The following is a 115343-nucleotide window of genomic DNA, read 5'->3' as shown; positions in this document are numbered from 1 at the left end:
ACAGCGTCGGATTGCGCTCGATCAGCGGGGTCGCTGACGCGTTCAGGTACTTCGCGTTGGGGTGACGAAGATCGAACACAAATTCCGACAGGCTCTCGTAGCGTTGGTACGGATCGGGATGCAGCGCCTTGCGTAGCGCGCCGTCGATCCATGGTGGAATTTCGCGGGTGTCGCTGCGCGCCGGTTCGTACTTTAGTTTGCCGAGCTGCGATTTGGTCCGCGCCTTGGCGATCTGGGCGCCGTAGGGCAATTTGCCGGTCAGCATCTGGTAGGTGATGACACCGAGCGAGAAAAGGTCGGAGCGCGGCGAGCCGCGCTCGCCGCGAAAATACTCCGGCGCGGTATATTGCAAGGTGCCGAGGATGCCGCCGTCGGTATCGGGAGCTGCTTCCGCGACGCCGGCGATTTTAGTTGCGCCGAAGTCGATGATCTTCGCGGTGCCGGTCTTGTCAATCATGATATTGGCCGGACGCAAATCCTGATGCAGCATTTCCTTGCGGTGAAAGGCGCGCAAGCCCTTGGCGATCTGCTCGACGATGCCGCGCATGGTTTCCAGATCCGGGTTCGGATGGTCGATCATCCATTGCGCCAGCGTTTGCCCGTCGATGAATTCGGTCGCGACATATAAATAGTTTCGCTTCCTGGTCTGGGAACAGGGTTTTAGGACATGCGGGCTGTCGATGCGGCGGGCGACCCATTCTTCCATCATGAAGCGCTTCAGATAGGCCGGATCGTCGCGCAGATCGATCGACGGCGTCTTGATCGCCACCAAAGCTTCGCTGTCGGTGTCGACCGCGAGATAGATGTGGCTTCGGCTGCTGCCGTGCAATTCCCGCACGATGCGGTAGCCATCGAACAGCATGCGCGGCTCGAGCAGCGGCGCCGGCGGCAGTTCGGACGGCCGCCCCAGCATCTCGGCGGCATCGTTGCTGCCGGGCACGTCATCGACGCGGACGATCTGGATCGTGAGATTGTCCTGGCTGCCTTGCCGCAAGGCCTCGCCGACGATGATCCTGGCGGCCTCGTCGAGGTCTTGGGCATGGTCGTGGATCGCCTTGGCGGTGAAACGATTGCCGGCATGCTCATAGACGCCGTCGGTTGCCAGCACGAAGATGTCGCCCTTCTCGATTGCGATCGCGCTGTAGTCGATCTCGACGGAAGGATTGATGCCGAGCGCACGGCTCAGATAGCTTTGCTGCGACGACACCGCGATCCGGTGGTCCCGGGTGAGTTGCTCCAGCGTTTGGCCGGCGACGCGATAGATCCGGGAATCGCCGATGTGAAAAATATGCGCGGTGGCCGATTTGAGCACGATCGCACTCAAGGTGCAGACATAGCCCTTGTCCTTGTCGCTGTGGGCGTACTGGCTTCGCCGGGTCTGGGAATGCAGCCACGAATTGGTCGCCTCCAGCACCCGCTGCGCTGAATTCTTCACCGACCATGAGTCGGAGGTGCAGTAATAGTCGGTCAGGAAACTCTTGACGGCGGACTCGCTGGCGATGTGGCTGACATTGCTGCTGCTGATGCCGTCGGCCAGCACGACCGCGATGCCTTTCAGGCCAAGCAGCGGCTCTTCCGGAATCAGGGCGCCGTAAAAGTCCTGATTGGCGGCTTTGCGTCCCCGATCGGAATGCGCTCCGACCGATATTTGGAGATTACGCGACATCATGGCGCCACAGCAAAAGGGAGCTTCACCTTACACGGGCAAAGCTCCCTTTGCGAAAGCCCAAAGGCTTCTTTCGAAAGCAAAGGCCTCCTCAAGCCAACTCAGGCGGCGGCGCGGGTGGTGACCGCCTCGCGCGCGGGCGCGGTCCGCACATGGGTCGCGTACAGGGTCAATCCGGTGAACGCGATGCCGCCGACCAGATTGCCGAGCACGGTCGGAATTTCGTTCCAGATCAGATAATCCAGGATCGAGAACTTCGCGTGCAGCATCAGCCCCGACGGGAACAGGAACATATTCACCACGGAATGCTCGAACACCATGTAGAAGAACACCAGGATCGGCATCCACATCGCAATGACCTTGCCGGGCACCGTGGTGGAGACCATGGCGCCGACGACGCCGGTGGAGACCATCCAGTTGCACAGCATGCCGCGGATGAACAACGTGGCCATGCCGGCCGCGCCATGCGCCGCATAGCCCAGCGTTCGCGACTCGCCGATGCTGCCGATCGCAGCCCCAACCTTGTCCGGATCCTGCGTGAACCCGAACGTCGTGACGAACGCCATCATGAAGGCGACGGTGAGGGCTCCGGCGAAATTGCCGACAAACACCAGGCCCCAGTTTCGCAGCACGCCGCCAAAGGTGACGCCGGGACGCTTGTCGAGCCAGGCCAGCGGCGATAGCACGAACACGCCGGTCAAGAGATCGAAGCCCAACAGATACAGCATGCAGAACCCGACCGGAAACAGCAGCGCGCCGACGATCGGCTGGCCGGTGTTGACGTTGATGGTGACGGCAAACCAGGCGGCCAGCGCCAGGATCGCGCCGGCCATGTAGGCGCGGATCACGGTATCGCGGGTCGACATGAAGATCTTGGACTCGCCCGCGTCCACCATCTTGGTGACGAATTCCGTAGGCACGAGATACGACATTGAGAATCCCCTTGTTGTCGGACCGCGGTCGATCAGAAACAGGGATTGCGAGCCATCTGGCATCGCGACGACTGCGCCAAGCTTCCTCGGGTGAGGGGCTTCGAGCTTGTCCCTGAGTCTCAGCCAGCAATGGCCAAAACAATCCGGTGAACCGCAGTCTTCGTTGACTATCTGTAATAAAAGCAATCGACGTGCCAATCGCGCGGAGGTCACGGGAGGCGCTGGGAACAAGCGAATTCGCCGCGGCGCTCTACGTTGCGCTGAAATCGCGGAGAAAAACGATGCGCATTTGGGCAATTGCCTCGATAGCGCGCAACTGACGTCGCCGACGCGCGATGCAGCCATCTGCCCAACATTTGTGCGGCGCACAAGAGTTGGGCGAATCGCAAATTTAGGATGCGGTGCCAGCGAGATCGCCGGCCCGAGCGCTTCGTGCAACTGTTTGTAAAATTTAAGCTTTCCGAAATCAGGCGATTTGGCATGAAGCTTGAATAGCTGTCACTGACGCCATCGACGCCGTCTTTCGCGATCCATCATCAGAATTTTGACATCGCCGAACTGGGGCTTCCCCAGCGCGCGCGGCCGTGGCCGCGCGCCCGAACCCTCATGTCTTGAGACCGGCGGCACGCAACATAAGGAAATCTCTCAATGCGCGAGCAGAATCCCACCTGGATTTCAGAATGGAAGCCCGAGGATGAGACGTTCTGGAATTCGACCGGCAAGTTCGTTGCCCGGCGCAATCTGATCTGGTCGATCGTCGCAGAGAATATCGGATTTTCGGTCTGGCTGATCTGGAGCATCGTCGCCACCAAATTGCCGGCGGCCGGCTTCCACTTCACCACCGATCAGTTGTTTCAGCTTGTGGCGATCCCGGGCCTGATCGGCGCGCTGATGCGGTTTCCCTATACGTTTGCGGTGACCACGTTCGGCGGCCGCAACTGGACCATCTTCAGTGCCTCCGTGCTGCTGATCCCGACCTTGGGGCTCGCTTATTTCGTCGGCCATCCGGAGACGCCGTTCTGGCTGCTGCTGCTGGTGGCCTCCACCGCCGGTCTCGGCGGCGGCAATTTCGCCTCCAGCATGGCCAACATCTCGTTCTTCTATCCCGACCGCATGAAGGGCTGGGCGCTCGGCCTCAACGCCGCCGGCGGCAATATCGGTGTCTCTACCGTGCAGTTGCTGACGCCGATCCTGATGGGCGTTTCTCTCATCAATCTCTACCAGGCGCAGCCGGTTTCGGGGGTCTATCTGCAGAACGCCGGGCTGATGTGGCTAGTGCCGCTATGCATCGCGGTATTTGGCGCCGTGTTCTTCATGAACAACCTGACCTCGGCAAAATCCTCGTTCAGGGATCAGCTCGCCATCGTCAGGCGCAAGCACACCTGGATCATGGCGTTCCTCTATATCGGAACCTTCGGCTCCTTCATCGGCTACTCGGCGGCGTTTCCGCTGCTGATCAAGACGCAATTCCCGACGGTCACCATCGGCATCGCGTTCCTCGGACCGCTGCTGGGCTCGCTGTCGCGTCCGCTCGGCGGCCTGCTCGCCGACAAGGTCGGCGGCGCCATCGTGACATTCTGGAATTTCATCGCGATGGCGGCGGCGACGATCGGCGTTCTCTACTTCGTGGGCGTCAAGGATTTTACCGGCTTCCTCGCGATGTTCCTGATCCTGTTCGTCACCACCGGGGTCGGCAACGGCTCGACCTACCGGATGATCCCGTCGATCTTCCGCGAGGAGAATTTGCGCAAGGCGCGCGGCACCGGCGAAGCCGGCCGGGCGCTGGCGATGAAGACCGCGAGCATCGAGAGCGGGGCCGCGGTCGGCTTCATCGGCGCGATCGGCGCCTGCGGCGGCTATCTGATCCCGAGCGGTTTTGGTCAATCGATCGCAGCGACCGGTGGTCCGCAGCTCGCGCTGGAAATCTATCTGGCGTTCTACGCGACCTGCCTCGCGGTCACCTGGTGGTGCTATCTGCGCAAGAGCCCTGCTGCGGAAGCCAGCGCCTCGAGCCTCGCCGGCGCGCGCATATGAGAGGCGGTGAAACAATCACCGACGTCATCCTGAGGAGCGCGCCCTTGCGCGCGTCTCGAAGGATGGCCAAACGCGCTGCGCTGAACACCATCCTTCGAGGCTCGCCGAAGGCGGCGAGCACCTACGGGTGAACGCAATTGCGTTCATCCCGGGGATGACGGCCGAGGCCTCGCCCCGCTTGTGGGGCGAGGCAACAACAAGGGAGCGGACAACATGACGTCGGATCAAGTCGCACTGGTGCAGCAGAGCTTTGCCAAGGTCGCGCCGATCTCGGAGCAGGCGGCGGTGTTGTTCTACGGCCGGTTGTTCGAGGTCGCCCCCTCGGTGCGGGCGATGTTTCCCGATGACATGACCGAGCAGCGCAAGAAATTGATGGCGACGCTGGCCGTGGTCGTCAATGGATTGACCAATCTGGAAGCCGTGCTGCCGGCCGCGAGCGCGCTGGCCAAACGTCACGTCAGCTATGGCGCCAAGCCGGAGCATTATCCCGTGGTTGGCGGCGCGTTGCTGTGGACGCTGGAAAAAGGTCTCGGCGAGGGCTGGACGCCGGAAGTCGCAAGCGCCTGGACCGCCGCTTACGGGACCTTGTCCGGCTACATGATTTCCGAGGCCTACGGCAGCGCGCAGGCGGCCGAATAAGGATCACGTGTATGAGCGAACCGCTGGTCATCGTCGGCAACGGAATGGCGGCAGCGCGTCTGGTCGACGAACTGGCCAAGGTCGCGCTCGGCCGTTACGCCATCGCGGTGATCGGCGAGGAGCCGCGGCTGGCCTATAACCGCGTCCTGCTGTCGTCGGTGCTGGCAGGCGAAACCCAATCGCACGACATCGAGTTGAAGCCCGCGACATGGTGGCGCGACCGCGGCGTCACCCTGAAATATGGCTGCCGCGCCACCGAGATCGATGTCGGCCGCCGCGAACTCAAGATCGCCAATGACGAGAGCATTACGTTTTCCAGGCTGGTGCTGGCGACCGGTTCGACCGCGCTGCGGCTCAATCTGCCCGGCGCCGATCTCGCCGGGGTGCACACCTTCCGCGACACCCGGGATGTCGATCTGCTGTTGACGCTTTCGGCCCAGAAGAAGCGCGTCGTCGTGGTCGGCGGCGGGCTGTTGGGGCTGGAAGCGGCCTACGGCCTCGCCAAGGCCGGTGCAACGGTGACGCTGATTCACCTGATGGACCGCCTGATGGAGCGCCAGCTCGATGCGCCGGCCGCCGAACTCTTAAAATCGCTTGTCGAGCGCAAGGGCATCCGGATTTTGCTCAACGCCAACACCGCGCGGATCGAAGGCGAGACGCGCGTCGAGGGCGTCGAACTGACCGACGGGCGCAAGCTCGAAGCCGATGCGGTGATCTTCGCCGCCGGCATCCGGCCCAATGTCACGTTGGCCAGGGAAGCCGGCATTCCCGTCAACCGCGGCGTGGTGGTCGACGATCATTTGCAGACCGGGGCATCGGATATCTTCGCGCTCGGCGAATGCGCCGAGCATCGCGGCACTTGTTATGGCCTGGTCGAACCGGCCTATGAGCAGGCCCGCGTGCTGGCGCGGCATCTGGCCGGCGCGCCGGCGGCCTATAACGGCAGCGTGGTCTCGACCAATCTCAAGGTCTCCGGCGTCGGGGTATTTTCGGCCGGCGATTTTATCGGCGCGGAAGGCAGCGAGAGCATCGTGCTGAGCGATTTCCGGCACGGCAGCTACAAGAAGCTCGTGATTGCCGACGGACGGTTGACCGGTGCGGTTCTGGTCGGCGAGACGGGCGACGCGCTCTGGTATCTCCAGATGATCCGCGACCGCGAACCGATCGCCGCGATCCGCAGCGAGATGATGTTCGGCCGCGCGCTCGCGCTCCCTCCGAAGGCGGCTTGACCGGATGATGAGATCGCCCGCATGACCGTCATCGAACCCAATTTGCGCACCACGCGCACCACCTGTCCGTATTGCGGCGTCGGCTGCGGCGTGCTGGCGACGCCCGATGGTACAGGCGGGGCCGCGATCGCGGGCGATCCCGAACATCCCGCCAATTTCGGCCGGCTGTGCTCCAAGGGCTCGGCGCTTGGCGAAACAGTCGGCCTCGACGACCGCTTGCTGCATCCACTGATCCGTTGCGACAATGGCAGCATGGAACAGGTGGCCTGGAGCGACGCGCTCGACCATGTCGCCAATCGCTTTCGCCACATCGTGGCGCGCGACGGCCCCGGTGCGGTCGCGCTCTATCTGTCGGGGCAATTGCTCACCGAGGACTATTACGTCGCCAATAAGCTGATGAAGGGTTTTGTCGGCAGCGCCAATGTCGATACCAATTCGCGGCTCTGCATGTCGTCGTCGGTCGCCGGCCACAAGCGCGCCTTTGGCGCCGACACCGTGCCCGGCTGCTACGAGGATCTCGACGAGGCGGATTTGCTGGTGCTGACCGGCTCCAACGCGGCGTGGTGCCATCCGGTGCTGTTCCAGCGCATGCTCGCCAACAAGCAGAAGCGCGGCGCCCGCATCATCGTGATCGACCCGCGCCGCACCGATACCGCGGGCGATGCCGATCTGTTTTTGGGGCTGAAGCCCGGCACCGACACCGCTTTGTTCAGCGGGCTCTTGGTGCATCTGGTGGATACCGGCGCGCTCGACCGCGACTATATCGAGCAGCACACCGCAGGCTTCGAGGCGGCGGTGGCGCGCGCGCGCAGCATGGCCGGCAGCACCGCGGCGACCGCGCTGGCGACGGGCCTTGCCGAGCGCGACGTCGCCGCGTTCTTCCAGATGTTTGCCGATACGCCGCGCGTGGTCACGCTGTATTCGCAAGGCGTCAACCAGTCGGCGCAGGGCACCGACAAGGTCAATGCCATTCTCAATTGCCATCTGGCGACGGGCCGGATCGGCAAACTTGGCGCCTCGCCGTTTTCGTTGACCGGGCAGCCCAACGCGATGGGCGGCCGCGAAGTCGGCGGGCTTTCCAACCAGCTTGCCGCGCATATGGGGTTCACGCCGCCGGATATCGATCGCGTGCGCCGGTTCTGGAAGGCGCCGCGGATCGCAACCCATGAGGGGTTGAAGGCGGTCCAGATGTTCGAGGCGATCGCGCGCGGCGAGATCAAGGCGCTGTGGGTGATGGGCACCAACCCGGTGGTGTCGCTGCCGGATGCGGACGTGGTGCGCGCCGCGATGGCGAAGCTCGAACTGTTTGTTGTTTCCGAAAACGTGCGCTCCAACGACACCGTCAATGCCGGCGCGCATGTGCTGCTGCCGGCGCTGGCCTGGGGCGAAAAGTCCGGCACGGTGACCAATTCGGAGCGGCGCATCTCGCGCCAGCGTTCGTTCCTGCCCGCGCCTGGCGAAGCCCGACCGGATTGGTGGATCGTCAGCGAGGTCGCCAAACGATTGGGTTTTGCCGCGGCGTTCGACTACAAATCGGCGGCGGATGTGTTCCGCGAGCACGCCAGCCTGTCGGGCTTTGAGAACAACGGCAGCCGCGATTTCGATATCGGCGGTTTGAGTGCGATGTCGGACGAAGGCTTCGCCGAGATGGGGCCGATGCAATGGCCGATGCGCTACGGCGAACTGGAGCCGCAGGCTCGCTTCTTCGCCAACGGCCGGTTTTACGCCAACGACCAGAAAGCGCGTTTCATCGCGCCCGAAATTCCGACGCTGCGGACCGAGACCACCGCGGCGCGCCCGCTGCGGCTCAATACCGGGCGCATCCGCGATCAGTGGCACACCATGACCCGCACCGGCGCCAGCCCACGATTGGGCCAGCATCTGCCGGAGCCGTTCGTCGAGATTCATCCTGACGATGCCAACAAGTTCGGCGTGTTCGACGACGGCTTTGCGCGCCTCGTCACCGATTATGGACAATGCATCCTCAAAGTCGTGGTCAGCGCGCGGCAGCAGCGTGGCATGCTGTTCGCGCCGATCCACTGGAGCGCCGAAAACAGTTCGGGCGCCCGGGTCGGCGCGCTGGTGGCGCCGTTCACCGATCCGTTCTCCGGGCAGCCCGAGAACAAGGCGACGCCGGTTTCGATCACGCCGTATGAATATGTCATCCGTGGCTTTGCGCTGTCGCGTGGCAAACTCGATCTGCCCGGCCATGCCTGGTGGGCGCGGGTCGCGGTCGGCGGCGGTTACGGCTATCTGCTCGCCGACAACGCTGATCTTGCGGGGTGGCAATCCTGGCTGAAGTCGGTCGCCGGCGAGGATCTCGCCGAATACCGGGATTTCGGCGGCGGGGTTTATCGGGCGGCATCGTTTGCCGGCGAGCGCATCGAGACCTGCCTGTTCGTCGGTCCCGCGCGCGATGCCGGCGACTGGAACGTGGTCAAGGGCCTGTTCGCGGCGGATGCGCTGACGCCCGACCAGTGCCGGATGCTGCTGTCGGGCAAATCGATGGATGGCCTGGCCGATGCTGGCCCCATCGTCTGCGCCTGTTTCGGCGTCGGCCGCGGCACGATCTGCGACGCGATTGCCGCTGGTGCGAATTCGGCCGCCGCGATCGGCGCGCAGCTGAAGGCTGGCACCAATTGCGGGTCTTGCATTCCGGAACTGAAGCGCCTGATCGCGCAAGCCGGCGCCGACAAGCCGCAATTGGCGATCGCGGCGAGTTGATCGCACCCTGCATGTGATCCAGACTGACGCCGCGTGGATGGCGCATCAACCGTTGCGGTGAGACCGCTCGGCGCGCTAGTCTCGTCTGCCAATAAGAACACCAGGGAGGAACCATGGGTCGGAAGATAGCCATCATCGGTGCGGGCGCGGTCGGCGGCTATGCCGGCGCCCACATGGTGCAGGCGGGCGAGGACGTCACGTTCATCGATCCCTGGCCTGAGCATGTCGAGCACATGAAACAGCACGGCCTGCGCGTTACCCACGCAATGAATGTCCCGGAATTCTCGGTTACGGTTCGCGCGCTGCATGTCACCGACGCCCAGCAGCTTTCCAAGGAAAAGCCGGTCGACATCGCCTTTGTCTGCATGAAGTCCTACGACACCGCGTGGGCCACCATGTTGATCCAGCAATATCTGGCGCCGAATGGCTACGTGGTGTCGCTGCAAAACTGCATGAACGAAGAGACCATCGCCGGCATCGTCGGCTGGGGCAAGACGCTGGGCTGCATCGCGAGCAGCATCACCGTCAATTTGCCCGCGCCCGGCCACATCCACCGCGGCGCCGGCAAGGGCGGCGCGGCGCACACGGTGTTTCGCGCCGGTGAAGTGCATGGCCGCATCACGCCACGGGCCGAAGAGATCGGCCGGCTGGTCGGTTATGCCGATAGCGCCAAGGTCACCGCCAATCTATGGGGCGAGCGCTGGTCGAAACTGGTTGCCAACGCGATGGGCAACGGACTTTCCGCCTGCACCGGGCTGACCGGCGGGCAGATGCTGGAGAGCGAACCGATCCGCCGCTTCTCGGCCCGGCTCGGCAGCGAAGCGATCCGCGTCGGGCAGGCGCTCGGCTATCAACTGGAGGAGATCTTGCACCTGCCGCCCGAGACCATCGCGCGGGCGGGCGAGGGCGATGAGGCCGCGATGCAGGCCTGCGACGAGCAGCGCTTCAAGGACGGCAAGAAAACCTCCTCGGCGCAGCGCCCCTCGATGGGTCAGGATATGGAGAAGGGCCGGCGCACCGAGATCGACTTCCTCAACGGTTTTGTCGCGCGCGAAGGCGACAAGGCCGGCATCGCGTGCAAAGCCAACGCCGCGCTGACCGATATCGTCAAGCGCGTCGAACGCGGTGAGCTCAAGCCGAATCCGCGGCACATCACCGAGCTGCGGCTGAATTGAGTTGCGTTGCGTGAGGTGCGCCAAACGTAGCCGGGACACACCGGAACCGTCATCCTGAGGAGCGCGCTCTTGCGCGCGTCTCGAAGGATGTTGTTCAGCGCTGTGCCCGCGGCCATCCTTCGAGGCTCGCAAGAGCTCGCACCTCAGGATGACGTTGAGATAGTTTCGATGACGTAGAGATAATTTCACAGGCTCCTTCGCCGGGACGACGTTTAGTCAATCGCACCGCTCGCAATAGCGAACGTTGCTATTTCAAACCACAGACAAAGCCACCCAATGATGTACCTCGACACTCCGCCGATCCTGATCAAGACCGAAATCTTCTCGAGCATGCCCGACGAATTCAGGCGCAAGGGCGTCGCCTCTGAGTGGGCCGACGCCAACCGGCCGGGCGTTGCGACCGACAGCTTTATCGAAGGCCCGTCATTCGACGCCGACGGCAACCTCTATGTCGTCGACATTCCGTTCGGACGCGTCTTCAAGATCACACCCGATGCCAGATGGTCGCTCGCGGTCGAGTATGAGGGCTGGCCGAACGGCCTGAAAATCGGTTCTGACGGGCGCATTCTGGTCGCCGATTACATGCATGGCCTGATGGAGCTCGATGCCAAGGCCGGTCGCATGACGCCGATCCTGACCTCGCGCAATTCGGAATCGTTTCGCGGCTGCAATGACCTGCATATCGCCAAGAACGGCGACATCTACTTTACCGACCAGGGACAGACCGGCCTGCACGATCCGACCGGGCGGGTCTATCGGCTCTCGACATCGGGCCGGCTCGACTGCCTGATCGATACCGGCATCAGTCCCAACGGGCTGGTGCTCGATCCCTCGGAGCGGGTGTTGTTTGTCGCGATGACGCGCGACAATGCGGTGTGGCGGATGCCGATCATGAAAGATGGCGGCGTTTCCAAGGTCGGCCGCTTCTGCACCATGTTCGGCCCCAGCGGTCCCGACGGCATGACGATGGACAAGGACGGGCGTCTCTATGTGGCGCACGCCTCGCTCGGGCATGTGTTGGTGTTCGCGCCTAACGGCGAATTGATCGCGCGCATCAAATCCTGCGCCGGCGCTACCTGCACAAATGTCGCAATCGGCGGCAACAACCGTGATCGTCTTTACATCACGGAATCGGCGACCGGCAGCATCCTGGTCGCCGACATCGGCGTTCTCGATTCGTCATCGCGGGGAGCAACGTAAGCGATCAGCCGGGCGGTTGGGGCCGCCATGGGAATTGGCCGCCTCCAGAGGATTGGCGTGACAGACCCTAGCATCTGCGTTTATGAGAACTATATCTGGCTCGGCTCGGCACCTATTTTTCCATATTCCATATTCCAAATCGTACTTTTTGTCGTTTTACACCAGCGACAACTCGGACTCGCGACGTAACGGCAGAGATTACTCGATCGTTCGACGATAGTGGATGGAATGGAAGCCTGCGATGTATACCGCCGTCGTGATCGTAGCCTCTGCCGTCGTCGTCGTTTATTTCATCGCCAGAGTTGTACTGGCATGGCTGTTTCCAAAGGACGCGTCGTAGAATAGCGAGGCATTCGGCCATGGTATCGGCGGCGGTTTCGCCGGCTCGCCATGACGAAATGAGGCCTGTACGATGTGCGTTTTCGAAAAGTGTGTGAGGCAATCATGAACCAGCGACCCTTCGGCAGCGGTGGTGCAAACGTGTCCGTGATCGGGCAGGGCACCTGGTATATCGATCGCGGAGATCGCAAGCCCGCAGTCGCAGCCCTTCGCCGCGGCATCGATCTCGGCATGAGCCATATCGACACCGCCGAGATGTATGGCGACGCTGAACTCGTCATCGCCGAGGCGATCGCCGGGCGGCGCGACGATCTGTTTCTGGTCTCCAAGGTGTTGCCGAGCAACGCCTCGCGGCGCGGCACCATCACGGCTTGCGAGCGTTCGCTGGCGCGGCTTAAGACCGACCGGCTCGATTGCTATTTGCTGCATTGGCGCGGCTCCTATCCGCTGGCGGAGACCGTCGAGGCATTCGAGGAACTGGTTCGCGCCGGAAAGATCCGAAGCTGGGGTGTCAGCAACTTCGATAGCGACGATCTCGACGAACTGCTCGAGGTCGCCGGCGAAGGCCGGATCGCCTGCAATCAGGTGCTCTATCATTTGCAGGAGCGCGCCATCGAACATTCGGTGATCCCGTGGTGCAAGGCGCATGGCGTTGCGGTGGTCGCCTATTCGCCGTTCGGCCACGATGATTTCCCGTCGCCGCAAAGCAAGCCGGGGCAGCTCTTGCAGAAAATCGCCGACGCCCATGGCGCCTCGCCCCGTCAGGTCGCGCTCGGCTTTCTGACGCGCGAGGTTTCGGTGTTCGCGATTCCAAAGGCCTCCTCGGCCGAGCACGCCGCCGACAACGCCGCGGCCGGCAAGTTGACGCTGAGCAAGGACGAACTGGCCGCGCTCGACCAGGCGTTTCCACGCGGCCCCAAGCCGCGCGGCTTGCCGATGCTGTGAGTTAAAGTCCGTCAGTGCGAGCCAACGAGGCGCGCATTCGCGCGACCCGTTGGCTCGCAATGACGTGTCGGCTGCACACGCTTCTTAACAAAATGTTTCAGCGGCTCGCGCAGCGACAAGGCGCCGCGCGCAATCGCGCATATCGGCTGCCTGATTTCGGTCCTTGTCGATCGAGCGGCTTTGTCGTTTCTTGGCCACTCACCCGATTCGTTCATTCATTTCCTTGCGCCCGGGCTTAAGCCGTTGACCCCGCCACCTGCCGCAGCCGCCAGGCTGGACCATGTTGTCTTGCCATCGCCTGAGAAGAAATCCGTCGTGCCTGTTGCACCCGCGCGCGCCGATCGGCCGTTCCGCGGCATCGCGCTGATCCTCGCTTCGACGGTGTTTCTCGGCACCTCGGACGTGACGTCGAAATATCTGTCGGCGACGTTGCCGTCGATCGAGATCGCCTGGATCAGGTTTCTGGTGTTCGCGGTGGTGATGGTTCCGGCGATGGTGCCGGGCTCGCCGCTGTTCGCCTTGCACACCAGCCGTCTCGGCCTGCAAGCCATGCGCGGCGCGGCATTGCTGGGGTCATCGCTGTTGTTCATCTCCGGCTTGCGGTTTCTCCCGATCGCGGAGGCCTCCGCAACGAGTTTCGTCTCGCCGCTGTTCGTCACGGCGTTGTCGATCTTTTTTCTCCGCGAGAGCGTCGGCCTGCGCCGATGGGCCGCGACCGCGGTCGGACTGATCGGCGTGCTGATCATCCTGCGGCCGGGCTCCGGCGCGTTTAATCCGGCCGCGGCGTTTCCGTTGGTGTCGGCGTTCTGCTGGGCAATGACCCTGATCATGACGCGGATGCTGAGCGGCCGGGAACGCGTCATCACCACCATGACCTATTCGGCGATATCGGGCTTTTTGATCCTGTCCGCGCTGGTGCCCTCGGTCTGGGTGACGCCGACTTGGCACGATATCCTGTTTGGCATTCTGATCGGCGTAACGTCGACCGCGGGGCAGTGGATCGTGGTGCTGGCGTTTCGTTATGCCAATGCATCGGTGCTGGCGCCGTTTTCCTATACCCAGTTGTTGTGGGTCAGCAGCCTCGGCTTCATCGTTTTCAGCGAGGTGCCTGACGTCTGGACCGTGACCGGGGCGGCGTTCGTCGTCGCCAGCGGGCTTTACACCGCGCACCGGGAACGTGTGCGGCGGTCGCAATTATTGGCGATAGCGGCCGAGCCGTCGCCCAATGCGTGACGAGGCTGTAGTTTTCTGGCTTGTCCTTCGTGGGTTGTAGCTTTTCAGCCGTATCTTTTTAGTCACATTCGCCACAAATCGGGGCCGTATCCCGCGTCAAAACAGCCATTTAGGCCCGGAATCGGGTCTCCGCCGTGGCCCACCCGTGACTCCGCCCCCGCGATTTGCGAAAGTTCCCGGGAGCGGAACGCCAACTCTCGAAGATGGAGTGGCGGCTGCGGCAGGGGGCGGGACGTGGGTTTTCAATCGCGATTGGCAGAGCAGGGCTATGGACGGCTACGCCGAAGCGTGGCCGCGTTCCTGCTGTGCGCGGCCGCGATGCTTGCTGGCCTTTTGCCACCGTATCCGGCGTGCGCCCAAAGCTACACCTGGGTCGGCGCTTCGACGGACTACAACGCTGCAGCCAACTGGTCCAATCCGCCCGCAGGCGCGCCACCAGTCGGGTTCGGCCAATCGGCGATTTTCAGCAACAGCGGGTTGGCGTCGGTCAATGTCACGGCCGGCCCGATTTTGCCCGATTCCTGGACCTTCAACGCCAACGCGCAGTCCTATTTGATCGGTGGCGCCGACCTCCAATTCGGTCTGGCGGGAGCCAGCAGCGGCATCTTCAACAACGCCAATACCGGCGTGACGATTTCGATCTCCAATGACATCATTGAAGTCGTCGCAGGCGCCGCACAGGTCCAGCAGCTCGGCAACAGCACGCTGGTTCTGTCAGGTATCAACAGCGACTATTCGGGTGGGACCCTGATCTCGGCCGGGACCGTGCGGGCGATCAATACCAACTCCGTCGGGTCGGGCGCCGTGACGCTCAATGGCGGTACGTTTCAAGCCCCGGGCCTGATCATCAACAATGACTTCAATATCAACACGCCGGGTGGCACGGTCGACGACCAAGGCACCGTGCTGGCGCTTGCCGGCAACATCTCCAACGGCAATGGCGGCACCGGTGTGCTGCAACTGATCGATTCGACCAACACCTTCGGCAGCGAGGTGGTTCTGTCCGGCACCAACAACACCTATACCGGCGGCACCTACGTGTTGAACACCACGGTGCAGGTGAACAACAACAGTTCGGTCGGAACAGGCACGGTGACGCTCGACAACGCCGAGTTTCTGGCCGAGGGCTCCCTCAACCTGACCTTCACCAACAATTTCAAGATCAATAACTCGATAAACGGAAGCGCAATCGACGCCTTCGGCACGACGCTGACGATTGCGGGCAACATCAGCGACGGCAACGGCCCCGGCAAGCTGACCGTGCTGGATTCGATCGGCGGCGGCGCATTGGTGCTGCTCGGCAACAACACCTATACCGGCGGCACCTTCATCTGTAGCTGCGGCACGCTGCAACTCGGCGATGCCACGCATACGGCGTCGATCGTCGGCGCGGTTGATAATGAGGGCGTGCTCAATATCGTCAATGCCAACACCAGCGGCATCATCTCCATCCTCAACGATGGCGGCCTCACCAAATTTCGCAACACGACCTCGGCGAGCCAGATCCAGATCACCAACCAGTTCGGCGGCGAGACCGATTTCTTTGGTCATTCCACCGCGGCAAACGCGACCATCATGAACACTCTGGGCGGCTTGACGACGTTCGGCAATTTCGCGACCGCCGGCAATGCCAGCATTACCAACGACTCCAGCGGCGAGACCGACTTCAAAGGCAATTCCACGGCCGCGAATGCGACCATCTCGAACACGAATGGCGGCAACACCACGTTTCTCAATGCCAGCACCGCCGGCAACGCCAATATCTCAAACCAATCTGCCACCACGGTGTTCGGCAGGTTCGGCGGTAACGACACCAGCACGGCCGGGCAAGCCACCATCACCAATGATAATGGTGTGACGATATTCCTGGCGAAGACCAATGCCGGCACCGCCACCATCACCAATATTAATGGTGGTGGCGTGATATTCGAAGCTCACGCATCCGCGGCGTCGGCGACCATCACCAACAGTTCCGGTAGCGAAACCGTTTTCAATGCTTTTACCACCGCCGCCAACGCGACCATCATCACCAACAACGATGGCGCGACTTTTTTCTTCGACAACTCCACCGGCGGCACCGCGCAGTTCATCACCAATGGCACCGGCATTGTCGATTTCTCCGGCAGCAGCGGTCCGAACGGCGATGGCCGCATTACGGCGGGTTCGATCGCGGGCTCCGGCACCTATGATATCGGCGTCGGCAATACGCTGGTGGTCGGCGGTAACAATCTCTCCACCACGGTGAGCGGCATCATCGCGGATAGTTGCGGGTGTTCGCCCGGCTCCGGTTCGCTGGAGAAAGTCGGCGCCGGCACGCTGATCCTGTCGGGCGCCAACACCTACACCGGCACCACGGCCGTGAATGGCGGCGTGCTGCAGGTCGACGGCTCGATCGCTTCGTCGAGCCAGGTCACGGTCAACGCCGGTGGCACGCTGGCGGGCGCGGGTACCGTCAGCAACACCACGATCGCGAGCGGCGGTATCTTCGCGCCCGGCGATGCCACGCCCGGCGGCTTCATTAATGTGGCCGGCAATCTCGCGTTTCAATCGGGCGCGCTGTATTTCGTCCAGCTCAATTCCACGACGTCGTCGTTTGCCAATGTCACCGGCACCGCGGCGCTGAACGGCCAGGTCGCCGCCTCGTTCGCGCCCGGCAGCTTCGTGATGAAACAATATATGATCCTGAGCGCCGCCGGTGGCGTCAGCGGCGGCTTTGCCGGGGTTGCCACCGCGCCGGGCGGCCTGGTCGGCAGCCTCAGCTATGATCCGACCCATGCCTATCTCAATTTCGCGCTCAACTTCGCGGCAAAATATGCGCTCAACGTCAATCAGCAGAACGTCGCCACCACGCTCGGCAATTTCTTCAATGCCAATGGCGGCATTCCGCTCAGCTTCGCTTCGCTGACGCCGGCCGGATTGACCCAGGCTTCCGGTGAACTCGCGACCGGATCGCAGCAGGCGACCTTCGATGCGATGAGCCAGTTCCTGGCGCTGTTGACCGATCCGTTCACTGCCGGACGCAACAGCGCAGGTGGCGGCGCCGGCGCCACGCCATTCGCCGAGGAGGGCGACGCCAGCGCCTATGCCGCGAGCAAATCCAGCACGGCGCGCGATGCCTTCGCCAAAATCCCGACCAAGGCCGATGTCGCGCGCAACGATCTGTTCGATACGCGCTGGAACGTGTGGGGTGCGGCCTATGGCGGCGGCAGCGACACCAGCGGCAATGCGGCGCTGGGCTCCAACTCCGCCAACGCGCGCGCGTTCGGTTTCGTGGCCGGCGCGGATTATCAGATCTCGCCGTCGACGCTTGCGGGTTTTGCGCTGGCCGGTGGCGGCACCAGTTTCGGCGTCAGCAGCTTCGGCTCTGGGCGTTCCGATTTGTTCCAGGCCGGCGCCTTCGTGCGCCACACGGTCGGCCCGGCCTATATCACCGCGGCGGCGGCCTATGGCTGGCAGGACGTGACCACCAACCGCACCGTCAGCATCGCCGGCATCGACCAGTTGCGCGCCGAGTTCAACGCCAATGCCTATTCGGGGCGGCTCGAAGGCGGCTACCGGTTCGCGACGCCGTGGATGGGCGTGACGCCCTACGCGGCCGGGCAGTTCACCACCTACAGCCTGCCGGCCTATGCCGAACAGGCGATCTCCGGCGCCAACACCTTTGCGCTGAACTACGCGGCCAAGGATGTCACGGCATCGCGCTCCGAACTCGGCGTTCGCACCGACAGGTCGTTTGCGGTGCCGAACGGGATCCTGACGCTGCGCGGCCGTTTCGCCTGGGCGCATGATTTCGACACCGATCGCGATGTCACCGCGTTGTTCCAGACGCTGCCCGGCACGTCGTTTGTCGTCAACGGCGCGGCGCAGGCGCACGATTCCGCCCTGACCACGGCGTCGGCGGAAATGAAGTGGCGCAACGGCATCTCGCTCGCCGGAACGTTCGAGGGCCAGTTCTCCGACGTCACCAATTCCTACGCCGGCAAGGGCGTCGTTCGCTATTCCTGGTAGTCCTGCGATTGATCGCCGGAACCGCCGCGTTCCCGGCATCGCAGTTTATGTTCTCCGGTTTATGTGCGAGAAAACGTGCAAGACCAATAACGTGAATCCGGAGGACGGCCATGCGCGCTGCGATTTTCAGGAACGGCGAGATCGTCGTCGGCACATTGCCGGAGCCGAAGCCGGCCGCCGGGCAGGTGCTGGTCAAGACCTTGGCCTGCGGCATCTGCGGCTCGGACCTGCACGCGCGCAAGCACGCCCACCGCATGGTCGAACTGTCCAGGCATTTCCCCGGCCGGATACCGATGGACCTTGCCCGCGACGTGGTGTTCGGCCACGAATTCTGCTGCGAGGTGCTGGATTACGGGCCGGGCACGCCGCGCAAGTTTAAGGCCGGAACCCGCGTCTGTTCGCTGCCGGCGCTGCTGACACCGGGCGGCATTCAGGGCATCGGCTATTCCAACGACAATGTCGGCGGCTATGCCGAACAGATGCTGCTGAGCGAGCCGCTGCTGCTGGAGGTGCCCAACGGCCTGGCGGCCGAACACGCCGCGCTGACCGAACCGCTCGCAGTCGGCATTCACGCGGTTGCCAAGGCCAACATCCGTGGCGATGAGGTGCCGCTGGTGATCGGCTGCGGCCCGGTCGGGCTCGCGGTGATCGCGGGATTGAAGATCAGGGGATTGCACCCGATCGTCGCGGCGGATTACTCGCCGGCGCGCCGCGCGCTTGCCGCAAAACTCGGCGCCGATATCGTGGTCGATCCCGCGCAGTCGCAGCCCTACGCGACCTGGGCCGAACATGCCGCGATGTCGGCGGAACAAAAGGCCGCGCGGCCGCCGCTGCAGGCGATGCTGCCGGCGTTGAAACCGGCGCTGATCTTCGAATGCGTCGGCATTCCCGGCCTGCTGCAACAGGTGTTCGAGGGCGCCCCACGCGACGCCCGCATCGTGGTGGTCGGAGTCTGCATGGAAACCGACCGTTCCGAACCGATGCTCGGCATCATGAAGGAACTCAACGTTCAATATGTGCTGGGCTACACGCCGGACGAATTTGCCTATTCGCTGCGGCTGATCGCGGAAGGACAAGTCGATGCCGCCTCGCTGGTGACCGCCAGCGTCGGCATCGACGGCGTCGCCCAGGCGTTTTCAGATTTGGCCAATCCGGAACGGCACACCAAGATCATCATCGAGCCTTGGCGGTAAGGGAGCCTTGGCGGTAGCGGAGCCTTGGCGATAGGGGAGCCCTTGGCGTTGAGGGAACCTCGGCGGTAAAAGAACAACTGGCGATCAAGCCAACGAAAGTAAGCAGCCATGATCACGCTGACGACACGAGAACTCCTGCCGGAAGACGGCACCAAGGGCACGCTGGTGGGGCGGGTCTGGCTTCCGCAGGCCGCGGGTCCAGCCGTGGCCGTGATCCGCGACGATGGCGTGTTCGACGTCACGGCGCGGTTTCCGACGGTCAGCGCGCTGTGCGAGGAGGGTAATCCCGCCGCCGCCCTGCGCGACGTCAAGGGCGAGCGGATCGGCGATCTCGACGGCATTCTCGCCAACACGCCGCCCGACCGTCGCGATCGAAAGAAACCGTGGTTGCTGGCGCCGCTCGATCTTCAGGTGCTGAAGGCCGCGGGCGTCACCTTCGCGATCTCGATGCTGGAGCGCGTGATCGAGGAGCGGGCGCGCGGCAATCCGGCTTCCGCCGACGCTATCCGCAAGGAAGTGGTCAAACTCGTCGGCGACGATTTCTCCAAATTAAAACCCGGCTCCGCGGAAGCGATGCGGCTGAAGCAGGTGCTGATCGAACAGAACGCCTGGAGCCAATATCTGGAAGTCGGCATCGGACCGGATGCGGAAGTCTTTACCAAGGCGCCGGTGTTGTCGTCGGTCGGGTCAGGCATGGATGCCGGACTGCATCCGAAATCGACCTGGAACAATCCGGAGCCGGAAGTCGTGCTGGTGGTGTCGAGCGGCGGCAAGATCGTCGGCGCGACGCTCGGCAACGACGTCAATCTGCGCGACTTCGAGGGCCGCTCGGCATTGTTGCTGTCCAAGGCCAAGGACAACAACGCTTCTTGCGCGATCGGTCCGCTATTGCGGCTGTTCGACACGACGTTCTCGCTCGACGACGTGCGCCGGATGAATATCGACCTGACCGTGAGGGGACCGGATGGCTTTGTGCTCGAAGGCCATTCCTCGATCAGCAAGATCAGCCGCGACCCGACCGATCTGGTGGCGCAGACCATCGGGCCGGAGCATCAATATCCCGACGGATTCGCGCTGTTCCTCGGCACTATGTTCGCCCCCGTGAAGGATCGCGACACGCCGGGCGAAGGTTTTACCCACAAGCGCGATGACATCGTCACCATCGCGGCGCCGCAGCTCGGCAGGCTGGTCAACCGCATGCGGACCAGTGGCGAATGCGAACCATGGACGTTCGGTGTTTCGGCGTTGATGAAGAGCCTGGCACATCGGAAGGTGCTGTGATTTCGTAGGGTGGGTAGAGCGAAGCGAAACCCACCATTCTCGCAAGAAAGACGGTGGGTTTTGCTTCGCTCTACCCACCCTACAAACAACTCAGACATCAACCACAACCCTGCCGGCGGCGGTGCCGTCCTTCAGCGCCTGATACGCCTCCAGGATCGTCTCGAGCGTGAAATGCCTGGGGTCGATCCGTGTCGCGATCCTGCCGGCCTCGATCATCTGGCTCGCTTCGCGCAGGATGTCGCCGTGATGGGCGCGGCCGTTACCGGTCAGCATCGGCAATAACGTAAAGACGCCGGAATAGGTCGCGGCGCGAAACGACAGCGGCGCCAGTGCGTGCGTACCCCAGCCGAGCGCGCTGACGACGTGGCCGAACCGCGCCACCGCCTGGAACGAGGCATCCAGCGTTGCACCGCCCACGGTGTCATAGATCAGATCGAAGCCACGGCCCGCGGTGTGTTGGGCGACGTAGTCGGCCACTGGCGTCGTTTTGTAGTCGATGAAGGTCGCGCCGAGCTGTTCGATGTAGGCTTTATCGCCGGCAGAGCCGGTCGCGAAAACGTGGGCGCCATAAGCACGCGCGATCTGGATCGCGATGTGGCCGACGCCGCCGGCGCCGCCGTGAACCAGGACGCGCTGCCCGGATCGGACCTGCGCGCGATCGACCAGCCCTTCCCACGCCGTAATAAGATTCAGCGGCAGGCTCGCGGCCTCGCGCATGGTGAGGTTGGCCGGCTTCGGCGCCAGCAGCTCGGCATCGACGGCGGCATATTGCGCCAGCGATCCCTGCAGGCCGCCGACCCCGCCGGTCATGCCATAGACCTCATCGCCGCGCCGGAACCCGCTCACGCCCGTGCCGATCGCTTCGACCACGCCGGCCATGTTGATGCCGAGGATGCCCGGCAGCGGATGTTTGGCGTGGCCGGCCTGACCGGCATAAATCTTGGTGTCGAGCGGGTTGACGCCGCTGGCCTTGATCCGGACCAGGACCTGTCCGTCCTCAGGCCTCGGCCGTGCCACCGGTCCGACCCGAAAGGCGGTGTTGGGCGCATCCAGAACCGCTGCCTGCATGGTGTCTGATGTGGTCATCGTGGTCGTCCTTTTGGTTTCTGCCCCTCCAATTAGGCTGGTGTAGTTTGTTTTGAAATCGACAAGAGTGTACAAAATCCATTCAAAATTGAATGGATGACGATTTCGATGGAATGGAGCGATTTGCGGATATTCCTCGCGGTGGCGCGCGAAGGCACCCTGGGGGCGGCCGCGCGCAAGCTCGGGCAGAGCCAGCCGACCATGGGCCGGCGGTTGCGCGCGCTCGAACAGGCGGTAGGCCAGACGCTGTTCCAGCGCACCGATGGCGGCTTCGTGCTGACCGATGAGGGATCGGCGGTGCTGTCGCATGCCGAGCGGATCGAGGAGGAGGTGCTGGCCGTCCAGCGCCAGTTGGCCAGCCACGACCAGCATCTCGACGGCACGCTTCGCATTGCCTCATCCGACTGGTTCGGCATCCACATGCTGACGCCGGTGTTTGCCGAATTCGCCAGGCTGCAACCGCGCGTCGTGGTCGAATTGCTCACCGATGCCAGGCTCTACAGCCTGCCGCGGCGTGAGGCCGATCTCGCCTTCCGGATCACGCCGTTCCGCGAGCCGGAAGTGATCTCGCGAAGACTGATGCACATCGAATACGGCGTCTATCTCAAGTCGGGCCTCAAATCGCCGCGCCTTGGCGATGGTGCGGGCACGCCACTGATCACGATGGACACCGCGTTCGGTGGCATCCCCGACAGCGTCTGGCTGCAACGGGTATTGCCCAAGGCGCATGTCGCGTCCCGCAGCAATAATCGCGACGTGCAGGCGCAAATGTGCGCGCTCGGGGCCGGCGTCGCGGTGTTGCCGCGGCCGCTCGGCGATGGTCTCGCCGGCGTCAAGCGCATCGACCTCGGCGAACCCCCGCCAGGCCGCAACACCTATGTCGGCTATCACCGCGACCTGAAACGCCTGGCGCGATTGCGCGCGCTGCTCGATCTCGTGATCGAGCGATTGGCGAATTGAGCGGGGGCGGGTGATCTACATGGGCTAAGTGCTCGTTCGCGGCTGAAGCGTGCTCGACGTCGATACGCTGGTTCGAACGATCGATTACACGTAGAGGTAGACGGTTCGAGTTTCCTGTGCCAGTCTCCCAAATTATTTTTTGCTTTATTTATTGCGAGTTCACCGTGTCGGACAGCCGGGCCATCGAAGCGCGACCGTCGGTATCTCCTTTGAGGGCCGTCCTTATAGGGACAGGTTGCGTTTTTGCTTGCGTGGCATTGGTCGCGTCCGAAAGCTTTGTGCTGGACCTGTTCGGTCTCGCGTTTTCTCCAGGTTTCTTCGCACTGTCGTTAGTCCTGCACCTTGCCCTGGTGGTGCCGATCGTCCTCCGCTCTGGTTGGTACGACCGACGCTGGATTGCCTTGGGTGCTGCGGTTGGATTGTGCCTTGTCGCCGGCGCATGCCTACTGCTGCCGGCCGTTTTGCTGCCTATCCTTGAATCAAGCGTTGTATTCAAGCTGCCGCGAGAGACCAAAGTGGTCCTGGGTGCTCCGCCGCAGCGACCGGCGCTGCCGGATGTCGTAACGAAGCCTTCCACTCCATTGTCGCCCGGGCCACCTCAACCTGGCCCGACCGTTTCTGCACCGCCATCCCACGGCCTTCCGTTGCCCGAAAGCAAGGCTGGCGCGAACATCAGTCGGCTGCCAGACTTGTCGATACAGCCGCCGGTCGCTCCGACCTCGGGTAGGTTCGCACAAGGGCGGCTCGCGTTGCCGTCCTCCTCTTCGAATAGCAATGTGGTTATCGCTGCGCCGTCTGTGAGGGTGCCATCGATCCACCTCGGAGCAGGGCCGGTTATCGGCAAGCTGGCAACGCCCGGTACATTAGGCGGTTTGTTCACTGATTCTGGTGAGCTTGCAACCATCGCGCCTTCTGGCGAGCTTGTAATCGTCGCGCCACGGATACCGAAGAGTTCAAATCCCTTCGAATTCCCGATTGATATCGCGCTGCCGGGATCGCCGGTCGGACCGGGTGATTTGTCGGGACCAAAGCCCGTCGGTCCCAATTTTCCTCTACCTCAAGTACCCACTGCGACAGCAGAGACAATACAGCCGCTCAACACGTCGGCCTACTGGAATAGCTGGTTTGTCGGCGGTACCGGACCGGCCTCGAACAACTTGATTGCAAACAGCACCTATACCCTCACGCTGGATGTCGCCGCGTTCGATTATGCGGCGCTTCGCGCCAAGCCGGAGTCTTCGGGAGCAAAGGTCGACAGGGCATTCGAGGCCACGATCAACGACCTCAGCACGCCCGAGATAATCCTGAACATCAAGCCGATGGTACCGGAAGGGTCGGGATTGCGATTGGCGGATGGCAAGGATTCCTATTTGATGAAGGTCGATCTTCGGAAATTGCGCCAACCGAATACGGAAGCGGCAAAGCAATATCACGATGGCTCCATCATCATCGATGAGCTTTCGAAGCAGGGCAACGCGGGCAGCATCCAGGTCACAGTCACGGCGGAGTCGAAAGGCTGTGCGACGATCGCGTTCGCAATCTTCAAGGGACTTGTCCCACTCGATCACCTGGTGCAGCGTGTGTCGATAGGTGAGACCAGTACGTCGGCGCCCGTATGTGACAGCGCCGATCCGAAGCAAGCTAATGCGCTATCGGGCGGGTTAGACTCGTTGCGCGAAGTATCGCTCGGAATGGAAGGTTCTGGCGCATCTACCACCGCGTCTGCAGCGCTTCATATCTTTGATTTTTATTCGTACAGCATGGCCGTCTTTGTCGACGGCCGGCCGGGAAAGAACCAATCTGTTTACGGGTGGCAGACTGCGTCGAGCGTCGTGGAGTTCCTGACGACCGATTACTTCCAGAACGAGATTTTGCAGGCTCGCAAGGATTCGGCCGACAAGAAGCCCGGAAGCTATGTGCGTGTGGCTCAGGAACTTTCAAAGGTTCTTTTTGCGACGAAGCCAGGGAATTCAACGGAGGCGGACGCCAAAAACGCGCTGGCGGCGTTCAAGGCTATCGTGCGGGAAGCCCAAGGCTCGCCCGTTGTCGTCGTGCGTGTCGCCTCGGACATCGCCGGCGGCCAGAACCGCAGCATATATGTTCCGCTCGGAATTCTCGGTGCGAAGGGCGACGGCGCGGTACTTGATCGGCCGATCATCGTTGTCCAGCCGATGGCGCTGGAGCGTTATCCATCCCGGGACAAGTGTATCGGCGATTGGATGTTCGCAGTTCCGGATGGACTCGAAAACGTGTCCGACACGATCATGCCGCCTGGTTTCTTTCCAGCCAAACTTCCGGGAGCGCGAATTTTGGACATAAAAAAGTTGCGGGAGTACCTCGCGGCCGCGGCCGATCCGCCTGTTCCGTTGGTGAGCACATCGCCCCCTGCGGTCGGTTTGGTTGTGCTGGCCCATCAGGACGAAGGCGTCATGTGGTTTGGGCAATCGACCGACCACATCATGCCGCAGGACATCGCGAAGAATTTCCCTCCGGGAAGCGTGGGGATTTTTGCCGCTTGTTCTGCTGCATCCGCGAAGGGCAGGAATGCAGCCTTACTGCAGAGGCTGAACGAGCAAGGAATCGATACATTGATCGCTTCACCGTTCACGATCGACGCCGGCTATGGCGTGGTCTTTGCCAGCTCATTCGCCGAGGTCGTTGCGGAAACGTCGCCAAACAAGCCACCCCCCACCATCCTTCAAGTGTTCGACAGGGCGATCGCGCGAACGGCGCAGAAGTTCAAGGACAAGACCGATGGAGAATATGGCGAGCTTGGCCTCGAATATGTTCTGCTCGGCAATCCCGCCATCAAATTGTGTGCTCCGCAACCCTAGCTTTGCAGGTGCCATATGAGTTTTTCCCGCATCGCAACTTTCATCGTCGTTATGATCCTGGCCGGTCCGATGGCAGTGCGGGCCGATGATGGAAGTCCATCGCCGATGGTGGCGCAGGTTCCCTATCAGTCGCCCGCGACTTCGGCGCGATATAGCGTGTTCATCAGCGACTTGCATTTTGGCGTCGGCAAGGAACCGGCAGGCGGTTGGGATCCAACCGAAGATTTCCGCTGGCCAAAGGCGCTTGAGGGATTTCTGAACAAGATTGCGCAGGACGGCGGGCAGCGTGTGGACTTGGTGATCGTCGGCGACTTTCTTGAACTCTGGCAGCCACCGGCCGAGATCAAATGCGATGGGGTTAGCGCCGATCTTGGGTGCAGTATCGACGAAATGGCTGCGCTGGTCGGGAAAGTGGTGTCCGAGCACGCCGAGGACATAGGCATATTGCGTGCATTTGCGGAACGCGGCGAAAATCGGCTCCACATCATCGTCGGCAACCACGATTCGACTCTGCGGTACGGCGCGGTATGGAAGCCTTTGGGTACGGCACTGAACGCCGACAGTGGCCGCATCAACCTCGTGACGGATGGTGTGTGGGTTTCAAGCGACGGCCGGATTGTGGCCGAGCACGGAAACCAGATCGGCCAGGATGTGAACAAGTATGCAACGTGGCCGACAATTTCGCGCCATGTCGATGGCAAGGACTACATTGTCCGCCCATGGGGAGAGTTGTTCGTCCAGCGATTGTTCAATAGCCAGGAGAAGACATATTCGATCATCGACAATCTTAGCCCGGAGACCGCGGGCGCACGGTATCGTGCTGCAGATCGCGGACTCTGGGGATCAGCCTCCGACGTCGCCAGATTGCTGACCTTCAATTTGCTGGAGACGTCGTTGCGACAGAAGTCAGTCATGCTTGGTAAGCCGCCCGCCGGCAAGGTCGACTGGGACCTGGCGATGGGACGCGAGAAGGGTGCAATGCTCTTCTTGTACGCGCTGCCAAAGGACGATCCTCTCAGGTTGCAGTTGGAGAAGGACGACCCGGATGCTCAGGCGATCAAATCGGAATTGACCAAACTGGCAAACGACAAACAAAACCTCCCGGATGCGGAAGTACAGCAGCTTTGCGATATGATCGCCGTATACGAGAAAGATCATATTTGCTGGAATCTCCAGCTCGGAAGCATCGCCGAGCATTTTCTCTCTTCCAAGAGCAAGGTGATGGCAAAGCATCTCGCCGATCGTCAGGCGACCTACAAATCGATGCGGGTTTTCATTTATGGCCACACCCATCAGTTTGAAGAGCCATGGCGTGTCGATCTCGAAGGAACGCCTGTCACTGTGACGGTTGCCAATACCGGTGCATTCCAGCGATTGATTGATGAGCCGGGCTTCCTGAAGCGCCTTGATGGCCGTACGCCACAAGAAGCTTTACGGACCATGAGCCTGGACGAATTGCCGCCATGCTACACGGCCGTGACCGTGCCTGCGGTAGCGATTGGACAGATTCCGGTTCCCAAGACGCAAGCCTGGTACATGCCGGAGGATGGCACGGGCGTTCTCACGGCACCCGATGATCCGCGATGCCGTTAACAGGGCCGGCGCCAGGAACTCTGCGGGAATGGGCGCTTTTCCTGGACGTGAACTTGCAGTAGTCGGCTGCGCCGTCGCTCGATCGGCTGATTTGCCTGTCCAGCCTGTTTGCCGGAATATTTCCACCCTACGCGTCTCGCATTTCGCTGCGGTCATGCGAGCCGACCCACGAACGAGCTTCGCTCGTCTCGGGCCCCTCCGCGGGAGAGTGAGAATCAAACCGGCAGCGCGATCGAGTATTTCACCTGGCTCAGCGCAAAACTCGACTCGATCGAGGCGATGCCGTCGAGCCTCGTCAGTTTGTTTTTCAAGAACGCCTCATACGACGACAGGTCGGCGGCGACGACGCGCAGCAGGTAGTCGCGGTTGCCGGTCATCAGGTAGCACTCCAGCACCTCGTCCCATTTCGAGATCGCCTTGGCGAAGCGATTGAGGTCTTCTTCCTTCTGCCGCGCCAGTTTGATCGAGATGAAGACGCTGACGTGAAGTCCGAGCGATTTCTGGTCGACGGTGGCGATGTAGCGCGTGATCACGCCGCGCTCCTCCATCAGCTTGACCCGGCGGTGGCAGGGCGACACCGACAGGCCGACCTTGTCGGCCAGCTCCGCCATGGTGGTGCGGCTGTCGGATTGCAGCAGGCTGAGAATCTTGCGGTCGATGGTATCAAGCGTGTGCATTGGGATGAACTCTCGGGTTTTGGCCTCTGAGTGGTAATTTATCCCAATAATCGCCGGTATGTCGCGATTATTTGAGATTTCTAGCGCCCTCGGCCCCGCTAAAATCAGGGTCAGACCACCCTGTCCGGAGCACCCTCATGCCCGCCGAATCCGCACGTCTGGAGCTGTTGTCCGCGCTGGCCCGCAAAGTGCTGTGGCTGTCGTCGTGGACCATCCACCACGCCAACCATATCCGGCCCAATGTCGACGGCCTCAAGGTCGGCGGACATCAGGCGTCGTCGGCCTCGCTCGCCAACATCATGTCGGCCTTGTACTTCTCGGTGCTGCGGCCGGAAGACCGCGTCGCGGTGAAGCCGCATGCGAGCCCGGTGTTTCACGCCATCCAGTATCTGTTCGGGCACCAGACCCGCGACAAGCTGGAAAATTTTCGCGGTTTTAAAGGCGCGCAGTCCTATCCGTCGCGCACCAAGGATACCGACGACGTCGATTTCTCCACCGGCTCGGTCGGTCTCGGCGTCGCGCAGACCTTGTTCGCCTCGCTGGTGCAGGATTACGTCAAGGCGCATGGCTGGATGAAGGACCGGCCCGAGGGCCGCATGATCGCGCTGGTCGGCGATGCCGAGATGGACGAGGGCAATATCTTCGAGGCGCTGCTCGAGGGCTGGAAGCACGGCCTGCGCAACACCTGGTGGGTGGTCGACTACAACCGGCAGAGCCTGGATGCGGTGGTGCGCGAGGGTCTGTGGGAGAAATTCGAATCCATGTTCCGCAACTTTGGTTGGGATGTGGTGATCGTGAAATACGGCCGCTTGATGCGCGCGGCGTTCGCCGAACCTGGCGGTGAGGCGCTGAAGGCCTGGATCGACAATTGCCCGAACCAGATGTACGCGGCGCTGTGCTTTCAGGGCGGTGCTGCGTTCCGGAAACATCTGCACGACGATATCGGTGATCAGGGCCAGGTCACGCAATTGATCGACCGCCGCAGCGACGACGAGTTGCTGGCGCTGATGTCGAACCTCGGTGGCCACGACATGGTCAGCATGATCGACGCCTTTGAGTCGATCGACCATGACCGCCCGGTCTGCTTCATCGCTTACACCATCAAAGGCGTCGGCCTGCCGATGCAGGGCCACAAGGACAATCATGCCGGCCTGATGACGGTGACGCAGATGGAAAAATGGCGCAGCAGCCAGAACATCCGCCCTGGTCACGAGTGGGAGAAATTCGAGGGACTGGCGCAGGACCCGGCGGAACTCGAAGCGTTCCTGGCGCAGGCGCCGTTCAACCGCGAAGGTCGCCGTCGCCTGACCGCCCCCTTGATCGAGGTGCCGGAGCGGCTTGCCTTCAAACCGGCGCCGCAGATGTCGACGCAGCAGGGGTTTGGCCTCGTGCTCAACGAACTGGCGCGCGAGAATACCGAACTGGCGTCGCGCATCGTCACGACTTCGCCCGACGTCACGGTGTCGACCAATCTTGGCGGCTGGGTCAACCGCCGCGGGCTGTTTGCCAAGGCGGAGAACCACGATCTGTTTCGGCAGGAGAAGATCCCCTCGACTTTCAACTGGGATTATTCGCCAAAGGGCCAGCACCTCGAACTCGGCATCGCCGAGATGAACCTGTTCATCATGCTCTCGGCACTCGGGCTGTCGCATTCAATCAACGGCGCGCGGCTGCTGCCGATCGGCACGCTGTACGATCCCTTCATCCAGCGCGGCCTCGATGCGATGAACTATGCCTGCTATCAGGATGCGCGTTTCATGGTGGTGGCGACCCCGTCGGGCATCTCGCTGGCGCCGGAAGGCGGCGCGCATCAATCGATCGCGACGCCGCTGATCGGCATCGCGCAGGATGGGCTCGCCTCGTTCGAGCCGGCCTTTGTCGATGAACTCGCCGTGATCATGGCCTGGGGATTCCAGCACATGCAGCGCGACGCCGGCGAGGGCGGATCGGTTTATTTAAGGCTCTCGACCCGCAGCCTCGAGCAGCCGCAGCGGATCATGACGCCCGAATTGCAAAAGGGTATCACCGACGGCGCCTATTGGTTGCGCAAGCCCGGACCCAATGCCGAAGCCGTGATCGCCTATACTGGTGCGGTGGCAGCTGAAGCGATCGAGGCGATCGGCCTGATCGGCGAAAGCCGTCGCGACATCGGCCTGCTGGCGGTGACCTCGGCGGACCGGCTACATGCGGGCTGGACCGCGGCGCGGCAATTGCGCCGCGACCGCCGCGGGGTGGCGCACCTCAGCCATATCGAGAAGTTGCTGGCGCCGCTGCCGCGCGATTGCGGCATCGTCACCGTGATCGACGGCCATCCGGCGGCCTTGGGCTGGCTCGGCAGCGTCTGCGGGCATCGGGTCGAGGCGCTCGGCGTCGAGCACTTTGGGCAGACCGGCACCATCGACGACCTCTATCGCCATTACGGCCTCGACGCCAACGCCATCATCGATGCGGCCGAAAGCCTCACCGCCGGCGCCCCGGTGCGGCACCGCAAAATGGCGGTGTGAGTTTCCGTCGTCCCGGCGCAGGCCGGGATCCATTAACCCCGGTGCTGATGGTCGCGGAAGGCATCCGCCACAGTGCCATAACGATACGACACGGCGTCTGGGTCCCGGCCTGCGCCGGGACGACGACCGAATGGCGAGCGACCGCCTTGCGCCCCTGATACCGGCGGCCTTATATCCAGCGTGCGCTGCAGTGCAGTGGCCCGCATATGGCGGGTTCAATTTGCCGGGTTTTCGTGCAAGGATGCCTGCCGAACGATCTGTTCCCCCCCACCAATCGCCCGAAATCAAGAGGTTTACGATGGTCAATCGCCTGCAATTCTACATCGATGGCGCCTGGGTCGATCCCGCCGTCAAGAAGTCCACACCCGTCGTCAACCCGGCGACCGAAGAGCCGATGTACGAGATTGCGCTCGGCTCCAAGGCCGACGTCGACAAGGCGGTCGCCGCCGCCAAGCGCGCCTTCGAGACCTACTCGCAGACCTCTCGCGAGGAACGCATCGCGCTGCTCACCAAGGTAATCGACATCTATAAGACCCGCATCAAGGATATCGGCGCTTCGGTGTCCGACGAGATGGGCGCGCCGCTGCCGATGGCGGAGAAGCTGCAGGCCGGCGCCGGTCTCGGCCATATCATGGCCACCCTCGACGTTCTCAAGAACTATCACTTTGAAGAGCAGGTCGGCACCGCCACCGTGGTGCGCGAGCCGGTCGGCGTCGTCGGCATGATCACGCCGTGGAACTGGCCGCTGAACCAGATCGCCTGCAAGGTTGCGCCCGCGCTCGCTGCCGGCTGCACCATGATCCTCAAGCCGAGCGAATTCACCCCGACCTCGGCCTTGATCTTCGCGGAAATCCTCCATGAAGCCGGCGTGCCGAAGGGCGTGTTCAACCTCGTCAACGGTCTCGGCCCTGAAGTCGGCGCCGCGATGAGCGAGCACCCGGACATCGACATGATCTCGTTCACCGGCTCGACCCGCGCCGGCATCGATGTGGCCAAGCGCGCCGCACCGACCGTCAAGCGCGTCAGCCAGGAGTTGGGCGGCAAGTCGCCGAACATTATCCTCGAAGGCGCCGACCTCACCAAGGCGGTCACCGGTGGCGTGATGCACATGTTCAATAATTCGGGACAGTCGTGCAACGCACCGTCGCGGATGATCGTGCCGCTGTCGAAGATGAAGGAAGTGGCCGCGATCGCCAAGGGCGTCGCCGACAAGACCAAGGCCGGCGATCCCCGCGCCGAAGGCACCACCATCGGTCCGGTCGTCAACCGCGGCCAGTGGGACAAGATCCAGGGCCTGATCCAGAAGGGCATCCAGGAAGGCGCCACCTTGGTGGCCGGCGGCCCCGGCCTGCCGGAAGGCGTCAACAAGGGCTTCTACGTTCGTCCGACGATCTTTGCCGATGTCACCGAGAACATGACCATCGCGCGCGAGGAAATCTTCGGGCCGGTGCTTGTGGTGATAGGCGCCAAGGACGAAGAGGACGCAGTTAGGATCGCCAACGATACGCCTTACGGTCTGGCCGGTTACGTCTCCGCCGATACGGTCGAGAGCGCGCGCCGGGTCGGTCGCAAGATTCGCGCCGGCAACGTCAATCTGCAGGGCGTGCCCAACGACCGCACCGCGCCGTTCGGTGGCTACAAGCAGTCCGGCAACGGCCGCGAATGGGGCAAATACGGCTTCGAGGAGTTCCTCGAGGTCAAGGCGATCGCCGGCTTCAACGCCGCGTAATCGCAAAGCGTTTGAATCAAAAGCGCCGGAGCGGGATGATTTTCCGCTCCGGCGTTTTGTTTTTGTGAGTTGCAGCCGTCATCCTGAGGAGCCGCGCCCTTGCGCGGCGTCTCGAAGGATGGCCGCACGTGTTGCCATCCTTCGAGACGCGGCCAAGCGGCCGCTCCTCAGGATGACGGCCGAGATATAGCTTCAGCTCTCAGGATGACGGCGTGCTTATCTCGGATGAGGGCGCGCCTATCCCCCCAGCGCGCCCTGCGTGTTCACATACAGCGCGTAGATCGACTGGCTCGCGGCCATGAACAGCCGGTTGCGCTTCAATCCGCCGAAGCAGACATTGGCGCAGCGCTCGGGAAGCGCGATCCGGCCGATCATGACGCCATCGGGCGCATAGACCACGACGCCGTCGAGTTCGGGATCGCCCATGCCCCAGCCGCACCACAGATTGCCGTCGATGTCGCAGCGCATGCCATCCGGCGTGCCCGGACCGGCATCGATGAACACCCGCTTGTTGGCAATGGTCTTGCCGCCGGGCGCGACGTCATAGGCCAGGATCTTGCGCGTGGGCTCGCCCCTTGATTCCACGATGTAGAGGATCTTTTCGTCCGGCGAAAAGCACAGCCCATTAGGGCCTAAAATGCCTTCGGCGACGATGGTCGACTTGCCGGTCTCGCCGTCGACCCGGTAGACATTCATGTCGATTTCGGATTCGGCCTTGTAGCCTTCGTAATTGCCGAGCAGTCCGAAGACCGGATCGGTGAACCAGATCGAGCCGTCGGACTTCACCACCACGTCATTCGGGGCATTCAGCCGTTTGCCGTCGAAGGAGTCCATGATCACGGTGATCGAGCCGTCATATTCGGTGCGGGTGACGCGGCGGCCGCCGTGCTCGCAGGTAATCAAGCGTCCGTGGCGGTCGCGGGTGTTGCCGTTGGCGAAATTCGACGGCTTGCGGTAGATGCTGACCGCGCCGGTCTCCTCTTCCCACTTGATGATGCGGTGATTGGGAATATCGCTGCACAACAAATAGCGACCGTCGCCGACCCATACCGGGCCCTCCGCCCAGCGCAAGCCGGTGGTCAGCCGCTCCACGGCCGATAATTTGAGCCAGTATTTTTCGAACCGCGGATCGAATGCGTGAATGGCCGGATCGGGATAATGACTGGCCGGCTGCCAGCCGGCCGAATGGGACGTTGCGTTGGACATTTGCTGTTCTCGTTGTTGCCAGATTTCCTCGCGGTTCGGTGTGCTATCATTGTCGACCGATGACCGCAAATCTGCTTTTACAGGGTCGCTTGCCGCATCGCCGACGCCGCGCCATACTCGCTTCAAGTCACACGCAAGAGGGATGAAATGCCACGCATATTGATGACCGGCGCTTCCGGGGGAATCGGCACGAGCCTGCGCCAATTGCTGCCGCCGATCTATCCGGACCTGCTGCTGAGTGACCTCAAGGCGCCCGCCGATCTCGGTGCCAACGAAAAATTCAAGGCGGCCGATTTGTCCGACCTCGCGCAGGTCGAGGCGATCTGCGAGGGCGTTGACGGCATCCTGCATTTCGGCGGGTTTTCGGTCGAGGGTCCCTGGGACAACATCCTGCAATCCAACATCATCGGCTGCTACAATCTGTTCGAGGCGGCGCGCAAGCAGGGCGTCAAGCGCATCGTATTCGCGTCCTCGAACCACGCGGTCGGCTTTTATCCACGCCATCACCGGATCGGAACCGACGTGCAGCCGCGGCCGGACAGCCGCTATGGCGTCAGCAAGGTGTTCGGCGAGGCGGTCGGCGCGCTCTACGCCGACAAGCACGGCTTGGGCGTCACCTGCATCCGGATCGGCAATTTCGGCGACAAGCCGCTGGATCACCGGCGGCTGGCGATCTGGCTCAAGCCGGAAGATCTGGTGCAATTGTGCCGTATCGGGCTCGATCATCCCGACATCCATTTCGAGGTGTTTTACGGCGCGTCGTATAACGAGCGCTCCTGGTGGGACAATCACCGCGCCTACGACCTCGGCTATCGTCCGACGGGCAGGGCAGAGGATTTTCGCGAGCATGCGATGGCCGAGCAGGCCAAGATCGGCCCCGATCCGGTCGGCGATTTCTACCAGGGCGGCGCGTTTTGCGGCATGGAGTTCGATGGCGACGCCAGCAAAATCGTGAACTGGAAATAGTAACGATTCGTCATTCCGGGATGCGCGGCACTTGCCGCGCAGGCCCGGAATCCATACTCCCTGCAGGAGTTATGGATTCCAGGCTGGGTCTCTACTCCTTACATTCAAGCTTCTTTTGTTCTTCCGCTCGCCTCGCCAGTTCCTCTGTCAGTTTTTCGCTAGTCTCTTCAAAAACTTTGGGCAATGGGGCTGCGGGTCCGTCATAGGCCTTGGCAAAATCGGAGAGGGAAAAAACAAGGTTGATTTTTTGATGGGCGGAATCCGTGGCCTCGACGGTGATTGTTTGCGATTTCTTCAGGCGGTCGCTCAACCCGCTGTCGACTAGCGTTTTGCCGTAACAAGCAAGCCCGGTGCATTGCGGATTTGGAATCAGGATCGTTTCGCCTTGATCGATCTGGGCACTGATCGCGCCTTCAAGTGTGCCCTTTGTTCCGAAAGTGGTGGACAGGCTCACGCCTTTTTCGTCCGTTACGATTGAAATGACACCACCGGAAGGATTACATGCTCCCCGCGCCCCTGCTGAGACGAAACAGGTTGCAGCGATACATGCCTTGATCCAAGACTCATACGTAAGTTGCGTGGCTCTGGGATCGTTGGCGGCCTTAAGCGCGCTCCCATCAAATGCCAAATACGTCAAAATCAACAAAGACAACACAGGCACGCGTTTCATGGGCTAGTCCCTCGCAATCGCAAGGCTCTACCCTGACGAGTAAATGCGGCGGAAAAGTCCTGGCGAGGCCGGCGATATTGACAATAATTCTATGGGCTCCTTTAGTGCGGACGCACGAAGATGGGAAACGAAAAAATGGCTGACGGACTGCGCAAGGGACTGGCAAGTTATGGCGATGCAGGCTTCTCGCTGTTCTTGCGCAAGGCCTTCATCAAGGCGATGGGTTACAGCGACGACGCGCTGAACCGGCCGATCGTCGGCATCACCAACACCTTCAGCGATTACAACCCGTGCCATGGCAACGTGCCGCAGATCATCGAGGCGGTGAAGCGCGGCGTGATGCTGTCAGGCGCGATGCCGATGGTGTTTCCGACCATCTCCATCGCCGAGAGCTTTTCGCATCCCACCTCGATGTACCTGCGCAATCTGATGGCGATGGATACCGAGGAGATGATTCGCGCCCAGCCGATGGATTCGGTGATCGTGATCGGCGGTTGCGACAAGACCTTGCCGGCGCAGATCATGGCGGCGCTGAGCGCCGATCTGCCGACGGTGGTGATCCCGGTCGGGCCGATGGTGGTCGGGCATCACAAGGGCGAGGTGCTCGGAGCCTGCACCGATTGCCGCCGGCTGTGGGGCAAATACCGCGCCGGTGAAATCGACGAGGTCGAGATCGAAGCGGTCAACGGCCGCCTCGCGCCGTCGGTCGGCACCTGCATGGTGATGGGCACCGCCTCCACCATGGCGTGCATTACCGAAACGCTGGGCCTGTCGCTGCCGATGAGCGCGACCATCCCGGCGCCGCATGCCGAACGTTTTCGCTCGGCTGAGGCCAGCGGCAGGGTTGCGGCGGCGATGGCCAAGGCGAAGGGACCGCGCCCGAGCGAGTTTCTGACCGCGGCCTCGTTTCGCAACGCGCAGGTCGTGCTGCAGGCGATCGGCGGCTCGACCAACGGGCTGATCCATCTGACCGCGATCGCCAACCGCACCAAGCATCGCATCGACCTCGAAGGTTTCGACAAGCTCGGCCGCGAGGTGCCGGTGTTGATCGACCTCAAACCGTCGGGCGAGCATTACATGGAGCACTTCCATCATGCCGGCGGGGTGCCGAAACTGATGGCGCAACTCGGCGACCTGATCGATCTCGACGCCAGGACCATCGAAGGCAAGACGCTGCGCGATGTCGTCGCCGGCGCCGAGGACGTCCCGGGCCAGGATGCGATCCGGCCGCGCACCAACCCGATCAAGCCGGAAGGCGCGATGGCGGTGCTGCATGGCAATCTGGCGCCGCGCGGCGCGGTGATCAAGCATTCGGCGGCCAGCCCCAAGTTGCTGCAGCACACTGGCCGCGCCGTGGTGTTCGAATCCGTCGAGGACATGACCGCGCGGGTCGACGATCCCGAACTCGACGTCAATGCCGATGACGTGCTGGTGCTGCGCAACGCCGGTCCCAAGGGCGCGCCGGGCATGCCGGAAGCCGGCTATCTGCCGATCCCGAGGAAACTCGCGCGTGCCGGTATCAAGGACATGGTGCGGATTTCCGATGCGCGGATGAGCGGCACGGCGTTTGGCACCATCGTGCTGCACATTACGCCGGAATCCGCCGTCGGCGGCCCGCTGGCGCTGGTGCGCAACGGCGACATGATCCGGCTTGATGTCGCCAAACGCAGCATCGATCTCCTGGTCGATGCCGCCGAACTCGACAAGCGCCGCGCGGCGCTGCCGGCTCCGACGACGCCGGATTGGGCCAAGCGCGGCTACGCGCATCTGTTCAACGAGACCATCCTGCAAGCCGACGAAGGTTGCGACTTCGATTTTATGCGCGGCGAAGGGAAGTAAATAGCCCGACCTCTAAGCCGTTGTTTCACACCACCGTCATGCCCGCGAAGGCGGGCATCCAGTATTCCGAGGCGGCAGCGTAAAATATAGGCGTCGCGGTATACTGGATCATCCGCCGGAGCTTGTCATCGGGCGCGCATTCGCGCGACCCGTTGGCGGATGATGACATCGGCGTCACATCTCGCAGATGCGTTGCGTGACCACCTTCTGTTGTTCAATTGACAATCCCGTGACCCCGATGGGATGATCGAACAAAATGATAACAGGGGGAAACGATGCATATTCCGGCAAGGATTATTCGCGGGCTTATTACGACCGCGGCCGTCACATTCGCCTTTGGCGCCAGCGCCCAGGACGTGAAGCATTATCGTTTCGCCTATGATCAGCCGAAGACCACCGGCTATGGCATTGTCGGCGATATTTTCGCCGACAAGCTCAAGGAATTGAGCAAGGGCACCATGTTGATCGACCAGTACCCCGGCGCCCAGCTTGGGCAGGAGCCGCAGGTGCTGCAACTGGTGAAATCGGGCGACGTCGAATTCTCCATTTCGTCGTCGGCCAACGCCGCGACGCTATCGCCGCAGGCTGGCGTGATGTCGATGCACTTCCTGTTCCGCTCCGAAGCCCATCTGGTCAAGGCACTCGCGGATCCCGAAGTATCCAAGGCGGTCAAGGCGATGATCGCGGAAACCGTGCAGGGCACGCATGTCATCGCGTTGTCGACGCTGGGTCTGCGCGATATGTATTCCAAGCGCGAGATCAGGAAGATTGAGGATATGAAGGGCCTCAAGGTGCGGGTGCAGGCGACGCCCACCGAGGACACGATGTTTCCGGCCTATGGCGCCCAGATCGTGCATATGCCGTTCGGCAGCGTCTATACGTCGTTGCAGACCGGGGTGGTGGATGTCGCGGAGAACGGCGTCAATGTTTACCTCGCCAACAAGCATTATGAAGTCGCACCGGTGCTGTCGATGACCGAACACGAGGCCAATAACAGCCTGATCTGGGTCAGCGACAAATTGTGGAACAGCCTGACGCCCGAGCAGCAGGGATGGGTCCAGACCGCGGCCGATGAGGTCAACCAGAAACAGCCGGCAAGGGCGATCGAGCTCGAGCACCAGTCGCAGGCGAAGCTCAAATCGATTGGCGTGAAGGTGGTTACCGATGTCGACAAATCGGGCTTCCTCGCGATCGCCGATCCCTATCTCGACAAGCTCGCCAAGGACCTCGGCCCGCACGCCGAGAAGATCAAGAACCTGATCCGGGCGATTAACTGAGGCGGGGCGCGACCATCTCCACGCGTCGTCCCGGCGAAGGAGGCCGTGAAGCTACCTCGGCCGTCATCCTGAGGGGCGGCGTCTTCGCCGCGTCTCGAAGGATGGCCGCGAGTCCCTGCGTTGCGGCCATCCTTCGAGGCTCGCAAGGGCTCGCACCTCAGGATGACGTCGGTGATTGTTTCACAGCCTACTGCGCCGGGACGACGAGCGAGAGTGCCTTATGATGACCATCGCCGATAAACTGGTGCTGCAGCGGCAGCATCACCTGAAATGGCGGTGGCTCGACAGGCTCGAGCTGGCGCTGATGATGCTCTGCGGCGCGCTGTGCTTCGGCTTCTCGCTGTCGGTGATGTCTGACATCGTGACGCGCACCATCGGCCATCCCTGGCTGTGGCTGCAGGAGGTGACGTCGACGCTGTTCATCTATGCGATCTTCATTGGCGCTGCGGTGGCGACCCGGCGCAACGACCATCTTTATCTCACCGCGATTTCCGAAGCGTTGCACGGCACGCCACGGCTGATCGTCGAGATCCTGATCCGGCTGGTGGTTCTCGGCGTCTCGTTTTGCCTGATCTGGTTTGGCTATATCAATTATCTCAGGGGCTTTGGCAGTTTCCGGCTGCCATCGGGCACGCCGATCGCCTCGCTCTATGCGGTGATCCCGCTGTCCGGCATTCTGATCGCCTTGTTTACGATCGAGCAATTGGTGAACGGCATCCGCAACGGATTTGACCACCCCGAGCCGCCGGATGACGATCCCCTGATTCCACCGGCCGATGCGGGCATCGCCAAGGGAACGCAGCCGTGAGCGCACCGCTGGTCCTTGGGCTGATGTCGTTCTGTTTCCTGTTCTTCGGCTATCTCGGCGTGCCGGTGCCGTTTTCGCTGATGGCGGGCGTGTTCGTCGGCGCGATGCTGACCGACGTGTCGCTCGCCGCGATCATCCAGAAGATCTTTGACGGCGTCGATTCCGAGGCATTGCTGGCGATTCCGTTCTTTCTTCTGGTCGGCGAGCTCATGAGCTCGGCGAATGTCGTGGTTCGCATCGCCAATCTGTCGCTGTCGCTGGTCGGGCACATCAGGGGCGGGCTGTCGCAGGTCGTCGTGGTCTTCAGCATGTTCTTCTCGGAAATGTCGGGATCGACCACCGCCGATGTCGCGGTGATGAGCCGTGCGCTGGGCGGGCCGATGAAACGCGAGGGCTATAGTCCGGCCTTTATCGCGGCCATCATCGCCTCGGCGTCGACCATCGCGGCGCTGGTGCCGCCGAGCATCACCGCCGTCGTCTACGGCGCTACCGGCAATGTCTCGATCGCCGGTCTGTTCATGGCGGGGGTGGTGCCAGGCTTCATGATCGGCTTCGGCCTGATGATCTATTGCTATTTCTTTGGTCCCTCCGGCCTGAGCAAGCCGCGGGCGCCGATGCGACAAATAGCGTTCGCAGCCGGAGATGCGGCGCTTCCGATGATGATCCCCGTCATCCTGCTCGGGGGAATCCTCACCGGCTGGTTCACGCCGACCGAAGCCGGCGTCGTCGCGGTGGTGTACATCATCGCGGTGGTGATCCCCGCGCTTAATCGCGGGCATTTTCGCAAGATCCCGTACGATTTTTGCTTGGCCGGGCTGATCTTCTCGCTGCCGCTGATCACCATCGGCGCCGCCAACGCCTTCGGCTGGATGCTGGCCTATCTGCGCGGCGCCATCGTGATCGCGGATTTCATCACCTCGATCGCCGGCAACGATCCGCACCTGATCATGCTGCTGATGGTGCTGCTGTTCACGATCGTGGGCGATTTCATCGAGCCGGTGCCGACCATCATCATCTTCATGCCGTTGGTGAACGCCTTGACCCAGGCCGGCGACATCAATGGCGTGCATATGGGCGTGGTGCTGATCGCGACCCTGGCGTTCGGACTGATCACGCCGCCTTACGGGCTGGTGCTGCTGATGGCCTCGAAATTCGTCGGCGTCAGTTTCGGCAAGGCGCTGCGCGCCGCGCTGCCGATCTATGTCGTGTTTCTGTTCACGATCTGCTTTACGATCTATTTTCCGAGCGTGGTGCTGTGGCTGCCCAAGCACGTGATTCCCGAATCGGTCGGCTGCTTCAAATCGCCAGCGGGAACGGGGTATATCTGTCCGCCGTAGATCCCATCACCGCCGTCATCCTGAGGAGCGCGCTCTTGCGCGCGTCTCGAAGGATGGTGTTCAGCGCTGTGCGTGCGGCTATGATCTTCCCCCAAAAAAGTGGACAGGGTTAAACTGCTTTTAGCTCCATCTCGATCGGGCTGATATAGTTGATGGCGGAGTGACGCCGAGTTCGATTGTAGAAGCCTTCGATATAGGCAAAAATATCCCGTTTAGCTTCTGCCCGGGTCGCATATTGACGATGATGGACGAGTTCGGTTTTGAGGGTGTGGAAGAAGCTTTCCATCGGGGCATTATCGTAACAGTCGCCCTTGCGGCTCATCGATGCCTGGAAGCCTGCAGATCGTAGCACTTTGCGGTAACTCTCGGAGGCATACTGCACGCCCCGATCGGAATGGTGGATCAGGCCGGCTTCGGGCCGTTGCGCCGAGATGGCCATCTTCAATGCTGCCAATGGCAGGTCGGCACGCAAATGATCTTGCATCGCCCAGCCGACGATCCTGCGGCTGTAGAGATCCAGGACCGTGGCCAGATAGAGCCAGCCCTCACCGGTCTCGACGTAGGTGATGTCGGCGAGCCAGACCCGGTTCGGCGCGGTGGCGGTGAAGTTGCGGTTGATCAGGTTCGGGGCGATCGGAAAGTCGTGGCAGCTGTCGGTCGTCCACACCCGCCGGGGCCGTGCCATGATGGCGCGAATGTTGTGATGGCGCATCAGCCGCTCGATGCGACCACGGCTTACCCCGCGGCCCTGGGCCTTCAGCTCGGCATGGATACGCGGGCTGCCGTAGCGTCCGCCGACGTCACGATGGACCCGCTTGATCTCGTCGACGAGATCGCGATTGATGGATGATCGCTGGCTCTCCGGGCGCGAGCGCCAGGCATAATAGCCGGCCGGCGAGACATCGAGCACGTCGCACATGACCCTCACGGGGTAGTCGCCACGCCGATCTTCGATGAAGCGGAATCTCATGTCCGGTCTCCAGCAAAGATCGCGATCGACTTTTTTAAAATGTCGCGCTCCAGGCGCAATCGCTCGTTCTCCCGTTGCAAACGGGCAATCTCCGCAGCTTGGTCCGCCGACGGCAGCGTTGCCTGCGCTGGGGGGGCCGCAACGCTACCGTCGGCTGGCGCTCGGGCACTCCCTCGTTCCGCCATCCAACGGCACAGCACCGATTCGTGAAGCCCGAGCTCCCGGGCCACCGAACCCGCCGAGCGGCCGCTCGAAACCACCAGGTCCACCGCCCGCTGCTTATAGTCGTCCGCATACGCCCGTCGCTTATGCTTTACCATTCGACACCTCCTGGCTCTTAAAGCCTACTACAGGTGTCCACTAATTCGGAGGAGGTTCAGCCATCCTTCGAGACGCGGCGAAGACGCCGCTCCTCAGGATGACGTCAAGCTACAGCCGCCGTAGCGCTACGGTTTCGACGACGTGATCGGCGCCCTTTTTCATGATCAGGGTCGCGCGCGGGCGGGTCGGCAGGATGTTGTCCTCGAGATTGGCGAGGTTGGTTCGTTCCCAGATCGCGATCGCGGTCGCCGTCGCTTCCTCGTCCGACAGCAGCGCATAGCGATGGAAGTAGGACCTGGGATCGGTGAACGCGGTGTCGCGCAGCGCCAGGAAGCGCTTGATGTACCACTGCCGCAGCGGAGCTTCGTCGGCGTCGATATAGACCGAGAAATCAAAGAAGTCGGACACGAAAGGCACGGCCTTGCCGTCACGCGGCAGCCGCCCGGTCTGCAGCACGTTGACGCCCTCGACAATCAGGATGTCGGGCTGGTCGATCTCGACCCATTTGTTCGGCACGATGTCGTAGGTCAGATGCGAATAGACCGGCGCGCGCACATGACGGCGGCCGGCCTTGATGTCGCTGAGGAACGACAGCAGCGTCGGCAGATCGTAGCTTTCCGGAAAGCCCTTCTTCTGCATGGTGCCCTGCCGTTCCAGCACGGCGTTCGGAAACAGAAAGCCGTCGGTCGTGATCAGGTCGACCTTCGGTCGCGGCGACCAGCGCGCGAGCAGGGCCTGCAACACGCGCGCGGTGGTCGACTTGCCGACCGCGACCGAACCGGCGACGCCGACGATGTAGGGCATCTTGCGGTCACGGATGGCCAGGAATTGGCGCTGCGAATAATAGAGCCGTTGGGTCGCATCGACATAGATCGACAGCAGCCGCGACAGCGGCAAATAGATGTCCTCGACCTCCTGCAAATCGAGGCGGTCGTGCATCGAACGCAGGCGGTCGAACTCACCCGGCTCAAGCGTCATTGGCGTGTCGTCGCGCAGATGCGACCACTGTTTTCGGGTGAAGACCCGATAGGGATTATATTGCTGATCCGGTGCCCTGATATCCATGAGGCCGCCTCTCCCAAATCCGCGCTAGTCCCGCTTGCGCGCCGCCTTCTCTTCCAGACCCGACATGCCGGTGCGCTTCGCCAACGCGGCCTCGACCTCCTCGAGGCCGATGCCGCGCGATTTCAACAACACCAGCAAATGGAACAACACATCCGCGCTTTCGCCGATCAGATTGTCGCGGTTAGTTCCGACCGCGGCGATGATCGTCTCCACCGCCTCCTCGCCGAACTTCTTGGCGCAATGCTCGGTGCCCTTGTCCAGCAGCTTGCGGGTGTAGGACGCCTCTCCTCCCGATGCCGCGCGGGCATCGATGGTGGCGGCAAGATCTTGGATGGTGAAACGCGGCATCAACTCAACTCGCACGGGCTCCCCTAACCTTGCGGGAACCGTTCATCAATGTGGGATTTAGCACTTCTGTCACAAAGAGTCGTCAGGGATCGAGCCGCATCGGCAGCCCGGCGCGAACCATGTGATCCTTGGCTTGGCGAATGGTAAATTCCCCGAAATGGAAGATCGATGCCGCCAGCACCGCGGTCGCATGCCCCTGGCGGATGCCGTCCACCAGATGGTCGAGGTTGCCCACCCCGCCCGACGCGATCACCGGTACGGGAACACTGTCGGCGACGGCCTGGGTAAGCGGCAAGTCAAATCCCTGACGGGTGCCGTCGCGGTCCATCGAGGTCAGCAGGATTTCGCCGGCACCGAGCGAGACCACTTCCTGGGCATATTCGATGGCGTCGATCCCGGTCGAATTGCGGCCGCCATGGGTGAATATCTCCCAGCGCTCGCCGCCACCGCCGCGCTTGACGCGCTTGGCGTCGATCGCCACCACGATGCATTGTTCGCCAAATTTCTCGGCGCCTTCCCTCACGAATTCGCGGCGGCTGACGGCCGCGCTGTTGATCGACACCTTGTCGGCGCCGGAGCGCAGCAGCACGCGAATATCATCGACGGTGCGCACGCCGCCGCCGACCGTCAGCGGCATGAAGCAGGCCTCGGCGGTGCGCCTGACCACATCCAGCATGGTGCCGCGATTTTCGTGGGTCGCCGTGATGTCGAGAAAGCACAATTCGTCGGCGCCGGCGGCGTCATAGGCAATCGCCGCTTCCACCGGATCGCCGGCATCGCGCAGGTCGACGAAGTTGACGCCCTTGACGACGCGGCCGTCCTTGACGTCGAGACAGGGAATCACGCGCACCTTGAACATCAGAGCTTCTTTCGTTTGAGCATGATCTTTTCGGAAAACCGGTTCCCACTTTTCCGGATCATGCTCTAGGCCGCCGCGCGGGCGTTGCGGATCAGCGCCAGCGCCGCGGCGGCATCGAGGCGGCCGTCGTAAAGCGCGCGGCCGGCGATCGCACCGGCGAGTTTTTTCGCCCGCGGCAGCAACAACGCCTTGACGTCCTCGATCGAGGCAAAGCCGCCCGAGGCGATCACCGGGATAGAAATATGGTCCGCGAGCGTGATGGTAGCGTCGAGATTGAGACCTTTCAGCAGGCCGTCGCGCGCAATATCCGTAAAGATGATCGCGGCGACGCCGGCATCCTCGAACCGCTGCGCGATTTCGAGTGCGGTAACTTCTGATGTCTCGGCCCAACCTTGCACCGCGACCTTGCCGTCACGGGCGTCGAGCCCGACCGCGACGCGGCCCGGAAATTGTTTCGCGGCGTTTTTCACCAGCTCCGGATCGCGCACCGCCGCGGTGCCGATGATGACCCGCGCGACGCCCTTTGAAAGCCAGGCCTCGACGGTGGCGAGATCGCGAATGCCGCCGCCGAGCTGCACCGGCATCGTGACCACCTTCAGCATGCCCTCGACCGCCTGCGCGTTGACCGGCTTGCCGGCAAACGCGCCGTCGAGATCGACCACGTGCAGATATTCAAAGCCTTGCGCGGCAAACGCGCGGGCCTGGGCGGAGGGATCGAGGTTGAACACGGTGGCGCGGGCCATGTCGCCCTGTTCGAGCCGCACGCATTGGCCGTTCTTCAGATCGATGGCGGGAAAAAGAATCACGTTGCGTTACCTGAACGGCGTCGGAGTTCACCCTCCCCTGGAGGGGGAGGGTCGATCGCGCTGGGCGATGCGCAGCATCGGCCGGTGCGAGCGGGGTGGGGTGGAAGTGTGTTCATCCGCGGCGCTCCAACCATCTCTGCGCCACCCCACCCCGTCTCGCATCTAGCGATGCGAGCCGACCCTCCCCCTCCAGGGGAGGGTAAGAAAGAGATACGGCGACTGGTTGTCTCATCACGGCTTCCACCTCAGGAAATTCGAGATCAGGGCCAGCCCGAAACGCTGGCTCTTCTCGGGGTGAAATTGCGTGCCGATAGCGGTGTCCTTCCCGACCATCGCGGTCACCGGGCCGCCGTAATCGGCGCGTGCCAGCACATCCGCCTCATGGGTGGCGTTGAGGTGATAGGAGTGCACGAAATAAGCGTGGCGGCCTTTCGGCCCCAGCGGCAGACGTTCCAGCACCGGATGCTCGCGCAACACATCGAGCGTATTCCAGCCCATGTGGGGAATTTTCAGATTCTCCTCGCGCGGTGCGATCTTCTCGACGTCGCCGGCGATCCAGTTGAAGCCATCAGTGGTGACGTGCTCCTTGCCGCGGGTCGCCATCAACTGCATGCCGACGCAGATGCCGAAGAACGGGCGCGCCTTTTTGCGCACCGCTTCCGTCATCGCCTCGAGCATGCCGTCAACCGAGTCGAGGCCTTTGCGGCAATCGGCGAACGCGCCGACGCCGGGCAGCACGATGCGATCGGCGCGATACACCACCTCCGGATCGCGGGTCACGACGATCTTGTCCGGGTTTTCCATGCCCCGCGTCGCGCGCTCGAACGCCTTCGCCGCCGAGTGCAGATTGCCGGAGCCGTAATCGATAATCGCCACGCTCATCGTGAGGCACCCGGTTGCGGGAACAGCCCGATGATCTCGCTTTGCGCCAGCGGCGGCGGCTTCGAAAACGGCTGACCCGGGATATCGCGCGTCGGCGGCGGCGCGCCGCGATCGCTCGCCCATTGATCGTTGCTGAGACCGCGCTGTTTGGCGGTCCAGCGATCGAAGAACCGCCGCTCGGCGGCTTCCTCATCGTCGGCCACCACGATGTCGAGCTGGCGCCAATTGCGCCGCGACAGCGTCCAGCGCTGCAGGCTTGCAGCCTCAAATCCCATCAACAGCGCGATCAACCCATTGGCCAGGAAGGCTGCCCCACCGCCGGCGCCGAGGGCCGTCATCGCGAAATCAATCGCGGCGAGGGCTGCGATCCAGCCGATCAGCGCCATCCAGAGCCGATGCGCCACGAGCCACAGCGGACCGAAAACGAAGGCCCAGAGGTGAAACCCGTCGCGAACGAAAGCGAACCTGTCGGTCGCGGCGATGCTGGCATCGGTCGCGACCGGGGCATGAACTGTGTAGACCGGCATCAGACCTCTCCGCCGAGAACGCGGCTCATCAGCCGCCGAGCTGACCCTTGGTGGACGGCACTTCGCCGGCGGCGCGCGGATCGATCGCAATCGCTGCACGCAGCGCCCGCGCCAGACCCTTGAAGCAGGATTCGGCGATATGATGGCTGTTCTCGCCATATAGGGTCTCGACGTGCAAAGTCACGCCGGCGTTGATGGTAAAGGCGTTGAACCACTCGCGAACCAGCTCAGTATCGAAATTGCCGACCTTGTCGCGCGGGAAATCCACCTTGAACACCAGCACCGGCCGCCCCGAAATGTCGATCACGACCCGCGACAGCGTCTCGTCCATCGGCATGTGGATCGAGGCATAGCGGGTGATGCCGGCCATGGCGCCGAGCGCCTGCTTCACGGCCTGGCCGAGCGCAATCCCGACATCCTCGGTGGTATGGTGCTGGTCGACGTGAAGATCGCCCACCGCCTTGACCGTGATGTCGAGGCGCGAATGCCGGGCCAAGAGGTCGAGCATATGGTCGAAGAAGCCGATCCCGGTCGCGACGTTGGACACGCCTGACCCGTCGAGGTTCACCGTCACCTCGATATCGGTCTCTTTGGTCTTGCGCTTGATGGTTGCCGTGCGCATGAAAAGTGCTTCCCGTCCAAGAGCGGGATTACTCATCCCGCTCTCGTTTAATGTCTGAAATCGCGGCCCTTTTAACAGGCTCACCCTGCCTTCGCCACTGCGGTATGACCCCTTAAAGGCCGAACTTCGGCCTATGGTGACCGGAATCCGGCGTCAAACGGTCCCGCAAGCGATCTCGATTGTAACCCGACCGGCAAATCCCTAAATCCGGGCGAACAAGAGGTATTCCATGCAAGCTTCACAGACGGAATCGCCGGTCTGGCACGGCACCACCATTTTGACGGTCCGCAAGGGCGGCAAGGTCGTGATCGGCGGCGACGGGCAGGTCTCGATCGGCCAGACCGTGATCAAATCCAACGCCAAAAAGGTCCGGAAACTCGGAAAGGGCGACGTGATCGGCGGCTTTGCCGGGGCCACCGCGGACGCCTTCACGCTGTTCGAGCGGCTGGAAAGCAAGCTGGAGCAATATCCGGGACAGTTGACCCGGGCCGCGGTCGAACTCGCCAAGGACTGGCGTACCGACCGCTATCTGCGCCGGCTGGAGGCGATGATGATCGTCGCCGACAAAGACGTGTCGCTGGTGCTGACCGGCACCGGCGACGTGCTGGAGCCGGAAGCCGGCGTGATGGCGATCGGATCCGGCGGCAATTATGCTTTGGCGGCCGCCCGCGCGCTGGTCGACAGCGACAAGGATGCCGAGACCATCGTCCGCCGCGCGCTCGATATCGCCGCCGACATTTGCGTCTATACCAACCGCAACGTGACCATCGAGACCTTGTGAGGCGATCGGTCGATGGCGCCCGCATACGCCCTCCACGCGATGTCGCGAGATCATCTGCCGATGATCCGGCGCTGGCTGGAGACGCCTGAAGTGGTGCGATGGTGGGGTGACCCCGACGAGCAATACGCGCTAGTGAGCGGCGATCTCGACCATCCGGACATGGATCAATTCATTGTCGCGCTCGGCGAGAACCCGTTCGGCTACATCCAATGCTACGCGCTGAGTGCGTGGAACCAGGGTTTTGGGCCGCAGCCGCAATCCACCCGCGGCATCGACCAGTTCATCGGTAAGCCCGACATGATTGGCCGCGGTCATGGTTCAACATTCATCCGGCAGTTCACCGACGGCTTGTTGGCCGCAGGCATCCCGCGAATCGTGACCGATCCCGATCCTGGCAACGCACGGGCGGTGCGCGCCTACACGAGAGCCGGCTTTCAGAGCGAACGCGTGATCGAGACGCCCGACGGCCCGGCGCTGATGATGGTGCGAAACCCATGACCTCGGATCAAAGTACGCCTTCACTCCCTCGACTCGCCGCCTGGCAGTGGGCGCTGATCGCGGCCTGCCTGATCGCATTGCAGGCCTCGATCCTCTATGCCATGGGGCGGCTGCCGATCTGCGCCTGTGGATACGTGAAGTTCTGGCACGGCGTGGTGCAGAGCTCGGAGAACTCGCAGCACCTCACCGACTGGTACACCTTTTCGCACATCATCCACGGCTTCCTGTTTTACGCCGCGACCTGGCTGTTGCTGCGGCGACTGCCATGGCCCGGCCGCCTGATGATCGCCATGCTGGTCGAAGGCGGCTGGGAGATCCTGGAGAATTCCAACTGGATCATCGAGCGCTATCGCTCGGCCACGATGTCGCTGGACTATTTCGGCGACAGCATCGTCAATTCGGTCTCCGATACGCTGTCGATGGTGATCGGTTTCCTGCTGGCGCGAAAACTCCCTGTCGCGATGACGGTTGTGATCGCGCTGGCGTTCGAAATCCTGGTCGGGCTTCACATCCGCGACAATCTGACCCTGAATATCATCATGCTGGTCCACCCCTTTGAGGCGATCCGGCAATGGCAGGCCGGCCCGCCGATCATCTGACGTCCCCCAGGAACCTCCGATGAACCTCCGATGAACTTGTTCTCGAACCATTTTGGACCTAGCTAGGACTCATGACCAACTTCTCTCCCCGTGAAATCGTTTCCGAACTCGACCGCTACATCGTCGGCCAGGCCGACGCCAAGCGCGCGGTGTCGATCGCGCTGCGCAATCGCTGGCGGCGGTTGCAGCTCACCGGCAATCTGCGCGACGAGGTGCTGCCGAAGAACATCCTTATGATCGGGCCGACCGGCGTCGGCAAGACCGAGATCGCGCGGCGGTTGGCCAAGCTCGCCGGCGCGCCGTTCATCAAGGTCGAGGCCACGAAATTCACCGAGGTCGGCTATGTCGGCCGCGACGTCGAGCAGATCATTCGCGACCTGGTCGAAGCCGCGATCGCGCAGACCCGCGAACGCAAACGCAAGGATGTGCAGGCCCGCGCCCAGCTTGCCGCCGAGGATCGGGTGCTCGATGCCCTGGTCGGCGCCAATTCGAGCGCCACGACACGCGATTCGTTTCGCAAGAAATTGCGCGCCGGCGAGCTCAACGACAAGGAAATCGAGATCGAGACGCAATCCTCCGGCGGCATGCCGATGTTCGAGATCCCCGGCATGCCTGGGTCGCAGATGGGCGCGATCTCGATCGGCGATATCTTCGGCAAAATGGGCGGACGGACCAAGACCCGTCGCCTGACGGTTGAAAATTCGCACGAGATCCTGGTCAACGAGGAATCCGACAAGCTGTTGGACAGCGACCAGCTGGTGCTGGAAGCGATCAGCGCGGTCGAGAACAACGGCATCGTGTTTCTCGACGAGATCGACAAGATCTGCGTGCGCGACGGCCGCACCGGCGGCGACGTCTCGCGCGAAGGCGTGCAGCGCGACCTGTTGCCGTTGATCGAGGGCACCACGGTCTCGACCAAGCACGGCGCGGTCAAAACCGATCACATCCTGTTCATCGCCTCCGGCGCCTTTCACATCGCCAAGCCGTCCGACCTGCTGCCGGAATTGCAGGGCCGGCTGCCGATCCGCGTCGAACTGGAAGCGCTGAGCCGCGACGACATGCGCCGCATCCTGACCGAACCGGAGGCCTCGCTGATCAAGCAATATATCGCGTTGATGCAAACCGAGGGCGTGACCTTGGACATCACCCCCGATGCCATCGACGCGCTCGCCGACGTCGCGGTGGCAGTCAACTCCACCGTCGAGAATATCGGCGCGCGGCGGCTGCAGACCGTGATGGAGCGCGTGCTCGACGAAATTTCATTCGCCGCCCCCGACCGCAACGGCGAGACCATCCGGATCGACGCCGACTACGTCCAGAAGCATGTCGGCGATCTCGCCAAGAACGCTGATCTCAGCCGGTTTATTTTGTAGCGTTCCGTCGTCCCGGCGAACAAGCCAGGGAAGCTATCACCGCCGTCATCCTGAGGTGCGCGCCATCTTTGGCGCGCCTCGAAGGATGGCCGCACGCACTGCGCTGAACAACATCCTTCGAGGCTCGCAAGAGCTCGCACCTCAGGATGACGGCGGAGATTGCTTCACAGTCTACTTCGCGGGGACGACGAGAGATTGCCCACCGCACAGCGGCCATGTGATAGTCGGCACCGATTTGACGAATTGGTGCTGAATGAATCTGCGGTTATGGCAAAATCCCTGGCGCTTGATGCTGGCCGTCAACGTCGCTGTGCTGGTCGGGGTTTTCGTTCACAAGATCACGCTGCCGCCGTTCGTCCCCTACATCCATTTGCTGGTCGATTATCATTTCGGATTCACCAAGCGGGCGCTGATCGGCGCGGTCGTATCGCTTTTCACCGCCAAGGTGCCGGTGTGGCTGGTGTTTGCGCTTGGCGGTGTGGCCTGGCTGATCACGCTCGGGCTGTTCGTTGAGTTGTTCCGGCGAACCTTCGGCTTCGGCGAACGCAACATGCCGCTGTTGGTGTTGATGGCCGGCTCGCCATTCTTCCTGAAGAATTTCATGCATACGCTCGGGCATTTCGACATCTATGGCTGCGCGCTCGCCATCGTCCTGTTGTTGATACCGGCGCGCTCGATCGCGTTCGTGCTGTGCGCGGCGCTGTTCTCGATGATCCTCATTCTGATCCACCACATCCATTTCCTGATGTATCTGCCGACCATCGCGGTCATCGTGGTGCTGCGCTATTACCTCGCGCAGGGTTTTACCCGCGCCAACGCGTTTGCCGGCCTCGCCGCCATGGCCGCGGTCGCGATCCTGTTCTTTGCCGCGCAATTCTATGGAACGATGCCGATTCCGGAAGCCGACTTCGTCCGCTATCTCCAGACCCGGATGGCCGATCCGTCGCGCACCGACCTCCTAGGCTTCAGCTACATCTGGTACCAGCCGCTATCAAAGGAGCTTCTGGATACCTGGGCGCGAATGCCCTCGAACCTTCTCGGCGTGCCGGTCTTTGCGCTGCTGATCTGGCTGCATGCGCCGCTGTGGCGATATTTTGCCGAGCTGATCGGCGCGTTGTCGGATCAATTCCATCGCCGAATCGTGATCGCCGCGATCGTGATGGTGAGCGTGGCCTATCTGATTATCTTCGCGACCGTGTTCGACTATTCGCGCTGGATCTCGAACTGGGCGGTTTGCATGTTCCTGATCCTGCATGCGGTGAAGATGTTGCCGAGTTGTCAACCCACCGCGCCGATCTCCGCGATCGACACCAAGACGACGATATTCGGCTGGATCGTAACGCTGGTGCCGCGGGTCGGAATCGTACGGCCGTTCTAGATCTAGATGACTTTTAGTTGAGTCGGTCTGGCTCGGTATTTCAGCTCACCTCTCCCCGTCGGGGAGAGGTCGATTTGCTTCCGGCGATGCGAAGCATCGTCCGGTGCAAATCGGGTGAGGGGCGCTTAACGAGAGGCCGTAACCCCTCACCCCAACCCTCTCCCAACGGGAGAGGGAGCGCGCTCCCTCTGCTGCTATGGCTTGATCTAATCTCTAAATCCGCACCCGCCTGATCCGCACATAGAGCGCACCGGCGCCGCCATGGCCGACATGCGCTTCTTCAAATCCTACCACCAGGCTGCGGAATTCCGGCAGGCCGAGCCATTGCGGCACCTGGCGGCGCAGCACGCCGCGCTCGGATTCGGCTCCCATCTTGCCCTTGCCGGTGATGATGAGGACGAAGGTCAGGCCGTCGGCGTGAGCCCGATGCAGGAAATCCGTCAGCACGCGATGGGCGCGGGTCTGCGTCATGCCATGCAGGTCGAGCCGGGCATCGATTTCCTTGCGCCCACGTGAAAGCTGCGAACGCTCGCGGCGCCCGAGCGGCGCCAAAGGTGGCGGCGCCTGGGGCACATCGGGTTTTGCCGGCCGTAACATTTTGGCGTGGCTGACCGGCGACGGCGAGGCGATCGGTTTTGCGACAGCCGGCGCCTCAGTCTCGTGAGCCGCCTTGTGAGTCGTCTTGGCAAGGCGAGGCTTTTTCCGCAGCGGTTTTGTCTGCTTGGCCACGCTCTCCCACAGCACGCGCTCTTCTTCGCTGAGCGCGCGCTTGCGCCGCGGCGGATCGACCAGTTCGGGAATGACGCGAGGACGCTTCATCAATTGCTGCGATAATGCCGGCGCCGATGGCGGCGCTGCTCATGGTCGGGTTTGACGTCCGGTCGCGCCGTCGGCAGCGGGACTGCTTTGCCGGCATCGGTCTGGGCGCTCGATGCCTGCGCCGCGGTCGATGGCGGCGGCGCGGCGGCGGGCGCGTTATTTTGGCCCTTCTGCGGATCGACTTGCGGAAACAGCCTGGCGATTTTCGCCGACGGCCTCGGATCCGGCAGCGGCATCTGGTGACCGCGCGCCACCGGATCGAGGCTCTTCGGCACCAGCATGACGAAGTGCATGTTGTGCCGCAGCCGGCCGGAGACCCGCGCGGCATCCGCGCCGGCGCCGAAATACAGATCGGCCCGCGCCGGGCCCGTGATCGCCGATCCGGTATCCTGCGCGATCATCAGCCGGCGGAACGGCGTCTTCGACATCTCGGATTCGATCGGCAATTCGCCTTCGATGAAAAACGGCGTGCCATAGACGTGAAGCGAATTATCGACCGCGATCGACCGGCCCGGCGTCAGCGGCACGCCCTGCGCGCCGACCGCTTCGTCCTTGTCGGACAATTGCACTTCGCGAAAGAACACATAGGCCCGGTTCTGCCGCCGCAGATCCTTGGCGCCATCGGGGTTTTGATCCATCCACTCCCTGATCTTCTGCATCGACATCTGCTCTTTCGGGATGATGCCGCGGTCGATCAGGACGCGGCCAACCGCCGTATAGGGATAGCCATTATGCGCAGCGTAGTTGATCCGGATGGTCGAGCCATCCTCGAGCCGAACCCGCGCCGAGCCCTGGATCTGGGAGAACAGCAAATCGGTCTGGCTTTTGAGCCAGCATATTTCGAGGCCACGGCCGGCAATCGCGCCGTCTTCGATTTGCGCACGGTCGTAATAAGGCACCAGCTTGCGCCGCCCGATCTTGCGATACACTTGGCCTTTATTGGGCAGTTCGGGCGAGTCCTGCGTGTAGCCACGGACAAAAAGATTGGACGGACGGCGATAGACCGGGACGGTATAGACGTCGGTCCTGGTTTTCGACCCATCGATGATCGGCTCGTAATAACCGGTGACGAAGCCGGCATCTTCGCCGAGCCGCGAGATCCGCAGCGGCAGGAAATATTCCTCGAAAAACGCCCGCGCCTTGCCGCTATCGGTCATCTCGGTCGCTCGCGCGGCGCGGCAGGGATCGCGCAGCGAGATGCCCAGCGCCTTCGAATCGGCGGCGGGGCCGGTCTGCCCATTGATCGCCTTGCAACTGGTGCGAAACGCCTTGTAGGCGGCCAGATGGTCGTCGTCGTTCCAGCCCGCAATATCGGACCAGGCCAGCGGAGCATATTGGCTGCCGCTGATCACGAACGGAAAAGCCAGCTGGGGATAGGGCAGATGACGTGTCCGGGCGCCATCGGCGGGGATCGGCGCCAGCGACAGGCTGACCGCGATCGCGGTTGCGGCAACGGCGAATTTCACGCCGCCTTTGGATCTGAAAGTCCTGATGCCAGCGTGCAGCCCCCGCTGCAGGAACCTCAGCGCGGCAGCACTTGATTTTTGATTGGACGCGTTTTCTTCACGCGAACCGGTATCCACTTCGCTTGAAAACGCTTTAGTGGACGCTACCCGTGCCAACCAGCTTCCAGTTCGGATCGCGTGAAGTAACGTCACGGGCAAATGTCCAAACATCGGTAATGTCGGCGACCTTGTCCGGGTTGCCGTCGATGATCGTGCCGGCCTTGTCGCGGGTGACCGAAATCATCTGCGACACGAAGCGGACGGTGAGCTGTGCCGCCCGATCCCGCGCTTCCGCATTGACGAGTTCCGCCTTGTCGATCGAAACGAAGCGGGTCTCGGTCTTCTGCTCGCGCTTCTCGCGATCCTTGATCACGGTTTCGAAGCTCTCATACACCTCGGATGACAACAGATCCTTTAGAGAGCGGCGATCGCCATTGGCGAAAGCCAGTACGATCATCTCATAGGCGCCCTTGGCGCCGCTGATGAAATGTTGCGGATCGAACGACGAATCCTGCGCGGCAATGGCGTCCAGTCCCTGGGCCAGCGGCGTACCCGGCTCGGCGAGGCCCTTCCAGCGATCGCTCGGGGGAACCACATCTGCCGTCGGCACCAGTGGCGCCTGGTCGATCACCGTGCCCGGGATCGGAACCACGTTGTTGTCGGGTGCGCCCTGCGCGACATTGCGTGCCGTGCGATCATAGGGCGGCCGCTCATTCCCGGTGCGCTGCCCGAGGACATTGCGCAGACGCAGGAAGATGAAGACCGCCAGCGCCAGGAAGATGATGGTGTAAATGTCCACGTCGCATTCGCTTTCTGATTCTCACGCAGGCAATTAGGTCCGGCGGTAGAGCGTTCGCCCCGTGAGGGACGGTCGAGATTACCTCATGGATTAAGTCCGCAGCATGTAGGCCCAAAACTGTGCCCAGCCAATGGCGCGCTTTGGCATGAAAGGCCATGCCGGAGGAAACAGGCCAAGGAAACCGGACAGGCCGATGCTCTCACCCGTTTGCCACCTTCGAATTGTAGCCGGTTTTGGCCGCGAGGGGAAATCCGATGATGCCCGGAAATCGCGCATATTCAATAATTTAGACGGCACCCTAATGTACCGTCCGGGGGACGGCTTTTGATGGCCCGGCCGGCCGCACCAGCCTGGAGCCCAGCGGAACGCCCGATCGCGGCCCCAGAGTCATCCTTGTGGAATGAGGCGGGGCTATGATAGCCACTCGCCCCGACAGAGGCCTATTCGCCGTTTGAGCGAATTCGGAAGCCAAACCGGTCCCTGCTCGCTTGAAAACGCTCCAGGAGAGATTTCGATGACCAACGGCAACGGCGCGACCCCCGAGGCAGCCCCTCCCCCCCAGTTGAACGTGCTGGCGCAGTATACCAAGGACCTGTCGTTCGAAAACCCGAACGCGCCGGCCTCGCTGGGGCCGCAGGCGCAGCAGCCCGCGATCAATATCCAGATCAACGTCAACGCCAACAACGTCGGCGAAAATGAATATGAAGTATCACTTCTGGTCGAAGGCAAGGCCGAGAATGCCGGCAAGGTGCTGTTCAGCTTCGACCTCACCTATGCCGGCGTTTTCCGCATCGTCAACGTGCCGCAGGAAAACCTGCACCCGATGATCATGATCGAATGCCCGCGGCTGTTGTTCCCATTCGCGCGCGAAATCATCGCGACCTCGGTCCGCGATGGCGGCTTCCCGCCGCTGATGCTCGATCCAGTCGATTTCGTCGGCCTGTACCGCCAGAACATCGCACGGCAAGCCGCCGCGGCGGAGGCGGCCCAGATCAAGCCAAGCTAACGGCAGCCTAAAAGCTCAAACGCCCAAAGCCCGGTCTGATTCAATCAGAACCGGGCTCTGGATTCTTCTTTTGACGCGTTTTCTTGACGCGAACCGGCATCCACTTCGCTCGAAAACGCTATAGAAAATCATTCCAGATCGGCTTGTCGCCCAGCGTGGCGACAAAGGCCCGGTGCGCGGCGCGATCCTCATCCGAGATTCGCGGCGCCAGCGGCTCGGTCCGCTGCCGGCGCGGCATTTCGCCTACGCCGCCGGAGCGGCTGTCGCGAACTTCCGCCGCCAGGATCAGCTGCGACTGCCGTGCGCCGATCAGGTCGATATAGACCTCGGCGAGCAGCTCGGAGTCCAGCAACGCGCCGTGCTTGGTGCGGCGGGAATTATCAATCGCATAGCGCGAACAGAGATCGTCGAGACGGTTCGAGACGCCTGGGTGCTTGCGCCGCGCCAGCAACAGCGTATCGACCAGTCGCTCGCGTGAAATCGCCGGCTGCTTGATGCGCTCGAGCTCGGCGTTGATGAAGCCGATATCGAACGAGGCGTTGTGGATTACCAGCGGCGCGTCGCCGATGAATTCCAGGAAACCCTCCACGACCGCTGAAAACAGCGGCTTGTCGGCCAGGAACTCGCCCGATAGCCCGTGCACATCGAAGGCTTCCTTCGGCATGTCGCGTTCGGGGTTTATGTAGACGTGATAGGTCTGGCCGGTCGGCATCCGGTTGAAGATCTCGACGCAGCCGATTTCGACCAGCCGATCGCCGCGCAGCGGGTCAAGGCCCGTGGTCTCGGTATCGAGAACGATTTCACGCATCAGTCAGAACCGGAAGAAACCTTGAGGATGCGGCGAATCAGGCTCGCCGTCGCGGCATCTTAGCAGCCTCGTCCAGGATGTCCCGGATTCGTGCGCGCACCGGCTCGAGCCCGTCCGATGTATCCACGACAAAATCCGCGCGCTTGCGCTTTTCGGCGTCGGGCAGTTGTCGCGCCAGAATGGCATCGAGCTTTTCAGCCGTCATGTTGTCGCGCGCAAGAATCCGCTGGCGCTGAATGTCGGGCGACGTCGTCACCACCACCACCGCATCGACGCGCTTTTCGCCGCCGGTCTCGAACAACAACGGAACGTCCACCACCGCAACCGGCGCGCCGGATTGCTCGGCATCGCGCAAGAACTTTTGATGATAGGCGCCGAGCATCGGATGAACGACCTGCTCAAGCCGTTTGATCGCGGCGGCATCGTGCAGCACCCGGGCCGACAATTTTGTGCGATCGACCTTGCCGTCCACGGTGGTGCCTGGAAACGCCGCCTCGATCGCCGGCGCCGCCTCGCCCTCGTAGATCAGGTGAACGGTTGCATCGGCGTCGTAAACCGGGACGCCGGCCTCAGTGAACAGCTTTGCGGTGGTCGATTTCCCCATCCCGATCGAGCCGGTCAACCCCAGAATAATCATCGCACCGTACCCATTCGCATCGATCTCTATATCGCAAGCAGGCCTTCGCCGCGCAGGAACGCCAGCAACGGCAGCAGCGGCAGACCCAGAATGGTGAAATGATCACCTTCGATGCGTTCGAACAAGTGGATGCCGAGCCCTTCGAGCTGATAGGCGCCAACGCTGGTCGTCACGGCCTCGCCGGCTTCATCGAGATAGGTCTCGATCTCTGCCTCGCGCAACGGCCGCATGGCCATGCGCGCGATGGCAACCGTTTCAAACACGATCTTGCCGTCGCATGCGACAGCAACGGCAGAATGCAGTTCATGGCTGTTGCCGGCTAGGCTTTGCAGTTGCTCCGCGGCCTGCGCGCGGCCGGACGGTTTGCTGAAGAGCCGTTTTCCCAACGCCAGCGTTTGATCCGCGCCGACGACAATCCTGTCGGGGTGATGCGAGGAAACCCACAGCGCTTTTTCGCGGGCCAGCAGCGAGGCAATTTCGCCCGGCGCCGAAAGGCCGGAGGCCCGCTGAATCTCCCGCTCATCTATGTCGGCCGGTATAGCCTCGAAAGCGATGCCCGCATTGGCCAGCAGCGCCTGCCGCGCACGGCTTTGCGAGGCGAGTATCAACGGATGCTTTCCGCGCCAGATCGTCATCGCCGGATGATCATTCCGAAAGTTGCTGACGTTGCCGATCGGCCAGCAATTTCATGATCGCAGCCGAGGTTTCCTCGATCGATCGCCGCGTCACATCGAGCAGCGCCCAGTTGAACTTGGCGCTCAGCCGTCGCGCGAACGCGACTTCATCCGTCACCGACTGGCGATCGATATAGTCGTCATTGCCGGATCCGGCGCCGATGCTCAACAGTCGGTTCTGACGGATCTGGATCAGCCGTTCCGGTGTCGCATGCAAGCTGACCACCAGCGGCTTTTTCAAATTCTCCAGTTGATGCGGGATCGCAATACCCGGCACCAGCGGAACGTTGGCGGTGCGTACGCCACGGTTGGCAAGATAAATCGACGTCGGCGTCTTCGACGTGCGGGATACGCCGACCAGCACCACATCGGCCTCTTCGAGGCCTTCGACATGCTGCCCGTCATCGTGAATCATGGAGTAGTTCAGCGCGTCGATCCGCCTGAAATATTCGGCGTTCAAGGTGTGCTGCGCGCCGACGCGGCCAGTCGTCGCCGCACCAAGATAGGCCTGAAACAATTGCATCACCGGCCCGATGATCGAAAGGCTCGGGATGTTGATTTCCTTGCACTTGGCTTCGAGCCGCGCCACCAGGTCCTTCTCGAGCAAGGTGAACAGCACGATCCCGGGCGCTTCCTCGATCTCGTCAAGCACACGATCGAGCTGCTTCTGGCTGCGCACCAACGGATAGACATGTTCGACCGGCGTCACGTTGGCATACTGCGCGGCCACCGCGCGCGCCACCGTGATCAGCGTCTCGCCGGTCGAATCGGAAACCAGATGAAGGTGAAAATAATTGCCGGTCGTGGGCACGGGGAACCCTGTGTATCCTGTGAATCTCTGTGGAGCTTATCCGCTCGAATCGGGGTCGGGTCGATGGTTCCGGGATAACCCGGCTTTTTCTTCACAGGGCTCCCGTCCGGCATAACTTATCCGACGGTTGCGATGATAGTGGGGTTATGTGGATTTGTCTCTTCATAAACCGGCCATCGAACGGCACAAGCGCTTGAAGCCAGTAGCGTAATTCGCGTGACTACAATTGCTGCCCGAGTTGTTGATGAATGTGCACAAGACAGGAGAATTCCGGGACAGAATTTTATGAGTCAAATCCACGGCTACTTAGACTCAAACTTAAGATTCTAATAATATTGTTTTAGAAAAGGGCTGCTTGCGGATATGTCTCCGTTCGAACCAAGTCACGGTTGCCGGCAACGCTGAAACTGGCTGAAACGTTCCAGCCTCGTGGCGACTGGTGATCGATCGAACGAGTGAGGCGTCCCGCGGTGTACGAATGGATCAAGGCCCTGCACGTCATTGCCGTCATCGCGTGGATGGCGGGAATGCTCTATCTGCCACGGCTGTTTGTCTACCATTGCGAGGCCGAGGCCGGATCGAAGCAGTCCGAGACGTTCAAGGTGATGGAACGCCGGTTGCTGAAGGCGATTATCAATCCCGCGATGATCGTGACCTGGCTGGCAGGGCTTTACCTCGCCTGGTCGGGTCATTGGTTCTCCGCCGGCTGGTTGCACGGAAAACTTTTGCTGGTGCTGCTGTTGTCGGGGGTCCACGGCTTTTTTGCCCGCTGCGTGAAGGATTTCGCTGCCGATCGAAATCCGCGAAGCCAGAGATTCTATCGTCTTATCAATGAGGTACCGACCGTATTGATGATCGGAATCGTGATTTTGGTGGTCGTGAAGCCGTTTTGATGGAGGGGATTCTCGACAAAGCGGGTGATCTTCGCTTTGGACCTCCTTGCAGAGCGCAGTGCGGTTTTCTATATTGGTCAAGTCCCACCCCACGCAGGCGGATGTGGTTGTGCTTCGGCTTCGTTGTTGAGCCGGCCATCACGTCAGGTTTGAAGCCTCACCCGGCAATTTCCTAGCTTAGACCTGCGGACCTTCCTGATCTTGCGTCCGCATTTCCTTCAAGCCACCTCGCACCCCCTCCCTTCGCTACTCCACAGGACCACCCCAATGCGGGAAATAAAACTTCAAGACCTCAAATCCCAGACGCCGGCCGAGCTCGTCACGTTTGCGGAGGAAAAAGGGGTCGAAAACGCCAGCACCATGCGCAAGCAGGAGCTGATGTTCGCCATTCTCAAGCAACTCGCGATCCAGGAAACCGACATCATCGGCGAGGGCGTCGTCGAGGTTCTCTCCGACGGTTTTGGATTTCTACGTTCGCCGGACGCCAATTATCTGCCGGGTCCGGATGACATCTACGTCTCGCCGTCGCAGATCCGCCGCTTCGGCCTGCGCACCGGCGATACCATCGAAGGCCATATTCGCAGCCCGAAGGAAGGCGAACGCTATTTCGCGCTGCTGAAGGTCAATACGCTGAATTTCGAAGACCCGGAAAAGTCCAAGCACAAGGTCAATTTCGACAATTTGACGCCGTTGTTTCCGGATCAGCGCTTCCGGCTCGAACTCGAAGACCCCACGCGAAAAGACTTATCTGCAAGGGTTATCGACATCGTGGCCCCGATCGGCAAGGGCCAGCGCGCCCTGATCGTGGCGCCGCCGCGCACCGGTAAAACCGTGCTGATGCAGAACATCGCGCACTCGATTACCGCCAATCATCCCGAATGCTATTTGATCGTGTTGTTGATCGACGAGCGGCCGGAAGAAGTCACCGACATGCAGCGTTCGGTGAAGGGCGAGGTAGTCTCATCGACCTTCGACGAGCCCGCCGTGCGTCACGTCCAGGTCGCCGAGATGGTGATTGAGAAGGCCAAGCGGCTGGTTGAACACGGCCGTGACGTCGTGATCCTGCTGGACTCGATTACCCGCCTGGGACGTGCCTACAACACCGTGGTGCCATCATCCGGCAAGGTGCTGACCGGCGGCGTCGACGCCAATGCGTTGCAGCGGCCGAAGCGCTTCTTTGGCGCCGCGCGCAACATCGAGGAGGGCGGTTCGCTGACCATCATCGCCACCGCGCTGGTCGATACCGGCAGCCGAATGGACGAGGTGATCTTCGAAGAATTCAAGGGCACCGGTAACTCCGAATTGATCCTGGACCGCAAGGTCTCGGACAAGCGGACCTTCCCGGCGATCGACATCTCGCGGTCCGGTACCCGCAAGGAAGAGCTCATCACCGATCCGCAGCTTTTGAAGAAAATGTACGTGCTGCGCCGAATCCTCAATCCGATGGGCACGATGGATGCGATCGACTTCCTGCTCGACAAGCTGCGCAACACCAAGAACAACTCGGAATTCTTCGATTCGATGAATACCTGAGCTGGCCCTGACGGTCCTAAATACCGTCTCGGCTCAAAAAGGGCGCCCTGGCACACGCTGGGCGCCTTTTTCATGTTGCGGGCTTTGCTGCGGCATCGATGCAGCATGGCCGAATCGGGAGTGAAGAGGCCCGCTCCGATAAGTAATTGGGAATGTTTGAATTTTGACCGATTGGCTAAAGGTTATCGCTGAGCGACGTCTGTGGTCGCGGCAAAATGCTGCGGAAATGCTGCACCTATTGTGCGACGCACAATGATCGGCGTAAGCGCCGAAATTTCGTGATCTGGAAATGTTTGCCTGTTGGCAAAGGCGGGCGCAAATAGGCCATGCACCCACGGGAACAGACCATTTTTGCGCTTTCGTCTGGCCGCGCGCCGAGCGCGATCGCCGTCGTCCGGATGTCGGGTCCGCTAGCCGCTGCCGTGCTCAGCGCGCTAGCCGGCAAAATCCCGCCGCCGCGCATGGCGGCGAGGGTGCTGCTTCACGGCTTGGACGGGCAGCCGATCGACGATTCGGTGGTGCTGTGGTTTCCGGGGCCCGCGAGTGCCACCGGCGAGAACGTCGCCGAGTTCCACGTCCATGGCGGGCGCGCGGTGCTGGCTTCCTTGTTCACAGGGTTCGCAGACTTCGAGGACGTGCGCGCCGCGGAGCCCGGCGAGTTCACCCGGCGTGCCTTCGAGAACGGCAAGCTCGATCTCACCGAGGCGGAAGGTCTCGACGATCTGATCCATGCCGACACCGACCGGCAGCGGCGCCAGGCCTTGCGTCAGTTGAAGGGATTGCTGGGCGACAGAGCCCGCGACTGGCGCGCCAGGATCATCGAAGCCTCCGCGCTGATCGAGGCGGGAATAGATTTTTCCGACGAGGGCGATGTGTCGGCCGAATTGATCGCGCCGGCGCGGGCGAAGCTCGTGGCGTTGTCGGAAGAAATTGCGGAAGTGCTTGCGGCGCAGGGCAAAGCCGAACGGCTGCGCGACGGGCTCGTGGTTGCTATTGCCGGTCCGCCGAATGTCGGCAAATCGACCTTGATCAATCAGCTGGCGCGGCGGGAGGTGGCGATCGTCTCGCCCCATGCCGGCACCACGCGCGATGTGATCGAAGTGCAGCTCGACCTCGACGGCTATCCGGTGACGGTGATCGACACCGCGGGGATTCGCGAAACCGGCGATCCGGTGGAGCAGGAGGGCGTGCGCCGGGCCCGCGCGCGCGCGGCGGAGGCGGATCTCGTGCTGTGGCTGGTCGACGCGCCAGGCGCGGCGCCGGGGCACGAAGCCGCGACGCCGGTATGGACGGTGCGCAACAAGATCGATCTCGACCCGGAACAATCGGACACTGATTTCGAGATATCGGCGGACCGGGGCGACGGTATCCCGGCGCTGATTTCCGCGCTGGTGGTTTTCGCGCAGGATTTCTTTGGCCCCGAGGAGGGCGGTTTGATCATCCGCGACCGGCAAAGAAATTTGCTGCAGCAAACAGCCGCTTCGTTGCAGCGCAGCATTTTGATGCTGGAGCAGAGCGAGGAACTGGCCGCGGAGGATTTGCGCGCCGCGGCCTATGCGCTGGGGCGGCTGCTCGGCCGGGTTGATGTCGAAGACATTTTGGGTGTCATCTTCCAGCAGTTCTGTATAGGTAAGTAATATTTTTTGTTCATTTCTTAATTCATTTCTAGGTGTTGTTTCACGTGAAACAACTGATATCGTGGCGAGCTTCTTTGCATGGGGTTGTTTCACGTAAAAATATTTCGCGTTGCCGTGGGCCTCGCTGGCGGTAAACGCTGTTTCACGTGAAACATTGTCTTTGCAAAATTCCGACTTCCTGACGCAATCGTCTCCGGCTAGAAGTCTGCGATGATTTCAACCGCAACATCCTTCGACGTCATCGTCATCGGCGGCGGCCATGCCGGCTGCGAGGCCGCAAGTGCGGCGGCGCGGATGGGCGCCCGCACCGCGCTGGTGACGCATCGATTCGCGACCATCGGGGCGATGTCCTGTAACCCCGCCATTGGCGGGCTCGGCAAGGGCCATCTGGTCCGCGAGGTCGATGCGCTTGACGGATTGATGGGCCGGGTTGCGGATGCCGGGGGCATCCAGTTTCGCATGCTCAACCGGCGCAAGGGACCGGCGGTCCGCGGACCCCGTGCCCAGGCGGACCGCAAGCTCTACGCCCAGGCGATGCAGGCCGCGATCGAGGCGACCGCCAACCTTCTGGTGATCGAGGGCGAGGCCGACGACCTGATGATCTCGAACGGCCGGGTCGTGGGTGTTCGCCTGGCCGATGGCCGCGAATTGCCCGCCGGTGCGGTCGTGATCACGACCGGGACCTTTTTGCGTGGGCTGATCCATCTTGGCGAGGACAATTGGCCTGCCGGCCGGGTCGGCGAGGCGCCGGCGCTGGGCCTCTCCGCCTCGTTCGAACGCGCCGGCTTTACGCTCGGACGGTTGAAGACCGGTACGCCGCCGCGGCTCGACGGCCGCACCATCGACTGGTCCGCGGTCGAGATGCAGCCCGGCGACGATCCGCCGGAGCCGTTTTCGGTGATGACCGATCGGATCACGACGCCGCAGATCCAATGCGGCATCACCCGGACCACACCCGCCACCCATGACGTGATCCGGGCCAACGTGCATCGCTCGCCGATGTATTCCGGACAGATCAAGAGCAGCGGGCCGCGCTATTGTCCGTCGATCGAGGACAAGATCGTCCGCTTTGGCGATCGCGACGGCCATCAGATCTTCCTGGAGCCGGAAGGTCTCGACGACAGCACGGTCTATCCGAACGGCATCTCGACCTCGCTTCCGGAGGAGGTGCAGTTGGCGATCCTGGCGACCATCCCCGGCCTGGAGCAGGTTCGGATGGTACGGCCGGGATACGCCATTGAATACGACCATATCGATCCGCGCGAGCTTGATCCGACCTTGCAGACCAAGCGCTTGCCTGGACTGTTCCTGGCCGGCCAGATCAACGGCACCACCGGCTATGAAGAGGCCGCGGCGCAGGGAATTGTTGCGGGCTTGAACGCAGCATTGTCGACCGGAGCGGCCGATCCGATCGTATTCGACCGCGCCGATGGCTATCTCGGGGTGATGATCGACGATCTGGTGACCCGCGGCATCACCGAGCCGTACCGGATGTTCACCTCGCGGGCCGAATACCGGCTGACCCTGCGCGCGGATAATGCCGATCAACGCCTGACGGACAAGGGTATCGCGCTGGGGTGCGTGGGGAACGCGCGTTCGCTGCGCCATCGCGGCAAGATGGCGGCGCTCAATGCGGCAAAGTCGCTGGCAAAAGGGCTGGCGATCACCCCGAATGAGGCCGCCAAACACGGTTTGGCGCTCAACCGGGACGGCCATCGCCGCTCGGCCTTTGAACTACTGGCCTATCCGGAGATCGGATGGACCCAACTGCGCGGTATCTGGCCGGAGCTATCGGCCATTGACCCATCGATCGCGGTCCATCTTGAGATCGACGCCAAATACGACGTCTATCTGAAGCGCCAGACCGCCGATGTCGATGCCTTCCGTCGCGATGAGGGGCTGGTCCTGACCGATATCAACTACGCCGATGTGCCGGGGCTCTCCAACGAGGCGCGCGCGAAACTGGAGAAGGCACGACCGCGCACGGTAGGGCAGGCCGGCCGGCTCGATGGTCTGACGCCGGCTGCCCTGGGTATCCTGGCCGCCTATTTGCGCCGGGAAGCCCGGCGGAAGCTGTCTAAGGCGACGGCGTAGGGTGTTTCACGTGAAACAGGGACCGGAGCTTTCACGAACAGCGAAGGCCCAGAGATACCCGGCTCCACGTTTCACGTGAAACACCCGTAGGATGGGTTGAGCATAGCGATACCCATCATGTACGTCACGGGGGCGGCTCGATGGGTATCGCTACGCTCAACCCATCCTACGATTCCTGAAAGAGCAGCCAAGAGGCGTCCTGTTCGTCATTGCGAGCGAAGCGAAGCAATCCAGCCCTTTCCCTTGGATTGCTTCGCTTCGCTCGCAATGACCGGCGCAGAGAGACCCGCTCGGCGGCCTTCATTTTGAGTCCGACTCTCAGGAGATCCGTCAATTCAGGCTGGGAGACTCACTGAGACCCACTTAATCTCAAGGTGACAACTTAATCTGGTAGATCGATGTCCAAGGCGCCCAACCACAACAACTCTCCCGTGCTTCCGTCCGATAAAGCGGCGGCGCTGAAACTGACGCCCGTTTCACGTGAAACAGAGGCGCGGCTGGATCGCTATGTCGATCTGCTGCTGCAATGGCAGGCCAAGACCAACCTGGTGGCGGCCTCGACACTTCCACATCTGTGGACGCGGCATATCTCGGATTCGCTGCAACTGCTGGCGCTCGCCCCGAGCGCGAAGCTTTGGGCCGACTTCGGCAGCGGCGGTGGCTTTCCCGGCGTGGTGCTGGCTTGCGCGCTGGCTGATATTCCCGGCGCGATGATCCATCTGGTCGAGCGCAATTCCAAGAAGGGCGCGTTTCTACGCGAGGCCTTACGGGTTACCAACGCGCCAGGCACACTTCACCTGGCGGATATCGGGGATAGTGTGGATAGCGCGATAGGCAACGTCGATTGCGTCACCGCCCGGGCGGTGGCTCCGCTACATCAACTGGTCGGTTTCGCTGAGCCGCTGGTCAAACGGGGTGCAAAAGCCTTGTTTCTCAAGGGCCAAGATGTAGAGGCGGAATTGACGGAAGCTACTAAATATTGGAATATCAAGCCACATCTGCATTCCAGCCGCACCGGCGGACACGGCTGGATCGTTGAGCTCGATCGGATCGAGCCGCGCTAGTCGTCTCCCAGAGCACATGGCGTACCCCGATGACCGTAATTGATCAAATATATCAAGAAGATAGATCGCCAACGTCGCCGGGCCATCCGCGCATTTTGTCGCTGGCCAACCAGAAGGGCGGCGTCGGCAAGACCACCACGGCGATCAATCTCGGCACCGCGCTGGCGGCGATCGGGGAACGCGTGCTGATCGTCGATCTTGATCCGCAGGGCAACGCCTCCACCGGTCTCGGCATCGATCGCCGCAACCGCAGCGTCTCGACCTATGACGTGCTGATCGGCGAGGCGCCGCTGCGCGATGCGGTGGTCGTGACCGCGGTGCCGCGGCTGCACATCGCGGCCTCGACGATGGATCTGTCCGGCCTCGAACTGGAATTGGGCGCGACGCGCGATCGCGCTTTCCGGCTGCGCGATGCGATTGCCGCCCTCAATACCAACGCCACCGCGGACACCGATTACACCTATGTGCTGATCGATTGTCCGCCGTCGCTCAATCTTCTCACCGTCAATGCGATGGCCGCATCGGATGCGATCCTGGTCCCGCTGCAATGCGAGTTCTTCGCGCTCGAAGGTCTGTCGCAATTGCTGCAGACGGTGGAGCAGGTGCGCTCGACGCTCAATCCCAATCTGTCGATCCACGGCATCGTGCTGACCATGTTCGACTCGCGCAACAATTTGTCGAACCAGGTTGTCGCCGATGTCAGGCAGTTCATGGGCGCCAAAGTCTACAACACCATGATCCCGCGCAATGTGCGCATCTCCGAGGCGCCGTCCTACGGCAAGCCGGTGCTGGTGTACGATCTGAAATGCGTCGGCAGCGAAGCCTATCTCAAGCTGGCGACCGAAGTGATCCAGCGCGAACGCGAGCTGCGCACGCATTGAGCTAACAGCCGTAGGGTGGGCAAAGGCGTCTTCGCCGTGCCCACCATCCCGTGTCGTAGCGTTCTGGTGGGCACGCTTTGCTTTGCCCACGCTGCGATGAAACACAGATTCTAATTCCGGAGTGACGTGCGTGAATCCAAGGGAGCTGGCGATGGCCGACGAAGCGCGTTCGCGACTGGGCCGCGGTCTTGCAAGTCTGATCGGGGATGTCGGCGGCGAGGCCGCGCATCTGGAACGGCCGCGCGCGCAGCGCAAGGTGCCGATCGAATTCATCAAACCGAATCCGCGCAATCCGCGCCGCGAATTTCCCGAAGCCGAGCTCGGCGAGCTCGCCGATTCGATCCGGCAGCATGGCGTGATCCAGCCGATCGTGGTGCGCGCGGTCAAGGGCGCGCAGGACCGTTACGAGATCATCGCCGGGGAGCGCCGCTGGCGCGCCTCGCAGATCGCGGGCCTGCACGAAGTGCCGATCGTGCCGGTCGACATCAGCGACAGCGAAGCGCTCGAGTTCGCGATCGTCGAAAACGTGCAGCGCGAAAATCTCAACGCGATCGACGAGGCGCAGGGCTATCACGCGCTCGCCAATGAATTCAAACGCAGCCAGGAAGACATCGCAAAAGCCGTCGGCAAGAGCCGCAGCCATGTCGCCAACATGATGCGGCTGACGAAACTGCCCGCCGACGTGCAGGCCTATATCGCGTCCGGCCAGTTGTCGGCCGGTCATGCGCGCGCGCTCGTCGGGGTACCAGATCCCGGCGCTGCCGCTAAACGCATTGTCGAGGAAGGCCTCAACGTGCGGCAGGCCGAGGCGCTGGCGCATGTCGAGGGCGTACCGGAGCGCAAACCGCAGAAGCCGCGTGCCGGAGCCAAGGTAAAGGATCCGGACACGATCGCGCTGGAGCAGCGGGTCAGTGACGTACTCGGCCTCAAGGTCAGCGTCGATCACCGCGATCCCGGTGGCACCGTGGTGATCCGCTATCGCGACCTCGATCAACTCGACGAGGTGGTGCAGCGGTTGGAAGCGAAGAGCTGAGGTTGCTCAACCTTGCTCCGCAAGAGCGTCTGTGAAGCTATCGCCGACGTCATCCTGAGGTGCGCGTCGTCTTCGACGCGCCTCGAAGGATGGTGTTCAGCATCGTGCGTGCGGCCGTCCTTCGAGGCTCGCAAGAGCTCGCACCTCAGGATGACGCCGAAATAGCTTCACAGCCGCAAGAGCGGGGCGAGGGAGAAGAAGGCGGCCGACTCTACCCTCGCCGCTTGGCATTCACCGCGATCGACAGCAGCGTGCGTTGCGCGATCACGGCGGCCAATGAGGCTTGCTTGCGCATCTCTAGTGCGGCGACGGCGAGCTGGTCGATGATCCCGACCAGCCGCGTTGCGTTGAAATAGCGCAACGCTGTCTCGACATTGGCCTTCCGCGAAAAATGCAACCGTGGAAAGCCGCTGTCGAGCAATGTCGACACCGGCGTTCCCTCGGCCACCGCGAGCGCGGTTTTATGCAGCCACGCCGCCTGACGCTGGGCTGCCGAAATGATCATGCCGGGATAGGTGCCGGCGACCATCGCCTTGGCGAATTCGGTTTCGACCAGGTCCGGCCGGCCGGCGAACGCGCCATCCACGATCGGATCGATCTTCAGTTCGGAGGCGTCGGCGACCACCGCCATCACGTCCTCGATCGTGATTTCGCCTTGGCCGTGGGCGTAGAGCGTGAGTTTGCGCAATTCGTTGCGCGAGGCCTGACGGTCGCCGCCGAGCAGCGCCGTCAGCGATGCGCGGGCGTCCGCCGCGATGCGCAGACTAGCGACCCGCAATTCATCATCGATCAGTTTTGCCAAATCGCGCTCGCCGTCGGGATAGCAGCCGATCGCAACCGCGGTCTTGGCGCGTTCGCACGCCTTGCGCAGCGGCGATTCCGGCCGCAACTCCCCGGCCTCGATGACGATACGGCAGTCTTTGATTGGCGAATCCGCCAGCGTATCGATGCCGCTGGCGAAGTTGCGGGAGCCGGCGCGGACCCGGATGGCGCGGCGGCCGCCAAACAGCGGCACCGTCATCGCTTCGTCGACCAGCCGCGACGGCTCGGCCGAGAGTTCGTCGCCGTCCAGTCTGACCAGTGAAAACGGATCGTTGGGATCATCGACCGCAGAGGCGAGCAGCGCATCGGCGCGTTCACGCACCAGGCCCGCATCGGGTCCGTAGAGCAGGATGATCGGGCGGCCAGCATCGGGGCGGGCCAGAAAAGCGTCGATCTCTCTTCCGCGAAGCGCGACCAAATCAGGTTCCGGCGTAGAAGAATGCCGCCAACCGGGTCTGGATATGATCCGCGATTTCCTGGGCGGCGCGATCCTCGGCATCACGGTAGGCACGGGCGCGCGAGAAGCGCTGATAGCTGCCCGGGATATCGTAGGAAAGGTGCGAGAACGTCGTGCCGGTCATGACCGATTTGTTGGTCGCGATCTCGATCAGGTTGTACTGCGCGTCGACACCGAAATTCTCGGTGGTGGGCAGTCCGGTGTTCGGATCGACGATCAGGTCGGAACGGCTGCTGGAGAACCTGAGGTCCAGTTTATAGAGCGGCGGGGCGCCAACGGCGTTGCCGTAGAGCTTGAATGCCAGCGCATTGCGGATGGCGACACCGATCCGGGCTTCGCGGGATGCATTAGCCTTGGCCACCGGTGGAAGGTCCACCGTCAGCAATTTCTCGCGCAGGCCCGGCGTTCCGTCGGCGTGCTCGGCATACATCGGCTGGAAGCAGCCCGCCGTCAGCGCCGCGAGGGCGGCGATGGCCAGGAGCCGGACGGCGATGCCAGTTCTAGCCAACGACATTCACGATCCTCTTCGGCACAATGATCACCTTGCGGACGGTCTTGCCGTCCAGGGCCTGTTTTACCGTATCGAGCGCCAAAACGGCAGCCTCAATTTCCGGATTTTGCGCTTGGCTGGCGAGTGTGACCTCGCCGCGCTTCTTGCCGTTGACCTGGACCACCAGCGTTACGGTATCTTCAACCAGCAAATCTCGTTCGATTTTGGGCCAATTGGCCTCCGAAACCAGTCCCCGCTGCCCCAGCACCTGCCAGCACTCCTCGGCCAGATGCGGCATCATCGGCGAGACCAATTGAACCAGGATGACCGCGGCCTCCCGGACCGCCCAGGCCAGGTCGGGGGCGGGCGTAGCTTCGCGTCCCAATATGTCGGCCAGGGCATTGGCGAATTCGCGGATATAGGCCAGGCAGACGTTGAAATGCAGCTTCTCGATGCCGGTCGAGACCTTATCCAGCGCGCCATGGGCAGCCTTGCGAAGCGCCAGCGCGTCGGCTCCGAACGCGGCCGGCCGCGCCGCCGGGGCTGACTTGGCGATATCGGCGGATTCATTGACCAGCCGCCACAGCCGCTGCACGAAACGCGACGCGCCTTGCACGCGTTCGTCGCTCCAGATCACGTCGCGATCCGGTGGTGAATCCGACAGCATGAACCAGCGCGCAACGTCGGCGCCGTAGCTCGCGATGATGTCGTCGGGGTCGACGGTATTCTTCTTCGACTTCGACATCTTCTCGATTGGGCCGACGGTAACGTCTTCGCCGGTTGCCATGAGAACGGCGCGCTTGCCGTTCCCGCCGACCTCGATCTTGACCTCGGCCGGCGTGACGTAGCTGCCGTCGGCCTTTTGGTAGGTCTCGTGCACCACCATGCCCTGGGTGAACATGCCGGCGAACGGCTCCTCCATGCCGATATGTCCGGTGGCCTTCATCGCGCGGATGAAGAAGCGGCTGTACAGCAGATGCAGGATCGCATGCTCGACGCCGCCGATATACTGGTCGACCGGCATCATGCGGTTGACCACGGCGGGCGTGGTCGGCGCGTTTTCGTTCCAGGGATCGGTGAAGCGCGCGAAATACCAGGAAGAATCCACGAAGGTGTCCATGGTGTCGGTTTCACGGACGGCCTTGGCCCCGCATTGCGGACAACTGACGTGCTTCCAGGTCGGATGATGGTCGAGCGCGTTGCCGGGCTTGTCGAACGTGACATCCTCGGGCAGCACCACCGGCAAATCCTTGTCCGGTACCGGAACCACGTCGCAGGTCGGGCAGTGGATCACCGGGATCGGGCAACCCCAATAGCGCTGGCGCGAGATACCCCAGTCGCGCAGGCGGAAGTTCACCTGCCGCTCGGCGACCGGCATGTTGCCGCGTACCGTGGCTTCCAGCCGTTTGGCCACGTCTTGCTTGGCCTGATCGATGGTCATGCCGTCGAGGAAGCGAGAATTGATCATGCGGCCATCACCGTCATAAGCGACGTCGGTGATGACAAAGGTCGAGGGATCCTGACCTTCCGGGCAGACCACCGGCGTCACGCCGAGACCGTATTTGTTGACGAAATCGAGGTCGCGCTGGTCGTGTCCCGGGCAGCCGAAAATCGCCCCGGTGCCGTATTCCATCAGCACGAAATTCGCGACGTAAACCGGCACCTTCCAGTTCTCGTCGAACGGATGGATCGCCCGGATGCCGGTATCGAAACCCAGCTTTTCGGCGGTATCGATGATTTCCTGCGCGGTGCCGATCCGTTTGACGTCGGCGATGAACGCGGCGAGATCAGGATTCTTCGCAGCCGCTGCCTGCGCCAGCGGATGATCGGCCGCGATCGCCATGAACTTGGCGCCGAACAGCGTGTCAGGTCGCGTCGTAAAAATCTTCAGCTCGCTCTCGCCGGCCGGTGAGGTTGCCGGATCGAGCGCAAACCGCACCAGCAGGCCCTCGGAGCGCCCGATCCAGTTGCGCTGCATCAGCCGCACCTTGTCGGGCCAGCGGTCGAGCGTATCGAGCGCGTCCAGCAGCTCCTGCGAGTACTTCGTGATCTTGAAGACCCACTGGTTCATCTCGCGCTGCTCGACCACCGCGCCGGAGCGCCAGCCGCGGCCGTCGATCACCTGCTCGTTGGCCAGCACGGTCATGTCGACCGGGTCCCAGTTGATCTTGCGCTTCTCGCGCTCGGCGAGCCCTGCGCGCAGAAAATCCAGGAACATCTTCTGCTGATGCTTGTAATAAGACGGATCGCAGGTCGCGAATTCCCGCGACCAGTCCAGCGACAGCCCGATCGACTGCAACTGCTTCTTCATCGCGGCGATATTGTCGTAGGTCCACGCCTTGGGCGCGATCTTGCGCTCGATGGCGGCGTTTTCCGCCGGCAGACCAAAGGCATCCCAGCCCATCGGATGCAGCACGTTAAAACCCTTGGCGCGCATGAATCGCGCCAGCACGTCGCCTAGCGTGTAGTTGCGGACGTGCCCGATATGGATGCGCCCGGACGGATAGGGGAACATCTCCAGCACGTAATATTTCGGCCGCGGATCGTCATTTTTGGAGGTGAAGATCGCCTGTTGGTCCCACTGGCGTTGCCAGCGCGGCTCGGATTCGCGTGCGTTGTAGCGTTCGGAGGTCATGAAATCGCAGGACTTTTCGCTGGCCTGGGGCCGGTTTTCGGAGACGGCGGACTAGGCCACAAAAGCGGCTGCGCGGTCAACGGCTTGCAACGACTTGCAAGGACTGGGGCGGCCTGCGCGACCGCCGGTTTCGATCGCTTTATGGCTCCGAGGGAAGCGGTGGCGTCGCTCAGCTCGCCATCGCCATCGAGCCGTCGATATCGGTCACCCGCACGAAGCCGTGCTCGACCACGGCGTTACGGCCGCGATGCTTGGCGGCGTAGAGCGCCGCGTCGGCCGCTTCGATCAAATCGCCCGGCCGCTGGCGTTCGTTGGGCCTGGTGCAGGCGACGCCTACGCTGACGGTGACAATCTGATGGCTCGACGTGCAATGCGGCATCGCGAGGCTCGCGATCACCGAACGCACCTGTTCGCCGATCTCCACCGCACGGGCCGAATCGGTGTTGGGCAACAGCAGGCAGAACTCCTCGCCGCCATACCGCCCGGCAAAACCCATGGTATCGGCCGCGAGCCCGGCCAGCGTTTCGCCGAGTTTCGTGAGACAAGCGTCGCCTTCGGGATGGCCATAGGTGTCGTTGAACAACTTGAAATGATCGACGTCGATCATCAGCAGCGACAGCTCGGCGCCGTGCTGCAAGGCTTTCATCCATTCGAAATCGAGCCGGCTCTGGAAGCCGCGCCGGTTGGCGAGGCCGGACAGCATGTCGATCGAGGCCATCACCGTCAGCCGGTCGTTGGTGGCGACCAATTCGCGTTCGCGCTCGCCAAGCTTGGCCGCCATCGCGTTGAAGGCGCGCGCCAGCGGCACGAATTCGGCCGGCAGCCGGTTGCGCCCCGCGCGTGCCGACCAGTCGCCCTGGCCGAAACGTTTCGCCGTTCCCGCCATGATCTCGATCGGGTGGATGATGAGCTTTTCCGCGGCGACCAGCGCGCCGAGCAGCACGAACAGGCACACGAAGCCGAGTTGCAGATAAGCGGTGCGAATGTCGTGATTGATCGCGGCCGACACCTTGGTTTCGTCAATGCTGACGATCAGGCGCGATTGCGTGCCGGGAATCCGCGCGAAGTTCACCGTGCGTTTCGAACCGTCGGCTGCGACGAATGAGAGCGATCCATCCGCCTGTTCCGAATCGATCGCTTTGTCGGCGATGGCGGACAATAACGGTATGGTGTCGAGCGACCGGCCGACCATGCTGGCTTGATCCGCCGGCGCGGCCATCACGATGCCCGTGCTGTCGATCAGCGCCGCCGAAATGCCGGGACGGCCGCCGAGATTGCTCATGATCTTCGACATCCAGTCGATATTGACGCCGGCGACGATCACGGCGTCGGAATCCTCCCGGATCGCGGATACCGGATAGGCCGCCATCACGATCGGCAGGTCGGTCGCCATCGAGAACAGGAAGTCGCTGAAGACGACGTCGCGCGCATCGCGTGCCTGCTTGAGATAGGCCCGTTTGCTGATATCGAGGCCGACAAGTGAATTCTGCGTCGCGCATTGGACATGGCCATCGCCGCCGACGATCAACAGTGAGCGGATCCACGGCAGGTTGACCGGCAGGCTCGCGCGCAGGATATCGCAACTGCGGCTGACGCCGCCCGCCGATCCGCGAATATAGGCCGCGGATTTCAGCATCGTCTCGACGGACGAGATTACTTCGCGCTGGGTATCGGCGCTGTGCTGCGCTAGTTCCGAAAATTCCTGGGAGGCGAGGGCCAATTGTTTGGCGCGGGCGTCCTCGAGCGAGCGGGCGCGGTCGAGCATCAAGGGAGCCACCAGGATCAGCGCCAGCAACGCCAGCCGCGCACGAATCCCGAGGAGTTTCTTGAGTTTCGCCTGTTTGCGGTTGAAAGTGAAGCGTGACATCTTTAATCCCCGGCCCCAGATGGAACATAGAGGTAAGGGTTCAAGAAGCCTTTCCTGAACTCGGTAAAATTCAACTTACTCCGTAAATCTACGGCGGCAGGCGTCATGGCACCCGAAAAATGACTCCCGAAAATCCCTCAGCGATAACCCGCCCTTTACCAAGCGCGCTGGCCTCGGTAGAGGCCGACATTCTGCGCGCGTGCGTCGAGGCGCGACGCGATCGCGCGTCGGTGACGTTGATCGCGGTGTCCAAGACATTCGACGCTGAGGCGATTACGCCTGTCATCGACGCCGGGCAGCGCGTTTTCGGCGAAAATCGCGTGCAGGAAGCCAAAGCCAAGTGGCCAGGGTTAATGCCGGCCTATCCGGGGCTCGCGTTGCATCTGATCGGGCCGCTGCAATCCAACAAGGCCAAAGAGGCCGTGGCGCTGTTCGATGCGGTCCATTCGGTCGACCGTCCGAGCATTTGCGAAGCGTTAGCCAAGGAAATCAATTCTCAAAAACGGCGGCTGGAATTGTTCGTCCAGCTCAACACCGGCGAGGAGCCGCAGAAAGCGGGCGTCGCGCCGGCCGAGGCGGATGCTTTCATCGCGGCCTGTCGCGAGAAATACGGTTTGGAGATTTCCGGCCTGATGTGCATTCCGCCGGTCGACGAGGCGCCGGCGCCGCATTTCGCGCTGACGGCGAAGATCGCGGCGCGCAACGGGCTGAACAACCTGTCGATGGGCATGAGCGCCGACTTCGCGATCGCGATCCAGTTCGGCGCCACCCATATCCGCGTCGGCTCGGCGATTTTCGGACATCGGTGAGCACGATGTTGCCGTCACCCTGAGAGCCTGTGAAGCTAGCTCTGACGTCATCCTGAGGTGCGCGCACTTTCTTGCGCGCCTCGAAGGATGGCCGCGCGCACTGCGCCGAACAACATCCTTCGAGGCTCGCAAGGGCTCGCACCTCAGGATGACGTCATCAATTGTTGCTAGCTAAATCGCACCGAGACTTTCCCAAGCACGCCGAAATCGGCGGCGAACACGTCGCCTGATTGAATCGGCAGCGGCGGGTGGCAGGTGCCGGTGGTGACGATCTGGCCGGCCCGCAAGGTCACGCCGAGCAGGCTCAATTCATTGGCAAGCCAGGTGAGCGCGATCCGGGGGTCGCCGAGCACGTTCCGGCCATGGCCGATGTATTGTTTGTCGCGCAAGGTGATGACGGATCTTTGCTCGACCAGATCGAGCGCACGCCAGTTCGCAGTGGTCGGCGTGCCCAGCACGAACAGATGCGCGCAGGCATTATCGGCGATGATTTGCGCCGCGCCCGCGCTGACGAAATCCGAAAACCGCGAATCCGGAATCTCGATCGCGGGATGAAGCGTGCCCACCGCGTCGAGCACCTGTTGCACCGTGTAGGGCTGTGACCGCGGCGGCAGGTCCGCCGCCATGCGAAAGGCGAATTCCGGTTCGCCGACACGCATCTCGTTTCCCGCCATCGAGGCGGTGCCGCCATCCGCGATCACCGTCTTGGACAGGATGCGCCCCGCCATCGGGCCGTCGACGTTGATGTGTTTTTGTCCGGCTTCGCTGGTGGCGGCGATCTTCCATCCGAACAGATGGCCGGCCCTGCCATGTTCGATGGCCGCCTGGATCGCGTAACCTTCGGCGCGATCGCGCGGGCGAAGCGAAGCCTCTAGCGCGTCAAGTTTCGTTCCCTGGCGCCAGTGATCCCGCAAGGTAGCCGATGCCGCCGCGATCTGATCTTGATCAAGCATGGTTCTGATTTCCCCGGATGGTCAGGCGATCACGATCCTGGTTTGCGGACCCAGCCGCTCCAGCAACCGCAGCATCGCCTGACGTGTCATCGAGACGCAGCCGGCGGTTGGCGAAAAATCTCTCCGCGCCAGATGCAGGAACACGGCGCTGCCACGGCCGGCGATGCGCGGCGAGCTGTTGTGGTCGATTTCGACGATGAAATCATAGAGGTGATCTTCGCGCGTGAGGCGGTCGCCGCCGCAATCCCGATCCAGCCGCAGCGGCTGGTTATAATGGCGGCTTAAGGGGTCTTCGCACCAGGCGTCTTCGGGCCGGATGGCGCGTATGGGCAAGAAGGTGCGCGGGCGGGGATAACGATCGGCCCGCCACCATAGCCGGCGCGGCCGGAAGACGCCTCTCGGCGTCGCCCCATCGCCTTCCCGCTTGTTGGCCTTGATGCCGCCGCGGCCCAAGGCGACGGGTACCGTCTTTGGCCCGATGGTCAGCCATCCCCGTTGCGGGTTACCGGCGGCAGCGCTCACCCGGATCGCCGCGAGAGGGCCGTCCGCCAGCAGCCCATCGGAAGAGAATATCACAGAAACCATTGAAGACGCTTGTCTTTCTATAGGAAGCCAGCCTTTTTCGAGACCGCCGGATGGAGAGAACGGCGCATAGCCGCCATTACAGGACATTCATCTAAATGCCTGCGAGTTCTGGAGTAGACTGCCTTACTGCTTGTGAATCCGTAACAGGCCCCTACTTCAAGACGAAACTACACGTACGAATCAAGCTTCGCCCGCCCAAGAAGCTTCCCGCCGCCGACTCGGCCGAAGGCGTTTCGGCTCCAGAGGATGTTACGACATGGCCAATGCCCGCAAAATTCTGATCGTGGATGACGATACCGACCTGCGCGACACGCTGGTCGAGCAGTTGTCGCTGCACGAGGAATTTGAAGCCTCCGCGGTCGATACGGGCGCCAAGGGTGCGACCGCTGCCAAGGCCAATGCCCCGGATCTGGTGCTGATGGACGTGGGCTTGCCGGATACCGACGGCCGCGAGGTCGTCCGCAGCCTGCGCAAGGGTGGCTTCAAGGCCCCGATCATCATGCTGACCGGGCACGACACCGATTCGGACACCATTCTCGGACTTGAATCGGGCGCCAATGACTATGTCGCCAAGCCGTTCCGTTTCGCGGTGCTGCTGGCGCGGATCAGGGCCCAGCTGCGCCAGCATGAAGCCAGCGAAGATGCGGTGTTTTCGGTCGGTCCCTACAGCTTCCGACCCGGCTCCAAGATGCTGACCGGCGCCAATGCCCGAAAAGTACGGCTGACCGAGAAGGAAACCGCGATCCTGCGTTTCCTGTACCGGGCCGGCCAATTGCCGGTGTCGCGCGAAACCCTGCTGCAGGAAGTCTGGGGCTATAATTCGGGCGTCACCACCCACACCCTGGAAACCCATATCTACCGTCTGCGGCAGAAGATCGAGAAGGACGCCGCCAACCCGGAGATCCTGGTAACGGAAGCCGGTGGCTACAAGCTGGTGCCGTGATACGATTCGGGCAGCGATTCGCGATTAGCGCGGCCCGATCACCGGTTTTAGATGTCGATCGAAGATGATGTTGCCTTGTTCGAGCGCGTCCCGACAATGCGCCTGTTGGGGACGGCTTCTCTGCGGATGCTTGCGATCGGCTCCGAGCAGCGCGACTTCGCGCGCGGCGATCTCTTGTTCACGGCGGGCGATGCCGCCGACGCCGGATTTATCGTTCAGCGCGGGGCGTTTCGCATCGAGGATGGCAACGGCGCCGAAATCGTCGCGGGTCCCGGCACGCTGATCGGCGAGCTTGCGCTGGTGGTGGCGATGCCGCGGCCGTCCACCGCGACCGCGCTGGAATATTCCTCGGTGGTCCGAGTCTCCCGCAGCCTGTTTCAGCGCGTGCTTGAAAGCGACCCGGTCGCCGCGCGCCGGCTGCGTGACGAGTTCGCCAACCGCACCAGCCAGATCGCCAGCGATATCCTGATGGCCGGCGCGAAGCTGAGCAGCTAGACGCAAAGTAAAGCAGACACTTTCCTGTTCGTCCCGGCGAAGGAGCTTGTCTCGGACGTCATCCCCGGGACGAACGCAATTGCGTTCGCCCGTGAGGTGCGAGCTCTTGCGAGCCTCGAAGGATGGCCGCAAGCACGACGCTGAACACCATCCTTCGAGACGCGGCGAAGACGCCGCTCCTCACGGGCGAACGCTCCGCGTTCGTCCCGGGGATGACGGTTCCGGTGTGTCGCGGCATCCTTCGCGGGACGACAAAAACCTACACTTCCAGTGTCACCGTCACCGGCACATGATCGGACGGCCGCTCCCAGCTACGGGCGTCGCGGGTGATCTTGAAGTCGCTGACGCCGTCCTTCAGCGCGCGCGAGACCCAGATGTGATCGAGCCTTCGGCCCCGGTCGCCGACGGTCCAGTCGGCGGCACGGTAGCTCCACCAAGTATAGACTTTTTCCGAGAGCGGGATGCGGTCGCGGGCGACGTCGATCCATTCGCCGCTGGCCTGTGCGGCCAACAGCTTCTCGCATTCGATCGGCGTGTGCGACACCACTTTCAGCAGTTGCTTGTGCGACCAGACATCGTTCTCATGCGGCGCCACGTTGAGATCGCCGACCAGGATATGCCGGTCGTCGCCGTGCGGATGCAAAGGCTCGCACGCCTTCATCTCATCGAGGAATTGCAGCTTGTGCTCGAATTTCGGATTGAGCGCGGGATCCGGAATATCGCCCCCGGCGGGGACGTAGAAATTATGCAGCACCAGCGGCTTTGCGAGCTGCGCTTTGGCGCCGAATTCGACAGAGATATGGCGTGAATCGATCTTGTCGCAAAAGGTTCTGATGTTGGTATTCTCGAACGGCAGCTTCGAGATCACCGCGACGCCGTGATAACCCTTCTGCCCGTTCAGCGCGACGTGCTCATAGCCGAGCCGCTTGAACCGCTTGAGCGGGAAGGCGTCGTCGATGCATTTGGTTTCCTGCAGGCACAGGATTTCCGGCCGCGTCGATTTGAGGAATTTGGCGACGAGATCGATGCGCAGCCGCACCGAATTGATATTCCACGTGGTCAGGGAAATGCGCATCGGGCTGATGTATCAGGACATCATCGGAAAGACACGCTGATCCGTCGCGACGTTCGCGAAAGGATTCAGCCCGGCGAGGTCGGGTAAACCGTGAAGTCGATCTTGAACAGGCCGGGATCGACCTTCTTGGTCGTATCCAGATTGTAGACCGCGACCGTGGTGTCATAGCCCTGCGGATCGGTCACCGTCCACTGCTTGAGCTGGCCGTCCTTGGCGCCGAGCATCAGCATCAGGCGGCTGGTGCCGATCAGCGTCTGCCGTTCCTCGATGGTGACGCTGACGTACAAATCGTCCGCCGTCACGCTGACGACGTTGGTGTCCCGCATCAGATCGATGCGGTCCGACAGCAAATACCGCAGCGGCGTTTGCGACAGCGGGTAGATGTCCTGGGTCGCCAGCTTGCGGTCACGCACCGCGACCGCCGATCCATCCGCGATGATCTCGATCGGGCTCGGCGTGTCATATTCGAAACGCACCTTGCCGGGCTTCTGGATGTAGAATTCGCCGCGGGTCTTGCTGCCGTCGGGCCCGACCTGCACGAAATTTCCGACCAGCGTCGACAGCGACGACAGATAGGCGCTGACCCTGGCGGCTTGCGCCTTTTGATTGGCGTCGAAGGTGGCGAAGATACTGGCCGGCACATTGCGGCGCGGATCCGGAATCACAGGCTCCGGCGGCTGGGTTGTTCCCGTTGTCAGCGGACCGCGTTGGCCGTCCGATGCGCTCAACTGGACGTCGCGACCTTTTGGCGCAGGCTTCGGCACCGGCACGTTCTGCGCGGAAGACGGCACCACGATGCACAGCATGGAAGCCGCCATCAGCAACGCCACGCCGGCGTGCAGGCCGGTGTGCAAGCCGGTCTGTATGCCGCGGTTCGCAAGTGGCTTTGTCATCGGAAGTTTCGGAGCTCTATTCAATGAGTCGTCCCGTTAGGCCCCAAGGCCACTAGTTAGGTCCGTTTTATCGTAGTTTCGGTCGACGCGGCTATCGTTTTTCCGTGAGAATATAATTTCAACGGCGGCAATTTTTTGCAATTTCCTGGGCTTCTTAGAAGCCACTTTCCTCTTCCTCGACCAAAATCTCGCGCTTGCCGGCATGATTGGCCTGTCCAACGATGCCTTCCAGTTCCATCCGCTCCATCAGCGAGGCGGCGCGGTTGTAGCCGATCTGCAGCCGGCGCTGGATGTAGCTGGTGGAAGCCTTGCGGTCGCGTTTGACGATCGCCACCGCTTGCGAGAACAGGTCGCCGCCACCCTCGGCGCCCATGGCGGTGCCATCGAACACCGCGTTGCCGTCTTCGTCGGTTGGTTCTTCCGCGGTGACCGCCTCGAGATATTCCGGCTGGCCTTGCGTCTTGAGATGACGCACGACTTTCTCGACTTCTTCGTCCGAGACAAAGGGTCCGTGCACGCGGCTGATGCGGCCGCCGCCGGCCATATAGAGCATGTCGCCTTGGCCGAGCAGCTGTTCGGCACCCATTTCGCCGAGGATGGTGCGGCTGTCGATCTTGGAGGTGACCTGAAACGAGATGCGGGTCGGGAAATTCGCCTTGATGGTGCCGGTGATGACGTCGACCGACGGCCGCTGCGTCGCCAGAATGACATGCAGGCCGGCGGCGCGGGCCATCTGTGCCAGACGCTGCACCGCGCCTTCGATATCCTTGCCGGCGACCATCATCAGGTCGGCCATTTCGTCGACGATGATGACGATGTAGGGCAGCGGCTCGAGATCGAGCTTTTCTTCCTCGTAGATCGCCTTGCCGGTCTCCTTGTCGAAGCCGGTATGAACCGTGCGCGTCGGTTCCTCGCCCTTGGCCTTGGCTTCGAGCAGGCGCTGATTATAGCCATCGATGTTGCGCACACCGAGCTTGGACATTTTCTTGTAGCGCTCTTCCATCTCGCGCACCGCCCATTTCAGTGCGACCACCGCTTTCTTCGGATCGGTCACGACCGGCGTCAGAAGATGCGGGATGCCGTCATAGACGGAGAGTTCGAGCATTTTCGGATCGACCATGATCAGGCGGCACTGGTCCGGGCGCAGCCGGTAGACCAGGCTCAGGATCATGGTGTTGATGGCGACCGATTTGCCGGAGCCGGTGGTGCCGGCGATCAGCATATGCGGGGTTCGCGCCAGATCGATGATGATGGATTCGCCGCCGATGTTCTTGCCGAGGCACAGCGGCAGCTTGGCAACCGACTCGTCCTTTACCGAGAGCAATTCACGCAGATAAACTTTTTCGCGATGCGCGTTGGGCAGCTCGATGCCGATGGCATTGCGGCCGGGAACCACGGCGACACGCGCCGAGAGCGCGCTCATCGAGCGCGCGATGTCGTCGGCAAGGCCAATGACGCGGGATGATTTGATGCCGGGCGCGGGCTCGAGCTCATACAAGGTCACGACCGGCCCCGGATTGGCCTTGACGATCTCGCCGCGCACGCCGAAATCCCCGAGCACGCCTTCCAGCGCGCGCGAGTTGCTCTCCAGTTCGGATTTGCTGAGCGGCTGGCGATCGGAAGCCTTCGGCGCGGTCAGCACCGATACCGAGGGCAGTTCGAACTTGCCGGCGGATTTGCGCGCGGGTGCCTGCGGCGCTGCTTTCTTGCGCGGCGCGCGGGCGGCCGGCGCCTCCTCCTCCTCCTCGTCGGCGTCTTCGTCGTCGAAATCTTGTTCCGCCTGCGGGGCCAGGGATGGCGCGGCGCGGCCGCCCAGATTGGGTTCCTGACGTTCGAACGCGGAGGCATTTTTCGCCGGTGCGCTGGCGACCAGTGAGCTATAGGCCCGCGAGAACATCCATCCGAGCCGCGCCTTGGCGCTCATCGCGGCATGGAACAGCCATCCCAGCGAGACCGAGCCGCGATCGTCCTCTTCCTCGACGAACGGCGCGTCGTCATCCTCGATCGATGCCGCTTCTTCTTCGTACGGACGGGAGCCGAGGCCGCAGGCAATCAGGAACGTCGCGATCATGGCTGTGCCAAGCGCGATGCCATAAATGAGGCGGTAGAGGAAGCCGGGCGTCCCCAGCACCATCGCTGGTGCCCGCAGCAACGCGTCGCCGACCACGCCACCCAATCCGGTGGGCAGCGGCCATGCGCCGCCATGCGGCCAGCAGCTGACAAAGCCCGCGGAAGCGACCGTGCACAATATCCAGCACGCGATCCGCAGCGCTTCGCGATCGAAGGCGCGATGGGTCAGCATACGCCAGCCCCACACCGCGACCGGGAGAACCAGCATGATGGCGCCGAGGCCGATGATCTGCATCAACAGATCAGCGCCGATCGCGCCGGGATAACCGACGACGTTATGAATTGCGCGCGAGGTCGCATGACTCAGGCTCGGATCCTGCACCGACCACGTCATCAGGGCGGCCGCCGCCACGCCGGACAGCGCGATCAGGCCCAGCCCTGTGCATTCACGTAAGCGCCGGGCCAGCGCCTCGCGGATCGACGCCGGCAAATGGCCGACCAGGGGAATGACGCGTTCGATCGCCGGCATGCTCATGGGGCCCCGCGATTAATCCAAAATCTCGACCAGCCGGTGCAACGCCTCGGCTGTGCTCTCGCCGTCGGCGACCAGCGCCAGACGAATGTAACCGGCGCCGGGATTGCTGCCGTCGGGCTGTTGCCGCGCCAGATAACTTCCGGGCACCACGCGCACGCCGGCCTCCTTGTATAGTTTCACGGTCGCGGCTTCGTCGCCGCCATGGGCCGATACGTCGAGCCAGACGCAGAAGCCGCCGGCGGGCCGCACATAGCCATAGCGGTTGCCGAGGATCTGGTCGGCCAGATCGAACTTGATGCGATAGAGCCTGCGGTTCTCCTCGACATGCGCCTCGTCGCTATAGGCGGCGACCGCGACATGCTGCAGCGGCACCGGCACCTGGGGCGCCGCGACATTGCGCAGTTCGTGAAACAGGCCGAGGAACTTTTTGTCGCCGGCGGCGAAGCCGACCCGCATGCCCGGCAGGTTCGAGCGCTTCGACAGCGATTGAAACGCGACCACGTTGGTAAAATCAGGTCCGGCGGATTCCAGCGCGCTGCCGGGCGCCTGCTTGGTATAGATCTCGGAATAGCATTCGTCGCTCAGGATCATGAAGCCGAAGCGGTCGGCGAGTTGCTTCAAGCGGCCGAAATAGCCGCGCGACGCCACCGCGCCTTGCGGGTTGGCCGGCGAGGCAATGAAGATCGCGACGGTGCGCGCCAGCGTCGCGTCATCGAGCTGGTCAAGATCCGGCAGGAAGCCGTTGGCGGGCGTGGTCGGCAGATAGATGGTCTCGCAATCCGCGGCGCGGGCGCCGGCGCCATAGGCCGGATAAAACGGATTGGGCACCAGGATCGCAGGCCGGCCCTTGCGCTCGCCGACATAGCGCGCCGCCGTGATCGCCGCGAAGAACAGACCCTCGCGGCTGCCATTCAGCACCAGAAGCTCGCTTTCAGGGTCGATCGGCCGCGGAAGATCGAATCGGCTGGACAGCCAGTTCGACGCCGCCCGCCGGAACGGCTCGATGCCCTTGGCGATCGGATAGCGGCCGAAATCGCCAATGTGCTTGGCCAAGACGGGCGCGACAAACGCCGGTACCGGATGCTGCGGCTCGCCCAACGATAGCGTAATCAACGGCTTAGCCGGTTGGTAGGGCGCCAAAAGCTCGGTCAACCGCGCGAATGGCGAGCGCTCGCTGTCCTGGCTGCCGGTGCCTTGCGGCGTGCGGGATGAAGCGGTCATTGCCATAGATGAGATGCCAGCCCCTTGCGGCCGCCGGTCGCCCCTTGTGACCGGCCAAAAATGGATCAAATCACCATAGATACGGCGAGGTTAAGACGCGATTAACCATCGACGGAAGGGTCGAATTTGCCAAGGTTCCCGGGATAATTCGTAGCCTGGACGGAGCCTATGGGCGGCGCGAATGCTCATCCTTCCGCTCTACGACGGCTGTCGCACCCCCGGCAGCCTCACCTCGCTCGAGAAAATGTCAGCGGCGCGAGGCCCCCGAATTTCCAGGCTACCGCTCTCGGCCAAGGCCTTAACCCGAGCGGATAGAAAAACGTCGTGAGTTTGAATGATCCAATCATCCATGGCCATCGTCGAGCCGATAGCTCTCGCTGCCTTTTGCCAATGGTCGGTCACAAAAGACATCAACAGCCCGTCGAAAAACGAAATTGGCGCCGACACAAGCCGGCCGCCGTCGATAACCCGAAGTGGTGCGTTTTCCGAACGGAGCTGTTGCCAGAGGCCGAGATACTCGCGTCGCTGGCTTATTTGCAAAGGCTCAGCCAAATCCCAGAGCTTGTCGCTGCAAATTTTGTCGTGATGAAGCAGACCGAGACTCACCGCGGGGCGCGGCGGTCGGGGTGGGCCGTGCTCCGGACGGTGCGAGACCGTGACGTCGGTCAGATCAACGACCTCGCACGGGGCGTCGCCTAGCCGCCACAACCAATCAAGAAAGCCGGCATATTCCATCGCGGATCGGCGCGTCAGCCACGCGATCTTGCGACAATCAGGGAGCCGCGCCTCGTCGTACGCGCGTTCTGACCCAGCCGAACGATCCTTCCAGTCTGTCTGGCCGAGTTCATTCTCAACCCATTTGGCGCGAGAGGACGCGTCGCCGGGATTGATAGGTCCGAAGCTCAGGTCATCGTAGGAAGCGATGACACGATCGTCTCGGCCAGCCTTCCTCAATGCCTGAACCAGGCAGCCTGCGCCCGAGGGCGTGAAAACGAAGTGAAGCACGGCCTGCGCCATCGCTCGTCCTCCAAAGAGGAAGTTCTGATGACATTTGCGAAACGCCGCGTCTACTCAAGTTCGACCGGAATCGCTATTGGTGGGTACGCCCCGATCCCGGCCACGTCTCGGCAAGATACCCGGTCTACAGAGTTTCGCGCCTATCTTGCGTCCCTCGCTGGTCAAATAACCATGAACGAGGACACATAACGTCAGAATGTTGATTTCGAGGGCCGGACGAACAAGCTCGTCTCGCTATTCCAGATACGGCGTCAGCACATCTTCGATCCATTTCATGAATGCGCGGACCCGGCGCGACAGATTGCTCCGATGTGCGACGACGAGGGACACGGCGAGCGCCCGGCGACGAAAATCGGGTATGATCTCCACAAGCGCTCCAGCCTCTAAGTATCGGCCAATCCCTAGGAGTGGCGCCTGAATCAGGCCAAGGCCGGCGAGGGCCGCGGCTTCGTAGGTCTGCGCGCTGTTGACGTGCAACGCACCTTGCAACTGAAGCGTCGCGTAGCCGTCGCCGTCCGGATATTCCCATCCATAGGGTCTTGCGCCCAGCATCGTCGAAAAATGAATGGTCCGATGCTGCTGACGCTGGAGATCTTCCAGCGATCGAGGGACGCCGTAGCGCGCCAGATAGGCGGGACTGGCAGCGTTGACCATGCGCAACTGGCCCAGTGGGCGGGCAATCAGCGTCTCGTCCCCTATGGGTCCAAGCCGCAATACACAGTCGAAACCTTCTTGAACCAGATCGACTTGCCGATCGGTACTCGACACCTCCAGCTCCAACTCGGGGTGGGCCGCCATGAAATCCGGCAAGGCCGGTACGATCGTTGTGCGCGCCACCTCGGCCGGAAGATCGACCCGTAAACGCCCGCGAAGTGCCACGCGATCGCCTGCGAACATCGAGTGCAGGTCATCGACTTCAGCAAGCAGATCGCGGGCACGGGCATGAAATACCCGGCCGTCTTCCGTCAACTGCACGCTACGCGTCGTCCGGTGCAGAAGCCTGACACCGACATCTTCTTCCAGCTTCCGGACCGCCGTTGAGGCTCTTCCCTTCTGAATGCCCAGGCTCTCGGCTGCGTGGGTGAAGCTCCCCATTTCCGCGACCGTGATGAAAATCAGGATGGGTTCGAGATTCTGCATTTTCGCGCCCCCGGTATTGTTCAGCTCAAAGAGAACAGTGAGTTCAATTCCGAGGTGTTTATCATGCCTGCGAGATACAGTAAGCCTCGAAATCGGGGGCCCACCAGGAGAACGACAGATGTCCGAAACTATGAACCTGCATCAACTGCCTGAAACCATGACCCTGCATCGCGCCCTGTGGGCCGGCCGGATAATGAGCGCGTTTGTCGTTATCACCCTGGTGGCAGATGGGACTATTCAGCTTTTCGCGCCGGCACAGATTGCGAGCGTGTTGCAGGAAACCGGGTTCGCGATGGACCTGACCCGTATCGTGGGTCCGATCATACTCGCCTGCGCCATCCTTTACGCCATTCCGGCCACCGCCGTCCTCGGCGCGATCCTGGTGACTGGCTTTCTCGGAGGCGCGATCTGCGCCCATGTCCGCATCGGTGAGTTGGGGTCGCCGCCGGAACTCATTTCCCTGCTTCTGGGCGCGATGACTTGGGGCGGCCTCTATCTGCGCGACCCCCGTATCCGGGCCATTCTGCCGCTCATCCATTGAACCAACCGGGCATTGTTCTGTCCCTCTAGATCAGGAGAAAACACATGTTTTTGGTATTGGGAATCACGGGAAAAGTTGGCGGCGCAACGGCAAAACATCTGTTGGCGCGAGGCAAGCAGGTACGCGCGCTCGTCCGCAATCGCGAGAAGGCGGCTAACTGGGCGAACCAGGGCGTGGAACTGGTAGACGGCGATTGGAATGATTCGGCAGCCATCGAGCAGGCGCTCAAAGGCGTTGAAGGCGCGTTTGTCATGTTGCCGGCTGTCTGGGCTCCCTCGCCCGATTACAAAGAAGCAAAGGGCGTGATTGCGAACTATGTCCAGGCGCTCACCAAGGCAGCGCCGCCGCGCGTGGTTGCGCTCTCGTCGATGGGGGCGAACAGAACCAGCGGGCTCGGGATGATCACGGCGCTGTCGCTTCTCGAGCAAGGGTTTCGCAACCTGACATCCCCAATCGCATTTGTGCGCGCAGGCGGATTTTTCGAAAACTTCCTTTACGGCCTGCACGTCGCCCAGGGCGGCACGCTTCCCGTCTACTACAACCCGACCAACCGGAAATCGACCATGGTTGCGACGAACGACATCGGCGCCGAGGTGGCGACGCTGTTGACCGGGCCGACGTGGTCGGGGCAGCGAGTCATCGAGCTCGGTTCGATGGTCACCGCGGATGAAGTCGCGGAGCAATTGGGTGAAGTCCTGAATCTCGACGTCAAAGCCTTTGCCGTCCCGCGGGCCGGTTGGCCGGCAGCGTTCGAGCAGTTCGGCATCCCGAAGGGCCACACCGGACCGGCTGAAGCGATGTACGAGGCCGTCAACGCGGGCTGGATGGACCTCGGCGTCGCGGGCACGGAGCACGTCGCCGGCACGACGTCCCCCCGCGATGTCTTCGCGGCGGCTCGGAAAGCCGCCACGGCGTAGGTCCGCGGATCAGCGATGAGATGCGACTTTCGGACCTGCTCCGGAAATTCGCATCTCCTTCGGAATGAATGCGTCGCGGCCGGCCGTTTCTTGGCGCGACCATCACCGATGTGTATCGCGATCCCGGCAGAGAGGCTGAAACAGCCCCGCTTCCTTGTGAACCGCGGCGTTCACACCAAGAAAGATCGAGGTCGAATATGAAGGTTCTTGTTTTGGGTGCAACGGGTGGAACTGGACGGCTGATCGTCCACGAAGCCCTAGTTAAGGGTCATTCCGTCGTGGCGCTGGTTCGCTCGAAGGCGCGCGCCCCCGATCTCCCGGGAGCAGACGTGATCGAGGGCGATGTTCGCGACGAAGGCCACCTCACGCGCGCCTTGGACGGTTGCGATGCCGTCGTCAGCTCGCTGGGGACAGGCCTTAGCCCCTTCAGCGAGGTCAGCCTGCTGACCGAAGCGACACGCGCGCTGGTTCCGGCGATGACGCGCAGCGGCGTGCGCCGTCTGGTCTGCATCTCCGCTCTGGGGGTCGCGGACAGCCGCGGCCACGGCGGCTTCGTGTTCGACCGGCTCTTCCTGCCCTTGCTGCTTCGTCATGCCTACAAGGACAAGGGCCGCCAGGAAGCAGCGATCCGCGCCAGCTCACTCGATTGGATCATAGTCCGGCCCGCCATGCTCACCAATAATCCGGCTCGTGGGAGCCTCAGGGCCGTCGCCGACCTCGCAGGCGTCAGCGGCGGCAAGATAGCGCGCGCCGATGTCGCTCGGTTCGTGGTGGAGCAACTGGCGACCGACACCTGGTTGAGGCGGACACCCGTCATCCTGTGGTGAAGGGTGGTCTCACGAGCCAATGAGTTCGTGACCGTGGACGACAAACTTTGCCCCTCCCCGCAAAAAGAAAGGGGCTCCAACTTGCGCTGGAGCCCCTCGACGGTTCAGGCATTGCCGGGTATGTGCCCGAACCGTAGTTCTGGGCGCGATCCCGTGAGATCGCGCCCCGGGAGAGCTTACATATTGTAGGCGCGCTCGCCGTGATCGGAGATGTCGAGACCCTCGCGCTCCTCCTCCACGGTCGGACGCAGACCGACGATGATGTCGACCAGCTTGTAGAGAATCGCCGAACCGATACCCGACCAGAGCAACGTTGCTCCGACCGCCTTGCCCTGCGCGATCATCTGGGTGACGAAATCGTAGGTGCCGGCATTGTTTCCGGTGATGTTGGTGTAGTCGGTGATGCCGACGCCACCGAGGGCGGGATTGACCAGAATGCCGGTGCCGAGCGCACCGATGATTCCGCCGATGCAGTGGACGCCGAATACGTCGAGCGCGTCGTCATAGCCGAGCGCGTTCTTCACGGTGGAGACGAAGAACAGGCAGACCGGAGAGACGACGAGGCCGAGCACCAGAGCGCCGATCGGACCGGCGAAGCCGGAAGCCGGCGTGACCGCGACCAGGCCTGCGACCGCGCCGGAGCAGATGCCCAGCAACGAGGGCTTGCCCTTGACGATCCATTCGGAGAGCAACCAGGAGAGCGCTGCGCCCGCGGTGGCCACCATGGTGTTGACGAAGGCCAGCGCCGTGACGCCGTTGGCTTCGAGGTTCGATCCGGCGTTGAAGCCGAACCAGCCCACCCACAGCAACGAGGCGCCGATCATGGTCATGGTGAGGGAGTGCGGAGCCATCAGGTCCTTGCCGTAGCCGGTGCGCTTGCCGATGATCAGCGCGCCCACCAGACCGGCGATGCCGGCATTGATGTGCACGACCGTACCGCCGGCGAAGTCGAGAGCGCCTGCGCCGGCGAGCCAGCCGACAGCACCCGTGACTTCATCGAGCTTGGCCTGGGCCGCGGTCTTGGCCGCACCATCCGCCGCGGCGGCGAGCGCCTTGGCAGCAGCTGCGACGTCATCCGGAGCGGCGACATACCAAACCCAATGCGCGATCGGGAAGTAGATGAAGGTGACCCACAGCAGGATGAACAGCATCACGGCCGAGAATTTGATGCGTTCGGCGAAGGCGCCGACGATCAAGGCCGGGGTGATCATCGCGAACGTCATCTGGAACACGAAGTAAGCGAGTTCCGGAATGACAACGCCGTTCGAGAACGTCGCCGCCGTCGAGTTCGAGTCGATGCCGTGCATGAAGGCCTTGGTGAAGCCGCCGATGTAGGGCGTCATGCTGCCGCCGTCGCCGAAGGCGAGGGAGTAGCCGTAAAGCGTCCACACCACGCCAACCATGGCGACGATCGCGAACACCTGGGTCAGCACGGAGGCCATGTTCTTGGTGCGGACGAGGCCGCCATAGAACAGTGCGAGGCCGGGGACCGACATCATCAGAACCAGCGCGCTGGATACGAGCATCCAGGCGGTATCACCTTTGTTGGGAACAGCGGCGGCCGCGGCGGGAGCCGCTGCCGCTGCGTCAGCCGCGGGTGCAGCAGCAGTCTGGGCGATCGCCGCGTCGGCGAAGCCTACGGCGCAAAGCGCTCCGATTGCGAGGACTGCCCATCCCGCGGGGGTGGGACGTGTGAACGTCATTGATTTTACTCCTGCTTGAATTTTATGTTGAGCGTGAAATCAGAGTGCAGCGGCATCGGCCTCGCCGGTGCGGATACGAACCGCATGGTCGAGGTTGATGACGAAGATCTTGCCGTCGCCGATCTGTCCGGTTTTTGCAGCGGACGTGATGGCGTCGATGGTCTTGTCGACCTGATCGGAGGCGATCGCGACCTCGATCTTGATCTTGGGCAGGAAGCTCACCGCGTATTCAGCGCCGCGGTAGATTTCCGTGTGGCCCTTCTGCCGCCCATATCCTTTGACTTCCGTCACCGTGAGACCGTGAACGCCAATGGCGGTCAGGGCATCGCGGACTTCCTCGAGCTTGAATGGCTTGATGATCGCCATAACAATTTTCATAGGTTCCTATCCCCGCTTGGGCCCGGTCCAGACGTGACCGGGCGTTCTCGACTGAGGTTCACCACGCGAGAGAGTTCACTACGCGGGCACAGCCAGCCCTATAGAATCAAATGCCGTGCCAGATCGGGCGCGTTGCCTAACGGACTATGAACGCGGGTGTTTTCGAACTTTGCGGGAAAAGGGCGCAACTGCGCTATTCGGTCGCGCCCAAAACCTAATCACACCTGATTAAAATGAAGGCGTGACAGGCTGTCGACATAATCGTGCCCACGGGAAGGGCAGATAAAAGGTATTATAGTAAGTATTTTACTGCAAAGCCTCGCCGTGCTGCGAGATATCGAGGCCTTCCATCTCATGCTCCCTGGAAACCCGTAGCGGTACGAAGGCGCTGACGAGCTTGAGCAGCACGAAGGTCATCCCGGCCGACCACACCAGGGTAACGGCGACGCCATAAAACTGGATCAGCAATTGCTGCGGGTTACCCTCGATCAGGCCGGAGACCCCGCCGATCGCGGCGGTGGCAAATACCCCGGTCAACAGCGTCCCGATCAATCCACCGACGCCGTGGACCCCGAACACGTCGAGCGAATCGTCATAACGGAAGCGATGCTTCAGCCAGGTGCATGCCCAGAAGCACACCAGGCCCGCGGTCACGCCGATCACGATGCCTTCCAAGGGTGTAACGAAGCCGGAGGCCGGCGTAATCGTTCCAAGGCCCGCGACGGCGCCGGAGATCATGCCGAGCACGGATGGCTTGCGCCGGATCGACCATTCGAGCCCGCCCCAGGTCAGCGCGCCGGCGCAGGCCGCGAGGTGGGTCGCGATGATCGCCATCACCGCGCGCGAATTGGCGCCCAGCGCCGATCCGCCATTGAAGCCGAACCAGCCGACCCACAATAATCCGGTGCCGACCACCGCGAGCGACAAATCGAACGGTGACAGATTCTCGGTGCCATAGCCGTGGCGCCGGCCGAGGACCTTCGCCGCCACCAATCCGCCGATGCCGGCGGAAAGATGCACCACGAGGCCGCCGGCAAAATCCAGCACGCCCATCGTACCGAGAAAACCGCCGCCCCAAATCCAGTGCGCGAGCGGAACATAGACCAGGATGAACCAGCCGATCGAGAACAGCAAATAGGCCGAGAATCGCATCCGGTCGGCGACCGAGCCCGCCACCAGCGCCACGGTAATGATCGCAAACGTCATCTGGTAGAGCATGAACAGCGCTTCCGGAATGGTCTTGGCGGCGGGGTTGACGCTATCCAGCGTCATGCCGGCCAGAAACCAGCGATCGAGCGTTCCAAGCCATGGACCATCGCCGACGAACACCAGCGAATAGCCGAACGCGACCCACAGAATCGAAATCATGGTGACGGCTGAAAGGCTCTGCGCCATCGTCGCCAGCACGTTCTTCTTGCGCACCATGCCGGAATAGAACAGCGCCAGTCCCGGTATCGTCATCATCAGCACGAGTGCCGTCGCAACGATCATCCAGGCCGTGTCGGCGCCGCTGATGGAATTGGATTGCGCGAACGCCGGTGTCGCAAGGATCGTCACAAGTCCGATCGGCGCAGCCAGCTTCGCTGCGCGACACCAAAGTGCCCCCATGGTATTTCCTCTGGCCGGCGATGTCTGTTGATCGCGCCCGGCGTCGTTGCGGGATGCGATGAGTTGCGGGAATCCGAAGCGCGGGAATCCGATCGGGAGCTACAGCGCGTCGCTGTCGGTTTCGCCGGTCCGGATTCGCAAAGCACGATCGATCGGGGTCACGAAGATCTTGCCGTCGCCGATCTGGCCGGTGCGCGCGCTCGTCGTGATGACTTCGACCGCCTTGTCGGCGATGTCGGATGCCACCGCGATTTCGATCCGCAGTTTCGGCAGGAAATTCACGACATATTCGGCGCCGCGATAGACTTCGGTATGTCCCTTCTGTCGGCCGTAGCCCTTGACCTCGGTCACGGTCATGCCGCTGACCCCGATCGCGGTGAGCGCCTGGCGCACCTCGTCGAGCTTGAAGGGTTTGATGACGGCGACAACGAGCTTCATGGTCAGGCCTTCGCTTCCCGGGTCCCGAAAGGTTGGTCGTATCCGGATCTGCGTCTCGGCAAGTCCGGTATTTTCAAGTCTGGCATCTTTTTGTGCGAATGGCACAAAAAGTTTGCAGCTCCAACCAAAAAACGATGACGACCGCCGTTTTCTGTTTGATAGTCTGTTCCCTATCGAACAGGTTCGATCCCAACCGGACCGGGTAATTTGCCAAAATTCAATTTCGCCGTCGGCGGTTTCGTTCGCGCCGGCGCTCCAAGAAAATGACTTTAAAGGGAATGAAATGTCGGACCGATCATGGTTTTACGCCTCCCAAGGCCAGCAGCAGGGCCCTCTTCCGGAAGCTCAGTTTCGCAGCCTGATCGCCAGAGGCACCGTCACGCCGGACACGCTGGTCTGGACCGACGGGATGTCGGGTTGGCAGCGCGCGGGGGATATTCCCGGCCTGGCGCCAGCCGCCGCGGCGCGCCCGCCGGCCGTCCCGCAACCGGGCGGCCCGATCGCCAGCGCCGGCAGCCAATATCAGTCCGGTGGCCAATATCAGTATGACGCCGGCAACCATGGCGGCGATGGCTCGCTCTCGTTCGAACCTGGACTATGGCCACTGCTCGGCTGGGGCCTGATTTACGGCATCGGCATCTTGCTGGTGGTTCCGGCGCCGTGGGCGGCGACGAGCTTCTACCGCTGGATCGCGCCCCACGTGAACGTGCCGGGCCGGCCGAACCTCGCCTTCAACGGCCAGATCGGCGACATCTGGTATGTATTCGTCGGCATAGGGCTCTTGGCCTACGCCGGCCTCGGCGGCCAGCTCATTCACCTGATCGCCTTCGTCGGGCAGGCGTATCTGTCGTGGATGATCATCCGATGGATCGCCGGCAATCTCAGCTCGAACGGCCAGCCGCTACCGATCACCTTTAACGGCAACGTGCTGCATTATATCGGCTGGCATGTCTTGTTGGCCGTCTCCTCGATCACGGTGATCGGCTGGGCGTGGGTCGTCACGGCGTGGATGCGATGGAATTGTCGCAATATCGGCGGCACGCATCGCGAGGTTCTGTTCCACGCGACCGGATTGGAGGTGCTGTGGCGCACGCTGCTGTTCGGGCTGGCAAGCATATTCATCATCCCGATTCCATGGGCGCTGCGTTGGTACAGCCAGTGGTACGTCTCGCAATTCGAGCTCGTCGAGCGGACCGCGTAACCAGAGCATGATCCGGAAAAGCGGATACCGGTTTTCCCTCGCGACAAACGCGAAGCGTTTGCGCGGAGATCATGCTCAAATAAATAGATAGAGACGCGATTGCGCGGCGCTTATTTGCGCTCGCGCAGCGAGCCTTCCTGCGCGACGGACGCCACCAGCGTGCCGTCCTGCTTGAAGATCATGCCGCGGGTCAGGCCGCGTCCGCCGCGTGCGCTCGGCGAATCCTGCGCATACAGCAGCCATTCGTCGGCGCGGAACGGGCGATGAAACCACATCGCGTGGTCGAGGCTGGCCGGCATCATGCGCTTGTCGAATAACGTGCGGCCATAGCGCGCCATCGCCGCATCGAGCAGCGAGAAGTCCGACGCATAGGCCAGCGCGCACATATGCAGCGCCGGATCGTCGGATAATTTCGAGGCGGTGCGGATCCAGACATGGATGCGGCCGTCCTCGATTTTTTGGCCGAAATAGCGGCCGAGTTCGACCGGGCGCAGCTCGATCGGGCGATCGGATTCATAATAGCGGCGGATGAAGTCCGGCATCTCGCGGAACATCGGCTGCTTGGCCACCTCCTCGGCGGTGAGTTTTTCCGGCGGCGGCACGTCCGGCATCTTGTCCTGGTGATCGAACGAACCGTGTTCCTCGACATGAAACGACACCATGATCGAGAAAATCGCGTTGCCGTGCTGGATCGCGGTGACCCTTCGGGTCGAATAGCTCTTGCCGTCGCGCAGCCGCTCGACCTCGTAGATGATCGGAATCTGCGGATCGCCGGGCAGGATGAAATAGCAATGCAGCGAGTGCGGCAGCCGGCCCTCGACCGTGCGGCATGCCGCCACCATGGCCTGTCCGATCACCTGGCCGCCGAACACCCGCTGCCAGCTGGTTTTGGGGCTGTTGCCGCGAAACATGTTCACCTCGAGCGGTTCGAGGTCGAGAATGGAAATCAGGTCGATCAGGCCTTTGGACATGTGGCGTTCTTTCCGGGTCACTCCGGGTTCGATGCCGCGCATCGCTCCGGAACGACGAACTGGGTGTAAAGACCTTGTTTCTCCGCCCTATTTCGCCCACCTATTATCAGGTAGCAAGCTCAGTCTGAGGGCGTGGCGCGTAAAGGAACAGCATGTCGGCGCAACGAAGCATTGTCATCGGCGGCGGCGCGTTCGCGGGGTTGGCGCTGGCCTTGGCGCTGCGTCAGGGCCTGGGCCGCGACATCCCCGTCATCGTCGCCGATCCCGCGCTGGCGAGCCGGCCGAGCCGCGATCCGCGCGCGACCGCGATCGTCGCGGCGTGCCGCCGGCTCTTTGAAGCCTTGGACGTGTGGGGCGAGGTCGCCGCCGAGGCGCAGCCGATCCTCGACATGGTGGTCACCGATTCCAAACTGGAAGACGCCACCCGTCCGGTGTTCCTGACCTTCGCGGGGGATATCGAGCCCGGCGAACCGTTCGCGCACATGATCGAAAATCGCCATCTGATCGACGTACTGGCCCGGCGCGCGGAGGCCGAAGGCATCGAACTCGTGACCGCCGCGGTGACCGAGTTCAGCTCGCGTCCCGAGGGTGTCGATGTGAGTTTGTCCGACGGCAGAATGATCGAGGCGAGCCTGCTGGTGGCGGCCGACGGCGCGCGCTCGAAATTGCGCGAGCATGCCGGCATTGCCACCCATGGCTGGGACTATGATCAATCCGGCATCGTGGTGACGGTCGGCCACGAGCGCGACCATCACGGCCGCGCCGAGGAGCATTTTCTCCCCGCCGGGCCGTTCGCGATCCTGCCGCTGACCGGAAAGCGCTCGTCGCTGGTCTGGACCGAGAAACGCACCGAGGCCGCGCGCATCACGGCGCTGGCCGAGCAAGAGTTTCACGGCGAGCTCGAGCAGCGCTTTGGACTGCATCTCGGCGAGATCAAGGCGCTGGATCAGCCGCGCGCGTTTCCGCTGGGCTATTTCGTCGCGCGTTCGTTCATCGGCGAACGGCTGGCGCTGGTCGGCGACGCCGCGCATGTGATTCACCCGATCGCGGGGCAGGGGCTCAACATGGGCCTGAAGGATGTCGCAGCACTGGCCGAGGTGGTGGTCGATGCGGCGCGGCTCGGCATGGATCTCGGCCAGGCCGACGTGCTCGACCGCTACCAGCGCTGGCGGCGGTTCGACACGATGGCGATGGGGCTCGCGACCAATTCGCTGAACTTGTTGTTCTCGAATAAATCGACGCTGCTGCGCACCGTGCGCGACATCGGCCTCGGGCTGGTCGATCGCGCGCCGCCGCTGAAAAGCCTGTTCATCCGCCAGGCCGCGGGGCTATCCGGCGAAGTGCCACGGCTGTTGAAGGGCGAGGCGTTGTAACAAGACGAGGAATTAGCTCCCGTCATTGCGAGCGAAGCGAAGCAATCCAGGGCTGCCAAGAAGACTGGATTGCTTCGTCGCTTCGCTCCTCGCAATGACGAGGTGAGCGGTCGTACTCACTTCGCCGCATCGCCCGCCACAATAAACGCCGCGACGGTTTCGATCAGCTCGGGATCGAGCGGGCGTTCCGGGTCGCTGTAGGCCTTGAGGTCGTCGGCCGCGTCGTCGACATCGTTCAGCACGTGATTCATGTCCGGCAGCCACAGCGTTTTTGCGACCGGTGACGCCGCGGAAAGCGCTGCGAAATCCACCCGCGCCATCTGGCGGTCGCGACCGCCGCCGATGATCAGCGTCGGCTCGGTGATCTGTTTCAGGGGCTCGACCGGGTCTTCGGTGAAGGCCGAGGCCATCCCCGGCTGCATCGACGGTGCGATCGAAAATCCGCGCGGCGGCGGATCGACGATCTGCCCGGCCATGATGGCGTCGATTGCTTTGGCAATCGGCTCGAACACATCGGGAGGCACGGTCTTTTCCAGTTGCGCCTTGACCAGATCGCCCTGCTTGCGCGCGGCGGTGACCAATAGCACCAGCCGATCGATCGGCACCCGCCGCGCCGTGAGGATGCCGACGAGGCCGCCTTCGCTGTGGCCGACCACGACGACCCGCGAGAATTTTCCGTTTGCGCGCAGGTAATTCACCAGCGACACCGCATCGGTGACCAAGTCCTTGAACCGGAAATCCTCCGGTTTGCCGAATTCCGGCTTCCAGCCGCCGGCGCCACGCTTGTCATAGCGCAGCGTTGCGATCTTGCGCGCGACCAGTTGCTCCGAGAGCTTTTTCAGTGTCGCGGGTTTGGCCTGCGGTCCGTTGCCGTCATGGTCGGTGGTGCCGGAGCCTGCGATCAACAGCGCGACCGGCGGGTGTTCGACGTCGGGCGGCAGCGTCAGCACGGCGTCGATGGCGCCGACGCGGATCTTGCTTTCCTGGGCGGAAGCGTTGGTGGCCGTCACCAAAGCCGCGATGACGGCGATCGCACCCAGGATGGTTTGGGCCCGCATCGGCTAATCGATCTTTCGCGCCTCTTCCGGCAGCATGATCGGGATGCCGTCGCGGATCGGATAAGCCAGTTTTGCGGAGCGCGAGATCAATTCCTGCCGCGCCGAATCGAATTCGAGCGGCCCCTTGGTCATCGGGCAGACCAGAATTTCCAGAAGTTTTGGATCGACGGTACCTTCAAGGCGCTCGGGCGGCGATGACATGGATTTAGACTCCGGCTGGGTCGGCCCGTCCCTGTAGCATATTCGCGCGTGCCGCGAAGCCTCACATTGCCGTCTGCTCTGGGCGGAGGTGAGATGTGAGTAACACTACGTCTTAACACCGAAACTCGTCATGCCCGGACTTGATCCGGGCATCCATCCATCTTCACAAGAGTCCTAGCGAAGAAGATGGGTCACCGGGTCAAGCCCGGTGACGACACTTAAACTACTGCAACGGCGGATCGCCGCTGGTGCGCTTTTTGGCCAGATCCATTTCGGTCACCGCGATCAGGATTTCGGCGCGGGTCTTCAGGTCGGGCGCTTCGAGCATTGCCTGCTTTTCCGGCGGCCCGTAGGGCGACATCATCGCCAGCGCGTTGACCAGCGCCTCGTTCGGCGCACTCTCGACGCCTTCCCAATCGACCTTGAGATTGTTGGCTTTCAGAAAATCCGTCAGCACTTCGAGCAAGGCTTTGCGATCGACCGCCTCTTCGCCCTTGCGCGCGGTGAAATCGTCGATGTAGGGGAAATAATCCACCTTGCATTGCCGATAGGGGGTCAGCGCGCTCACTTCCTCGATCACCTTGAAGCGCGAGACGCCGGTGAGTTCGAGGATGTAGCGGCCGTCGCCGGACTCGGCGAGCTGGGTGATGCGTCCGACGCAGCCGACGCGAAACAGCGTCGGCTTTTCTTCATCGTGCGAATGGGTCGCGTCGGGCTGGATCATCCCGATCAGCCGGTGGCCGTCGCGAAAGCTGTCGTCCACCATCGCCAGATAGCGCGGCTCGAAGATATTCAGCGGCATCTGGCCGCGCGGCAGCAACAGCGCGCCGGGCAGCGGAAACACCGCGATCACCTGGGGCAGCTCGCCGGGTCCGCGATATTCGGCATTGATCGGCATGTGCGGTCCCGGTGTTAGAGCATGATCCGGAAAAGTGGATACCGGTTTTCCGAAAAGATCATGCTCAAATAAATAGAGCGCAGAAGATATCTAGGAAAAAAGCACGGTCGACAGCCGCTTGCGTCCCTCGACGGTGGCCTCATCGGTCGGACCCCAGGCCTCGAAGAACTGCACCAGTTGCTTGCGGGCGCCGTCCTCGTTCCATTTGCGGTCGCGCTTGACGATCGCGAGCAATTGCTCGGTCGCCTTGACGCGCTTTCCGCTGGCGTTGAGCGCTGTCGCCAGATCGAATCGCGCCTGATGATCGAGCGGATTTGCGGCGACTTTCTGTTCCAGCTCGGTGACCGGGCCGACCGCCTGGGCCTGCTCGGCGAGATCGAGCGAGGCCTGCACCGCCTTGATCGCCGCATCATTGCGCTTGGATTCCGGCACCAGGGCCAGCGTCTGCTTGGCCTGCTCCATCGCGCCGGTCGCCACATAGCATTTCGCAAGGCCGGCCAGCGCCGGGATATTGCTGGCGTCGACCGCCAGCACCTCGGCATAGATCTGCGCCGCGGTTGCGGCATCGCCCTCGGCCAGAACCGCATCGGCTTCCTGCAGGATTTCCGCGATGTTGGGCTCGCCGGCGTTTGGCATCCCCGCGGTCAATTTATCGATGAAGGCGGTGACTTGGCTCTCCGGCACCGCGCCCATGAAGCCGTCGGCGGGCTGGCCGTTGACGAAGGCGATCACGGCCGGGATCGACTGGATGCCCATCTGGCCCGGGATCGCCGGATGCTCGTCGATGTTCATCTTGACCAGCTTGACCTTGCCGCCGGCGGCCCGAACCGCCTTTTCGATGATCGGCGTGAGCTGGCGGCAGGGGCCGCACCACGGCGCCCAGAAGTCGATCAGCACCGGCTGGTGCTTCGATTCCTCGATGACGTCCTTTACGAAAGTCTGGGTGGTGGTTTCCTTGATCAGATCGGCTGGCGCCTGAGGCGCCGGTCCGCTGCCCTGCTCTATGATCGTCACGAGTTCCTCGCCTGATATCTAAGGGATCGGGCCCGTTGTAGCATGGCCGGGCCTAGGGTTTAGAAGTTCTCTGGCTTAAGTGGCGGGTTGCGCGGAAATTTCAATTGGGTTCCGGGCTGTCCGGCCCTCCGGACGGGTTCGAATCGCCCGCGCGATCGGCGGGGATGGCATTTTCTGTGCTGCCCGCGTGCGGAAGTCTCGATTTTGCGAGGTCTCTTCAACGCGTCGTCCCTGCGAACGCAGGGACCCATACGGCGCGGACCCTCGTTTCGGCACTGCGGCAGAGGCCTTTTTTCACTTTTGAGGTCAGTGGCTATGGGTCCCTGCGTTCGCAGGGACGACCTGTTGCCAGCGTGTGCAAGACCACAAGATCTCTACGCGATCGACCCGTGGGCAGCCCGAATCGTGAAAACAGCCGCCCGCGACATAGGTTAACGGCGATTGGCGTCATTTCGGGCCGATTCGGAGGATTTGAGGGCCAAATCGCCCGAACCGCTCGAATTGATCGGCAGACGGACTGTTGCATTCGGAGGCCGCATTTGGCATAGCTCTGCCCGTCGTCGGCGCTCCATCGCCGGCCTCTCGGATGCGGGTGTAGCTCAGTGGTAGAGCACGACCTTGCCAAGGTCGGGGTCGAGGGTTCGAATCCCTTCGCCCGCTCCAATTTTCAAGCACTTAGCTTGCGTATTGGACCGTCCGAATAGAGGTTACTCGCCGCGAGCGTAACGATGTTCTTCAGCCCGGCAGTTCTCGTGCCGCTTATCGCCGTCGTCGGTGTTTGGATCGCTGCACGGCAGATGCTGATCGCTGATGAGAAGCTGAGCTTAGACGCATTTGATCGCCAATACGACAGGCGGCTCAAGGTCTATGAAAGTACACGCTCACTTCTGGCAAGCGTCTACTCCAGCGAGATTTCGGACAGCGACTTGGCCGTTTACGGCCTAGCCGCCTTGGACGCACAATTTCTGTTCGACGATGGCATGTACCGATACCTTCGCGAACTACAGCAGCGCGTTACGATCTGGAAACACGCTGATACTGCGGCGAAGGAATCTGCGACGAGCGACGAACGAGCCGCCGATGACGCGATTAGACGCGAGAATTTGGAGTGGATAAGATTGCAAGGCGATGAACAGAAGGGATTTGCCGTGAGATTTAAGCCATTCCTCACGTTTAGACGACCGGACCGGGTTTGGTGGTTGAGTTGGCCTTAAGCGCCTATCCGAGATGATGCTCAAGGAGCAGGTTAAACGCTCAAGTCGTTCGATCGCGCACTGCCGCTTGAGAGTGCCAATAGTACATTGCAGCCGGAGATTGGGGACGCATTATGAAAAAGCCAAAACCGGGCTTCGTAATGCTGCCACATGTCGACCTTCCGCACACGTTGGAGGTGGCGATAAATGACTATCACGCGTGGGGAGACGATTACTTTCGTAAAATCGAACGTCGGAGTCGAATAGTAGCACCCCTGTATCACTACACAGATATGCGCGGCCTCGAAGGAATCTTAAAGAATCAGGAGATTTGGTTCACGGACTATCGACACCTAAATGACAAAACCGAATTGATGCACGGAATCGATCTAGCAAAGACACTGCTCGCACCGCGCATGGCCACGGGCGGTTATCATAGCATGCTCTTCGGCTGGATTGATGATCTCCTAACGAAACGCAATTTTGGTCGAGTATTCGACTTTTTCATCGCCTCGTTTAGCAGAAACGGAGATGACTTAGGTCAGTGGCGCGCCTACGCGGACGATGGTCGCGGCGTGGCCATCGCGTTTTCCCACGACGTGTTCGCCCCAACGGAAGAACAGAGCAAAGACCCACGAAAGAATACCTTTACTGGGCCAGTCGTTTACAAGGATGCGCATACGCGAGCGAGGCACCTTAAGGGGATAGACAAGGCGACCTCGATACTAGATGCCGCACTGATATATGCGCGCCATCACTTGCGAAATAAAACGATAGGTATGGAATTTCTGAATCGACTCGCAAGATCCGTTATCGCGGTACCTCTAATTTGGAACGCCATCACGTGTAAACATCCCGCCTACAAGCACGAAAGCGAGGTCCGTCTAGTAATCGTCGCCGAAAAGAAACGGCTGCGAGGGAAAGTTTCAACGCGAACGAGAAACGGCATGGTCGTCCGATACATACCGCACCACTTACAGCTACGGGATCACGGGAAAGTGGTCAGCATCGTAATCGGTCCGGCCGCGCCAAACAATGCGGAAGTCAACGTTCGCCGGATAATAAAGGCCGCCGGCCTCAACTACAATGTCCGCATTCGGCGCTCTCGTGTTCCATATAGGTCATTTAGGAACGCCGCATGACGTGGATCATCGTTATTGCGAGCAGAGCCTTCAAAAAATGCGGTGTTCGTTTCAACGCGTTCGCGGCCTCGCCGAGATGATCCGCTATTTCCAATCTCCGGTCTGACACCTATTCTGGCGTCGGCTCAACCAACGACAGCCGCCGGAACAAGGCGCGACGGGAGAAACCACCATGAATGTCACCATGCAAGATCGCGTTGCCATCGTCACCGGCGGCAGCAAGGGTCTCGGGTTCGCGATGGCGCGGCGGTTTGCCGAATCGGGCGGCAAGGTTGCGATCGTGGCGCGGGGCGCCGAAGATCTCGCGGCGGCGCGAGCGGCGCTGGCCAAGGATGGCCTCGAAGTCCGCGACTATGTCTGCGACGTCTCAAAGGCGGCGGATATCTCCAGCACCTTTGAGAAGATCGTGAGCGATTTCGGCCAGGTCGACATTCTCGTCAACAATGCCGGCACGTCGCGCGCGATGTCGTTTGAAACCGTGACCGACGAGATGTGGCAGCAAGACCTCGACCTGAAACTGTTCGCCGCGATCCGCTTCAGCCGGCTGGCCTGGCCGGGCATGAAGCAGCGCAAATGGGGCCGCATCATCAACGTGCTCAACACCGCCGCCAAAGCGCCGCCGCCGGCCTCGACGCCGACCTCGGTGTCGCGGGCGGCCGGCATGGCCCTGACAAAAGTGATGGCGGGCGAAGGCGGTCCGCACAACATTCTGGTCAATGCGATGCTGGTCGGCCTGATCGTCAGCGATCAGTGGGTGCAGCGCCACGCCAAGACCGCGCCGGGCACCGACTTCAACGAGTTCACCGGGAACATGGCCAAGGGCATTCCGCTGGGACGCATGGGGACGGCGGAAGAATTCGCCAATCTCGCCTGCTTCCTGGCCTCCGAGCAGGGCTCCTACATCACGGGCACCGCCATCAATGTCGATGGCGGCCGCTCGCCGGTGGTGTAACGCACGCGGAAGCCGGCGATACCTCAGTCAGATGCTTACTTTCGCGGGCAGGCTCAGCTTCCGCGCCAGGATCCTCAGATCGCCCGGCCGGCGGCTCGTCAGCAGCCGGGCGAATTCGTCGGGATCAACCGGGGAGTACAATTGAGGTTCGGTCGGGGGCTTCCTGCCTGCTCGCCTGAATTTTTGCGAGAATTGAAAGAGACGCTTGAGCATCTTCATTTTTGTGGGCCTCGCTGTAGTGGCCTCGATCAAAGTCCGTGACCATAAGCCGCGGGAACCCGATTCGGTTCCTTGGGCCCGAACTTTTTCGGATAGGCCGACAATAAAACCGCGACCGACTTCGTGAGGGGAAACGCATCGATGCTGGAGAGACCGACGGCCTCGGCCGAACAGGCGGTGGAAGCGTGGGTGCGCGCGTTCAATCTCGCGCTGGCGCAAAGCGACAACGAGGCGCTGGCCGCGCTTTTCCTGGCCGATAGCCATTGGCGGAATCTGTTCGGGATTTCGTGGCAGCTCGCGACCTTTAGCGGCCGCGAAACACTCTGCAACGAATTGGGCCGATGCGCCGCCGAGGTTCATGCGACTGATTTCCGGGTGAATGCCGTAGCGCTTGCTCCGCGCCGGGCGACGGTCGCGGGCCGCGAGGTCATCGAGGCCGTGATTTCCTTTGGGACGGTCGATGGCCCGGGAATCGGCGCCCTCAGGCTGGTGTGTTCATCGGGTGCTGCGCCGCAGGCCTGGACGATCTCGACATCGGCGGATTTCGACCTGGTCTGCGAGGCGCGGTCGAAGCGTGACGGCTTGAGCTCCCACGCGCGTGATTTCGCAGGCCCCGACTGGCTCGCTTTGCGGCAGGCCGAGATCGCGTTCGCCGATCGCGAGCCGGATGTTCTCATCGTCGGCGGCGGTCACGCCGGCATTTCCGCGGCCGTCGAGCTCAAGCGTATCGGCCTCGATGCGCTTGTCATCGATCGAAACAGCCGCGTCGGGGACAATTGGCGGCTGCGCTATCACGGGCTCAAACTCCACAACAAGACGCCGGTCAATCATCTGCGTTACCTGCCCTTTCCGCGATCGTTCCCGGACTACATTCCAAAGGACCAGATCGCGAACTGGCTCGAGAGTTACGTTGACGTCATGGAGGTCAATTTTTGGACCGAAACGACATTCGAAGGGGCCGCGTATGACGAGGCCACGCAGCGGTGGTCGGCGCATGTCCGAACCGCCGAGGGCAGCGCACGCACGCTGCGGCCCAGGCATATCGTGCTTGCGACCAGCGTCAGCGGCACGCCGAATATCCCCGAGATCGCGACGCTGGAGGATTTTGCCGGCAGCGTTGTTCACTCCAGCCGGTTTTCCGGCGGCAGCGAATGGCGGGGAAAGTCCGTCGTCGTGTTCGGAACCGGCACCAGCGCGCACGACGTTTGCCAGGAATTGCAAGCCCATGGCGCCGATGTCACCATGGTGCAGCGAAGCCCGACCATGATCGTCAATGTCGAGCCGGCGCAGCTCTATGATAAAACCTATCTGGGCGAGGGGCCGGCGATCGAAACGCGCGACGTGCTGAATTCCGGCGTGCCGCTGGCGGTGACGAAGGCCGCGCACAAGCTCATCACCGACGAGGTGAAGCGGCTCGACGCGCCGCTGCTGGCGCGGCTCGAAGCGGCCGGCTTCAGGCTGGAATTCGGCGAGGACGGCACCGGTTGGCCGCTGAAATTCCGGTCGCGGGGCGGCGGCTATTATTTCAATGTCGGCGCTTCCGAGCTGATCGCGGATGGGAAAATTCGTTTGATTCAGGCCACCGATATCAAGCGGTTCGTCGCCGAGGGCTTGGAGTTCGACGACGGTTCAGTTCGCAAAGCGGATCTGGTGGTGCTGGCGACGGGCTATAAAGGGCTCGATCACCTGCTCGGCACGCTGTTCGGCGCCGATACCGCCAACCGGGTCGGGCGTATCTGGGGATTCGACGAGAAGACCCAGGAGCTGCGCAATATGTGGGTCCGCACCGCACAGCCCGGCCTGTGGTTCACCGGCGGCGCGTTTTCGCAATGCCGCATCTATAGCCGCTACATCGCCTTGCAGATCGACGCCATCGAAGCGGGCAGGCTTCCGAAATAGCCGGTAAAGCATGATCCGGAAAAGTGGATACCGGTTTTCCCCCGGGACAAACGCGAAGCGTTTGCCCGGAGGTCATGCTCTGGAGCGGGGTGAGATTAGGCCGGGTCGCGGCGCCGGGTCCTTTTTCGCGCGCCGTCCTACTTTGCATGGGGTTGTTTTCGCGATTTTGTGTCTGCCCCCTCCAGAGCACTCGGATGTGCCGTGCTGACGCTGACGGCGAGCCGGTTCAACTCCAGCCCGTCACGCTTTAGCCACTTGCTCAGCGCAGTTCGCGGAAGAACTGCTGGATTTCCGCGGCAAGTGCGGCCGGCTGCTCCATGGCGGCGAAGTGGCCGCCTTTCTGCATCACGGTCCAGCGCTGGATGTTGGTATAGGTCCTTTCCGCGACCGATCGTGGCGGCACGATGATTTCCTTTGGGAATGCCGCATAGCCGGTGGGTACCGTGACCGGCTGGGCCGGCGAGAGCGGCCAGTTCGAATGCACGCGGCCGTAATACGGCCAGAACGACGATCCGATCGCGCCGGTGAACCAATAGAGCGCGATGTTCGCCAGCATGCGGTCGCGGCTGATGGCGTTTTCCGGAACGCCGTCGCAATCCGACCAGGAGCGGAATTTTTCCGCGATCCAGGCCGCCAGCCCGGCAGGCGAATCCGTCATCGCGAAAGCCAGCGTTTGCGGCTTGGTCCCCTGAATCTGCTGATAGCCGGTCTCTTCCTTGAGCCAGTGCCGCAGAACTTCCAAATATCGCTGTTCCTCCGCATTGGTGCCGCTCGCAGCGGGGTCGCGCGGCGCGAACAGCAGATTGAGATGGATGCCGCAGACCGACGACGGATATTGTTGTCCGATGATCGAGGCCACGCCGGCGCCCCAATCGCCGCCCTGCACGGCAAACTGCCGGAAGCCGAGCACGTCCGTCATCAGATCGTGCAGGCACGCCGCGATGTCCTGCAGAATGAACCGCTTTTGCCCGGGCTTGAAGGATAGCCCATAGCCGGGCAGCGACGGCGCGATCACCGTGAACGCGTCGCGGGGGTCGCCGCCGAACCGGGCCGGATCGGTCAGCCGCGGGATGATGTCGATGAATTCGTAGACCGAGCCGGGCCAGCCATGCATCAGCAGCAGCGGATATGGGTTCGGGCCGACCCCGGGCACGTGCAGATAATGCACGTCGATGTCATGCAGCGGCACCTTGAACTGCGGAAATGCATTCAAGGCCGCTTCCTGCGTGCGCCAATCGAAATCGTCTTTCCAGTAGGCGACGAGATCGCGGACATAGGCGACGCTGCTGCCGAACGCCCATGGCTCGCCGGGAGCGGCATCGGGAAAGCGCGTCAGACCGAGCCGGGTTTTCAGATCGGCGATCGCGGCGTCGGGAACATGCAGGGTGAATGGTTGTGACGTCATGACGGATCATCCCTTGGTCTCGTTGCGCCGCCGAAGGCGGGCCATTGATGCGCAGGCTATAGCCCTCTGTCATGTCTTCTCTATTGCGGCCGGTTCATGACGGGATTTCCGAAAGGGAGGCTTGCGGATTTCGCTATATTCCTTCGAACATAAGGACAGATTGTCGGCCGGATGTTCATGCCGCAGCGCAGCGTGGCCAAAAATCGCCTCGGAGGAAACCGGCTTGAAGAAACTTCTTCTCAATTTGTTTCGTTTCGGTCGTCTCGTCGCAGAGCCCGCTTCTCTCTTGCGGCGAATGTGCTAGCATGCCGCTCGTCTGACCCACCTCGATACCAGACCCACAAAAAATCGTCCCTCGGACGTTCAAATAAATAGCACGAGCAGCCGCCCTGGCTGCTGCATAGGGAGTGTGTAATGAAAATGGCTATCAATCGATCGGTACTGGCGTTGGCGGCGATCGCCTTTTTGGCGGGGGCCGGCCAGGTCAGCGCGCAGCAAAAACCGCTGCACAATTATCAGTCGGGCAACAAGGATTTCTGGACGCATCCGCCGGATGACTGGTTCCTCGGCGACGAAACCGAAGCGCAGAAGGGTCTGGCGCCGCCGTCCGGTCCCGCGACCGGCGCATCGGATGCCGAACTCGCTAACGTGATCAAGAAGGTCCAACCCACGCTTCCGAAAGGCTTCAAAATCGAGGTCTACGCTTCGGGTGTGTTGGCGGCGCGGCAGATGGCCTGGGGCGATAAGGGCACCTTGTTCGTCGGTTCGTTCGGCCTCGGCAACGTCTACGCGATCACCGACAAGGGCGGCAAGAAGGAGGTCAAGACCATTCTCAAGGGCCTCAACCCGCCGATGCCCACCGGTCTCGCCTACCAGGACGGCGCGCTCTACGTCATCAACGTCAACAAGCTGATCAAATACGACAACCCCGAAGCCAATCTCGATAAGCTCGGCGACGGCAAGGTCGTGTATGACGACATGCCGTCTTATGCCGCGCATGGCTGGAAGTACCTCGCCGCCGACAAGGACGGCTGGTTCTATATTCCGTTCGGACCTCCCTTCAACATCGGCATTCCGCCGACCGGCAATTCGCAGATCCGCCGTGTCGACCCCAAGACCGGCAATGCCGAAATCGTGGCGCTCGGCGTTCGCAACAGCGTCGGTGGCGATGTTGATCCGCGCTCCGGCAAATACTGGTTCACGGAAAATGCCCGTGACTGGATCAGTGACGATCTGCCGAGCGACAAGCTCAACATGATCTCGAAGATGGGTGAGCATTTCGGCTATCCGTACTGCCATCAGGGCAACCTGCCGGATCCAAAATTCGCGATGGGTCACAAATGTTCGGAATTCACCCCGCCGGCGCTCAATCTCGGCGCGCATGTGGCTCCGCTCGGCATGAAGTTCTATACCGGCAGCCAGTTCCCGGCCGACTACAAGAACAACATCCTGATTGCCGAACACGGTTCGTGGAACCGGCATAAGTATCAGGGTGGCCGCATCGTCCGCGTGATCGTCGGTCCCGACGGCAAGAACCCCAAGCAGGAAGTGTTCGCATCCGGCTGGATCGAAGGCGACCAAGGCTATCTCGGCCGTCCGGATGACATCCTTCTCGACAAGGATGGTTCGATCCTCATTGCTGACGACTGGGCCGGTGCGATCTACCGCATCAGCTACAGCAAGTAAGCGCGGAACATTTCAGGGCTGCGGCTGCTTAACAGGCGGCCGCAGCCTTGACTATTTACTGGTTCTTTTTCTTGGTTATTTCCACGGTCGATTTGATGACGGTTCGTGATGCCCGGACTTGATCCGGGCGTGACGATGGAAGGAAAGCGAATGCGAAGCGTTCTACTCGGGGCCATGCTGATAGCAACAATGGCTTGCGGCTCATCGGCCCGCGCCGCTGACCCCGCTAGCGGCAAGGAGAAAGCCGAAATATGCGCCGGCTGTCATGGCGAGAACGGCATTTCGCAAACCGAAAACATCCCCTCGCTGGCGGGACAGCAGGATCAGTTCACGCAGTGGCAGCTGGTTTTCTTTCGCGGCGGCGCGCGCAAGAGTGAGCTGATGCAGCCGATCGCCGAGCAGATCAGCAATGAGGATGTTCGGGTTCTCGGCGCTTACTTCGCATCGCTGACGCCGCCGAAGGATACCAAACCCGACGACAATCCCGATCTGTCCAAGAAGGGCGCCGAGGCTGCCGTCGGACGGCGTTGCGCCTCATGCCATGGCGATGCATTCGCGGGCACCAAGGCGGTCGCCCGTCTCGCCGGCCAACGCGAGGAATATCTCGTCAAGGCGCTGCACGACTACAAGTCGGGCGTGCGAACCGGCGGCGCCGGCGCCGCGATGACGGATGTCGCCTACCCCTTGAGCGACGAAGAGATCACGGCGTTGTCGCACTATCTCGCGCATCTGTAAGATCAGTGTCGTCCCGGCGAACGCCGGGACGACACCGAGGCGAGGTGGGAGTTACCCCCGCTGTTTCTCATACGCCTTGAGATGGGTGTAGGCGGTGCGCAGTTTCGGCACCGGCACCTTGGCGGCGTCGGCGCGTACGATCAGGTCGCCGATTACGTGATCGGCTTCGACGGGGGCGCCGATCTTGACGTCGCGGAACATCGAGGCGGTCATCGGCGATCCTTCCGTGGTGAACATCGCCCGGGTGCGCTCCGCGGCCGGCGCGCGCGGTGCGTGGCCTTCGGCCGCCGCAATGGCGCTCACTTCATCGACCATGCCGAGCAGGAAATCCTTGCCCCCGGGAGCTGCCAGGATGTTGCCCACGGATGTGCGCATCAGGCTGGTTGACGCCGCGAGCGAGGCCAGGAACACCCACTTTTCCCACATATCCTGCACGATGGTTTCGCTGGCGACCGAACCGAAATTGCCGCTGGCGAAGATGTCAGCGATGGCGCGGACTCGGTCCGACACCTTGCCGTCGCGCTCGCCGAAGGTCAGCGACTGCATCGGCTGCAACTGGACCACCTCGCGTTTGTCGTTGAGCGTCACCGCGATCGCGCAAAGCCCGCCGAGCACCCGCTCGCGTCCGAATTTCTTGTCCAGCACGTCCAGATGCAGCATGCCGTTGAGCAGGGGAATGACCGCGGTCTGCGGCCCGACCGTCGGCGCGAACGATTTTATCGCATCATCGAGGTCGAATGCCTTGCAGCTCAGCAATACGACGTCGAATTTTTCATTCAGTTTGTCGGCCTGTACGGTCGGCGGATTTTTCAGCGTCACGTCGCCAAGCGGGCTCTTGATCACGAGGCCGGCGGTTGCGAGTTCACCGGCGCGTTTGGGACGGACCAGAAAGGTCACGTCGCGACCGGCCTGCAGCAACCTGCCGCCAAAATATCCGCCGATGGCACCAGCACCGACCACGAGAACGCGCATTGTTGGTTTTCCTTGTTGTTGTTCTTCAGTACTTCAATCGCGAATAGTGAGTGGCGAATAGCGAATAGGGAAGGGGACTGTTTGCTACCCCGCCATTCGCTATTCGCTACTCACCATTCGCCCCTCTACCATTTTTCGCCGAACGGACGAATCTCGAGTTCAAAAGTCCATGCGGTGCGGGGCTGCTGGTAGAGCTGCCAGTAGGAGGCCGCGACCGAGGCCGGCGGCATCAGCAGATCCGGGTTGTCGAGCGCTTCCTTGCCCCAGAGCTGCTCGCGGCGCTCGCGTACCCAGGCGGTATCGACGCCGGAATCGATGATCAGATGCGCGACGTGGATGTTCTTTGGTCCGAGTTCGCGCGCCATCGCCTGCGCCACCGCGCGCAATCCGAATTTGGCGCTGGCAAACGCGGCAAAGCCGCTGCCGCCGCGCAAGGAGGCGGTGGCGCCGGTGAAGAAGATGTTGCCCTTGCCACGCGGCAGCATCAGCCGCGCCGATTCGCGACCCGAGACGAAGCCGGCCCAGCAGGCCATTTCCCAGACCTTGCGGAACACCCGGTCGGTGGTTTCGAGAATGGGAAAATTGACGTTGGCGCCGACGTTGAAGATCGTGACTTCCAGCGGCGCGTGCTTGTCGGCGTCGTTGAGGAAGGCCGCGACTTCATCTTCCTTCCGCGCATCGAGCGATCGCGCGAAAATCGTTCCGCCGGCTTCTTGCACTTCCTTCACCAGCGGTTCGAGCTTCTCGCCATTGCGCCGGCCCGCGAACACCGTAAAACCTTCGGCGGCGAACTTCTTGGCGATCTCGGCGCCGATGTAATCGCCGGCGCCGATCACCGCGACCGTTGCATTGCGCTTTTGCATTTGAAGCTCCACTGAACCCATCGTCGCGTCATTGCGAGCGAAGCGAAGCAATCCAGGAGTCTAATCGAAGCTGGATTGCTTCGTCGCTTCGCTCCTCGCAATGACGACTCTATTTCCCCGAGATCAATTCCTCGACCTCGCGCAACTGTTCCTTGCCGAAGAACATTTCCTTGCCGACGAAGAAAGTCGGCGAGCCGAACACGCCGCGCTCGACCGCGGACTGGGTGTTCGCGATCAGCCTGGCCTTGACTTCAGGCTCCTGGCCACGCGCGAGCAATCTGGCCCCATCGAGGCCGGATGCGGTGAGCGCCTTTGCCGCCACGTCAGGGTCATCCATCTTCTTGGGCTCGACCCACATATGATGGAACGCGGCTTCGACATATTTCTCAAACACGCCCTCGAGCTGGGCTGCCACCGCGGTGCGCATCAGATTGAGTGTGTTGACCGGAAAGAAGGGATTCGGGGCATACGGCCTGACGCCGAAGCGTTTGACGAAACGCTCGGTCTCCAGCGCGTTGAATTCGGGTTTGTTCTTGACGCCAGCCAGCGTTTCGGCCGGCGACTTGTTGTTGGTCGCCTTGAAGATGCCGCCGAGCAGTACCGGCACATATTCGAATTTGACGCCGGTGCGTTGTTCGATCGCCGGGATCGCTTCATGGCTGAGAAAGGCATTGGGGCTGCCGAAATCGAACATGAATTGCGGCGCGGTGGTGCTCACGGTGATCTCCCTGGATGTCAGCTACTTATATGAGCCTTATCATTTCATTCCAACCGTAGCGGTTCACCGTTTCGGGATCAAATGGCCTGCGGTTGCCGGACAAACGCCCGTTCTGCAAGCCTCGCGACATGGTCGCGGACATCCGCCGGCCAGCCGGCGATCAGCGCCTTGAAACGAACCGGGTCCGGCGCGAACAGCGCGCGGGTCGCCTCTTCGAAATGCGGTTTGTTGCCGGCCATCGCAGACATGAAGCGATAGGCCGCTTCCTGCGCCCGGCGGATCCGATCCTTGTCGTCGCCGCCGCGCCGCGCTTCCTCGACCAGTTTGCGGATCGCCACCGACGCGCCGCCCGCCTGCTGCGCCAGCCATTCCCAATGCCGCGGCAGCAGCGTGACTTCGCGCGCCACGACGCCCAGTTTGGGCCGGCCGGGGCCTCGATTTGGCGGCAGTTCCGGTTCGGCTGGAACGGCGCCGTTGGCGGCCGGCAGCCGCGCCAGGACGTCCTCAAGGCCGCCGCGGAAATCAAGGTCGACCGGTTCGCTGGTTGACCCATCGAAAATCAGAACAGATGCATCCTTGCGCTGATCGAGGGTCTGTTTCGCGGCGCGGGCAACCGCCTGGAGATCACCGGAGGCGATGCGGCGCTCACCCTCAAAGGCGATATAGTCGGTGGACGGCGAATTCATCGGAGAGCTCCTTTATTCAAGGGGCATATTATCCGGGTAAATCGAATCTGTCAATATTACCCGGGTAATTCATCCCTCCGGATGTCTCGACTTTCCGGCGGTCGGCTGGCACCACCTTCGCCATAGAAGGGGGAAACAGCCATGCTCACCGTCCATCACCTCAACAATTCCCGCTCGCAGCGCGTGCTCTGGCTGCTGGAAGAACTCGGCGTGCCGTACGAGATCGTGCGCTACCAGCGCCAATCCAATATGCGCGGGCCGGCGGAGTTGTATGCGGTTCATCCGCTCGGCAAATCGCCTGTCATCACCGACCAGGGCAACACCATCGCGGAGTCGGGCGCGATCGTCGAATACATCATCGACAACTATGGCGAGGGCCGCCTGATCCCGCCGGCCAAAACGCCGGAGCGGCTGCGTTACACGTATTGGCTGCATTACGCGGAAGGCTCCGCGATGCCACCGCTGTTCCTGAAGCTGTTGTTCACGCTGATGCCGAAACGTGCGCCGGCGTTGCTGCGGCCGCTGGTGCGCAAGGTCTCCAACCAGGCGCTGACTTCGCTGGTCAATCCGCTGCTCAAGCAGCACATGGCGTTCTGGGAAGCCGAACTGGAAAAGAGCCAATGGTTCGCGGGCGACGAATTTACGGCCGCCGATATTCAGATGAGTTTTCCACTGGAAGGCGGCGCGGCGCGCGGAGGCCTTGACCAAGGCCATCCCAAGGCGATGGCGTTTCTAGATCGCATCCACGCCCGCCCGGCCTACGTCCGCGCGCTCGAGAAGGGCGGGCCGTATCAAGTGGGGCGGTGACTGTTCTTAGCTCCCTACCCCTTGCGGGGCAGGGAACGCGCCGTGATTGCTGCGATCGCCGCGGCTAGACACTACCCATCCGCATGCAAAACCCGGCCGCGGGTTTCCGGCAGCGCGAAGGCTGCGAGGAAGAACAGGCCATAGGCCAGCACCGCGAAGATCGCGATGGCGTTGCCGAGCGATGTCGAGGTTGAGAGCGCACCGACCAGAAATGGAAACAGCGCGCCGATGCCGCGGCCGAAATTGTAGCAGAAGCCCTGGCCCGATCCGCGCAGCCGCGTCGGATAAAGCTCAGTCAGGAATGCGCCGACGCCCGAGAAATAGGCCGAAGCGAAAAAGCCGAGCGGAAAGCCCAGCACCCACAAGATCTCGTTGGTCAGCGGCAGCTGCGTATAAGCGACAATGATCGCGATGGCGCCGATCGACATATACAGGAACAGCTTACGCCGGCCGATCTTGTCGGCGAGCCACGCGCCAACGAGGTAGCCAACGAACGAGCCGATGATCAGGGCTGCGAGATAGCCGGTCGAGCCCACCACCGAGAGTTTGCGCTCGGTCGTGAGAAAGCGCGGCACCCAGAAGGTGATGGCGTAATAGCCGCCCTGGCACCCCGTCACCGCCAGCGACGCCAGAATGGTGGTCTTGAGAATGGGCCCGGCGAAGATCTCGTGAAGGCCGGGCCGATCGCCGGTCGCCTTCTGCTTGGCCAGCGTCGCCACGGCAATCTCGGGCTCCTCGACATAGCGGCGCAGGAAGAAAATCAACAGCGCCGGCAGCGCGCCGATCGCGAACATCCAGCGCCACGCGACATCCGGCGGCAAATAAGAGAACAGGATGGCCTGCGACAGCACCGCGAGGCCCCAGCCGACCGCCCAGCCGGATTGCACCGATCCGACCGCGCGTCCGCGATATTGCGGGCGGATCGATTCGCCCATCAGCACCGCACCCGCGGCCCATTCGCCGCCAAAGCCCAGTCCGAGCACCGCGCGGGCGATCAGCAATTGATCGAAATTCTGCACGAAAGCGCAGACCAGCGAGAACACCGAAAACCACAGGATCGTCAGTTGCAGGGTTTTGACGCGGCCGACCCGGTCGGCGAGGTAGCCGCCAAGCCAGCCGCCGACGGCCGAGGCGAGCAGGGTCACGGTGCCGGCGAGGCCGGCGGTGCCGGCATCGACCTTCCACATCGCGATGATGGTGCCGATCACGAGCGGATAGATCATGAAATCCATGCCGTCGAGCGCCCAGCCCGCCGCGCAGGCCCAGAACGTCCGTCGCTCCGGCAGGTTCATGTCGCGGTAAAACGCCAGCAGGCTGGAATCTTCGATCGGCGCGATTTCGATTCCGCCCGACGGCTCGACGGAGCTGCTCATGCTGATATTCCCCCCGGAAAATTGCTGGCCGGCGCCTGTCCGCGCCTAGTGTGGGGGGATTACGCCAGATCGATGCAGATCGCCAGACTATTGCCCTGCCGCTTCCGCGCTATGGGTGCGCGGATCGGGCGCGCCGAGCAGCCCGTTTTCGGTCACCGCGATCGAATTGGCCGAAGTTTGGCCGAGCGGTTCGGTGACAACGTGCCCCTTTGCCCTCAGCCCTGCAATCACATCTGCGGGAAAGCCGCGCTCGACTCGGACTTCGTCCGGCATCCATTGATGATGCAGTCGCGGCACATCGACCGCGGCCGCGACGTCCATATGATAGTCGAGCACGTTGACGATCACCTGCAGCACCGTCGAGATGATCCGGCTGCCGCCGGGTGAACCCGTCACCAGCACCGGCTTGCCGTCTTTCAGTACGATGGTTGGCGTCATCGACGATAATGGCCGCTTGCCGGGCGCCGGCAGGTTGGCTTCGAAGCCGACCAGGCCGAAGCCGTTGGAGGCGCCGAGCGCGGCGGTGAAATCGTCGAGCTCGTTGTTGAGCAGCACGCCGGTGCCGTCCGCCACCAAGCCTACCCCGTAGGGGAAATTCAGCGTGTAGGTATTGCTGACGGCGTTGCCATGGCTGTCGACCACCGAGTAGTGCGTGGTGTTGCTGCCCTCATGCGAGGGCGCAGGCGCTGCCGTCGCCAGCAGTTCGTCCTTCCATGGCGTGGCGTGGTCGGGATCGATGCCGGCGCGTTGCTTCGCGGCGTATTGCTTTGTCATCAGCGTCGCGACCGGTGCGGTGACGAAGGCGGGATCGCCGAGATAATGCGCGCGATCGGCGTAAGCGCGCTTCATCGCCTCGATCATCAGATGCAGCGAGTCCGCCGATCCTTGCTTCAGTTCCGGCAACGGAAAGCCCTCGAGGATATTCAGGGTTTCCAGCAGCACGACGCCGCCGGACGAGGGCAGCGGCATCGAGATGATGTCGTAGCCGCGATAGGTGCCGTGCACCGGCGTGCGGATCGTCGGCTGGTAGGATTTCAGGTCGTCGATCGTCATGATGCCGCCGGCGTCGGAAATCGCCTTCACCAGTTTGTCGGCGACGGGTCCCCGATAGAATCCCGCCGGGCCTTGTTCGGCGATCGCGGAAAGCGTTGCGGCAAGATCCTTCTGGACCAGTCTGTCGCCTTCCTGCAACGGCGTGCCGTCGTCGCGTAACAACATCTTGAGCGAAGCGGGCCAGTGCGCCAGCCGCTGGCGTCCCTCGCCAAGCGTGTCGGCGGTATCACCGGCGACCTCGATGCCATCCGATGCCAGTGCGATGGCCGGCTTCAACAGCTCCGCCAGCGTAAATTTGCCCGAACCGTATTTGTCGAGCGCCAGCGCCAGCCCCGCGACGGTACCGGGCACGCCGATCGACAACGCGGAATCCAGCGACTTCGCGCGATTGGGCTTGCCGTCGGCGCCGAGAAAAATATCGCGCGTGGTCGCGGCCGGCGCGGTCTCGCGATAATCGATCGCGATATCCTCATGGCGCTCGGCTGAATGAATCACCATGAAGCCGCCGCCGCCGATATTTCCTGCGCGAGGATAGGTCACGGCCATCGTAAAGCCGATCGCGACCGCGGCGTCGACCGCGTTGCCGCCACGCTGCAGCACATCGGCGCCGATATGCGCGGCGATCTTCTCCTGCGCCACCACCATGCCGTGATGGGCGATCACCGCGCGCGCCGCATAGGGGTCACCGATCGGCGCCGCGCCGTGCCGGATATCCTGTGCGCTCGCTGGTCCGCAGAGTGTCGCGGTCAGTGCAAGGGTTGCGACAAGGGCCGGGAATTGCATGCGTAGGCTCGCCTCAAACAACATCATCAAAAATTCTGCCGGGAGTTGAAGCCAGTTAGGACAAGGTCAGACCGGAGCAAACGCAGCTCCGTCGCATCACGTATGCTATACGGGCGCCGATGGTAGTGGCAAAACGCCACTTCGTGAACAGGCAGCATATTTTGGCGATGGCGATCACGTTCACCGAAGCCCGCGGCGGCGATTTGCGGCCGAATTACCCGCGGCGTGCCGCTGTGATCAGCGGTGCCGCTGGCGCGCGGGAGTGATTAGCGCCACTGTCTCAGTACGTCGTCCCGGCGTAGGCCAGGACACACCGGCACCGTCATCCTGAGAGTGTGAGAATGTTTCGTTCTGGCCCGCAGAATTTTGCATTTAATGGTCGGGAGGACACATCGACCGGGAAATTTTGGCTGAA

General features: G+C 62.2%; 100 protein-coding genes and 1 tRNA gene (1 of these 101 running past the window's edge). 50 read left to right on the top strand and 51 right to left on the bottom strand.

Features of this window, described 5'->3' with window-relative positions; genetic code table 11:
• A protein-coding gene (locus GSQ88_RS08290) for a bifunctional protein-serine/threonine kinase/phosphatase (protein WP_159006979.1) crosses the window boundary here: on the bottom strand, positions 1–1666 show its 5' portion. The gene continues 74 nt to the left of window position 1, outside the view; only the first 1666 of its 1740 coding nucleotides appear in the window; its start codon is at positions 1664–1666; the stop codon falls past the left edge of the window.
• Positions 1667–1767: 101 nt separating this feature from the next.
• Entirely contained in the window at positions 1768–2598 is an 831-nt protein-coding gene (locus GSQ88_RS08285; RefSeq protein WP_159006978.1) for a formate/nitrite transporter family protein, read from the bottom strand.
• Positions 2599–3246: 648 nt separating this feature from the next.
• Here GSQ88_RS08285 and GSQ88_RS08280 point away from each other — a divergent pair.
• From GSQ88_RS08280 to GSQ88_RS08230, 11 genes are all read left to right on the top strand, one after another.
• Positions 3247–4632 (top strand): MFS transporter, encoded by a 1386-nt coding sequence (locus tag GSQ88_RS08280; RefSeq protein WP_159006976.1) that lies wholly within the window; start codon positions 3247–3249, stop codon positions 4630–4632.
• A 213-nt stretch (positions 4633–4845) separates the two neighbouring features.
• Positions 4846–5271: a globin family protein gene (locus tag GSQ88_RS08275; RefSeq protein WP_159006974.1), complete on the top strand. Its 426-nt coding sequence runs from the start codon at positions 4846–4848 to the stop codon at positions 5269–5271.
• Positions 5272–5282: 11 nt separating this feature from the next.
• Entirely contained in the window at positions 5283–6500 is a 1218-nt protein-coding gene (locus GSQ88_RS08270; protein ID WP_159006972.1) for an NAD(P)/FAD-dependent oxidoreductase, read from the top strand.
• A gap of 21 nt (positions 6501–6521) precedes the next feature.
• Entirely contained in the window at positions 6522–9224 is a 2703-nt protein-coding gene (locus GSQ88_RS08265; RefSeq protein ID WP_159006970.1) for a nitrate reductase, read from the top strand.
• Between the two features lie 113 nt (positions 9225–9337).
• Positions 9338–10399: a ketopantoate reductase family protein gene (locus tag GSQ88_RS08260; protein ID WP_159006968.1), complete on the top strand. Its 1062-nt coding sequence runs from the start codon at positions 9338–9340 to the stop codon at positions 10397–10399.
• A gap of 276 nt (positions 10400–10675) precedes the next feature.
• A complete protein-coding gene (locus tag GSQ88_RS08255; protein WP_174247954.1) occupies positions 10676–11599 on the top strand; it encodes an SMP-30/gluconolactonase/LRE family protein in 924 nt (307 codons plus the stop codon).
• Between the two features lie 444 nt (positions 11600–12043).
• A complete protein-coding gene (locus GSQ88_RS08250) occupies positions 12044–12883 on the top strand; it encodes an aldo/keto reductase (protein ID WP_159006966.1) in 840 nt (279 codons plus the stop codon).
• A gap of 288 nt (positions 12884–13171) precedes the next feature.
• Positions 13172–14116: a DMT family transporter gene (locus GSQ88_RS08245; RefSeq protein ID WP_246735129.1), complete on the top strand. Its 945-nt coding sequence runs from the start codon at positions 13172–13174 to the stop codon at positions 14114–14116.
• A gap of 318 nt (positions 14117–14434) precedes the next feature.
• Positions 14435–18124, top strand: a complete 3690-nt coding sequence (locus GSQ88_RS08240) for an autotransporter domain-containing protein (protein WP_159007338.1) — start codon at positions 14435–14437, stop codon at positions 18122–18124.
• Positions 18125–18234: 110 nt separating this feature from the next.
• The gene (locus GSQ88_RS08235; protein WP_159006962.1) at positions 18235–19317 is read left to right on the top strand and encodes a zinc-binding dehydrogenase; all 1083 of its coding nucleotides are present in this window, start codon (positions 18235–18237) and stop codon (positions 19315–19317) included.
• 108 nt (positions 19318–19425) lie between these two features.
• Positions 19426–20598, top strand: a complete 1173-nt coding sequence (locus GSQ88_RS08230; RefSeq protein ID WP_159006961.1) for a fumarylacetoacetate hydrolase family protein — start codon at positions 19426–19428, stop codon at positions 20596–20598.
• A 90-nt stretch (positions 20599–20688) separates the two neighbouring features.
• On the opposite strand, the gene GSQ88_RS08225 is transcribed toward GSQ88_RS08230, so the two are convergent.
• Complete coding sequence (locus GSQ88_RS08225; protein WP_159006959.1) at positions 20689–21684, bottom strand: zinc-dependent alcohol dehydrogenase family protein; 996 nt, start codon at positions 21682–21684, stop codon at positions 20689–20691.
• Positions 21685–21792: 108 nt separating this feature from the next.
• Here GSQ88_RS08225 and GSQ88_RS08220 point away from each other — a divergent pair, with 108 nt between their 5' ends.
• The 3 genes from GSQ88_RS08220 to GSQ88_RS08210 all read left to right on the top strand — a co-directional run bounded on the left by GSQ88_RS08220 (position 21793) and on the right by GSQ88_RS08210 (position 27071).
• Entirely contained in the window at positions 21793–22644 is an 852-nt protein-coding gene (locus tag GSQ88_RS08220; protein WP_159007336.1) for a LysR family transcriptional regulator, read from the top strand.
• A 116-nt stretch (positions 22645–22760) separates the two neighbouring features.
• The gene (locus GSQ88_RS08215) at positions 22761–25478 is read left to right on the top strand and encodes a hypothetical protein (protein WP_159006957.1); all 2718 of its coding nucleotides are present in this window, start codon (positions 22761–22763) and stop codon (positions 25476–25478) included.
• Positions 25479–25493: 15 nt separating this feature from the next.
• Entirely contained in the window at positions 25494–27071 is a 1578-nt protein-coding gene (locus tag GSQ88_RS08210; RefSeq protein ID WP_159006955.1) for a metallophosphoesterase, read from the top strand.
• 215 nt (positions 27072–27286) lie between these two features.
• Here the strand turns inward: GSQ88_RS08210 and GSQ88_RS08205 are convergent, their stop codons facing one another.
• Complete coding sequence (locus GSQ88_RS08205; RefSeq protein ID WP_159006953.1) at positions 27287–27748, bottom strand: Lrp/AsnC family transcriptional regulator; 462 nt, start codon at positions 27746–27748, stop codon at positions 27287–27289.
• Positions 27749–27885: 137 nt separating this feature from the next.
• Between GSQ88_RS08205 and GSQ88_RS08200 the strand changes: the two genes are divergently transcribed.
• Together GSQ88_RS08200 and GSQ88_RS08195 are read left to right on the top strand one after the other, a co-directional pair.
• On the top strand, positions 27886–30252 hold the full coding sequence (locus tag GSQ88_RS08200; protein ID WP_159006951.1) for a thiamine pyrophosphate-binding protein: 2367 nt from the start codon (positions 27886–27888) through the stop codon (positions 30250–30252).
• A gap of 298 nt (positions 30253–30550) precedes the next feature.
• Positions 30551–31981 (top strand): aldehyde dehydrogenase family protein, encoded by a 1431-nt coding sequence (locus GSQ88_RS08195; protein WP_159006949.1) that lies wholly within the window; start codon positions 30551–30553, stop codon positions 31979–31981.
• A 237-nt stretch (positions 31982–32218) separates the two neighbouring features.
• On the opposite strand, the gene GSQ88_RS08190 is transcribed toward GSQ88_RS08195, so the two are convergent.
• Positions 32219–33187 (bottom strand): SMP-30/gluconolactonase/LRE family protein, encoded by a 969-nt coding sequence (locus GSQ88_RS08190; protein ID WP_159006947.1) that lies wholly within the window; start codon positions 33185–33187, stop codon positions 32219–32221.
• A gap of 147 nt (positions 33188–33334) precedes the next feature.
• Here GSQ88_RS08190 and GSQ88_RS08185 point away from each other — a divergent pair, with 147 nt between their 5' ends.
• Entirely contained in the window at positions 33335–34153 is an 819-nt protein-coding gene (locus tag GSQ88_RS08185; protein WP_159006946.1) for an NAD-dependent epimerase/dehydratase family protein, read from the top strand.
• Between the two features lie 91 nt (positions 34154–34244).
• On the opposite strand, the gene GSQ88_RS08180 is transcribed toward GSQ88_RS08185, so the two are convergent.
• Positions 34245–34823: an invasion associated locus B family protein gene (locus GSQ88_RS08180; RefSeq protein WP_159006944.1), complete on the bottom strand. Its 579-nt coding sequence runs from the start codon at positions 34821–34823 to the stop codon at positions 34245–34247.
• A 135-nt stretch (positions 34824–34958) separates the two neighbouring features.
• Between GSQ88_RS08180 and GSQ88_RS08175 the strand changes: the two genes are divergently transcribed.
• Positions 34959–36662 carry an IlvD/Edd family dehydratase gene (locus tag GSQ88_RS08175; RefSeq protein ID WP_159006942.1) on the top strand — a complete coding sequence of 568 codons (1704 nt, stop codon included), beginning with the start codon at positions 34959–34961 and terminating at the stop codon, positions 36660–36662.
• Between the two features lie 25 nt (positions 36663–36687).
• On the opposite strand, the gene GSQ88_RS08170 is transcribed toward GSQ88_RS08175, so the two are convergent.
• The gene (locus GSQ88_RS08170; protein ID WP_159006940.1) at positions 36688–36831 is read right to left on the bottom strand and encodes a hypothetical protein; all 144 of its coding nucleotides are present in this window, start codon (positions 36829–36831) and stop codon (positions 36688–36690) included.
• 106 nt (positions 36832–36937) lie between these two features.
• Between GSQ88_RS08170 and GSQ88_RS08165 the strand changes: the two genes are divergently transcribed.
• The 3 genes from GSQ88_RS08165 (at position 36938) to GSQ88_RS08155 (ending at position 40084) form a co-directional block, all read left to right on the top strand.
• Positions 36938–37939 carry a TRAP transporter substrate-binding protein gene (locus GSQ88_RS08165; protein ID WP_159006938.1) on the top strand — a complete coding sequence of 334 codons (1002 nt, stop codon included), beginning with the start codon at positions 36938–36940 and terminating at the stop codon, positions 37937–37939.
• Between the two features lie 223 nt (positions 37940–38162).
• Complete coding sequence (locus tag GSQ88_RS08160) at positions 38163–38747, top strand: TRAP transporter small permease (protein WP_159007334.1); 585 nt, start codon at positions 38163–38165, stop codon at positions 38745–38747.
• Complete coding sequence (locus tag GSQ88_RS08155) at positions 38744–40084, top strand: TRAP transporter large permease (RefSeq protein WP_159006936.1); 1341 nt, start codon at positions 38744–38746, stop codon at positions 40082–40084. The genes GSQ88_RS08160 and GSQ88_RS08155 overlap by 4 nt, the downstream gene beginning before the upstream one ends.
• A 109-nt stretch (positions 40085–40193) precedes the next feature.
• Here GSQ88_RS08155 and GSQ88_RS08150 read toward each other — a convergent pair.
• From GSQ88_RS08150 to hisB, 8 genes are all read right to left on the bottom strand, one after another.
• Positions 40194–41374, bottom strand: a protein-coding gene (locus GSQ88_RS08150) for an IS3 family transposase (RefSeq protein WP_159006935.1) whose coding sequence is annotated in 2 segments (ribosomal slippage) — positions 40194–41059 and positions 41059–41374 — 1182 coding nt in all. Because the reading frame shifts where the segments join, the coding sequence is not laid out codon by codon here.
• Positions 41375–41483: 109 nt separating this feature from the next.
• A complete protein-coding gene (gene coaA / locus GSQ88_RS08145) occupies positions 41484–42440 on the bottom strand; it encodes a type I pantothenate kinase (RefSeq protein WP_159006933.1) in 957 nt (318 codons plus the stop codon).
• Between the two features lie 24 nt (positions 42441–42464).
• Entirely contained in the window at positions 42465–42788 is a 324-nt protein-coding gene (locus tag GSQ88_RS08140) for a phosphoribosyl-ATP diphosphatase (protein ID WP_159006931.1), read from the bottom strand.
• 82 nt (positions 42789–42870) lie between these two features.
• Complete coding sequence (gene hisF / locus GSQ88_RS08135; protein WP_159006929.1) at positions 42871–43647, bottom strand: imidazole glycerol phosphate synthase subunit HisF; 777 nt, start codon at positions 43645–43647, stop codon at positions 42871–42873.
• Positions 43648–43712: 65 nt separating this feature from the next.
• Positions 43713–44453, bottom strand: a complete 741-nt coding sequence (gene hisA / locus GSQ88_RS08130; RefSeq protein ID WP_159006927.1) for a 1-(5-phosphoribosyl)-5-[(5-phosphoribosylamino)methylideneamino]imidazole-4-carboxamide isomerase — start codon at positions 44451–44453, stop codon at positions 43713–43715.
• 231 nt (positions 44454–44684) lie between these two features.
• Positions 44685–45335: an imidazole glycerol phosphate synthase subunit HisH gene (gene hisH, locus GSQ88_RS08125; RefSeq protein WP_159006925.1), complete on the bottom strand. Its 651-nt coding sequence runs from the start codon at positions 45333–45335 to the stop codon at positions 44685–44687.
• On the bottom strand, positions 45332–45862 hold the full coding sequence (locus GSQ88_RS08120; RefSeq protein WP_159006924.1) for a DUF2628 domain-containing protein: 531 nt from the start codon (positions 45860–45862) through the stop codon (positions 45332–45334). The genes hisH and GSQ88_RS08120 overlap by 4 nt, the downstream gene beginning before the upstream one ends.
• Before the next feature lie 28 nt (positions 45863–45890).
• Positions 45891–46484, bottom strand: coding sequence for an imidazoleglycerol-phosphate dehydratase HisB (gene hisB, locus GSQ88_RS08115; RefSeq protein WP_159006922.1), 594 nt, complete (start codon positions 46482–46484; stop codon positions 45891–45893).
• 229 nt (positions 46485–46713) lie between these two features.
• Here hisB and hslV point away from each other — a divergent pair, with 229 nt between their 5' ends.
• The 5 genes from hslV (at position 46714) to GSQ88_RS08090 (ending at position 51113) form a co-directional block, all read left to right on the top strand.
• Positions 46714–47265 carry an ATP-dependent protease subunit HslV gene (gene hslV / locus GSQ88_RS08110; protein ID WP_159006920.1) on the top strand — a complete coding sequence of 184 codons (552 nt, stop codon included), beginning with the start codon at positions 46714–46716 and terminating at the stop codon, positions 47263–47265.
• A gap of 12 nt (positions 47266–47277) precedes the next feature.
• Complete coding sequence (locus GSQ88_RS08105; protein WP_159006918.1) at positions 47278–47763, top strand: GNAT family N-acetyltransferase; 486 nt, start codon at positions 47278–47280, stop codon at positions 47761–47763.
• Positions 47760–48362, top strand: coding sequence for a DUF2585 domain-containing protein (locus tag GSQ88_RS08100; RefSeq protein ID WP_159006916.1), 603 nt, complete (start codon positions 47760–47762; stop codon positions 48360–48362). The genes GSQ88_RS08105 and GSQ88_RS08100 overlap by 4 nt, the downstream gene beginning before the upstream one ends.
• A gap of 71 nt (positions 48363–48433) precedes the next feature.
• Positions 48434–49735, top strand: a complete 1302-nt coding sequence (gene hslU, locus GSQ88_RS08095) for an ATP-dependent protease ATPase subunit HslU (protein ID WP_159006914.1) — start codon at positions 48434–48436, stop codon at positions 49733–49735.
• 253 nt (positions 49736–49988) lie between these two features.
• Positions 49989–51113 (top strand): hypothetical protein, encoded by a 1125-nt coding sequence (locus GSQ88_RS08090; RefSeq protein ID WP_159006912.1) that lies wholly within the window; start codon positions 49989–49991, stop codon positions 51111–51113.
• Positions 51114–51326: 213 nt separating this feature from the next.
• Here the strand turns inward: GSQ88_RS08090 and GSQ88_RS08085 are convergent, their stop codons facing one another.
• The 3 genes from GSQ88_RS08085 to GSQ88_RS08075 form a co-directional block, all read right to left on the bottom strand.
• A complete protein-coding gene (locus GSQ88_RS08085; RefSeq protein ID WP_159006911.1) occupies positions 51327–51932 on the bottom strand; it encodes a Smr/MutS family protein in 606 nt (201 codons plus the stop codon).
• Entirely contained in the window at positions 51932–53398 is a 1467-nt protein-coding gene (gene mltA, locus GSQ88_RS08080) for a murein transglycosylase A (protein WP_502706708.1), read from the bottom strand. Before mltA ends, GSQ88_RS08085 begins: the two co-directional genes overlap by 1 nt.
• Before the next feature lie 133 nt (positions 53399–53531).
• Positions 53532–54236 (bottom strand): Tim44/TimA family putative adaptor protein, encoded by a 705-nt coding sequence (locus GSQ88_RS08075; protein WP_159006907.1) that lies wholly within the window; start codon positions 54234–54236, stop codon positions 53532–53534.
• Between the two features lie 514 nt (positions 54237–54750).
• Here GSQ88_RS08075 and secB point away from each other — a divergent pair.
• Positions 54751–55242 (top strand): protein-export chaperone SecB, encoded by a 492-nt coding sequence (gene secB, locus GSQ88_RS08070; RefSeq protein ID WP_159006905.1) that lies wholly within the window; start codon positions 54751–54753, stop codon positions 55240–55242.
• A 118-nt stretch (positions 55243–55360) separates the two neighbouring features.
• Here secB and dnaQ read toward each other — a convergent pair whose 3' ends face one another.
• Genes dnaQ through GSQ88_RS08050 form a run of 4 tightly spaced genes read right to left on the bottom strand, consistent with a single transcriptional unit; the run spans position 55361 to position 58172 of the window.
• On the bottom strand, positions 55361–56050 hold the full coding sequence (dnaQ, locus tag GSQ88_RS08065) for a DNA polymerase III subunit epsilon (RefSeq protein ID WP_159006904.1): 690 nt from the start codon (positions 56048–56050) through the stop codon (positions 55361–55363).
• Between the two features lie 37 nt (positions 56051–56087).
• Complete coding sequence (gene coaE / locus GSQ88_RS08060; RefSeq protein WP_159006902.1) at positions 56088–56687, bottom strand: dephospho-CoA kinase; 600 nt, start codon at positions 56685–56687, stop codon at positions 56088–56090.
• 26 nt (positions 56688–56713) lie between these two features.
• Positions 56714–57322, bottom strand: a complete 609-nt coding sequence (locus GSQ88_RS08055) for a Maf family nucleotide pyrophosphatase (RefSeq protein ID WP_159006900.1) — start codon at positions 57320–57322, stop codon at positions 56714–56716.
• Positions 57323–57332: 10 nt separating this feature from the next.
• Entirely contained in the window at positions 57333–58172 is an 840-nt protein-coding gene (locus tag GSQ88_RS08050) for a pyruvate, water dikinase regulatory protein (RefSeq protein ID WP_159006898.1), read from the bottom strand.
• Positions 58173–58642: 470 nt separating this feature from the next.
• Here GSQ88_RS08050 and hemJ point away from each other — a divergent pair, with 470 nt between their 5' ends.
• From hemJ to GSQ88_RS08015, 7 genes are all read left to right on the top strand, one after another.
• On the top strand, positions 58643–59065 hold the full coding sequence (hemJ, locus tag GSQ88_RS08045; protein WP_159006896.1) for a protoporphyrinogen oxidase HemJ: 423 nt from the start codon (positions 58643–58645) through the stop codon (positions 59063–59065).
• 267 nt (positions 59066–59332) lie between these two features.
• Positions 59333–60598, top strand: a complete 1266-nt coding sequence (gene rho / locus GSQ88_RS08040; protein WP_159006894.1) for a transcription termination factor Rho — start codon at positions 59333–59335, stop codon at positions 60596–60598.
• A 326-nt stretch (positions 60599–60924) separates the two neighbouring features.
• Entirely contained in the window at positions 60925–62235 is a 1311-nt protein-coding gene (gene mnmE / locus GSQ88_RS08035) for a tRNA uridine-5-carboxymethylaminomethyl(34) synthesis GTPase MnmE (RefSeq protein ID WP_159006892.1), read from the top strand.
• 210 nt (positions 62236–62445) lie between these two features.
• A complete protein-coding gene (mnmG, locus tag GSQ88_RS08030) occupies positions 62446–64329 on the top strand; it encodes a tRNA uridine-5-carboxymethylaminomethyl(34) synthesis enzyme MnmG (RefSeq protein ID WP_159006890.1) in 1884 nt (627 codons plus the stop codon).
• 398 nt (positions 64330–64727) lie between these two features.
• Positions 64728–65393, top strand: a complete 666-nt coding sequence (gene rsmG, locus GSQ88_RS08025) for a 16S rRNA (guanine(527)-N(7))-methyltransferase RsmG (RefSeq protein WP_159006888.1) — start codon at positions 64728–64730, stop codon at positions 65391–65393.
• Positions 65394–65422: 29 nt separating this feature from the next.
• Positions 65423–66274, top strand: a complete 852-nt coding sequence (locus GSQ88_RS08020; protein WP_159006886.1) for a ParA family protein — start codon at positions 65423–65425, stop codon at positions 66272–66274.
• A gap of 151 nt (positions 66275–66425) precedes the next feature.
• Positions 66426–67307, top strand: coding sequence for a ParB/RepB/Spo0J family partition protein (locus GSQ88_RS08015; protein WP_159006884.1), 882 nt, complete (start codon positions 66426–66428; stop codon positions 67305–67307).
• A 211-nt stretch (positions 67308–67518) separates the two neighbouring features.
• On the opposite strand, the gene holA is transcribed toward GSQ88_RS08015, so the two are convergent.
• The 4 genes from holA to GSQ88_RS07995 form a co-directional block, all read right to left on the bottom strand.
• Entirely contained in the window at positions 67519–68547 is a 1029-nt protein-coding gene (gene holA / locus GSQ88_RS08010; protein ID WP_159006882.1) for a DNA polymerase III subunit delta, read from the bottom strand.
• A gap of 1 nt (position 68548) precedes the next feature.
• Positions 68549–69100: an LPS assembly lipoprotein LptE gene (gene lptE, locus GSQ88_RS08005; RefSeq protein WP_159006880.1), complete on the bottom strand. Its 552-nt coding sequence runs from the start codon at positions 69098–69100 to the stop codon at positions 68549–68551.
• Complete coding sequence (leuS, locus tag GSQ88_RS08000) at positions 69087–71711, bottom strand: leucine--tRNA ligase (RefSeq protein ID WP_159006878.1); 2625 nt, start codon at positions 71709–71711, stop codon at positions 69087–69089. Before leuS ends, lptE begins: the two co-directional genes overlap by 14 nt.
• 169 nt (positions 71712–71880) lie before the next feature.
• Positions 71881–73578: a diguanylate cyclase domain-containing protein gene (locus GSQ88_RS07995; RefSeq protein ID WP_159006876.1), complete on the bottom strand. Its 1698-nt coding sequence runs from the start codon at positions 73576–73578 to the stop codon at positions 71881–71883.
• Between the two features lie 119 nt (positions 73579–73697).
• Here GSQ88_RS07995 and GSQ88_RS07990 point away from each other — a divergent pair, with 119 nt between their 5' ends.
• Positions 73698–74387, top strand: a complete 690-nt coding sequence (locus GSQ88_RS07990) for a YggS family pyridoxal phosphate-dependent enzyme (RefSeq protein ID WP_159006874.1) — start codon at positions 73698–73700, stop codon at positions 74385–74387.
• A 167-nt stretch (positions 74388–74554) separates the two neighbouring features.
• Here GSQ88_RS07990 and GSQ88_RS07985 read toward each other — a convergent pair whose 3' ends face one another.
• Together GSQ88_RS07985 and GSQ88_RS07980 are read right to left on the bottom strand one after the other, a co-directional pair.
• Positions 74555–75340, bottom strand: coding sequence for a 2-keto-4-pentenoate hydratase (locus GSQ88_RS07985; protein WP_159006872.1), 786 nt, complete (start codon positions 75338–75340; stop codon positions 74555–74557).
• A gap of 21 nt (positions 75341–75361) precedes the next feature.
• Positions 75362–75925 (bottom strand): L,D-transpeptidase family protein, encoded by a 564-nt coding sequence (locus GSQ88_RS07980; RefSeq protein ID WP_159006870.1) that lies wholly within the window; start codon positions 75923–75925, stop codon positions 75362–75364.
• Positions 75926–76181: 256 nt separating this feature from the next.
• Between GSQ88_RS07980 and GSQ88_RS07975 the strand changes: the two genes are divergently transcribed.
• A complete protein-coding gene (locus GSQ88_RS07975; protein WP_159006868.1) occupies positions 76182–76868 on the top strand; it encodes a response regulator transcription factor in 687 nt (228 codons plus the stop codon).
• A gap of 51 nt (positions 76869–76919) precedes the next feature.
• Positions 76920–77363 carry a cyclic nucleotide-binding domain-containing protein gene (locus GSQ88_RS07970; RefSeq protein WP_159006866.1) on the top strand — a complete coding sequence of 148 codons (444 nt, stop codon included), beginning with the start codon at positions 76920–76922 and terminating at the stop codon, positions 77361–77363.
• A gap of 259 nt (positions 77364–77622) precedes the next feature.
• On the opposite strand, the gene GSQ88_RS07965 is transcribed toward GSQ88_RS07970, so the two are convergent.
• From GSQ88_RS07965 to GSQ88_RS07940, 6 genes are all read right to left on the bottom strand, one after another.
• Positions 77623–78438 (bottom strand): exodeoxyribonuclease III, encoded by an 816-nt coding sequence (locus GSQ88_RS07965; RefSeq protein ID WP_159006864.1) that lies wholly within the window; start codon positions 78436–78438, stop codon positions 77623–77625.
• A 65-nt stretch (positions 78439–78503) separates the two neighbouring features.
• Positions 78504–79331 carry an outer membrane lipoprotein carrier protein LolA gene (locus GSQ88_RS07960; protein ID WP_174247953.1) on the bottom strand — a complete coding sequence of 276 codons (828 nt, stop codon included), beginning with the start codon at positions 79329–79331 and terminating at the stop codon, positions 78504–78506.
• A gap of 154 nt (positions 79332–79485) precedes the next feature.
• Complete coding sequence (locus GSQ88_RS07955) at positions 79486–81936, bottom strand: DNA translocase FtsK (RefSeq protein ID WP_159006862.1); 2451 nt, start codon at positions 81934–81936, stop codon at positions 79486–79488.
• Positions 81937–81948: 12 nt separating this feature from the next.
• Entirely contained in the window at positions 81949–83163 is a 1215-nt protein-coding gene (locus tag GSQ88_RS07950; protein WP_159006861.1) for an aminotransferase class I/II-fold pyridoxal phosphate-dependent enzyme, read from the bottom strand.
• Between the two features lie 192 nt (positions 83164–83355).
• Entirely contained in the window at positions 83356–84174 is an 819-nt protein-coding gene (locus GSQ88_RS07945) for a DUF3658 domain-containing protein (protein ID WP_159006859.1), read from the bottom strand.
• Between the two features lie 234 nt (positions 84175–84408).
• Complete coding sequence (locus GSQ88_RS07940; RefSeq protein WP_159006857.1) at positions 84409–85314, bottom strand: LysR substrate-binding domain-containing protein; 906 nt, start codon at positions 85312–85314, stop codon at positions 84409–84411.
• 118 nt (positions 85315–85432) lie between these two features.
• Here GSQ88_RS07940 and GSQ88_RS07935 point away from each other — a divergent pair, with 118 nt between their 5' ends.
• The 3 genes from GSQ88_RS07935 (at position 85433) to GSQ88_RS07925 (ending at position 87599) form a co-directional block, all read left to right on the top strand.
• A complete protein-coding gene (locus GSQ88_RS07935) occupies positions 85433–85855 on the top strand; it encodes a DoxX family protein (protein WP_159006855.1) in 423 nt (140 codons plus the stop codon).
• A 44-nt stretch (positions 85856–85899) separates the two neighbouring features.
• The gene (locus tag GSQ88_RS07930; RefSeq protein WP_159006853.1) at positions 85900–86772 is read left to right on the top strand and encodes an NmrA family NAD(P)-binding protein; all 873 of its coding nucleotides are present in this window, start codon (positions 85900–85902) and stop codon (positions 86770–86772) included.
• Positions 86773–86969: 197 nt separating this feature from the next.
• On the top strand, positions 86970–87599 hold the full coding sequence (locus GSQ88_RS07925; protein ID WP_159006851.1) for an NAD(P)-dependent oxidoreductase: 630 nt from the start codon (positions 86970–86972) through the stop codon (positions 87597–87599).
• A 176-nt stretch (positions 87600–87775) separates the two neighbouring features.
• Here GSQ88_RS07925 and GSQ88_RS07920 read toward each other — a convergent pair whose 3' ends face one another.
• The 4 genes from GSQ88_RS07920 to GSQ88_RS07905 all read right to left on the bottom strand — a co-directional run bounded on the left by GSQ88_RS07920 (position 87776) and on the right by GSQ88_RS07905 (position 91726).
• Complete coding sequence (locus tag GSQ88_RS07920; protein ID WP_159006850.1) at positions 87776–89302, bottom strand: ammonium transporter; 1527 nt, start codon at positions 89300–89302, stop codon at positions 87776–87778.
• 39 nt (positions 89303–89341) lie between these two features.
• Entirely contained in the window at positions 89342–89680 is a 339-nt protein-coding gene (locus GSQ88_RS07915) for a P-II family nitrogen regulator (protein ID WP_028348349.1), read from the bottom strand.
• A 306-nt stretch (positions 89681–89986) separates the two neighbouring features.
• Positions 89987–91288, bottom strand: a complete 1302-nt coding sequence (locus tag GSQ88_RS07910) for an ammonium transporter (protein WP_159006849.1) — start codon at positions 91286–91288, stop codon at positions 89987–89989.
• 99 nt (positions 91289–91387) lie between these two features.
• Positions 91388–91726 (bottom strand): P-II family nitrogen regulator, encoded by a 339-nt coding sequence (locus GSQ88_RS07905; RefSeq protein ID WP_159006848.1) that lies wholly within the window; start codon positions 91724–91726, stop codon positions 91388–91390.
• Between the two features lie 283 nt (positions 91727–92009).
• Between GSQ88_RS07905 and GSQ88_RS07900 the strand changes: the two genes are divergently transcribed.
• Positions 92010–92927 carry a DUF4339 domain-containing protein gene (locus GSQ88_RS07900; protein ID WP_159006847.1) on the top strand — a complete coding sequence of 306 codons (918 nt, stop codon included), beginning with the start codon at positions 92010–92012 and terminating at the stop codon, positions 92925–92927.
• A gap of 110 nt (positions 92928–93037) precedes the next feature.
• Here the strand turns inward: GSQ88_RS07900 and tesB are convergent, their stop codons facing one another.
• Entirely contained in the window at positions 93038–93898 is an 861-nt protein-coding gene (tesB, locus tag GSQ88_RS07895) for an acyl-CoA thioesterase II (RefSeq protein WP_159006846.1), read from the bottom strand.
• 152 nt (positions 93899–94050) lie between these two features.
• On the opposite strand from tesB, the gene GSQ88_RS07890 reads away from it, so the two are divergent.
• On the top strand, positions 94051–95271 hold the full coding sequence (locus tag GSQ88_RS07890; protein WP_159006845.1) for a ubiquinone biosynthesis hydroxylase: 1221 nt from the start codon (positions 94051–94053) through the stop codon (positions 95269–95271).
• Between the two features lie 116 nt (positions 95272–95387).
• Here the strand turns inward: GSQ88_RS07890 and GSQ88_RS07885 are convergent, their stop codons facing one another.
• The 4 genes from GSQ88_RS07885 to trxA all read right to left on the bottom strand — a co-directional run bounded on the left by GSQ88_RS07885 (position 95388) and on the right by trxA (position 98442).
• Entirely contained in the window at positions 95388–96329 is a 942-nt protein-coding gene (locus GSQ88_RS07885; RefSeq protein ID WP_159006844.1) for an alpha/beta hydrolase family protein, read from the bottom strand.
• Positions 96330–96332: 3 nt separating this feature from the next.
• Entirely contained in the window at positions 96333–96530 is a 198-nt protein-coding gene (locus GSQ88_RS07880; protein ID WP_159006842.1) for a Trm112 family protein, read from the bottom strand.
• Between the two features lie 223 nt (positions 96531–96753).
• Positions 96754–97428 carry an LON peptidase substrate-binding domain-containing protein gene (locus GSQ88_RS07875; RefSeq protein ID WP_159006840.1) on the bottom strand — a complete coding sequence of 225 codons (675 nt, stop codon included), beginning with the start codon at positions 97426–97428 and terminating at the stop codon, positions 96754–96756.
• Positions 97429–97518: 90 nt separating this feature from the next.
• Positions 97519–98442 (bottom strand): thioredoxin, encoded by a 924-nt coding sequence (gene trxA, locus GSQ88_RS07870; RefSeq protein WP_159006838.1) that lies wholly within the window; start codon positions 98440–98442, stop codon positions 97519–97521.
• Positions 98443–99030: 588 nt separating this feature from the next.
• Here trxA and GSQ88_RS07865 point away from each other — a divergent pair.
• From GSQ88_RS07865 to GSQ88_RS07850, 4 genes are all read left to right on the top strand, one after another.
• Positions 99031–99105 (top strand) — tRNA-Gly (locus GSQ88_RS07865).
• Positions 99106–99170: 65 nt separating this feature from the next.
• Positions 99171–99656, top strand: coding sequence for a hypothetical protein (locus GSQ88_RS07860; RefSeq protein ID WP_159006836.1), 486 nt, complete (start codon positions 99171–99173; stop codon positions 99654–99656).
• A gap of 113 nt (positions 99657–99769) precedes the next feature.
• Positions 99770–100777, top strand: a complete 1008-nt coding sequence (locus GSQ88_RS07855; RefSeq protein WP_159006834.1) for a DUF2971 domain-containing protein — start codon at positions 99770–99772, stop codon at positions 100775–100777.
• Positions 100778–100949: 172 nt separating this feature from the next.
• Entirely contained in the window at positions 100950–101729 is a 780-nt protein-coding gene (locus GSQ88_RS07850; RefSeq protein WP_159006832.1) for an SDR family oxidoreductase, read from the top strand.
• Positions 101730–101756: 27 nt separating this feature from the next.
• Here the strand turns inward: GSQ88_RS07850 and GSQ88_RS07845 are convergent, their stop codons facing one another.
• Entirely contained in the window at positions 101757–101948 is a 192-nt protein-coding gene (locus GSQ88_RS07845; RefSeq protein WP_159006830.1) for a hypothetical protein, read from the bottom strand.
• A 141-nt stretch (positions 101949–102089) separates the two neighbouring features.
• On the opposite strand from GSQ88_RS07845, the gene GSQ88_RS07840 reads away from it, so the two are divergent.
• Positions 102090–103847 (top strand): flavin-containing monooxygenase, encoded by a 1758-nt coding sequence (locus GSQ88_RS07840; protein WP_159006829.1) that lies wholly within the window; start codon positions 102090–102092, stop codon positions 103845–103847.
• Positions 103848–104106: 259 nt separating this feature from the next.
• Here the strand turns inward: GSQ88_RS07840 and GSQ88_RS07835 are convergent, their stop codons facing one another.
• Positions 104107–105252, bottom strand: coding sequence for an epoxide hydrolase family protein (locus tag GSQ88_RS07835; protein WP_159006827.1), 1146 nt, complete (start codon positions 105250–105252; stop codon positions 104107–104109).
• Positions 105253–105666: 414 nt separating this feature from the next.
• Between GSQ88_RS07835 and GSQ88_RS07830 the strand changes: the two genes are divergently transcribed.
• Both GSQ88_RS07830 and GSQ88_RS07825 read left to right on the top strand, forming a co-directional pair.
• The gene (locus GSQ88_RS07830) at positions 105667–106938 is read left to right on the top strand and encodes a PQQ-dependent sugar dehydrogenase (protein WP_159006825.1); all 1272 of its coding nucleotides are present in this window, start codon (positions 105667–105669) and stop codon (positions 106936–106938) included.
• 174 nt (positions 106939–107112) lie between these two features.
• Positions 107113–107673: a c-type cytochrome gene (locus GSQ88_RS07825; RefSeq protein WP_502706707.1), complete on the top strand. Its 561-nt coding sequence runs from the start codon at positions 107113–107115 to the stop codon at positions 107671–107673.
• Positions 107674–107724: 51 nt separating this feature from the next.
• Here the strand turns inward: GSQ88_RS07825 and panE are convergent, their stop codons facing one another.
• The 4 genes from panE to GSQ88_RS07805 all read right to left on the bottom strand — a co-directional run bounded on the left by panE (position 107725) and on the right by GSQ88_RS07805 (position 110912).
• Complete coding sequence (panE, locus tag GSQ88_RS07820; RefSeq protein ID WP_159006822.1) at positions 107725–108645, bottom strand: 2-dehydropantoate 2-reductase; 921 nt, start codon at positions 108643–108645, stop codon at positions 107725–107727.
• Between the two features lie 125 nt (positions 108646–108770).
• Positions 108771–109508, bottom strand: a complete 738-nt coding sequence (locus GSQ88_RS07815) for an SDR family oxidoreductase (protein ID WP_159006820.1) — start codon at positions 109506–109508, stop codon at positions 108771–108773.
• Positions 109509–109617: 109 nt separating this feature from the next.
• The gene (locus GSQ88_RS07810; protein WP_159007330.1) at positions 109618–110202 is read right to left on the bottom strand and encodes a 2-hydroxychromene-2-carboxylate isomerase; all 585 of its coding nucleotides are present in this window, start codon (positions 110200–110202) and stop codon (positions 109618–109620) included.
• A gap of 101 nt (positions 110203–110303) precedes the next feature.
• Positions 110304–110912 (bottom strand): DUF2239 family protein, encoded by a 609-nt coding sequence (locus tag GSQ88_RS07805; protein ID WP_159006818.1) that lies wholly within the window; start codon positions 110910–110912, stop codon positions 110304–110306.
• Between the two features lie 141 nt (positions 110913–111053).
• Between GSQ88_RS07805 and GSQ88_RS07800 the strand changes: the two genes are divergently transcribed.
• Positions 111054–111719 carry a glutathione S-transferase family protein gene (locus tag GSQ88_RS07800; protein ID WP_159006816.1) on the top strand — a complete coding sequence of 222 codons (666 nt, stop codon included), beginning with the start codon at positions 111054–111056 and terminating at the stop codon, positions 111717–111719.
• A gap of 71 nt (positions 111720–111790) precedes the next feature.
• Here the strand turns inward: GSQ88_RS07800 and GSQ88_RS07795 are convergent, their stop codons facing one another.
• Entirely contained in the window at positions 111791–113092 is a 1302-nt protein-coding gene (locus GSQ88_RS07795; RefSeq protein ID WP_159006814.1) for an MFS transporter, read from the bottom strand.
• Between the two features lie 87 nt (positions 113093–113179).
• Positions 113180–114928, bottom strand: coding sequence for a gamma-glutamyltransferase (gene ggt, locus GSQ88_RS07790; RefSeq protein ID WP_502706706.1), 1749 nt, complete (start codon positions 114926–114928; stop codon positions 113180–113182).
• Positions 114929–115343: the final 415 nt, after the last annotated feature.

This window comes from Bradyrhizobium sp. S69, from assembly GCF_009766005.1.
Taxonomy (GTDB): Bacteria; Pseudomonadota; Alphaproteobacteria; order Rhizobiales; family Xanthobacteraceae; genus Bradyrhizobium.
This window is presented reverse-complemented; position numbering and strand designations above follow the sequence as displayed.

What these genes read in the sequence shown, in the direction of transcription:
- GSQ88_RS08285 (WP_159006978.1), bottom strand. Translation starts at nt 2,598, where the DNA reads ATGTCGTATCTCGTGCCTACGGAATTCGTCACCAAGATGGTGGACGCG.
- GSQ88_RS08280 (WP_159006976.1), top strand. Translation starts at nt 3,247, where the DNA reads ATGCGCGAGCAGAATCCCACCTGGATTTCAGAATGGAAGCCCGAGGAT.
- GSQ88_RS08275 (WP_159006974.1), top strand. Translation starts at nt 4,846, where the DNA reads ATGACGTCGGATCAAGTCGCACTGGTGCAGCAGAGCTTTGCCAAGGTC.
- GSQ88_RS08270 (WP_159006972.1), top strand. Translation starts at nt 5,283, where the DNA reads ATGAGCGAACCGCTGGTCATCGTCGGCAACGGAATGGCGGCAGCGCGT.
- GSQ88_RS08265 (WP_159006970.1), top strand. Translation starts at nt 6,522, where the DNA reads ATGACCGTCATCGAACCCAATTTGCGCACCACGCGCACCACCTGTCCG.
- GSQ88_RS08260 (WP_159006968.1), top strand. Translation starts at nt 9,338, where the DNA reads ATGGGTCGGAAGATAGCCATCATCGGTGCGGGCGCGGTCGGCGGCTAT.
- GSQ88_RS08255 (WP_174247954.1), top strand. Translation starts at nt 10,676, where the DNA reads ATGATGTACCTCGACACTCCGCCGATCCTGATCAAGACCGAAATCTTC.
- GSQ88_RS08250 (WP_159006966.1), top strand. Translation starts at nt 12,044, where the DNA reads ATGAACCAGCGACCCTTCGGCAGCGGTGGTGCAAACGTGTCCGTGATC.
- GSQ88_RS08240 (WP_159007338.1), top strand. Translation starts at nt 14,435, where the DNA reads ATGCTTGCTGGCCTTTTGCCACCGTATCCGGCGTGCGCCCAAAGCTAC.
- GSQ88_RS08235 (WP_159006962.1), top strand. Translation starts at nt 18,235, where the DNA reads ATGCGCGCTGCGATTTTCAGGAACGGCGAGATCGTCGTCGGCACATTG.
- GSQ88_RS08230 (WP_159006961.1), top strand. Translation starts at nt 19,426, where the DNA reads ATGATCACGCTGACGACACGAGAACTCCTGCCGGAAGACGGCACCAAG.
- GSQ88_RS08225 (WP_159006959.1), bottom strand. Translation starts at nt 21,684, where the DNA reads ATGACCACATCAGACACCATGCAGGCAGCGGTTCTGGATGCGCCCAAC.
- GSQ88_RS08220 (WP_159007336.1), top strand. Translation starts at nt 21,793, where the DNA reads ATGGAATGGAGCGATTTGCGGATATTCCTCGCGGTGGCGCGCGAAGGC.
- GSQ88_RS08210 (WP_159006955.1), top strand. Translation starts at nt 25,494, where the DNA reads ATGAGTTTTTCCCGCATCGCAACTTTCATCGTCGTTATGATCCTGGCC.
- GSQ88_RS08205 (WP_159006953.1), bottom strand. Translation starts at nt 27,748, where the DNA reads ATGCACACGCTTGATACCATCGACCGCAAGATTCTCAGCCTGCTGCAA.
- GSQ88_RS08200 (WP_159006951.1), top strand. Translation starts at nt 27,886, where the DNA reads ATGCCCGCCGAATCCGCACGTCTGGAGCTGTTGTCCGCGCTGGCCCGC.
- GSQ88_RS08195 (WP_159006949.1), top strand. Translation starts at nt 30,551, where the DNA reads ATGGTCAATCGCCTGCAATTCTACATCGATGGCGCCTGGGTCGATCCC.
- GSQ88_RS08190 (WP_159006947.1), bottom strand. Translation starts at nt 33,187, where the DNA reads ATGTCCAACGCAACGTCCCATTCGGCCGGCTGGCAGCCGGCCAGTCAT.
- GSQ88_RS08185 (WP_159006946.1), top strand. Translation starts at nt 33,335, where the DNA reads ATGCCACGCATATTGATGACCGGCGCTTCCGGGGGAATCGGCACGAGC.
- GSQ88_RS08180 (WP_159006944.1), bottom strand. Translation starts at nt 34,823, where the DNA reads ATGAAACGCGTGCCTGTGTTGTCTTTGTTGATTTTGACGTATTTGGCA.
- GSQ88_RS08175 (WP_159006942.1), top strand. Translation starts at nt 34,959, where the DNA reads ATGGCTGACGGACTGCGCAAGGGACTGGCAAGTTATGGCGATGCAGGC.
- GSQ88_RS08170 (WP_159006940.1), bottom strand. Translation starts at nt 36,831, where the DNA reads ATGTCATCATCCGCCAACGGGTCGCGCGAATGCGCGCCCGATGACAAG.
- GSQ88_RS08165 (WP_159006938.1), top strand. Translation starts at nt 36,938, where the DNA reads ATGCATATTCCGGCAAGGATTATTCGCGGGCTTATTACGACCGCGGCC.
- GSQ88_RS08160 (WP_159007334.1), top strand. Translation starts at nt 38,163, where the DNA reads ATGACCATCGCCGATAAACTGGTGCTGCAGCGGCAGCATCACCTGAAA.
- coaA (WP_159006933.1), bottom strand. Translation starts at nt 42,440, where the DNA reads ATGGATATCAGGGCACCGGATCAGCAATATAATCCCTATCGGGTCTTC.
- GSQ88_RS08140 (WP_159006931.1), bottom strand. Translation starts at nt 42,788, where the DNA reads ATGCCGCGTTTCACCATCCAAGATCTTGCCGCCACCATCGATGCCCGC.
- hisF (WP_159006929.1), bottom strand. Translation starts at nt 43,647, where the DNA reads ATGTTCAAGGTGCGCGTGATTCCCTGTCTCGACGTCAAGGACGGCCGC.
- hisH (WP_159006925.1), bottom strand. Translation starts at nt 45,335, where the DNA reads ATGAGCGTGGCGATTATCGATTACGGCTCCGGCAATCTGCACTCGGCG.
- GSQ88_RS08120 (WP_159006924.1), bottom strand. Translation starts at nt 45,862, where the DNA reads ATGCCGGTCTACACAGTTCATGCCCCGGTCGCGACCGATGCCAGCATC.
- hisB (WP_159006922.1), bottom strand. Translation starts at nt 46,484, where the DNA reads ATGCGCACGGCAACCATCAAGCGCAAGACCAAAGAGACCGATATCGAG.
- hslV (WP_159006920.1), top strand. Translation starts at nt 46,714, where the DNA reads ATGCAAGCTTCACAGACGGAATCGCCGGTCTGGCACGGCACCACCATT.
- GSQ88_RS08105 (WP_159006918.1), top strand. Translation starts at nt 47,278, where the DNA reads ATGGCGCCCGCATACGCCCTCCACGCGATGTCGCGAGATCATCTGCCG.
- GSQ88_RS08100 (WP_159006916.1), top strand. Translation starts at nt 47,760, where the DNA reads ATGACCTCGGATCAAAGTACGCCTTCACTCCCTCGACTCGCCGCCTGG.
- hslU (WP_159006914.1), top strand. Translation starts at nt 48,434, where the DNA reads ATGACCAACTTCTCTCCCCGTGAAATCGTTTCCGAACTCGACCGCTAC.
- GSQ88_RS08090 (WP_159006912.1), top strand. Translation starts at nt 49,989, where the DNA reads ATGAATCTGCGGTTATGGCAAAATCCCTGGCGCTTGATGCTGGCCGTC.
- GSQ88_RS08085 (WP_159006911.1), bottom strand. Translation starts at nt 51,932, where the DNA reads ATGAAGCGTCCTCGCGTCATTCCCGAACTGGTCGATCCGCCGCGGCGC.
- secB (WP_159006905.1), top strand. Translation starts at nt 54,751, where the DNA reads ATGACCAACGGCAACGGCGCGACCCCCGAGGCAGCCCCTCCCCCCCAG.
- dnaQ (WP_159006904.1), bottom strand. Translation starts at nt 56,050, where the DNA reads ATGCGTGAAATCGTTCTCGATACCGAGACCACGGGCCTTGACCCGCTG.
- coaE (WP_159006902.1), bottom strand. Translation starts at nt 56,687, where the DNA reads ATGATTATTCTGGGGTTGACCGGCTCGATCGGGATGGGGAAATCGACC.
- GSQ88_RS08055 (WP_159006900.1), bottom strand. Translation starts at nt 57,322, where the DNA reads ATGACGATCTGGCGCGGAAAGCATCCGTTGATACTCGCCTCGCAAAGC.
- rho (WP_159006894.1), top strand. Translation starts at nt 59,333, where the DNA reads ATGCGGGAAATAAAACTTCAAGACCTCAAATCCCAGACGCCGGCCGAG.
- mnmE (WP_159006892.1), top strand. Translation starts at nt 60,925, where the DNA reads ATGCACCCACGGGAACAGACCATTTTTGCGCTTTCGTCTGGCCGCGCG.
- mnmG (WP_159006890.1), top strand. Translation starts at nt 62,446, where the DNA reads ATGATTTCAACCGCAACATCCTTCGACGTCATCGTCATCGGCGGCGGC.
- rsmG (WP_159006888.1), top strand. Translation starts at nt 64,728, where the DNA reads ATGTCCAAGGCGCCCAACCACAACAACTCTCCCGTGCTTCCGTCCGAT.
- GSQ88_RS08020 (WP_159006886.1), top strand. Translation starts at nt 65,423, where the DNA reads ATGACCGTAATTGATCAAATATATCAAGAAGATAGATCGCCAACGTCG.
- GSQ88_RS08015 (WP_159006884.1), top strand. Translation starts at nt 66,426, where the DNA reads ATGGCCGACGAAGCGCGTTCGCGACTGGGCCGCGGTCTTGCAAGTCTG.
- lptE (WP_159006880.1), bottom strand. Translation starts at nt 69,100, where the DNA reads ATGTCGTTGGCTAGAACTGGCATCGCCGTCCGGCTCCTGGCCATCGCC.
- leuS (WP_159006878.1), bottom strand. Translation starts at nt 71,711, where the DNA reads ATGACCTCCGAACGCTACAACGCACGCGAATCCGAGCCGCGCTGGCAA.
- GSQ88_RS07995 (WP_159006876.1), bottom strand. Translation starts at nt 73,578, where the DNA reads ATGTCACGCTTCACTTTCAACCGCAAACAGGCGAAACTCAAGAAACTC.
- GSQ88_RS07990 (WP_159006874.1), top strand. Translation starts at nt 73,698, where the DNA reads ATGACTCCCGAAAATCCCTCAGCGATAACCCGCCCTTTACCAAGCGCG.
- GSQ88_RS07985 (WP_159006872.1), bottom strand. Translation starts at nt 75,340, where the DNA reads ATGCTTGATCAAGATCAGATCGCGGCGGCATCGGCTACCTTGCGGGAT.
- GSQ88_RS07980 (WP_159006870.1), bottom strand. Translation starts at nt 75,925, where the DNA reads ATGGTTTCTGTGATATTCTCTTCCGATGGGCTGCTGGCGGACGGCCCT.
- GSQ88_RS07975 (WP_159006868.1), top strand. Translation starts at nt 76,182, where the DNA reads ATGGCCAATGCCCGCAAAATTCTGATCGTGGATGACGATACCGACCTG.
- GSQ88_RS07970 (WP_159006866.1), top strand. Translation starts at nt 76,920, where the DNA reads ATGTCGATCGAAGATGATGTTGCCTTGTTCGAGCGCGTCCCGACAATG.
- GSQ88_RS07965 (WP_159006864.1), bottom strand. Translation starts at nt 78,438, where the DNA reads ATGCGCATTTCCCTGACCACGTGGAATATCAATTCGGTGCGGCTGCGC.
- GSQ88_RS07960 (WP_174247953.1), bottom strand. Translation starts at nt 79,331, where the DNA reads ATGACAAAGCCACTTGCGAACCGCGGCATACAGACCGGCTTGCACACC.
- GSQ88_RS07955 (WP_159006862.1), bottom strand. Translation starts at nt 81,936, where the DNA reads ATGAGCATGCCGGCGATCGAACGCGTCATTCCCCTGGTCGGCCATTTG.
- GSQ88_RS07950 (WP_159006861.1), bottom strand. Translation starts at nt 83,163, where the DNA reads ATGGCAATGACCGCTTCATCCCGCACGCCGCAAGGCACCGGCAGCCAG.
- GSQ88_RS07945 (WP_159006859.1), bottom strand. Translation starts at nt 84,174, where the DNA reads ATGGCGCAGGCCGTGCTTCACTTCGTTTTCACGCCCTCGGGCGCAGGC.
- GSQ88_RS07940 (WP_159006857.1), bottom strand. Translation starts at nt 85,314, where the DNA reads ATGCAGAATCTCGAACCCATCCTGATTTTCATCACGGTCGCGGAAATG.
- GSQ88_RS07935 (WP_159006855.1), top strand. Translation starts at nt 85,433, where the DNA reads ATGTCCGAAACTATGAACCTGCATCAACTGCCTGAAACCATGACCCTG.
- GSQ88_RS07930 (WP_159006853.1), top strand. Translation starts at nt 85,900, where the DNA reads ATGTTTTTGGTATTGGGAATCACGGGAAAAGTTGGCGGCGCAACGGCA.
- GSQ88_RS07925 (WP_159006851.1), top strand. Translation starts at nt 86,970, where the DNA reads ATGAAGGTTCTTGTTTTGGGTGCAACGGGTGGAACTGGACGGCTGATC.
- GSQ88_RS07920 (WP_159006850.1), bottom strand. Translation starts at nt 89,302, where the DNA reads ATGACGTTCACACGTCCCACCCCCGCGGGATGGGCAGTCCTCGCAATC.
- GSQ88_RS07915 (WP_028348349.1), bottom strand. Translation starts at nt 89,680, where the DNA reads ATGAAAATTGTTATGGCGATCATCAAGCCATTCAAGCTCGAGGAAGTC.
- GSQ88_RS07910 (WP_159006849.1), bottom strand. Translation starts at nt 91,288, where the DNA reads ATGGGGGCACTTTGGTGTCGCGCAGCGAAGCTGGCTGCGCCGATCGGA.
- GSQ88_RS07905 (WP_159006848.1), bottom strand. Translation starts at nt 91,726, where the DNA reads ATGAAGCTCGTTGTCGCCGTCATCAAACCCTTCAAGCTCGACGAGGTG.
- GSQ88_RS07900 (WP_159006847.1), top strand. Translation starts at nt 92,010, where the DNA reads ATGTCGGACCGATCATGGTTTTACGCCTCCCAAGGCCAGCAGCAGGGC.
- tesB (WP_159006846.1), bottom strand. Translation starts at nt 93,898, where the DNA reads ATGTCCAAAGGCCTGATCGACCTGATTTCCATTCTCGACCTCGAACCG.
- GSQ88_RS07890 (WP_159006845.1), top strand. Translation starts at nt 94,051, where the DNA reads ATGTCGGCGCAACGAAGCATTGTCATCGGCGGCGGCGCGTTCGCGGGG.
- GSQ88_RS07885 (WP_159006844.1), bottom strand. Translation starts at nt 96,329, where the DNA reads ATGCGGGCCCAAACCATCCTGGGTGCGATCGCCGTCATCGCGGCTTTG.
- GSQ88_RS07880 (WP_159006842.1), bottom strand. Translation starts at nt 96,530, where the DNA reads ATGTCATCGCCGCCCGAGCGCCTTGAAGGTACCGTCGATCCAAAACTT.
- GSQ88_RS07875 (WP_159006840.1), bottom strand. Translation starts at nt 97,428, where the DNA reads ATGCCGATCAATGCCGAATATCGCGGACCCGGCGAGCTGCCCCAGGTG.
- GSQ88_RS07860 (WP_159006836.1), top strand. Translation starts at nt 99,171, where the DNA reads ATGTTCTTCAGCCCGGCAGTTCTCGTGCCGCTTATCGCCGTCGTCGGT.
- GSQ88_RS07855 (WP_159006834.1), top strand. Translation starts at nt 99,770, where the DNA reads ATGAAAAAGCCAAAACCGGGCTTCGTAATGCTGCCACATGTCGACCTT.
- GSQ88_RS07850 (WP_159006832.1), top strand. Translation starts at nt 100,950, where the DNA reads ATGAATGTCACCATGCAAGATCGCGTTGCCATCGTCACCGGCGGCAGC.
- GSQ88_RS07845 (WP_159006830.1), bottom strand. Translation starts at nt 101,948, where the DNA reads ATGAAGATGCTCAAGCGTCTCTTTCAATTCTCGCAAAAATTCAGGCGA.
- GSQ88_RS07840 (WP_159006829.1), top strand. Translation starts at nt 102,090, where the DNA reads ATGCTGGAGAGACCGACGGCCTCGGCCGAACAGGCGGTGGAAGCGTGG.
- GSQ88_RS07835 (WP_159006827.1), bottom strand. Translation starts at nt 105,252, where the DNA reads ATGACGTCACAACCATTCACCCTGCATGTTCCCGACGCCGCGATCGCC.
- GSQ88_RS07830 (WP_159006825.1), top strand. Translation starts at nt 105,667, where the DNA reads ATGAAAATGGCTATCAATCGATCGGTACTGGCGTTGGCGGCGATCGCC.
- GSQ88_RS07825 (WP_502706707.1), top strand. Translation starts at nt 107,113, where the DNA reads ATGCTGATAGCAACAATGGCTTGCGGCTCATCGGCCCGCGCCGCTGAC.
- panE (WP_159006822.1), bottom strand. Translation starts at nt 108,645, where the DNA reads ATGCGCGTTCTCGTGGTCGGTGCTGGTGCCATCGGCGGATATTTTGGC.
- GSQ88_RS07815 (WP_159006820.1), bottom strand. Translation starts at nt 109,508, where the DNA reads ATGCAAAAGCGCAATGCAACGGTCGCGGTGATCGGCGCCGGCGATTAC.
- GSQ88_RS07810 (WP_159007330.1), bottom strand. Translation starts at nt 110,202, where the DNA reads ATGTTCGATTTCGGCAGCCCCAATGCCTTTCTCAGCCATGAAGCGATC.
- GSQ88_RS07805 (WP_159006818.1), bottom strand. Translation starts at nt 110,912, where the DNA reads ATGAATTCGCCGTCCACCGACTATATCGCCTTTGAGGGTGAGCGCCGC.
- GSQ88_RS07800 (WP_159006816.1), top strand. Translation starts at nt 111,054, where the DNA reads ATGCTCACCGTCCATCACCTCAACAATTCCCGCTCGCAGCGCGTGCTC.
- GSQ88_RS07795 (WP_159006814.1), bottom strand. Translation starts at nt 113,092, where the DNA reads ATGAGCAGCTCCGTCGAGCCGTCGGGCGGAATCGAAATCGCGCCGATC.
- ggt (WP_502706706.1), bottom strand. Translation starts at nt 114,928, where the DNA reads ATGCAATTCCCGGCCCTTGTCGCAACCCTTGCACTGACCGCGACACTC.